Genomic DNA, 115343 nt, shown 5'->3' on the forward strand with positions numbered 1-115343 from the left:
GGGAGCGGCGGCCAGAGAAGGGGCGCGGCGCGGTGGCGGGGGCCGGGGCGGCGAACGAGGCGAACGAGGCGAACGAGGCGGACGAAGCGGACGAAGCGGACGAAGCGGACGAAGCGGACGGGGCCGGACGAGGCGAATGAAGCGAACGAGAGCGAGCGCAAGCGTACGAGAGCGAGCGCAAGCGTACGAAGCGCGCGCAAGCGTACGAAGCGCGCGCCGGCTACCCGATCCCGCCAACCGCCCGCCCCGCCGGTCTCCGCCCGTCGTTCAGCAGGCCACCGCGGCGCGCGGCGGCTCGCCGCGCTCGCGCAGCGCGGCGCGGCCGGCGTCGAGGTCGACGACCGCGAGTCCGCCCGGCTGCTGCTTCGCGCGTCGCTTCGCGAGCGCGGCGACCGACGCGATCTCGTCGCTGCCGTAGCGCATCGCGTCGTTGGCGCCGGCCGGCACGCCGACCGCGCCGATCGCCATCGTCACGAAGCCAAAGAACGCGGCGTTGCCGTGGCGGTCCTCGCCGCGCAGCCCGCCCGCCAGCCGGTCGGCCTGCGTATAGAAGCGCAGCGCGCCTTCGTTGAAGCGCGCGATCGCCTCGGTCGCGCGCGCCTGCCAGTCGTCGCGCTGGAACAGCACCAGGAAATCGTCGCCGCCGACGTGCCCGAGAAAGTCGCGCTGCGGATCGCACACGCCGGCCAGCACCGTCGCGGCGAACTTCAGCACTTCGTCGCCCTGCCAGTAGCCGTACTGGTCGTTGAACGGCTTGAACTGGTTCAGGTCGACGTAGCACGCGTGGAAGCCGGCGTCGCGCGCGAGCAGGCGGTCGATATGCGCGCTGATCGGGATGTTGCCCGGCAGGAACGTCAGCGGATTCGCGTAGCGCGCGGCCTCGATGCGCATCTCGGTCACCGCGCGCACCAGGCTCTCGCCGGTGCCGAGCCCGACGTAGCGGCCGTGTTCGGTGATCACGAAGCCGTCCGCCAGATAGCGCTGGTCGTGGCGCGCGAGCAGCATCGCGAGCTGCTCGACCGTCGTCGCGTTGTCGATCATCAGCGGCGCATCGTTCGCGAACTGCAGACACGGCTTCTTGCCGAACACCTCGCGGTGATACGGCAGCGCGAAGCGGTCGATGAAGCCGTGCCGGTTCACCAGCGCGACCGGCCGGCTGGCTTCGACGAGCGCGACCGCGTGCAGGCCGGGCATCCGGTTGAACAGATCGAGCACGTCGTTGTTGGTCGCGTCGCGCGGCAGCGCCGGCGCGGGCACCAGCATCTTCGCCGCAATCGTCGCGGCTGGACGCACGCTGCGCGTCGCGCCGGGAAACACCGCGATGTGCGGCGTATGAATCGCGTCGCGGGCGGCCGGCGCGAGCAGCGACGACGGGCGCGCGCTCGGCCGGCCGAGCAGGAAGCCCTGCACGCAGCAGATTCCGATGTCGCGCACGACGGTCAGGTCGCTTTCGTTCTCGATCCCTTCCGCGATCAGCTTCGCGCCGCTTGCTTGCGCGAAGTGCTGCATCGCCCGGACCGCCTCGAACTTGAGCGGATCGCGCGCGATGTCGTGAATGAAGAAGCGGTCGATCTTCACGACGTCGGGATGCAGGCGCAGCCACAGGTTCATGCTCGCGTTGGCGGTGCCGTAATCGTCGAGCGCGAACTGGATGCCCGCATCGCGCAGCGTCTCGACCGCCGGCCCGATGCGCGCGATGTCGGGCATCGTCGCCTGCTCGGTGAGCTCGATCACGATGCGCTCGGCGGACACGCCCGCGCGGGCGAGCAGCTGCCGCGCGCGCTCGCGTTCACGCGCGAGCTGCACGATCGTGCGCGCACTGAAGTTGAGGAACAGCTTGCCGTCGCAGCCGAGCGCCGCGAACGCGTCGATGCAGGTGAGCGCGGCCGCCTGTTCGAGCGCGATGGTGGCGCCGTCGCGGGCGGCCTGCGCGAACAGCGCGTTCGGCGCTTCGAGATCGGTGCCGCGCGGGCCGCGGATCAGCCCTTCGTAGCCGACGACGGTGCCCGACGCGAGATCGACGATCGGCTGGAATACGGCGGCGAGCGCGCGCTCCGCGATCAGGCGCGTGGTGACGGCGGCAGCGGAGCCGGAAGAGGGCGGAGGCATGGGCGGGCTGAAGCGAGGGTACGCCAGACTTTAACGGCAACTCGCGCGGACAATTGAGTGAAGATTTCGTGACCTGATGCACGTGGATGGTGCATCGGTGTGCGGCGAGCGGCGAAGAGGGCACGGCGCGCAGGCGAGCAGCCGCAAGCGAGAGCGAGCCGGGACCGCAAAACCCACAACGCCGCAGCCCGCGAACCCCGCCCGCGGCAAGCACCCAGCCAACCGCCTCCTACCGCTACGCCACTGCGCCCGCCCGCGTCAGCGCCTGCCCGCGTTCAGCCCGCGGCCGCCGCGTGCGCTCGCGGCGACCGGTTCCCCATCTTCGCCGCTCGTGTCGCGCGCGCCCCAGCGTTGCGCGAGGGCCGCGCATGTCATCAGCTGGATCTGATGAAACAGCATCAGCGGCAGCACGATCGCGCCGACCGCCTGCGCGGAGAAGATCACCTTCGCCATCGGCACGCCGGCCGCGAGGCTTTTCTTCGATCCGCAGAAGATGATCGTGATCTGGTCGGCGCGGTTGAAGCCGAGCCGCTTGCCGACGAAGGTGGTCAGCAGCAGCGCGATCGCCAGCAGCACGATGTTGACGATCAGCAGGCCGCCCAGCGCGCGCGCCGGAATCTGATGCCACAGCCCCTGGTTCACGGCCTCGCTGAACGCGACGTAGACGACCAGCAGGATCGAGCCCTGATCGACGAAGCGCAGCACGCCGCGATTGCGGTCGATCCAGCGGCCGATCACCGGACGCAGCAGCTGCCCCGCGATGAACGGCACGAGCAGCTGCATCACGATGCTGCCGACCGTGCTCCACGGCGACGCGGCCGCGGCCGACTGCGACGTGATCATCAGCCCGACGAGCGCGGGCGTCACGAAGATCCCGAGCAGGCTCGACGCCGAGGCCGCGCACACGGCGGCCGGCACGTTGCCCTTCGCGATCGACGTGAACGCGATCGACGACTGCACCGTGGACGGCAGCGTGCAGAGGAACAGCACGCCGGCGTAGAGCGTCGGCGTGACGAGCGGCTGCAGCACGGGTTTCAGCGCGAGGCCGAGCAGCGGAAACAGCGCGAAGGTGCTGAGCAGCACGACCGCATGCAGCCGCCAGTGGGTCGCGCCGGCGATGACGGCTTCGCGCGACAGCTTCGCGCCGTGCAGGAAGAACAGCAGGCCGACCGCGACGTTGGTCGCCCAGTTGAACGCATGCGCGGCCGCGCCGTGGCACGGCAGCAGGCTCGCCAGCACGACGGTGCCGACCAGCGCGAGCGTGAAATTGTCGGGAAGAAAGCGTGGACGGGCCATGGTGAAACTCGAGTCGGAAACAACGGCGGGAGGCAGGCGCGCGTGTCGCGCGCGCGAAGCCGCTATTGTCCGGCCAGCGAATTCAATACACAAATTCATTGTGGGAATCGATTGATGATTCCATTGCACGGGAGCCGGTGTCGCGGCGGGTCGAAATCTGCGCCAATCCACCGAAGAATGTTCTGCGACGATCGCGTCAGGAAGTGAAAAAACCTAGCAGTAACATGGTGTTACACCGATGCCGGCGACCTAACACTTTTTGGCTCGACACCGTTTCGGGCCACCCATAAATTACTGCTGAAAGGCTTGCGTCGGCCGGGGAGTGTCCGGCTGCGGGCCGCAACAGGCACTGAGCGATGGCGGAACGGGCGAAACGGAAGATCGGACGATGGGTGGCAGGGGCGCTCTGCGCGCTGCTGGTGCCGCTCGCGCTTGCCCAGCCGCCGCGCGGCGGCGCAGGTTTCGGCGCCCAGGGTTTCGGTCACGGCTTCGGTCATGGCCTCGGCGCCGGCACGCGCGCATACGGCCAACCGGCCGCGGGCGTACCGGTATGGCGTCGCGGTGCGCCGGCCGGCGGCGTGCGCAGCGGCGGCGTGAACGGCTACGGCGCCCGCTGGGGGCTGCGGCCGACGCCGTCGTACGGTCATTACGCCGCGCAGAACCCATACCGGCCGATCAGCGCCGATTCGCGCCAGGTGCCGCATCCGTCCGGCGGCGGCAACGTGCCGCTGCGCGCGGGCTCGATTCGCGCGGACGTCGCGCGCTACAACGAGGAGCGCGGCGGCCGTCCGATGCCGCCGCCGCGTGCGCAGGAAGAATCCGGCCGCTCGCCGTTTTTCTCGCCGTTCTACCGAAACTGAGCGCACCGCGCGCTCGTCCCCCGCGCTGTGATGCGAATTCGCCACAGTCGCCCACACATTTCCGCTGATTTTCCCGACGCATTGCGCTATCTTTCGCGCCCGGCACGCGCGCCGCGCGGCCGGCCGGCCGCGTGTCCGTCCCGCGCCGGGCCGCCGCGATGCGCCGCCGCGCATCTTCGCGCCGAGAAGTTAATGCCGCCGCTATACCCGCAATAAGTGCGCGCAATTTTGGTCGGATAAATCTTCCGTAAAGATGGCTGCGCCCCACACGACGCAAGCACTCGGCCCCAAAAACAACGCTCGCGCCGCTTATCGACTATCGACAAAACCTGGAGATCCCATGAAAGCATTCGCTCGCCGTGCGTCGCGCACGTCCGTCAACCTGATCGCCGCGGCCGCCTGCGTCGCCGCCGCCGCACCCGCCCATGCGCAGTCGAGCGTGTCGCTCTATGGTCAGGTCGACGAGTGGGTGGGCGCGACCAAGTTCCCGGGCAGCGATCGCGCATGGAACGTGTCGGGCGGCGGGATGTCGACGTCGTACTGGGGCCTGCACGGCGCGGAGGATCTCGGCGGCGGCTACAAGGCGATCTTCACGGTGGAGAGCTTCTTCCGGGCGCAGAACGGCCAGTTCGGCCGCTTCCAGGGCGACACGTTCTTCGCCCGCAACGCGTACGTCGGCGTCAGCTCGCCGTACGGCACGGTGACGGCGGGGCGCCTGACGACGCACCTGTTCCTGTCGACGATCCTGTTCAACCCGTTCTACGACTCGTACACGTTCTCGCCGATGGTGTACCACGTGTTCCTCGGCCTCGGCACCTTCCCGACCTATCCGAGCGACCAGGGCGCGGTCGGCGATTCGGGCTGGAACAATGCGCTGTCGTACACGTCGCCGTCGTTCGGCGGCCTGAATTTCGCGGCGATGTATGCGCTCGGCAACACGGCCGGCGACAACCGCTCGAAGAAGTGGAGCGCCCAGTTCAACTACGCGAACGGCCCGTTCGCGGCGACCGCCGTCTACCAGTACGTGAACTTCAACAACGGCCCGCAGGATCTCAGCTCGCTCGTGACCGGCCTGAAGAGCCAGGGCATCGGGCTCGTCGGCGCGACCTACGACCTGAAGTACGTGAAGCTGTTCGGCCAGTACATGTATACGAAGAACGATCAGGCAAGCGGCAGCTGGCACGTGAACACCGCGCAGGGCGGCGTCTCGGTGCCGCTCGGCGTCGGCAACGCGATGGCGTCGTACGCGTACTCGCGCGACGCCGGCGGCCTCGACCAGACGCGCCAGACCTGGGCCGTCGGCTACGATTACCCGCTGTCCAAGCGCACCGACGTCTACGCCGCGTACATGAACGACCACATCAGCGGGCTGTCGAACGGCAACACGTTCGGCGCCGGCATTCGCGCGAAGTTCTGATTCGCGCATTCGCCGCGCGCGCAGACGCTGCGCGCGCGGCCGGCATGTCGGCCTGCCCGCCCACGAACGGCGCCGCTCACCGCGGCGCCGTTTTGCGTTTGTTGACCTTTATGTTTCCTCGCCTTTGTTACCCTATTGCCAAATTGCATGATTACCTAGGAATTGCGGGCTAGTTCGATGGATACCCTCGTCAGCATGAATGTGTTTCGGTACGTCGTCGAAGTAGGCAGCTTCGTGGGCGCGGCCGAGCGCATGCAGATGTCGGCCGCGATGGCGAGCAAGCACGTGATGCATCTCGAGCAGCAGCTCGGCGCGCGGCTGCTGCATCGTACGACACGACGCGTCGCGCCGACCGAGGCGGGACGCGAATACTACGAGCGCCTCGTGCAGGCGCTGTCGGAACTCGACGAGGCAGGGCAGGCGGTGGGCGCCGCGAGCGTCGTGCCGCAGGGGCGGTTGCGCGTGACGTCGCTGTCGGCGTTCGGCTTGCGGCACGTGATGCAGGCCGTCACCGACTATGCGGGACGGTTCCCGGACGTGACCGTCGACATGACGCTGTCCGACCGTGTCGTCGATCTGATCGAGGAAGGCTATGACGTCGCGGTGCGCGCGGCGCCGAACGGATTGAAGTCATCGTCGCTGGTCGCGCGGCAGATCGCGACCGCGCACATTCTGCTGGTCGCGTCGCCCGATTATCTGGAGCGGCGCGGCACCCCGCAGACGATCGCCGATCTCGCGTACCACAACTATCTGCGGCGCGAGTCGAGCGCCTCGGCGCTCGATGCGCTGGTGATCGACGCGGCCGCCGCGTCGCGCGTGAACCTGAACGGCAACCTGATCGTGAACCATCTCGAAGGGCTGCGCGCGGCCGTGCTCGCGGGCGCGGGCATCGCGCTGCTGGGCACCGAGGTGGTCGGCGACGACATCGAATCCGGCCGGCTCGTGCCGCTGCTGCTCGACGCGGTGCCGCCGCACGAGGCGCCGATCTATGCGGTGTACGCGAGCCGCCGTCACGTATCGGCGAAGGTGCGCTCGTTCGTCGATTTCCTCGCCGCGCGCTTCGAAGGGCAGTCGCTGTGCCCGTCGATCGAGGCGCGGCTGCGCGTGCTGCCGATCACGCGAATCAAGCGAGCTTGACTGGGTTTGCACGCGAGCGTGCGTCGATGAAGAAAGCGCGAACCGTAACTGGGTTCGCGCTTTTTTTATTGCGGCGCGGTTGACGCCAGTGACACGACGCGCTCGCGGTGCGTGCGACTTGCAGTGGTCCGCGTGATGGCGCATGCGTGACGTGCGCGCGACCTCCGCGCGCCGCACACGCGGCGCCCGCGCCGCGCGTATCCGTCAGCGTGCGATGCCGAGCCGCGCCTTCGCGTCGTCGTACTCGCGTTTCAGCCGCTCGACGAGCTCGCCGACGCTCGGCAGGTCGTCCATCAGGCCGACGCCCTGGCCGGCGCCCCAGATATCCTTCCACGCCTTGGCCTTGTCGTTGCCGAAATTCATCTTCGACTTGTCCGATTCCGGCAGCGCGTCCGGATCGAGGCCGGCTCGCTCGATGCTCTCGCGGATGTAGTTGCCGTGCACGCCGGTGAACAGGTTCGTATAGACGATGTCCGACGATTTCGCGTTGAGGATCGCGTGCTTGTACGCCTCGACCGCGTGCGCTTCCTGCGTCGCGATGAAGCGCGTGCCCATGTACGCGAGATCCGCGCCCATCGCCTGCGCGGCGAGGATCGAGCCGCCGTTCGCGATCGCACCCGACAGCACGATCGGCCCGTCGAACATCCTGCGCACTTCGCCGACGAGCGCGAACGGCGACGTCGTGCCCGCATGGCCGCCGGCGCCGGCCGCGACCAGAATCAGCCCGTCGACGCCTGCTTCCAGCGCCTTCTGCGCGTGGCGCAGGTTGATCACGTCGTGCAGCACGATGCCGCCGTAGCTGTGTACCGCGTCGACGATCTCGCGCGCCGGCGCGCGCAGGCTCGTGATGAAGATCGGCACCTTGTGTTCGACGCACACGCGCACGTCGTGCTCGAGCCGTTCGTTGGACTGGTGGACGATCTGGTTCACCGCGATCGGGCCGATCACCGCATCCGGGTGCTGCGCCTTGTGGTCGGCCAGCGCCGACTGGATCTGCGTGAGCCACTCGTCGAGCAGTTCCGCCGGGCGCGCATTGAGCGCGGGGAACGATCCGACGATCCCCGCCTTGCATTGCGCGAGCACGAGTTCGGGATAGCTGACGATGAACATCGGCGACGCGATGACGGGCAGCGTCAGATTCTGCAGGACAGCGGGCAATGCCATGTGATTGTCTCCAGTCTCGAGGGCGGCCGGGTCGTGTGCGTGCCGACGCCGGCATCGGTGCTTGCAGTCGAACGAAAGTTCGAGTGTAGCTGCGCAGCGGCGCGTCCGTATTAATACGAACGATCGTGCGATTCTACGCGAGCTTAGCAAAGCGCACGGCGTGCCGACAATCGAGGGAGTGTTCTGTCTCTACGCATTCGGCTGTTGATTGCGCGCAGCGATGTGCCAAGCCTCCTACAATACCGGCCAATAACAAACCGACGAGAAACAAACCATGTCGTTCGACGCGTTCGCACCGTTTCGCGTGACGGTGCAGGACACCGACATCTTCGGTGTCAAAGGAGGCGCGGGGCCGCCGCTTCTGCTGCTGCACGGTCACCCGCAAACCCACATGATCTGGCATCGCGTCGCCGCGACGCTCGCTCGTCATTTCACGGTGATCGCCACCGACCTGCGCGGCTACGGCGCGTCGGGCAAGCCGCCGAGCGATGCGCAGCATGCGCCGTATTCGAAGCGCGCGATGGCCGCCGATCAGCTCGCAGTGATGCGTCATTTCGGCTTCACGCAATTTCACGTGTGCGCACACGATCGCGGCGCGCGCGTCGCGCATCGGCTCGCGCTCGATCATCCGGCGGCCGTCGAGCGGATGATGCTGCTCGACATCGCGCCGACGCTCGCGATGTACGAGCAGACCGACCGCGCGTTCGCGACCGCGTATTTCCACTGGTTCTTCCTGATCCAGCCGGAGCCGCTGCCCGAAACGCTGATCGAAGGCCGCACCGACGCGTACATCGAGCGCGTGATGGGCAATCGCTCGGCCGGACTCGCGCCGTTTGCGCCGCAGGCGCTCGACGCCTATCGCGCGGCGCTCGCGCAGCCGGGCGCCGTGCATGCGATGTGCGAGGACTACCGCGCCTCGGCGACGATCGATCTCGAACACGATCGTGCGGACCTCGAGCGCGGCAACAAGGTCGCGTGCCCGCTGCGCGTGCTGTGGGGCGCGAACGGGACCGTCGCACGGTGCTTCGATCCGCTGGAAGAATGGCGGCGCGTCGCGCGCGACGTCAGCGGCCGCGCGCTCGACTGCGGCCACTACATTCCGGAAGAAGCGCCCACGGCGCTGATCGACGAACTGCTGGCGTTCTTCGACGCGCGCGACGCGGCTGCTTGAGCGGCAGTACAAGCGGCAGTATGCGCGCCCGGCGCGCTCGCATTGGTCACGCGCGCTGGCGCTGAGTGGTACGTAGTCGCTTTCAGTGCCCGTCAGCGTCGCCCCGCGTCGTCGTCGACGAGCGGCGGCAGGCGGCGCGGCACGGGCGTCGATTTGACGATCGCCGTGCTCGTTTCGGCGCGCTCCGTCACTTTCGACAGGATGTCGTCGAGGTGCTCGATCGTGCGCAGGTACAGCCGGCAGATGAAGCAGTCCTCGCCGGTGACCTTGTCGCATTCGACGAATTCAGGAATGCGCCGCAGCACGTCTTCGACGAGATGCAGTTGTCCCGGCAACGGCTTCACGCGCACGATCGCCTGCAGCGTGTAGCCGAGCGCGCGCGGATCGAGTTCGACCGTGAAGCCGGCGATCACGCCCTGCGCTTCGAGCCGCCGCACGCGATCGGCGGTCGCGGGCGCCGACAGCCCGATCTGCCGCGCCAGTTCGCTGGTCGCGATGCGCGCATCGTCGGCGAGCGCGGCGACGATCGCGCGGTCGGTCGCGTCCAGCGATACCGCGGCCGGCGGTGAAAGGCGTTTCGACATGATCGCTTTGGTTTCGAAGGTGAATCGGCGGTTTCGCTTCAGTCTAGCCGTGGATGCACGGAAAGCAAGCTCCTAGAATCGAAGTCATCTTCCCTCGCCACCGGAGCCCACGATGGCCTCGAACGAAATCCGCCGCGGCGCCGCCGAGATGCTGGTCGCGATGCTGATGTCCGGCACGATCGGCTGGCTCGTGATGTCGTCGCAGCAGCCGCTGTCCAACGTCGTGTTCTTTCGCTGCGTGTTCGGCGCGGCGACGCTCGCGATCGTCTGCGCGGCGCTCGGGATGCTGCGCCGCGCGCTGTTCTCGCCGCGCATGCTCACGCTCGCGGCGTTCGGCAGCCTCGCGATCGTCGCGAACTGGCTGCTGCTGTTCGCCGCGTATTCGCGCGCGTCGATCTCGATGGCGACCGCCGTCTACAACACGCAGCCGTTCATGCTCGTCGCGCTCGGCGCAATCGTGTTCCGCGAGCGGATCGGCGCGTCGACGCTCGCGTGGCTCGCGGTCGCGTTCATCGGCCTCGTCTGCGTGGTGCGCGTCGAGCCGGCGGTGCTCGCGGTGCCCGGCGAATATCTCGAAGGCGTGGCGCTGTCGCTCGGTGCGGCGTTCCTGTACGCGCTGTCGTCGATCGTCACGAAGCATCTGAAGGGCACGCCGCCGCATCTGCTCGCGCTGCTGCAGGTCGGCCTCGGCGTCGTGCTGCTCGCGCCGTTCGCGCAGTTCGGCACGTTGCCGGCGACGGCCGCGCAGTGGCTCGACCTCGTCGTGCTCGGCGTGATCAACACGGGTGTGATGTATGTGCTGTTGTACGGCGCGATCCAGAAGCTGCCGGTCGCGATGACGGGCGCGCTGTCGTTCGTCTATCCGGTCGTCGCGATCGTCGTCGATCGCATCGCGTACGGGCAGACGCTCGCGTGGACGCAGGTGCTCGGCGCGCTGCTGATCCTCGTCGCGGCGGCCGGCGTGAACCTCGGCTGGCGCATCGTGCCGGCGCGCCGCGCGGCGCCCGGCAACTGAGACGCGCGCTCCGGCTTGCCGTCAGGGCTCGCGGCCGGGATTTGCTGCAATGGCTTGCCGGCGACGGCAGATGCCCGATGCCCGCCGTTCGACACCCCAAGCCCGATCCGCGCCCCCCGCTCACTCCCCCACGCCACTGTAAGAAGTTGTAGGGAAACACCCGATGCGATGCAGCACGGTCGCTCGTATGATGCGGGCTGTGACGTTGATCACGTTCACAGGATTCCGATCTCATGCCGTTCGCCACGCAGGCCGAACGGCATTTTTTTATGCGCCGCTGCGTGCGATCAGCCGTCGGCGCGCATCGAGGCGCGCGAGCAGCGCGCGTCGCGCGTCGTCGTCCGACGCGCGCCATCCCTTGATTTCGTCGCGGGTGCGCAGGCAGCCCGCGCACCAGTCGGTGCGCGGATCGATCCTGCAGACGTCGGTGCACGGCGAGGTCACCGTGCCGACCGGTACCGGCGTGTCGCTCATGCGTCGTTGCGCAGCGCGACGTCGGCGACCGGCGCGCCCGTCAGCGCGACGAGCTCCTGCGGCGACAGGTTGAACACCGCGTGCGGATGGCCGGCGGCCGCCCACAGGCTGTCGAGCGCGAGGAGATCCGCATCGATCAGCGTGACCGGTTCGACGAGATGGCCGATCGGACAGACGCCGCCGATCGCATAGCCGGTGTTGTCGCGCACGAACTTCGCGTCCGCGCGACCGACCGCGCCGACCTGCGCCGCGACCTTCTTTTCGTCGACGCGGTTCGCGCCGCTCGCGACGACCAGCACCGGCAGCCCGTCCGACTCGCGGCGAAACAGGATCGACTTCGCGATCTGCGCGACCGCGCAGCCGAGCCCGGCCGCGGCTTCGGCGGAGGTCTTGCCGGTTTCGGCGAGCATCACGATGTCTTTCGCATGCCCGCGTTCGCGCAGCAGCAGCGCGACGCGGCGCGCGGAATCGGGGAGGGTGTCGAACGGAGTGGGTGTCGTCATGGGTGAGTCCGGAAGTGTGAGGCTCAGGTGCAGCTCGGCGCGTCGGCGGCGCTCTGCGCGCGGGCGAGCAGTGCGCGACCGGCGCGCGATGCGTTCGCGCGGCCGATCGCAGTGGAGATGAAGTCGCCGGCGGCGACCACCTGCGCGAGGTCGATGCCGGTGTCGATGCCGAGGCCCTGCATCAGGTACAGCACGTCTTCGGTCGCGACGTTGCCGGTCGCGCCCTTCGCGTACGGGCAGCCGCCGAGGCCGGCCACCGACGCGTGGAAGATCTCGATGCCTTCGAACAGCGCCGCATAGATGTTCGCGAGCGCCTGGCCGTAGGTGTCGTGGAAGTGGCCCGACAGCCGCTCGCGCGGGAACACGCGCGTGACGGCCGCGAGCACCTCGCGCGTGCGCTTCGGCGTGCCGACGCCGATCGTGTCGGCGATGTCGATCTCGTCGCAGCCGAGCGCGGCGAAGCGCTCCACCACGTCGACCACCGACGCGACCGGCACGTCGCCCTGGTACGGGCAGCCGAGCGCGCAGGACACGCTGCCGCGCAGCCGCAGGCCGGCGTCCTTCGCCGCCTGCGCGACCGGCTCGAAGCGCGCGATGCTTTCCGCGATGCTGCAGTTGATATTGCGCTGCGAGAACGCCTCGCTCGCCGCGCCGAAGATCACCACTTCGTCGGCGCGCGCGGCGAGCGCGTTCTCGAAGCCCTTCAGGTTCGGCGTGAGCACGGAATACACGGTGCCCGCGCGACGCTCGATACCGGCCATCACGTCGGCGCCGTCGGCCATCTGCGGCACCCACTTCGGCGACACGAACGATGCGGACTCGACGTTGCGGAAGCCGGCGCGCGACAGCCGGTCGACGAGCGCGATCTTCACGTCGGTCGGCACGAAGGCCTTCTCGTTCTGCAGCCCGTCGCGCGGGCCGACTTCGACGATCTTGACGGCGGTGGGGAACGTCATGGTTGTCTCCAGTGTCATGTTGTGCGAATTCAGTAGCCGCGCGCGCGGTCGACGATGCCGCCGATCGGCTCGCCGCGCTCGAGCGCGCGGATCTTGCCCGCGATCTGCTCGACGGCTTCGTCGCGCAGCGTCAGCGCGGCGCTGTGCGGCGTGATCGTGATGCGCGGCGCCTGCCAGAACGGATGGTCGGCGGGCAGCGGCTCGTGCTCGAACACGTCGAGCGTCGCGGCCGCGATGCGGCCGCTCGCGAGCGCGTCGAGCAGGTCGGCTTCGACCAGATGCGCGCCGCGCGCGACGTTCACCAGGTACGCGCCCGGCGCGAGCCGCGCGAAGGTGCGCGCGGACAGGATCGCGTCGGTGTCGGGCGTGCTCGGCAGCAGGTTGACGAGCACCTTCGCGTCGTCGATGCACGCGTCGAAGGCATGCTCTCCGGCGAAGGTCGCGATGCCGTCGAGCTGCCTCGGGCTGCGGCTGTAGCCGCGCACCGGCAGGCCGAGCGCGGCGAGCGCCTGCGCGACCTGCGCGCCGAGCACGCCGAGGCCCAGCACCGCGACCGTGAAGCGCCCGCGCGGATGCGGCTCGAGCACCTCCCAGCGCCGCTCGCGCTGCAGCGCGTCGTATTCGTCGAAGCGACGCAGGTAGCGCAGCACCGCGTGCGTCACGTATTCGATCATCTGCTGCGCCATGCCGGAATCTTCGAGCCGCACGAGCGGTACGTCGGGCGGCAGCGTGCCGGGATGCGCGCGCTCGAGCGCGAGCAGCGCATCGACGCCGGCGCCGAGATTGAAGATCGCGCGCAGCCGCTCGCGCGGCGCGAACAGCGCGCGCGGCGCGCGCCACACGAGCGCGTAGTCGGCCGCGGCCGTGTCGCCCGGCTGCCACTCGCGCAGCTCGGCGTCGGGCAGCGCGTGCGCGAGCGCGTCGCGCCATGCGCCGGCTTCCTGGTGCGGCGTATAGAACAGGAGCTTCATCCGCTTACTTCGCGAACAGCTGGCCGATGTCGGCGAATGCCTTGAACTCGAGCGCGTTGCCGCACGGATCGAGGAAGAACATTGTCGCCTGCTCGCCGACCTCGCCCTTGAAGCGGATGTGCGGCTCGATCACGAAACGCGTGTGCGCGGCGCGGAGTGTATCGGCGAGCGCATGCCATTCGTCCATCGACAGCACGACGCCGAAATGGCGCACCGGCACGTCGTCGCCGTCGACCGGATTCACCGCGCTCCTGCCGGTCTCGTCAGGGGCGAGATGCGCGACGAGCTGGTGACCGAAGAAGTCGAAGTCGACCCAGTGTTCCGAGCTGCGGCCTTCGGCGCAGCCGAGCAGGCCGCCGTAGAACGCGCGCGCGGCGGCGAGGCTCGTCACGGGGAAGGCGAGATGGAACGGGCGCAGCGCGCCGGCGGGCGAAGCGGACATCGGGCATCTCCTGTCGACCGGAACGGCGCGGCGGCGCGCGGCTCCGATCCGGTGCATGGCAAGCGGGAAGCCCACATTCTACGGTCTCGCGGCGCGTTGCGCCGTCGCCGGGCTGCCGGCGACGCCGAGCGGCCGCGGCGCGTGCAGCCCGCGCACAAGCAAAGCACAAAAAATTGGTTCGGCCGCGATGCGCGGCGCGCGAGAATCGACGCTCGTCTTCAAGCAACGCAAGCGAGGGCAATCATGCGCGCATGCAGCAAATCGGCGTGGCCGCCGCGGCTCGTGACCGTTCCGGGCCTGCACGGCAGCGAAGGCGCCCACTGGCAGAGCTGGCTCGAACGGCAGTTCGCGCGTTCGTTGCGCGTCGAGCAGGCCGACTGGGATGCGCCAGACCTCGTGCGCTGGGCGCAGTCGGTGCGCGCGCTGCTCGAGCGCGAGCGCGGCCCGTTCGTGCTGGCCGCGCACAGCTTCGGCTGCCTCGCCGCCGCGCATGCGCTCGCGCAATGGCCGCAGGCCGCCGACGTCGCGGGCGTGCTGCTCGTCGCGCCGGCCAGTCCGAAGAAGTTCACGTTCGCCGGGCCGTTCGACGCGCGCCGGCTCGCGGTGCCGTCGATCGTGATCGGCAGCGAGACCGATCCGTGGATGCCGCTCGCCGACGCGCGCACGCTCGCGCGGCAGCTCGGCAGCGCGTTCGTGAACCTCGGCGACGCGGGGCACGTCAACACCGCGGCGGGCTTCGGGCCGTGGCCGCGCGCGAAGTATTTCATCGACACGCTCGTGCATTGCGCGGCGCCGCTGCGCTTTCGCGACGCGGCCGACGGCTTCGACCGCGCGCTCGTCGAGCGCGCGCTCGCGCATGCGGTGTGACGCGCGCGGCGCGCGCCCGCGTCACACCCCGCGTCACCCCGCTTACGACACCGTGACGGGCTTCACCGCCGCCGGGTCCGAATAGCTCGGCCGGCCGTTCTCGACGTGGCCCGCGAAGCGCCGCGAGAACGTGGGGTTCGCGCCGTCGCTCACCGTCACGTCATACCAATGATGGCTCGCCGCGAGCGCCCATTGCTCGACGCGCTCGTCGCCGCCGTGCAGCGTGACCTGTCGCGACGGCGCGCCGTACGCGTTGTCGGTCAGCGTCAACGTCACGTGGCCGCTGCCGTGATTGCGCAGCTTCAGATACAGATTGCCGTTCGCGACGTCGTAGCCGGCCTTCACCTCGGGCTGCGCATGGTTGCGGCGGCGCGCCGTCGCGGCCGACACGTCGCCCGCGAAGACCCGCACGAACCCGTTCGGGCCGTACACCGAGAACGCATACGCGCCGTTCGTCTCGGTCAGATCGAAGTCCGCGTGCAGCACGCGGCGCGCGCCGACCGTGTAGCGCCACGGGCCGTCGGTGCGGTTCGTCGCGTACACGTGGAAGTGCGCGCCCTGGTTGCCGCGGTTCGCGAACTCGATGCGCAGCGTGTTGCCGCCGTAAATGCTCGCGTTCACGTGCAGCTCGTACGGCAGCGCGCGCGCCGGCCGCACGCCCGGCTCCTGCGGATCGATCGGCGACGGCGTCGCGGGCACCGTGGGCGCGGGCTGCGACGTGCATTGCTGATCGGCGATCGAGCGGTACTGGCTCGTGTCGGGCAGCGCCGGGAAGGTCGCGTCCGACGAGCGGAAGTCGAACGCGGCGGTGAGGTCGCCGCACACGGTGCGGCGCCACGGCGTGATGTTCGGCTCGTCGACGCCGAAGCGTTCGCCGATGAAGCGGATCACCGACGTGTGGTCGAACACCTGCGAGCACACGAAGCCGCCCTTCGACCACGGCGACACGACCGTCATCGGCACGCGCGGCCCGAGGCCGTACGGCAGCCCGTCGGCCGTATAGCTGCCGCCGCGGCCGGGGTTCACGACCGTGTGCAGCTCGCCGTCGGTGGTCACCGTCGAGGCGCCCTGCGCGGCCGAGGTCGGCGGCTGCGGCGGCACGACGTGATCGAAGAAGCCGTCGTTCTCGTCGTACATGATGAACAGCACCGTCTTCGCCCACACGTCGGGGTTCGACGTCAGCGCGTCGAGGATCTGCGACGTGTAGTTCGCGCCGTACGCGGGCGTGTATTTCGGATGCTCGGAGAACGCGGCCGGCGGCAGCAGCCACGACACCTGCGGCAGCCGGTCGTTGATCACGTCGTCCTTCAGGTTGTCGAGCGTGCGCACCGTCTGCGCGCGCTGATACAGCGACGAGCCCGGCTTCGCGTCGATGAAGTTCGCGAAGTTCTGCAGGATGTTGGTGCCGTAGTTGCCGTTGTACGGATCGGCCCACGTGAGCCCCTGCTGGTAGATCTGCCACGACACGCCGCGCGCCTCGAGCCGTTCCGGGAAGGTCGTCCACGACAGCAGCTGGTAGGCGGGCGGCAGGTCGCCGTCGACGTAGTCGGCGTTGTCGAGCAGCGGGCCGCCGAACTTGCCGGTCGGGTCGATCGTGCCGGTCATCAGATACGAGCGGTTCGGGTGCGTCGGCCCCGGCAGCGAGCAGAAATAGTTGTCGCAGACGGTGAACGCATCGGCGAGCGCGTAGTGGAACGGGATGTCGTCGCGGACGTGATAGCCCATCGTCATGTCGGTCTTGTTCGCGGGCCACTGGTCGTAGCGGCCGCCGTCGATCGCCGCGTGCGTCTTCGCCCACGAGTGGTCGAGCGCGCCGAGACATTGCGCGCTGGTCGTCTTCGTGTCGAGCCGGAACGGCAGCACGGGCTTGCCCGGATCCTCCTTCGACGGCTGGTACCACACCGGCTTGCCGTTCGGCAGCGGGATCGGGAAGCGGTCGTTGTAGCCGCGCACGCCGCGCAGGTGTCCGAAGTAATGGTCGAACGAGCGGTTCTCCTGCATGAACACGACGATGTGCTGGACATCGCGGATCGTGCCGGTGCCGCGCGCGGCGGGAATCGCGAGCGCGCGGCGGATCGATTCGGGGAAGGCGTTGAGCGCGACGGCGGCGCCCGCCGATTGCGCGACGGTATGCAGGAAACGGCGGCGGCTGGATGACGTCATGTCGTTTTACCTCGGTTCTGCGAACGGGACGGGAGCGGGGACGGCGCGATCAATGCGGCGACGAGGCAGCGGCGGCCGGTGCCGCGGCGGCCGACGCATCGGCAGCCGGTTTTGCATCGTCGTCGTCGTCGGGCGGGAAGTGGACGACGGGCGGCGCGAGCGGCGCGGCATCCGCCGCGGCAGCGTGCGCGCCGGCATCGCTGTTGAACGCGCTCGCGGTGCCCGACGACGCGCCGGCCTGCTGCGACGCGTCGGCCGCTTGCTCGTCGTGCGGCGCGTCGTCGCTGCAGGCGGCGACGAGCGCGGTGGCACACAGAACGGCGGCAACGACGACACGACGCATCACTTCTCTCCTGGCAGGCTGATCGGCAAACGTTTTCCAGTATGCCGGCGCGATGCGACGTTTCGGTGAATGGTTTGCGACCGGAACATGATCGCGAAACGCTTTCGCGAAGCTGTCCCGTGGCTTTCGGCGAAGGCTGCATGAGGCAGACGTGCATGGCGGAATTTGCCAGCGGGACGCGCACGACGTGCCGCATTTACATGCGTGTGCAACGCGAAGGCGCGAACCGTGCCGCGCGCGATGCGCGCGCAGTGCGCGGCGGCCAGCGCGCGAGCGGCGGTCGATATGTCGCCTCCGATGCCGCGAGCCGGTATTTGTTGCCGCTTCGTCGGCGCGTTGCCAGCAGCGCGTCAGCGTGCCGCCATCCAGCGCTCGGATACGGCCGCGCATCGCGATCCCGGCCGAGTGCTCGGCGCACGCACGCCGGCATCGCTGCTGCGCGGCACCGGAATTGCTCCGAGGGCCGCTGCGCGCGCGCTCGCGCACGACCGGTCCGGCACGGGCCGCCTATCCGCGTCCATCCCTCATCGAGCGAGCAGAACTCATGTCCACCGATCGATCCGATTCCTCATCTGCCGAACCCGGGCGCGCCGCGTCGCGCGCGCCGCTCGGCGAAGGCCGGCCGGCGCCGTCGCAGCCGGCCGATACGCCGTCGAGCGCGGCGCGTCGCCGCTTCCTGCAATCGGCGGCGGCCGCCGCGACGGTCGGCGCCGCGCCGCACGTGCATGCGCAGGGCGAGGCCGCCGCAGCGCCGCCTGCGCACCGCGACGCGGTGCCCGCGCGGCCGGTGCATCTCGACATCAACGGACGCGCGTACACGCTGCAACTCGAGCCGCGCGTCACGCTGCTCGACGCGCTGCGCGAGTACGCGGGGCTCACCGGCACGAAGAAGGGATGCGACCGCGGGCAGTGCGGCGCCTGCACGGTGCTCGTCGACGGGCGGCGCATCAATGCGTGTCTGACGCTCGCGGTGATGCACGAAGGCCAGCGCATCACGACGGTCGAAGGGCTCGCGCGCGACGGCGTGCCGAGCGCGGTGCAGCGCGCGTTCGTCGCACACGATGCGTTCCAGTGCGGTTACTGCACGCCCGGCCAGGTGTGCGCCGCGACCGCGCTGCTCGACGAGTTCGCGGCCGGCGCGGCGAGCGCGGTCACCGCCGACGTGCGGCATCGCCCGGTGCAGCTGACGGACGCCGAGATCCGCGAACGCATGAGCGGCAACCTGTGCCGCTGCGGCGCGTATTCCAACATCGTCGCCGCCGTGCGCGCCGCGCACGCGGCGAGCGCATAGCCGGCGGAGGGCATCGCAATGGAAGCGATCACCTACGAACGTGCGGCCGACGTCGCCGGCGCGGTGCGCGCGGCGCAGCGTCCGGGCGCGGCGTTCATCGGCGGCGGCACGAACCTGCTCGATCTGATGAAGGGCGGCGTGGCGCGACCGGTCGCGCTCATCGACATCACGCGCATCGCGGGCCTCGATACGGTCGACGCGCTGCCCGACGGCGGGCTGCGGATCGGTGCGCTCGTGCGCAACAGCGATGCGGCCGATCATGCGCGCATCCGCGCGGACTATCCGCTGCTGTCGCAGGCGCTGCTCGCGGGCGCGTCGGCGCAGCTGCGCAACATGGCGACCATCGGCGGCAACCTGATGCAGCGCACGCGCTGTCCGTACTTCTACGACACGGCCTTCGCGCAATGCAACAAGCGCGAGCCGGGCAGCGGCTGCGCGGCCATCGGCGGCCACAACCGGATGCACGCGATTCTCGGCGCGAGCCCGCAGTGCGTGGCGGTGAACCCGTCGGACATGAGCGTTGCGCTCGCCGCGCTGGACGCCGTCGTGCAGGTGAGCGGCCCGCGCGGCGCGCGGCAGATTCCGTTCGAGTCGTTTCACCGCCTGCCCGGCGACCGGCCCGATCTCGACACGACGCTCGCGCCCGGCGAGCTGATCACCGCGGTGGACCTGCCGCCGCCGCGCTTCGCCGGCCATGCGCATTACCTGAAGGTGCGCGATCGCACGAGCTACGCGTTTGCGCTCGTGTCGGTGGCGGCCGCGTTGCGGATGGACGGCGCGCGCATCGAGGAGGCGCGCATCGCGCTCGGCGGTGTGGCGCACAAGCCGCTGCGCGCGACGCTCGCCGAGCAGCATCTCGCGGGACGCGCGCCGACCGATGCGTTGCTGCACGACGCCGCCGCGCTCGCGCTGCGCGATGCGCGGCCGCTCGACGGCAATGCGTTCAAGGTCGCGCTCGCGCAGCGCGCGATCGTGCGCGCGGTGAAACGCGCCGCAGCCAATGGAGGTGCAGCATGAACACGCTGACCGGACAGCCGCTCGATCGCGTCGACGGCATGCTGAAGGTGACGGGCGGCGCGCATTACGCGGCGGAATTCGCCGATCCGCGGCTCGCGCACGCGGTGCTCGTGACGAGCACGATCGCGGCCGGGCGGATCGAATCGATCGACACGGCGCGTGCGCGGGCGATGCCCGGCGTGCTGCTCGTGATCACGCACGAGAACGCGATGCGGCTGCCCAACGGCGGCCGGCCGCCGCTGTCGCCGCCCGCGGGCCGGCACCTCACGCTGCTGCAGGACGACACGGTGCGCTACAGCAACGAGCCCGTCGCGGTCGTCGTCGCGCAGACGCTCGAGCAGGCGAGCGCCGCCGCCGATGCGGTGCGCGTGCGCTATCGCCCGGGCGCCGCCGCGCTCGATTTCGCGCGCGAGAAGGCGGCCGCGCGCGTGCCGCCGAAGCAGCAGGGGCGGCCGATGGACACGCAGCGCGGCGACGTCGACGCGGGGCTGCGCGAAGGCGCGGTGCGCATCGACGCGACCTACACGACGCCGATGCAGCATCACAACCCGATCGAGCCGCATGCGACGATGGCCCGCTGGGACGGCCCGACGCTCACGCTGCACGACGCGACGCAGGGCGTGTCGGGCGCGAGCACCGCGGTGGCCGCGGTGTTCGGCATCGCGCCGGAGCAGGTGCGCGTGCTGTCGCCGTTCCTCGGCGGCGGCTTCGGCTGCAAGGGTTCGTCGTGGTCGCACGTGTCGCTATGCGCGATGGCCGCGAAGCAGGCCGGTCGCCCGGTGCGGCTCGTGCTGACGCGGCCGCAGATGTTCGGCCCGGTCGGCTCGCGGCCGTACACCGAGCAGCGCGTCGTGCTGGCCGCACGCGCCGACGGCACGCTGACCGCGATGCGCCACGATTCGGTCGTGACCACCTCGACGTTCGAGGACTGGACCGAGATGTGCGGGATGCCGTCGCGGATCATGTACGCGGTGCCGAACCAGGCGACGACGCACCGGATCGTGTCGCTGAACGTCGGCACGCCGACCTTCATGCGCGCGCCGGGCGAGGCGTCGGGGTCGTTCGCGCTCGAGTCGGCGATGGACGAGCTCGCGTGGCAGCTGCGGATGGACCCGGTCGAATTGCGGCTCGCGAACTACGCGCAGGTCGATCCGCAGGACGGCAAGCCGTGGTCGAGCAACGAACTGCGCGCGTGCTACCGGCTCGGCGCGCAGCGCTTCGGCTGGTCGCGCCGCACCGGCGCGCCGCGCACGATGCGCGACGGCGACACGCTGATCGGCCTCGGGATGGCGGCCGCCACGTACCCGGCGAACCGCAGCGAGGCGTCGGCGCGCGCGCGCATTCTGCCGGACGGCACGGCCGAAGTGGCATCGGGCACGCAGGACATCGGCACGGGCACCTACACGGTGATGACGCAGGTGGCCGCCGACGCGCTCGGCTTCGCGGTGCGCGACGTGCGTTTCGTGCTGGGCGACTCCGGGCTGCCGCGCGCGCCGGTGTCGGGCGGCTCGCAGACGGCGGCGAGCGTCGCGCCTGCCGTGCGCGAGGCCGCGCTGCAGGCGCGCGCGCAGCTGATCGCGCTGGCCGTGGGCGCACCCGGTTCGCCGCTGCACGGCGTCGCGGCCGACGACGTGACGGTCGACGACGGCTGGGTCGTGCATCGCCGCGATCCGTCGCGGCGCGATCCCGCCGCGGCGGTGATCGCGCGCGCGGGCGGCCGGCCGATCGACGTGCAGGCGACGACGAAGCCGGGCGACGAGAAGTCGCGCTATGCGTCGCATTCGTTCGGGGCGGTGTTCGCGGAGGTGCACGTCGACGCCGAGCTGGGCACGATCCGCGTGCCGCGCATCGTCGGCGCATACAGCGTCGGCAGCGTGCTGAACGCGAAGACGGCGCGCAGCCAGCTGATCGGCGGCATGGTGTGGGGGCTCGGCACCGCGCTCGAGGAGGGGTCGTATCTCGACGTGCGGCACGGCCGCTTCACGAACGCGAACCTCGCCGAATATCACGTGCCGGTGAACGCGGACATCGGCGAACTCGACGTGATCTTCGTCGACGAGCGCGACACGCATTTCAATCCGCTCGGCATCCGCGGGATCGGCGAGATCGGCATCACCGGCGTGCCGGCCGCGATCGCCAATGCCGTCTATCACGCGACCGGCGTGCGCGTGCGCGATCTGCCGATCACGCTCGACAAGGTGGTGACGTCGGCGATGGGCTGAGCGTCAGCGGCGCGGGGTTCTGCGCCGCAAGTTGCTGTGCATCGGGCGTTGTCGCGCGCGGTGCGGTCGCGTGCGGCTGCGGCTGCATGTGCCGCGTGTATCACGTGGCGTGTGCCGCGCGCCGACTCGCCCGCGCGTGAGTCGGCGGGTGGCTTGGTCCGTCGATTAGCTCGTGAGTTAGCGCGCGAACAGCGGATAGGTCGCCCCAGCGATCAACGCGGTCGCGAGCCATACGACGCTCCACGAACTGACGGCGAGCAGCGGCGGGATCGCGAGCGGCGTGGCGAACAGGCCGAGATAGACGACCGTGTTCGCCATCCCGAGCGCGGTGCCCGCGTGGTTCGCGCCGGCGAGCGTCGCCAGTTCGGTGTACGCGACGCCGTGCCACGCGGACACGCAGATGCCGGCGAACACGAGAATCGCGACGATCGCGCCGAGCGGAACGTAGGGGCTGGCGGCCGTCGCTGCGGCGAGCAGCGAGAACGCGCCGGCCGCGACGCAGACCGACCCGCGCAGGTACGCACGCCGGTTGCCGTGCCGGTCGGTATGGCGGCCGCTCCACACGCGCATCACCATGGCGCCGGCCTGCAGCGCGACCATCGCCGTGCTGATGCCGGCGAGCCCGAGCCGGCCGAAATCGTGCAGGAACACGGTCGCGAACGTGAGCACCGCGAACTGCGGCGCGCACAACGCGCCGATGCCGAGCACGATGCGCCACACGCGGGCGCTCGCCAGCGGGCCGCGCGCGGGAGCGGCGGACGCTTGCTGTGCGGCGGGCGGCGTGGTCGAGGTGCTCGAGGTGGCCGGCGCGACGGATGCGACCGATGAGTCGGATGTGCGGGATGTTGCCGATGGGACCGATGCGGCGGATGCGACCGATGAGTCCGATGCGCCGGATGTAGCCGTCGCGACCGATGCGACCGATGCGGCGGAAGTGGCGGAAGTGGCGGAAGTGGCGGAAGTGGCGGAAGTGGCGGACGGCGCGAACGCAACCACCCCACCCGGCGGCTCGTGCAACCAGCGCCACGTGAGCGCCGCCGATCCCGCGCACAGCAGCATCAACGCGCCGTACACCGCGGCGAAGCCCGCATGCGACGCGAGCGCCGGCAGCAGCGCCGCGCCGACGCCGCCGCCGAGCGGCACGGCCGTCTGCCGGATGCTCATCGCGAGCCCGCGTTCGCGTTCGCCGAACCAGCGCATCACCGCGCGTCCGCTCGAACCGTTCACGCTGCCGCCGAGCAGGCCGACGCAGCACATCGCCGCCACGACGCGCAGCAGCGGCGGCACGGCATGCGCGCTCGGCACGATCGCGGCGACCATCACCGCGAGCATCGCGGCGGTCGCGACGAGGCCGGTGAGCAGCACGCGCCGATCGCCGAAGCGATCGGCCGCGATGCCCCACGGCAACTCCGACAGCGCGACGCCGAAGCCCAGCGCGCCGAGCACGAGGCCGAGCGCGGCGTTGTCGAGGTGATAGGCCGAGCGCATCCACACGGCGGTGGTCGGAATGCCGGCCGCGGCGGCCGAAAAGCTCATGTTCGCCGCGACGCCGGCAGCGAGCACGCGCCAGCGATGCGCCGGGCCGCGCGCAGCGCCGGCGCGCGCGGACGGGGAAGCGAGGCAGGAGGTATCCATGACGACGGGTCCGTGTGCAAATTGACATCGTCAGTGTGGCGACCTACATTCATCCTGAAAATTGGAAAGTTTTTGATGAATCGTTCGACAAAACGGGATGATCGAGATGCCGATGCGAGACCCTAGCGACGCCGCGCTTGCGCGTCCCAATTTCGATGTCGCGGCGCTGCGCAGCCTGGTGGCGGGCGTCGACCTCGGCAGCTTCACGAAGGCGGCCGATCGCGTCGCGCGCTCGTCGTCGGCGGTGAGCGCGCAGATCCGCAAGCTCGAGGAGCAGGCCGGCACGCCGCTGTTCGTGAAGGCCGGGCGCGGGCTGGCGCTGACCGACGCGGGCGACGCGATGCTGCGCTACGCGCGCCGCATGATCGAACTGAACGACGAAGCGGCCGCGGCCGTGCGCGGCGTGAATCTCGACGGCTGGGTGCGGGTCGGGCTGCAGGAGGATTTCGGCGAAGCGATCCTGCCCGACGTGCTCGGGCGTTTTGCGCGCGCGCATCCGAAGGTGCGGATCGAGGCGCGCGTCGCGCGCAATGCCGAGCTGCTCGAGCGGCTCGACGCGAACCAGCTCGATCTCGCGCTCGTGTGGGGCGATCCGGCATCGGCGAGCCTGATGTCGCGCGCGGGCATCGACAGCGATGCGATCGCCCAGGTGCCGATGCAGTGGATCGCGGCGGTGGGCGCGGGCGACGTCGGCGTGGCCGACGCCGGCGCAATGCCGGATGCCGCACGCGACGGCGCTGCGAGCGCCGCCGCGGAGCGCACGCCGGGTGCGCCGGCAGAGCAGGCAGAGCAGGCAGAGCAGGCAGAGCAGGCAGAGCGTGGAGAGCCGCTGCCGCTCGTCGTGTTCGACCGGCCGTGCCGCTTCTTCGCCGCGGCGACCGACGCGCTCGACCGCGCGGGCTTGCCGTGGCGCGTCGCGTTCACCACGCCGAGCCTGGCCGGACTATGGGCGGCCGCGGCGGCCGGGCTGGGCGTCACGGTGCGCTCGCATTACGGGTTGCCCGCGTCGGTGCGCGCACTCGACACGGCCGCGTGCGGCCTGCCCGCGCTGCCGAGCCTGCCGCTGCTGTTGCTGCGCCGCACGTCGTCGGCGACGCCGACCGTGGAACGGCTCGCACAGATCGTGACGCAGGCCGTGCGCGACGCGACCCGGCGCGACGCGGTGGCGCTGGCGGCCTGAGGTTCGTCGGGGCGGTGTCGGGCGAGGCGGCGCGTGCAGTTTGAGAGTGGGCGGGCGCGCTCGCCGCTGGCGCTCAGGCTTCGATGGGCGGCGTGAGCGTCCGGCACGCCGCCGCATCGACGGTAGCCCGTTCGATCGTCCGCCGCGTTCGCCCGCTCGCCTGCGCGCCCGCTCGCCCGCTCGCCTGCGCGCTCGCCCGCTCGCTCGTTCGCTCGCCCGCTCGCCCGCTCGCCCGCTCGCCCGCTCGCCCGCTCACTCGCTCACTCGCTCACTCGCTCACTCGCTCACTCGCTCACTCGCTCACTCGCCCGCGCGCCGACGGCCGTGTCGCGCAGCGGCGCCGTCCGGTCGGCGAAACGCACCGCTTGCGGTTCACCCGGCGCCCCGGCACACCGACCGCCTCGCCGTACTCCGACCCCCACCCCAGCCGGCCCCACGCGCCCATACCCCTCGTCCTACACCGCCGCAACCGCCGGCGCGTGCGCCTGCAGCGCCGCCCACAGCTCGCCGAGCCTGTCGCGCAACGCGGCGCTCGCGGGCACGAACGGCAACCGCAGCCCGTCTTCGCACCATCCTTGCGCGGCCAGCAGCGCCTTCACCGGCGCGGGATTCGGCTCGGCGAACAGCGCCGCGACGAGCGGTTGCAACGCGACCGCCAGCCGTCGCGCGTCGGCGAGGCGGCCGTCGCGCAGCAGCGCGTGGATGCGCACGTGCCATTCGGGCAGCACGTGCGCGCTGCTCGCGATCGCGCCGTGCGCGCCTGCACAGAGCGCCGCGAAGTTCTGGTTGTCGTCGCCGGACAGGATCGCGAGCGGCGTGTCGTGCACGAGCCGGCTCAGCCGGTCGAGCGTGCCGCCGCACTCCTTGACGCCGGCCACGCGCGCATCGCGCGCGAGCGCCTGCAAGGTCTCCAGTTCGACGTTCACGCCGGTGCGGTACGGGATGTTGTAGACGAGCACCGGCACATCGGCCGCGGCGACGATCGCCTCGACGTGACGGCGGATGCCGTCCTGCGTCGGCCTCACGTAGACGGGCGGCGTGACGAGCAGCCCGTCGGGCCGCAGCGCGGCGAGCTCGCGTGCGCGGGCGGCCGCGAAGCGGGTCGCGCTCGCGGTGAGCCCGACGACGATCGGCATGCCGGGCGCCGCGTCGCGCAGCGTCGCGAACACCGCATCCTGTTCGCGCGCGTCGAGCAGCACGCCCTCGCCGGTCGTCGCGCCCGCGACGAAGCCGGTGATGCCGGCCGCCGCGTAATGGCGCGCGAGCCGCGCGAGCGCGCCGTGGTCGACCTCGCCGTCGTGGAGCGGCGTGATGATCGGCAGCCAGATACCTTCGAAACGTGTGTGCATGCAAAGCCTCATGGTGAGAACGGAGTGGAGAGGAACCGTTCCGCCGGCGGGCGCCGGAGCGAGGCATGCGGGCAAGGAGAAAGCAACGACCCGCGGGCATCCCGTCCGGCATTCGCCTGACGGGACGCGACGTCCCCGTCAGTCGAGGAGTCGTTTTTTCAGTTTCAGCCCGGCCGCGCGCACACCTGCCGCGGTGGCGGCGAGGATCGACAGCGAGCGCGGAGCAGCGGACATGGATGGACCGGAAAAGGGCTGAGCGGCGATCTTAACACCGCGGCCGGCGCGCGCGCGAGCCGGCGTGCCGCGTTAGCAGAATTCCAGATTTGCTTTCCACGACAGATTGGAAGGCGCGCGGCGCCCGGCCGCTAGAATGCCCGCTTACGTTTCGATGACGGTGCGCACGCGCGCCGTCACGCACATTCACCACCACTGGAAACGGGGTATATCGCGATGGCAGGCATCAAGGTGATCGGCCGCTGGCTGCACGCCGGCACGGCGGCGGCGCTGGTCGTGGCGGCAACGGCCGCGCACGCGGACACGTCGATCCTCAACGTGTCGTACGACGTGACGCGCGAGCTGTACAAGGACATCAACGCGAGCTTCGCCGCGGCGTACAAGCAGCAGACCGGCGAAACGGTGACGATCAAGCAGTCGCACGGCGCGTCGAGCGCGCAGGCGCTGTCGGTGCTGCAAGGGCTGCAGGCCGACGTCGTGACGATGAACCAGCCGAACGACATCGACCTGCTCGCCGAGCGCGGCCAGCTGCTGTCGAAGGACTGGCGCGCGCGCTTTCCCGACAACAGCTCGCCGTACTCGACGACGATGGTGTTCCTCGTGCGCAAGGGCAACCCGAAGGCCATCAAGGACTGGAGCGATCTCGCGAAGCCGGGCGTGCAGGTGGTCATCGCGAATCCGAAGACGTCGGGCAACGGCCGCTACGCGTATCTTGCCGCGTGGGGCTATCAGAAGCAGAAGGGCGCGACCGACCAGCAGGCGCTCGATTTCGAGAAGGCGATCTTCCGCAACGTGCCGGTGCTCGATTCGGGCGGCCGCGGCGCGACGACGACCTTCACGCAGCGCGGCATCGGCGACGTGCTCGTCACGTTCGAGAACGAGGTCGCGCTGATGGACACCGGCGCATCGGGCGCGCAATTCGACGCGGTGTATCCGTCGGCGAGCATTCTCGCGGAGCCGCCCGTCGCCGTGGTCGACAAGGTCGTCGACAAAAAGGGCACGCGCAAGGTCGCGCAGGCCTATCTCGCTTATCTGTACACGCCGCAGGCGCAGGAGATCGTCGCGCAGCACCATCTGCGCCCGCGCGATCCGAACGTGCTGAAAAAGCACGCGGCCGAGTTCAAGCCGCTGAAGACGTTCAGCGTCGAGCAGGTTTTCGGCAGCTGGGCGAACGCGCAGAAGACGCACTTCGCCGACGGCGGCACGTTCGATCGCGTGATCGTCGACCGGAAGTAAGGGCGGCGCGCGCGGAGGGCGCGATCTTTCGCGCGCCGCGCGTCCGTCGGCGCAGCGCCGATCTCGCGCGCACCGCGGCCTCGGTGCAGCGCGTGAGCGCTGCACGAAACCCCTCCCCGCGCGACCTCCGCACCGTACGCGCGCCCCGCGCCCGCGCATGCTACGCTCATCGCCTTCCTGTCCCAGGCGTCGCGCGATGAACGTCGATCCGTCTTCCCCTTTCTCCCGCGGCCGGGGCCGCCGGATCTGGTCCGGCACCCGCCCGGTGATCGCGTACGGCATGCCGCCGCTCGGCTGGCGCGACCTGTATCACCGCGCGCTGACGGTCACCTGGCCCGTGTTCTTCCTGTCGCTCGCGGTGCTGTTCCTGCTGATCAACGGCGGCTTCGCGCTGCTCTACCTGCTCGGCCACGAGCCGATCGCGAACCAGTCGCCGGCCGGCTTCACCGGCGCGTTCTTCTTCAGCGTCGAGACGCTCGCGACGGTCGGCTACGGCGACATGCATCCGCAGACCGTCTACGCGCACGTCGTCGCCACGTTCGAGATCTTCATCGGGATGTCGGGCATCGCATTGGCCACCGGCCTCGTGTTCGCGCGCTTTTCGCGACCGCAGGCGAAGATCCTGTTCGCGCGCTACGCGATCGTGCGGCCGCTGGACGGGCGGATGACGCTGATGGTCCGCGCCGCCAACGCGCGTCAGAACGTGATCGCCGAAGCGCAGGCGAAACTGCGGCTGATGCGGGTCGAAGGCGCGCACGAAGGCTATACGCTGCGCAAGATCCACGATCTGCCGCTCGTGCGCAACGAGCATCCGATCTTCCTGCTCGGCTGGAACCTGATGCACGTGATCGACGAAACCAGCCCGCTGTTCGGCGAAACGGCCGAATCGCTCGCCGCGCGCGACGCGTCGCTGCTGATCACGATCGAGGGCTCCGACGAGACGACGTCGCAGGTCATGCAGGCGCGCCACACGTGGACCCACGCCGAGATCCGCTGGCGTCACCGCTATGTCGACCTGATGCGCGACGAGGGCGGCATCACGCACATCGACTACACGCATTTTCACGAGGTCGTGCCGGTCGACGCAGACAGCGACGCAGGCGGTCTGCCGGGCGAGGTGGTCGATGCGGGCGGGTCGGCGCGCGCGCCCGGGCCGGCCGCATGAGCGGCGCGCCGCACCCAGCGTGATGCGCCGCGCGCCGGATCGAACCCACGGAGAAGGCACCGCATGGCCCACGACGACCGCACGACGATCATTTCCCGGCGCACGCCCGAATCGGCGGCGATGCGCGCCGAGCTCGCGCGCGCGATGGCGATCACCGCGCGGCTCAACCGGCTGACGTTCGCCGATGCGGACGAAGTCCGCAGCCTGTTCGGCGAACTGACGGGCAAGCCGATCGACGACGGCTTCCTGCTGATTCCGCCGTTCTACGCAACCGGCGGCGCAGCCACGCGGATCGGCCGGAACGTGTTCGTCAACCAGAACTGCACGTTCTACGACCTCGGCGGCCTCGACATCGGCGACGACGTGATGATCGGGCCGAACGTGAGCCTCATCACGTCCGGCCATCCGCTCGAGCCGTCGCGCCGACGCGACGCGGTCGTGGCCCGGCCGATCTCGATCGGCAACAACGTGTGGATCGGCGCGGGCGCGACGATCCTCGGCGGCGTGACGGTCGGCGAGAACGCGGTGGTCGGCGCCGGCTCGGTCGTGACGCGCGACGTCCCGCCGGATACGCTGGTCGCCGGCAACCCGGCGCGGATCGTCCGTTCGATTGCGGAGTGACGGCGTGGGGCGGCGGCGACGCCACTGCGCGGCGGATGTGGACAACCGGCATTTCGCTCAATCGAAATGCTGTGCAAGCGACCGGTGAGCATGCGGCGCAAGCCTGAAGCGGCGCGGCTTTGCGGCGGTTGGCGCGGGCGCGCCGGCGTGTGCATTAGCCGACGTTGCGCATGCGCGGGCGGCCAACGTCCGCGCGATGTCGGTTGTGGATATCTCGCTTCGCACGCAGTCGCAATGCTGTGCATTTGGTCGGTGAGCATGCGCCCGTGGGCAAGAATGCCTGCCGCAGCATGTGGACAACCTGGCGCGCAACGACGAAAAACGCTGTGCTCGCTGACGGTGAGCGCCGGCGTCCGCTCGCGTGTGACGCTTGCGCCGCGCGGGCTTCCGCGCGCTGCCCGACATTCGGCGCGTTGCGCGTTCAGGCGCGCCGCTCGCTTCGACGATCGATCGCGCGAGCGTTTCGCGTTGTGGATATCTTGCCGCCGAACGCAGTCGCAGCGCTGTGTATTCCGATGGTGAGCGTCGCGGCCCGGTCGCGCCCGAGGTCTGCCTGCGTGGCCTAGCGCGTTCCCGTGGACGGCTTCGGCGGTCGCGCATTCTAACCGCACTCGCGATCGCGCGTTTCATTCGACTGCTTGCCGCGATGTGGATATGCGCTCGCCCGAACCAGTCGATGTGCTGTGTATCCCGACGGTGAGCGCCGATGCGCGCGGCGCGGCCGCGTGCGCGCGAGCCCCGGCGCGCGGGGCTGAGCGGCATCTCGCGCGTCGGTTCGCGCCCGAATCGGCGGTCGTCATGCGATACCGCGCCGACGCTCACCGTTCGATTTCACAGTGTTGCGAGTGGTTGCGTGGGTGAGTTGTCCACATCGATCTCCCGATCGCCGCTCACCCTTGAAATGCACGGCGTTTCGAGTGATCGCGGAAAGGGCCGTTCATTCCCGAATCGGCGCGGCCGTTCGATCGATTTGCCGTCGCTCACCGTCGGAATGCACAGCGTTTCGAGTTGTGATGGGTGGGTTCTGTCCACAGCCAAATCGGCCTCCTCATCCGCTTGCGTGCCGCTGCTCACCATCGAAGCTCACAGGGTTTTTAGTATGTGGCTGCGCCCGAGGTGCCCCGAACCCACACGCTTCCGCGGCGAGCCGCACACCGCTGCGGACAATCGCCCCCGCTCAATCGACTCGCAATCCTGTGCATTCGACCGGTGAGCGTCGCCGCCGCATCGGCGGGAAGCGGGCAGGCGGGTGTGGATATCCGGCCTCCGCATCGACTCGCAGCCCTGTGGATTTGAATGGTGAGCGCCTCGATCCGCTGGATGGGCGGGCCGATTGCGTTGTGGATAATCCACCCCCCGACGACACTCGAAACGCTGTGCAATCGACCGGTGAGCGTCCGCCTGCAGCCGGGCGTTGTGGATATCCGGCGCCCGCGACCAATGCGAACGCTGTGCATTTCATGGGTGAGGATGCTCGCGATCGCCGCGAAACCGTTGCCGCGCGGCCTTGCGCGCACGTGCCGCTGCTCCCGCGGCCGCCGCCTCGCCGCGTGAGCGCTGCAGCGCGCCCGCCCGTCTCGGCGTGCGCCGCGAGCCGCCCACCAGCCTGCGGCAGAACTCTCTCAATTCCGCAGCAAAACCTGTGCAGTCTTTCTCGCTTCGACGCCGTGTCAGCAAGATGAGAAAAAACTTTCTCGCCTTCCCGCGAAAAAATAGAGCCATCCCGCTGCTCGCGGCCGGCGTCGTCCGACGCCGCGGCGCGCGGCCCGGCACAGCACAAAGCACAATCAGGAGACATCCCCCATGACCGCCCGCCTGCCCGTCGACGGCACGCCCGCTCTATCCGACTACCGGCTGACCGACAACCTGACCGCCACGCGCGGCCGCATCTTCCTGACCGGCACGCAGGCGCTGGTCCGCCTGCTGCTGATGCAGCGCGCAGCCGACACCGCGCAGGGCCTGAACACGGCCGGCTTCGTCAGCGGCTACCGCGGCTCGCCGCTCGGGATGGTCGACCAGCAGCTGTGGAAGGCGAAGAAGCTGCTCGCCGCCGGCGGCGTGCGCTTCCTGCCCGCGATCAACGAGGAGCTCGGCGGCACCGCGGTGCTCGGCACCCAGCGCGTCGAGGCCGACCCGGAGCGCACCGTCGACGGCGTGTATGCGATGTGGTACGGCAAGGGCCCGGGCGTCGACCGCGCCGGCGACGCGCTGAAGCACGGCAACGCGTACGGCTCGTCGCCGCACGGCGGCGTGCTGGTGGTGGCGGGCGACGACCACGGCTGCGTGTCGTCGTCGATGCCGCATCAGAGCGACTTCGCGATGATGGCGTGGCACATGCCGATCGTGAACCCGTCGAACATCGCCGACATGCTCGAATTCGGCCTGTACGGCTGGGCGCTGTCGCGTTACTCGGGCGCATGGGTCGGCTTCAAGGCGATCTCGGAGACGGTGGAGTCGGGCTCGACCGTCGATCTCGACGCGCTGCAGACGCAGTGGCCGGCGCCGGCCGGCTTCGCGCCGCCGGCCGGCGGCCTGCACAACCGCTGGCCCGACCTGCCGAGCCTGACGATCGAAGCGCGCCTCGCCGCCAAGCTCGACGCGGTGCGCCATTTCGCGCGCGCCAACAGCATCGACAAGTGGATCGCGCCGGGCGCGCACGCGAACGTCGGCATCGTCACGTGCGGCAAGGCGCATCTGGACCTGATGGAAGCGCTGCGCCGCCTCGACCTGACGGTCGGCGATCTCGACGCGGCCGGCGTGCGGATCTACAAGGTCGGCCTGTCGTATCCGCTCGAAATGACGCGCATCGACACCTTCGTCGACGGGCTCGCCGAGGTGCTGGTCATCGAGGAGAAGGGCCCCGTCATCGAGCAGCAGATCAAGGACTACCTGTACAACCGCGCGGAAGGCGCGCGCCCGCGCGTGCTCGGCAAGCACGACGCGGCCGGCGCGTGCCTGCTGTCGGAACTCGGCGAGCTGCGTCCGTCGCGCATCCTGCCGGTGTTCGCCGACTGGCTCGCGCGCCACAAGCCGGCGCTCGATCGCCGCGAACGCGTGGTCGATCTCGTCGCCCCGCAGATCCTGTCGAACGAAGCCGATGCGGTGAAGCGCACGCCGTATTTCTGCTCGGGCTGCCCGCACAACACGTCGACCAAGGTGCCCGAAGGCTCGATCGCGCAGGCCGGCATCGGCTGTCACTTCATGGCGTCGTGGATGGAGCGCGACACGACCGGCCTGATCCAGATGGGCGGCGAAGGCGTCGACTGGGCCGCGCACGCGATGTTCACCAACACGAAGCACGTGTTCCAGAACCTCGGCGACGGCACCTACTTCCATTCGGGGATCCTCGCGATCCGTCAGGCGGTCGCCGCGAAAGCGAACATCACGTACAAGATCCTCTACAACGACGCGGTGGCGATGACGGGCGGCCAGCCGGTCGACGGCAGCATCTCGGTGCCGCAGATCGCGCGGCAGGTCGAAGCCGAAGGCGTGTCGCGCTTCGTCGTGGTGTCGGACGAGCCGCAGAAGTACGACGGCCATCACGGGCAGTTCCCGGCCGGCACGACGTTCCACCACCGCAGCGAGCTCGATGCGGTGCAGCGCGAGCTGCGCGAGACGCCGGGCGTCACCGTGCTGATCTACGACCAGACCTGCGCGGCGGAGAAGCGCCGCCGCCGCAAGAAGGGCGAGTTCCCCGATCCCGATAAGCGGCTGTTCATCAACGACGCGGTGTGCGAAGGCTGCGGCGACTGCGGCGTGCAGTCGAACTGCCTGTCGGTCGAGCCGCTCGAGACGCCGCTCGGCCGCAAGCGCCGCATCGACCAGTCGTCGTGCAACAAGGACTACTCGTGCGTGAACGGCTTCTGCCCGAGCTTCGTGACGGTCGAAGGCGCGGCGCTGAAGAAGGCGGCCGGCGCGGCGTTCGACGAGGCCGCGCTCGCCGCGCGCGTCGACGCGCTGCCGGTGCCCGCGACGCATCTCGACGCGGCGCCGTACGACATGCTGGTGACCGGGGTCGGCGGCACGGGCGTCGTGACGGTCGGCGCGCTGATCAGCATGGCCGCGCACCTCGAGGGCAAGAGCGCGTCGGTGCTCGACTTCATGGGCTTCGCGCAGAAGGGCGGCTCGGTGCTGTCGTTCGTGCGGATCGCGTCGAGCGACCGCTGGCTGAACCAGGTGCGCATCGACACGCAGCAGGCCGACGTGCTGCTCGCATGCGACATGGTGGTCGGCGCGAGCGCCGAGGCGCTGCAGACGGTGCGCCACGAGCGCACGCGCATCGTCGTCAACACGCACCGGATTCCGAACGCGTCGTTCGTGCAGAACCCGGACGCGAACCTGCACGCCGACGCGCTGCTCGAGAAAATGCGTCACGCGGCCGGCGCCGGCCATCTGTCGAGCTGCGACGCGCAGGCGCTCGCCGCGAAATTCCTCGGCGACTCGATCGGCGCGAACATCCTGATGCTCGGCTACGCGTGGCAGCTCGGTCTCGTGCCGGTGTCGCTCGCCGCGATGATGCGCGCGATCGAGCTGAACAACGTCGCGGTGCCGATGAACAAGCTCGCGTTCTCGATCGGCCGGATGGCGGCCGGCGACGCCACGGGGCTCGACGCGTTGTGGCGGGCGCGCCATGCGGGGCTCGCGCCGATGGTTTCCACAGCCGCCGCCTCCGACACGCTGGACACGCCTGCTCCGCTCGACGCGTTGATCGCCGATCGCGAGACGCGCCTGTCGGCATACGGCGGCGCACGTTACGTCGAGCGCTACCGCGCGCTGGTGAACGCGGCGCGCGCGAAGGGCGACGAGGCGCTGACGCGCGCGGTCGCGACGACCTTCTACCGCCTGCTCGCGGTGAAGGACGAATACGAGGTCGCACGGCTCTATGCGGACGGCGCGTTCCGCGCGGCGCTCGAAGCGCAGTTCGAAGGCGTGCCGGGGCAGGACTATCGCGTGAAGTTCAATCTCGCGCCGCCGGCGCTCGCGAAGGCCGGCCGCGACGGCAGCGCGCCGAACAAGCGCGTGTTCGGCCAGTGGCTGTGGCCGGTGCTCGGCGTGCTCGCGCGCGTGCGCAGCCTGCGCGGCACGCCGCTCGATCCGTTCGGCCGCACGGCCGAGCGCCGGATGGAGCGCGCGCTCGCCGACGACTACGAGACGACGCTCACGCGCGCGCTCGCCGCGATGACGGCCGCCAACGCGGCGCAGGTCGCGCAACTGGCCGAACTGCATGCGCGCGTGCGCGGCTTCGGCCACGTGAAGGTGCGCAACCTCGCGGGTGTGAAGCGGGCGGAGCGCGAGCTCGCGCTGCAGCTCGGCATCGACGCGGCGACGAGCGCGGCCGTGCAGCATGCGCTCGACGAGATGAAGGGCGCCGGCATGCTGAAGGGGATTCCGGTCGTCGTCGCGAAGTAAGGCAACCGCCCGCCCGATGCGAAAACGGCGACGCGCGAGCGTCGCCGTTTCTTCATGCGGTGGCCGTGCGCGGCGGCGTGCATCGACGCATCAGACGAGGCCCTTCTTGCGCGTCGACAGCGCCGTCTCCGACAGATCGATCTCGCGGATCAGCTTCGTCAGCGTTTCGTCCGAGATGCGGCTTTCGCTGCGCAGCCGATACAGCACCGTGCGCTCCGCGCGCACCGCGGCGATCCGCATCTGCAGCTCCATCGTTTCGCTCTGATGCGCCTGCGCGCGCGGCGTCGGGCCGTCGTCGGCGAGCGAGGCGAGGCGGCGGCGGTACAGGTCCATCACGCGCGCCGAGATGTCCGCGCAGCGCGCGGCGCCCGATTCGTCGAGCGCGGCCGCGATCGCGTCGTGCGACGCGTCGATCGCGCGGATCGCGGCCTGCGCGGCGGCCGCGCGCGCGGCGCGCTCCTCGGCGGCGAGCGGGTTGCGCGCCGCGCGCATGCCGCGCAGCAGCAGCGGCAAGCCGATCATCGCGACGATCAGCGAGCCGAGGATCACCGCCGACGCGATGAAGATCGCGGCGTCGCGCCCCGGCAGCGGCGCGCCGTTCGACAGCGCGACCGGAATCGACAGCACGCCGGCGAGCGTGACCGCGCCGCGCACGCCGCCGACCGTCATCACCGCGATCGTGCGCACGCCGGCCATCGTGCCGGGCAGCCCCTGACGCGCGGCGCGGCGGCTCGCGATCCAGCGCAGCAGCCACACCCACAGGAAGCGGATCGCATACAGCGCGACCATCATCGCGCAGACGTTGAAGATCATCCGGCCGACGAGCGCATCGCTCGTGTGGTGCGCGTCGACCAGTGCGCTGCCGATGATGTGCGGCAGCTGCAGCCCGAGCATGATGAACACCATGCCGTTGAACACGAACTCGATCATCGCCCACGTGCTCTCCGCGCGCACGCGCGACGCGACGGTGCTTTTGCGCGAGAAGCTCGTGTAATTCATCATCATCCCGGCCGACACCGCCGCGAGCACGCCCGACAGCTCGAGATGCTCGGCGAACAGGTAGGCGGCGAACGGCACCAGCAGCGTCATCACGATGCCGGGGGCCGGATCGCCTTCCTGCTCGGCGTTGAGAAAGCGCGTCGACAGCGCGCTGAACAGCCACGCGACGCCCGCGCCCGTGGCGAGCCCGCCGGCCGCGACGATCACGAACGTGATCGACGCGTCGCGCAGCGAGAACATGCCGGTGAGCGCGGCGGCGATCGCGAACTTCAGCGCGACGAGGCCCGACGCGTCGTTCATCAGCGCCTCGCCTTCGAGGATGTGCATCAGCTGCGGCGGGATGCGGCCCTTGCCGGCGATGCCGGACAGCGCCACCGCATCGGTCGGCGACAGCACGGCCGCGAGCGCGAACGCGATCGGCAGCGGCAACTCGGGTATCAGCCAGTGCGCGAAATACCCGACGGCGAGTACCGTCATGAACACGAGCCCGAACGCGAGCATCAGGATCGCGCGGCGCTGCATGTACAGCTCGCGCTTCGGGATCCGCCAGCCGTCGGCGAACAGCAGCGGCGGAATGAACAGCAGCATGAAGATCTCGGGATCGAACGTGACGTGCAGGTTCAGCCTGGGCCACGCGAGCATCGCGCCGAACGCGATCTGCATCAGCGGCAGCGGCAGCCGCAACGGCAGCACACGCGTGAGCGCGCCCGACAGCGCGACCGTGAGCAGCAGAATGAGGACGGTGAAGACGATTTCCATCGATACGGCACGAGGAGAATGGAACGACCGTACGCAGTGTAGCGTGACGACGTGCGCGCTGCGCTCGAGTGCGCCGGTGCGCGCGCACGCAAACGGTGCAGCACGGCTGCGCCAGGCTGGTGCGGCGGGCGCGCAGGCGCGTGCGGCATATGTGTTCAGCGCTTGCACGGAGCTTGCTTGATGCTTGCGTACCGTCCGGCAACGACCGGAGCACCGAGGAATTCACCATGACATTGCGCGCGCCGCCCCGTTCACCCGCCACGTTCGGCCGCATCGGCAGGAGGCAGCCATGACCATCGTGCAGCAGGAGCGTCCGGCTGCCGCGTCGCCGTATCGTTTCGAGCGGGAGATGAGCTCCGGCTTCGAACGGCTGGCGACCCAGCACCACGAGCTGACGCTCACGACCGTGTTTCAGCCGATCTTCAGCCTGTCGCACCAGCGCGCGGTGGGCTACGAGGCGCTGCTGCGCGCGCACGATCCGCTCGACCGTGCGGTGTCGCCGCTCGACGTGTTCGGCCAGGCCGCGCGCCAGGGCGAGCTGCTGCAGCTCGACCGGCTCGCGCAGGCGCTGCATCTCGAGAATTTCGCGCTGCTCGGCGCGGAGCGCGAATGGCTGTTTCTCAACGTGCATCCGGGCGTGCTGACCGACCCGTTCCAGGCCGCCGCGCTGCTCGCCAACCTGAAGCGGCTCGGCATGCCGCCGCGCCGCGTCGTGCTCGAAGTGCTCGAACAGCGCGCGGAAGACGTCGAGCGGCTCGCCGACGCCGTGCGTGAGTTTCGCGCGCACGGTTTCCTGATCGCGCTCGACGATTTCGGCGCCGGCCACTCGAACATCGAGCGGATCTGGCAACTGAACCCGGACATCGTGAAGCTCGACCGCATCATGCTGTCGCACGCCGCGCATCGCACGGGGCTCACCGCGATCCTGCACGGGCTCGTCACGCTGTTGCACGAGGCCGGCAAGCTGGTGCTCGTCGAGGGGATCGAGACCGAGCACGACGCGCAGATCGCGCTGTCGTGCGAGGCCGATTTCGTGCAGGGCTATTACTTCGGCCGCCCGGCGCCCGGCTTGCCCGACAGCGCGGCGGCGACCGGCTGCATCGGCGAGCTGACCGAGCGCTTCCGGCAGCAATCCGAAGCGCGCGAGCGGCGCGATGCGCAGCGGCTCGCGCCGTACCTGCGCGCGTTCGAACGCGCGGCCGAGCGGCTCGCGGCCGGCGAAGCGCTCGACGAGGTGTGCTGGAACTTTCTCGCGCTCGACGACGCCGCGCGCTGCTTCCTGCTCGACGCGCGCGGCCGTCAGTCCGGCCGCAACGTCGTGCTGCGCGCGGACCGCGCGCTCGCCGAGGCGCGGTTCTCGCCGCTGGCCGATGCGCAGGGCGCGAACTGGCTGCGCCGGCCGTATTTCCGCACCGCGATCGCCGAGCCGGGGCGCGTGCAGCTGACGCGCCCGTATCTGTCGATCAGCGAGGCGCAGCCGTGCGTGACCTTGTCGGTGGCCGTGCGCATCGGCGATGCGCTGCACGTGCTGTGCGGCGATATCGACTGGCGCGACGACACGGCCGACGGCGCGTAGGGCCGGCCCCGCGAACGAGTCTTTCCAAACAGGGGAGCAAGCCCGTTTTTCGCATGAACGGGCCGTAGCGCACCGACGGGCGGCGCGCGCCGGATGCTGGCGCGCGTCGCGCCGCTCGGCTAGGATGCGCGAATTGTCCAGACGATTCGCGAGCCTGCCGATGAACCGAACTGCCGCTTCCTCCGTCCTTCTCGAAGTCATCGCGACGACCGTCGGCGACGCGCGGGCGCCGACCGCCTCGAGCTCGTGACCGCGATCAGCGAAGGCGGGCTCACGCCGAGCGTCGGCCTGATCGAGGCCGTCGTCGCCGCGGTGCCGATTCCGGTCAACGTGATCGTGCGCCCGCACAGCCGCTCGTTCGTCTACGACGCCGACGACCTGCGCGTGATCGAGCGCGACGTGCGCGCGGCCGTCGCGGCCGGCGCGCACGGCGTCGTGTTCGGCGCGCTCGATGCGCACGGCGACGTCGATGTCGACGCGCTCGCGCGGATCGCGGCCGCCGCCGACGGGCGCGCGCTCACGTTCCACCGCGCCTTCGACGTCGCCCGCGATCTGAACGCCGCGTTCGACGCGCTGCTGCGCGTGCCGGCCGTCACGTCGGTGCTGACCTCGGGCGGCCATCCGTCGGTGCTCGACGCGGTCGCGACGATCACGCGGCTGGTGCGGCAGGCGGCCGGCACGACGTGCACGGTGCTGGCCGGCTCGGGGCTGACGGTCGATGCGGTCGGCGATTTCGTGCGCGCCACCGGCGTGCGGGCGGTGCATTTCGGCTCGGGCGTGCGGCCCCGAGGCGAAGTGCTCGCGCCCGTCGACGCGGAGCAGGTCGCGCGCGTGCGCGCCGCGCTCGACGGCGCGGCGGCGCACGTGTGAGGCGGTCGCCGGCGTTGCGCGCCGGCGTTGCGGAGAGAAAAAGCCGGCGGATGTCCCGGCTCGGAACGCTGACGAACCCCATGTTTTTCGGAGCATGGGGTTTTGTCGTTTACGCGGCAGCGTCGTTTGCGCGCTTCGTTCAGGCAAGCCCGCGAGATCGCCGAACAGCCGCTGCCCCGGGCGCCCGAGAGCGCCGGAAGCCGCGCAGATCCGCCCGCCGCTTCGTGCGCGGCGGGCGAGCGCGCTGACGCTTACGCGTCGGCGGACATCGCGTCCGCGTCGCTCGCGCGCATGCCGAGCCGCTCGAACAGCGCGCGATCCTTCTGCGATTGCGGGTTGCTCGTCGTCAGCAGCTGGTCGCCGTAGAACATCGAGTTCGCGCCCGCGAGGAAGCACAGTGCCTGCAGCCCGTCGTCGAGCTGCTCGCGGCCGGCCGACAGGCGCACGACGGCCTTCGGCATCGTGATGCGCGCGACCGCGATCGTGCGCACGAACTCGAACGGATCGAGCGGCGCGGTGCCTTCGAGCGGCGTGCCTTCGATCGCGACGAGGTTGTTGATCGGCACCGAATCCGGATACGGATTCAGGTTCGCGAGCTGCGAAATCAGCCCCGCGCGCTCGCGGCGCGACTCGCCCATCCCGATGATGCCGCCGCAGCACACGTTGATGCCCGCGTCGCGCACGCGGTCGAGCGTGTCGAGACGGTCCTGGTACGTGCGCGTCGAGATCACCTGGCCGTAGAACTCCGGCGACGTGTCGAGGTTGTGGTTGTAGTAGTCGAGGCCCGCGTGCGCGAGCTGCTGCGCCTGCTCGTCCTCGAGCATGCCGAGCGTCATGCAGGTTTCGAGGCCGAGCTCCTTCACGCCGCGCACCATCTCGGTCAGCGCCGGCATGTGGCGTTCTTTCGGATTGCGCCATGCGGCGCCCATGCAGAAGCGGCTCGCGCCGCTCGCCTTCGCCGCGCGCGCGGCCTCGAGCACCGCATCGACGTCCATCAGCTTCTCGGCCTTCAGCCCCGTGTCGTGGTGCGACGACTGCGAGCAATAGCCGCAATCCTCCTCGCAGCCGCCCGTCTTGATCGACAGCAGCGTCGACAGCTGCACCGCGTTCGCATCGAAATACTCGCGATGCACCTGCTGCGCGCGGAACATCAGGTCGTTGAACGGCAGCTCGAACAGCGCGACGACGTCGGCGACGCGCCAGCGCTGCGGCGTCGGTGCCGCGACGGGGATCGCGTCGGGTTGCACGGCGGCGGTCTGGGCTTGGGTCATGGTGGTTTTCCTGTGCTGGATGCGGGAACGTGGGGATGGGGGCGTCAATGCTGCGCGCGGCGCAGCGTGTCGACGAGCGCGGCGATGTCGAGCATCGCCGCGGCGGATTCGGGGGCGGCGGGCCGTAGGTGCGCCACGCGGCCGAGCAGCGGCGCGCGATGCTCGCGCGCGAGCCAGTCGCGAATCGTCGCGACGTTTTCGTCGGCGTACGACATCGCCGGATCGACGTGGTTCGCGACCCAGCCGGCGAGCGTGAGGCCGCGCTGGCGGATCGCGTCGGCCGTCAGCAGCGCATGGCTGATGCAGCCGAGCCGGATGCCGACGACGAGCACGACCGGCAAGCCGAGCGCGACCGCGAGATCGGCCGTGTCCTGCGTGTCGTTGAGCGGCACGCGAAAGCCGCCGACGCCTTCGACGACGACGACGTTCGCGCGCGTCAGCGCTTCGCGATGGCTCGCGACGATCGTGTCGATGTCGAGCGTCACGCCTTCGTGCGCGGCGACGATGTGCGGCGCGGCCGGCGCCTTCAGCAGGAACGGCGTGCGCAGCTCGGGCGGCAGCGCGACGTTCGCGGCGGCGTCGAGCTGGTCGGCGTCCTCATTGCGCCAGATGCCGTCGCGCTCGTACGCGCCGGCCGCGACCGGCTTCAGCGCGGCCGCGCGCAGCCCGTGCCGCGCGAAGCCGTGCAGCATCGCGGCCGATACGAAGGTCTTGCCGATCTCGGTGTCGGTGCCGGTGACGAAAACGGACAGTGCGGTGCTCATGCGCTCGCCTCGCTGGCTGCGATCAGCGCGGCTTCGAGCCGCGCGAGATCGTCGAACGAATGGGCGGCCGACAGCGAGATGCGCAGCCGCGACGTGCCGGCCGGCACCGTCGGCGGGCGGATCGCCGGCACCCACAGCCCGCGGGCGTCGAGCGCGCGCATCGCCGCGAGCGTCGCGTCGTTGCTGCCGATCACGAGCGGCTGCACGGCCGTGTGCGAATCGACCGGCTGCCAGCGCGTCGCGCGCAGCAGCGCGCGCGTGCGTTCGATCAGCGCGGCGAGATGCGCGCGGCGCGCGTCGCCTTCGTCGCCGCCGATCACCTTCAGGCTCGCCGACACCGCGTGCGCGACCGCCGGCGGCGCGGCCGTCGTGAAGATGTAGCTGCGCGCGCGCTGGATCATCCATTCGATCGCGGTCTCGTGCGCGACGACGAACGCGCCGGCGACGCCGGCGGCCTTGCCGAGCGTGCCGACGTAGACGAGGTTCGGCGAGCGCAGCGCGGCGGCCGCGAGCGCGCCGCGGCCTTGCGGGCCGAGCACGCCGAAGCCGTGCGCGTCGTCGACGACGAGCCATGCGCCGTGGCGTTCGGCCAGCGCGACGAGTTCGGCGAGCGGCGCGAGGTCGCCGTCCATGCTGAACACGGTGTCGCTGACGATCAGCTTCGTCGGCGCATCGGACGCATCGAGCAGCGCGCCGAGCGCGTGCATGTCGGCGTGCGGATAGATCTGCACGTTCGCGCGCGACAGCCGGATGCCGTCGATCAGCGACGCGTGGTTCAGCGCGTCGGAGAAGATCGTCGCCTGCTTGCCGGTGAGCGCGGTCATCGCGGCGAGGTTGGCCATGTAGCCGGTGCTGAAGTACAGCGCGCGCGGCGCGTCGGAGAAGCCGCCCGCGAAGCCGGCGAGTTCGTCCTCGAGGCGCGCGTGCGCGCGCGAATGGCCGCCGAGCAGATGCGAGCCGCCGCTGCCCGACCCGTAACGCTGCGCGCCTTCGGCGAACGCGGCGACGAGCGCCGGATGGGCGGCGAGGCCGAGGTAATCGTTGCTCGCGAAGCCGACGATGTCGCGGCCGTCGACGCGCATGTGCGCGTCGCAGGCGGTGTCGGCGGTGCGGCGCACGCGGCGCAGGCCCTGTGCGTCGAGCTCGGCGAGGCCGCGCTGCAGCGTGTCGAGCAGCGGCGTGGCGATGGGTGGCGCGCCCGGCTTCATCGTGCGGCCTCCGCGAGCGTGGCGTCGAGCGTGTCGCGCGTGCGTTGCGCGAGCCACGCGATGTCGTCGTCGGTCATCACGTACGGCGGCATCAGGTACACGGTCGTGCCGATCGGGCGCAGCAGCAGTTCGCGCTCGAGCGCGCGCTCGAAGAAGCGGCGCGAGAAGCCGCGCGCCGCGTCGCCGTCGAGCGCGACGTCGAACGCGAACAGCGTGCCACGCTCGCGCAGGTGGCGCACCTGCGGATGCGCGTCGAGCGGCGCGAGCGCGGCGCGCAGCGCGGCCGACTTGCGCGCGTTGGCGGCGAGCACGTCGTCGCGCGCGAACAGCTCGAGCGTGGCGACCGCCGCGCGGCACGCGAGCGGGTTGCCGGTGTACGAATGCGAATGCAGGAAGCCGCGCGTCGTGTCGTCGTCGTAGAACGCCGCGTACACGTCGTCGCGCGTGAGCACCAGCGACAACGGCAGATAGCCGCCGCTGATCCCTTTCGACAGGCACAGGAAATCGGGCCATACGCCGGCCTGCTCGCACGCGAAGAAGGTGCCGGTGCGGCCGCAGCCGACCGCGATCTCGTCGGCGATCAGATGCACGCCGAACTCGTCGCACAGCGCGCGCAGCCCGCGCACGTACGACGGATCGTGCATCGCCATGCCGGCCGCGCACTGCACGAGCGGCTCGACGAGCAGCGCGGCGATCTGCCCGGCGCGTTCGGCGAACAGGCGGCGTACGTCGCCGAGCGCGCGCTGCGCGACGTCGGCGGCCGTCTCGCCCGGCTGCGCGCCGCGCGCATCGGGCGAGGCGACCACGTGCGCGTTGCGGATCAGCGGGTCGTACGCATCCTTGAACAGCGCGACGTCGGTCACGCCGAGCGCGCCGATCGTCTCGCCGTGATAGCTGTTGGCGACGCACACGAATTCGCGCTTGTCCCCCTGGCCGCGATTGCGCCACGCGTGGAAGCTCATCTTCAGCGCGATCTCGACGGCCGATGCGCCGTCCGACGCGAAGAACGCGTGGCCGAGCGTGCGCGCGGTGAGCGCATGCAGCCGCTCGGCGAGTTCGATCGCCGGCTCGTGCGTGCAGCCGGCGAGCATCGCGTGCTCGAGCGTGTCGAGCTGGTCCTTCAGCGCGGCGTTGATGTGCGGATTCGCATGGCCGAACAGGTTCACCCACCACGAGCTGATCGCGTCGAAGTAGCGGCGGCCGTCGCGGTCGTACAGCCATACGCCGGCGCCGCGCGCGACGGGGACGAGCGGCAGGCGCTCGTGGTGTTTCATCTGGGTGCAGGGGTGCCAGACCGCGCGCAGGCTGCGCGCGACCCAGTCGTCGGTGGCTGGCGTACTCAAGGCAACTCCGGGAGACAAACGGCGGCGGGCATCGAACCGGATGCCGCGCGGCGACTGACGGAAAACGCGCTGAGATTAGCGTGTTCCGCGGCCCGTTGCACTACCGGTTACAAACGCCGCAAAGCCTTATGGGACGGGAGTTCGGCGCAGATCGGGGGCGCTCGGAACGGTACGCGCCAGATGCTCCGAAATGACCGCAGATGACGACGTTCGAGTGAGCCCACCCAACAGAAAAAATCGTGGGAAAGCGGCGCGAGCGAGCCGGAAGAATCGGGGTTGGAAGGAGAAACGGGCGTGGTGTGGCGCCGCGCGGCTGAGCGGCAGCTGCTCGACAGAGCGGGCGGGGAAGCGGGGCAGGAAAGCCAGGCGGCGAAGCGAGGCGGGAAAGGATGCGGGACGGGCGCGCGCCGCGGCGTCGCGCCCGGGAGCGTCAGCGCGAAGCCAGTGCGCGCGTGTCGGTGGTGGTTTCAGCGTCGCCGCTATCGGCGGTTTGCGTCGTGTTGCCGTTCCACACGACGCGATCGTTCACCGCGTACAGGCGGCATGCGCCGGCGCTTTGCTTCGAGCAGTTGTCGAGCGCGAGCGCCATCGGATCGTCGCCGCCTTCGGCCCACGACCACGCGCCTTCCGACGACACCGCGAACGCGCGGCTCGGATGCTGGTTCAGGAAGTGCCGATAGCCTTCGCGGCCCGCTTCGTCGAGGAACGGCACCGCATCGACCGAATCGATCGACGCGTAGCCGGTCGCCTTCGGCTCGTGCGGGTTCGCGACCGCGTAGCGCACCGAGGTCGGCAGGTTCAGCTCCGCGAGGAACGCATGCACGGCCGGCCACCACACGGGCACGCCGTCGCGATCGACGATCAGCCGGTGGGCATCGTCCTTGTAGCGGCCGTAATCGACGAATTGCGCCTGCGTGCCGTGCGACACGTACGCGTCGTGCATCTGCGCGACGAGCCCGGGCGTCCACACGGAGTCGTTGTCGCCGTACAGCCACAGCGAGCGCACGCTCGTATGCGCGCCGTACTGGCCGAACGCGTCGACGAGGTTGCGCTGCCAGCCGTCGCAGAGATCCTGGCGCAGCCCGCCGGAGAAATTGATGATGCCGCGCACGCCCGGCGCCGCTTCGGTGCCGTACGCGACCGACACGAGCCCGCCGTGCGACGTGCCCGCGACGACGATGCGCGACGCATCGACGTACGGCTGATGCGACATGTAGCGCACGGTGGCGTCGACGTCGGCCGCTTGCGCGAGGCCGTTCTTGCCGACGTTGCAGCCTTCCTGCCGGTAGGTGCCGCCCGAACCGGCGAAGCCCTGGCGGTTCGGTGCGATCACCGCATAGCCGCGGCGCACGAATTCACGGGCGAACGCGAGCGGCCGGCTGCGCGGCTGCTGATGCAGATCGCCGGTGTTCTTGCCGTGATTGAAGACGACGAGCGGGAACGGGCCGGGGCCGTTCGGCTTGAACAGCGTGGCTTCGAGCATCACCGAGCCCGACGCATCGGCCGGAATGCTGATGATCTGTTCGTTGAGGTTGGCGGCGACCTGCGGGAGACCCGACGTGCCGTAATCGAAGCGCTCGGCGCGTGCGAGCGAGCCGCCGGTCGCACCGGCGTTCGTACCGACGTTGACGGTCGACAGCGTACCGGCCTGAGCGGCCGACAGCACGCTGGCCGCCATCCATCCCACCAATGCTTTGCTGAACGCCATTCGTAAGCCCTGCCATGCAACATGACCGATCTGACAGCCATCCTAGCCCGACAAATTCGGGTTGTGCAATGCGGGAATTACCCGGCGTCTGACACAGCAACTATTTGTCAGCGTTCGCTTACTTCGCCGTCGACATAGCGCCAGAAACCGCGCTCGTCGCGCTCGAACCGGCTGGTTTCGTGCAGCCGGTACGCACGGCCGCCGACCTTGTAGCGCGCGACGAACTCGACCTGCGCGTGGCTCGCGTCGACGGGCGTGTGGCGTTTGATCGCAAGGCCGAGCCAGCGCGGCGCGTCGGGCGCGGCCGGATCGGCGTCGAGATCGGCCGGGCAGGTGCGCGCGTCCCAGGTCGCGCGCAGGTAGTCGGTCGCGCCGAGCACATAGGCGCTATAGCGCGAGCGCATCAACTCCAGCGCGCTCGGCGCGGCTTCGCCGCCGTCGATGAAGCGGCCGCAGCATGCCGCATAGCGCGGCGCCGCGGTTTTGCCGGCCGGGGCCGGCGATGCGCCGCCGCACGGGCACGCATCGGGTCGGTTCGAAATCATGAGAATCGTGAATTGACGACGTCGGGTTGCGACCTCGGCTTACCAGCTGAGCTCGACGCCGTCGTACTGGAGGAAACGGCCGTTGGCGCGCGATACGTCCGCGCCGGCCTCGGCGATCACGCGGCGCATGCCGGTCACGCTCGTTTCCGGATCGATCGCGGCTTCTGCGCCGCCCATGTCGGTGCGCACCCAGCCGGGATGCAGCGAGATACACGCAGCGTGGCGCGTCTGCAGCGACGCGATGCGCAGCACGTCGTTCAGCGCCGCCTTGCTCGCGCGGTACAGCCAGCCGGTCGTGCCGGTCGCATCGGCGATGCTCCCCATCCGGCTCGACACCACGGCCAGCACGCCGCGCGCGTCCTCGACGAGCGGCAGCACGATCGGCAGCAGCTGCATCGGCCCGCGCACGTTGGTGTGCATCACCGCGTCGAAGTCCTCGTTGCCGATCGTCTCGACGCCTTCGGTGCGCGGCCCGTAGACGCCCGACACCAGAACGGCCGCGTCGAGCCGCTCGCCGTCGAGCTTCCAGCCGAGCGCCGCGATCTGCTCGGGCTGCGCGATGTCGAGCGCATGCGCGTGGGCGCCTGCGGCCCGCAGCGCCGCGAGCGACGCGTCGTCGCGCGCGGTCGCGATCACGTTCCAGCCGTCGCGCCGGTATTGCCGGACGAATTCGCGCCCGAGGCCGCGCGATGCGCCGACGATCAGTACGGTTTTCATGTTCGCCGCTCCTTTGGTTTGCGCCGCCGTCGTGGCAGCGCCGTGTGTCGGGTCGATGCGGTGTTCGCCGCGCCCGTTACTGCGCGTCGTCGCACGGCTTGAGCGTGTCGGCGACCGCCTGCGCGACGTGTTCGAGATGCGCGGCGTCCGCGGCGACCATGTCGTTGTCCGGCGCATGCTGGCCGCGGGCGGTGAGCGCCGCGACGCAGCGCCGGTAGGTCGCCTCGAGCGCGTCGAACCGCGATACGGACATCCCGAGGTTGCGCATCCGGCCGTCGTGCACGCCGTACACGAGCGCGTGCACGGTGAGCGACTGGCCGCGCGCCCACGCGTCGTTGACGATCGTCGCGCGGCACACGTTGACGACCTGCTCGATCGCGTTCAGCTCGATCAGCCGGCGATAGCGCGCTTCGCCCACCGGCCATTCGTCGAGCAGCGCCGCGTGGCGCTCGCGCACGTCCTGCACGTGATGCAGCCAGTTGTCGGCGAGGCCGACGCGGCGGTTGTGCAGCGCGGCGTTCACGCCGGAGCAGCCGTAATGGCCGACCACCATGATGTGCTTCACGCGCAGGATGTCGACCGCGAACTGGATCACCGACAGGCAGTTCAGGTCGCTGTGTACGACGACGTTCGCGATGTTCCGATGCACGAACACTTCGCCGGGCGGCAGGCCGATGATCTGGTTGGCCGGCACGCGCGAATCCGAGCAGCCGATCCACAGATATTCGGGCGCCTGCTGGTCGGCCAGCCGCGTGAAGAATTCGGGATCCTCGGCGAGCTGGCGCTTGACCCACGCGTCGTTGTTGGCGAAGAGATGCGAAAGCGGATTGTCCTGGGTGTTCATCGATGTGGATTCCGTTGGCGGAAGTCGGGGCGACGGCGCGCGCGGGCGAGCTGCGTCGCCCGTGCGTCAGGCGGCGCGCTGCGCGGCGCCGGCGCCGTCGTCATGGTCCGGCGTCGCGTCGAAGCGGGCGGCATAGCGCACGCAAAAGCGCAGCGACGTGTCGTACGGGTAAAAATCGGGCAATTCGCCCTGCAACAGCTTGTCCTTGCTCGCTTGCCACAGCGCCGGGTCGAAAAAGTCCGCGTGGTGCTTCATGAACACCGTGCGCACGCGCGGGTCGCCGAGCAGGAACGGACCGTAGGTTTCCGGAAAGATGTCGTGCGGGCCGACGGTATACCACGGTTCGCCCGACAGTTCGTCTTCCTCGTTGCGCGGCGGCGGCACGCGCCGCACGTTGCAGTCGGTCAGGTATTCGATCTCGTCGTAGTCGTAGAACACCACGCGGCCGTGGCGCGTGACGCCGAAGTTCTTGTACAGCATGTCGCCGGGGAAGATGTTGGCCTTCATCAGCTCCTTCACCGCGTTGCCGTACTCCTTCACGCCGTGCTCGATGTCCGCGTCGCTGCCGTTCTGCAGGTACAGGTTCAGCGGCGTCATCCGGCGCTCGATGTACAGATGCTCGATCACGAGGTTGTCGTCCTCGTATTCGAGCAGCGACGGCACTTCCTTCTCGAGCTCGCGCACGAGCGCATGGTCGAGCCGCGACAGCGGCAGCGCGACGCTCGAATATTCGAGCGTGTCGGCCATCCGGCCGAGCCGGTCGTGGCGCTTCACGAGCTGGTACTTCTCCATGATCTGCGCGCGCGTGGTTTCCTTCGGCGGCGGGAAGTGATCCTTGATGATCTTGAACACGTACGGGAACGACGGCAGCGTGAACACCAGCATCACGAGGCCCTTGATGCCGGGCGCGATGATGAAGCGGTCGCTCGAATGCGACAGATGGTGCAGCAGATCGCGGTAGAACAGGTTCTTGCCCTGCTTCTGCAGGCCCACCGACGTGTAGATCTCGGCCTTCGGCTTGCCGGGCATGATGGTGCAGAGGAAATCCACGTACGCGGACGGCACGCCCATGTCGACCAGGAAGTACGAGTGCGAGAAGCTGAAGATCACCTGCAGCAGCTCGCGGCGCAGCAGCACCGTATCGACCGCGAGCACGCCGGCGCGCACGTGGCGGATCGGCATCGCGAACGGCAGCACGCGATCGGCGTTGATGATGCGGCCGATGATGTACGCGCTCTTGTTGCGGAAGAACAGCGACGACAGCACGTGAATCTGGAAATTGGGCGCCGCATCGAACTGGCCGAACTCGTCGTCGATCGCCTGCATCACGCAGCCGATGTCGCGCGTGAGGTCCTCGAACGGCGGCTCGAGCTGGAAGTTCGTGACGATGCGCGCGAGCGTGGCCGCGAGCCCGTCGGTGCCCGGATAGTACGCGCGATAGGTCGGCTTCGCGGCCGGCTCGTCGTTCTCCAGGTATTCGGTCGAGATCGCCGGCCGCACGAAGATGAAGTCGTTGTTGAAATACGAACGGTGCAGGATCTTGCAGCAGACCGAATTGAAGAAGGTTTCCGCGCACTCGGGCTGGCGATGCGACGTGAGCAGCCCGATGTAGTGCAGCTTGATCTGCTGCCACACTTCGTCGTCGATGTTCTCGGCGTCGTATTCGTCCTCGAGCAGCTCGACGCATTCCTTCACGCGCTCGTCGTACGACGTGATCCGCTCGCGTGCGAGGCGCTGTAGCCCGTGCCAGTCGCCGCGCTCGTACAGCGTCTTCGCTTCGACGGCGGCTTCCCGAAAGATCCGGTAGTGGCGGTCGAAGTATTCGAGCATCGTCTGCGCGATGTCGAAACCGATCTGCGACGACAGCAGTTTGGGGAAGTGATTCATGCGTGCAGGCTCGTTCGAGAGGGACCGTAGAGGGACCGTAAGCACTCGCCATTCTAGCGCCCAAGTCGGCGTTTCAATGATTTCCGCGACGCCGCGCCGACGGCCGTCACAACGCGCGTTGTGCGCCGTTGCCGGCGGTTCGGTGCATCTTCGCGCAAAGATGCGGGTACGGAACCGATTCTGGCACGAACTTTTTTCGCGCGGCGAACGCACGCCGCACGGCCCGCATCGTGCGGCGGCGCTAGAATCGACGCGATACGCGCAGCGGCGCGCGCGCCGTCCGCAGGGTGCGGGCTCGGGCCGCCCGCGCCCGGATCGCCGCGCATTGGCACGCCATTGCCCACCATTACACGCCTTTCGCACCGCAGGTGCGCCGCGTGTGTACCGATAACGACGAGACACCCCACCGATGAACGCACTGGAACACCAACTCGACTATCCGTTCGCCGACACGCTGCCCGCCGCGGGCGACACGTTCGAGGTCGCGCCGGGCGTGCGCTGGCTGCGCATGCCGCTGCCGTTTTCGCTCGACCACATCAACCTGTGGCTGCTGCGCGACGAGATCGACGGGCAGGCCGGCTGGACGATCGTCGACTGCGGGATCGCGTCGGACGCGATCCGCACGCACTGGGAACACATCTTCGACACGCAGCTCGACGGGCTGCCGGTGCTGCGCGTGCTGGTCACGCATTGCCACCCCGATCACTTCGGTCTCGCCAACTGGCTCTGCGAAGGCGGCGAGCGCGGCCGCTGGAACGTGCGGCTGTGGATGACGCTCGGCGAATACATGTTCGGCTGCCTGATGGCGGCCGGCAACGGCTCGAACGCGGGCGGCGCGGCGGCGGCCGAGCATTTCGCGCGTCATGGCCTCACCGATCCGGTCGCGCTCGACAAGCTGCGCAGCCGCCGCAGCTACTACTCGGACCTCGTGCCGGCCGTGCCGCCGCGCTACCGCCGCCTGCGCGACGGCGACGCGGTGACGATCGGCGCGCGCACCTGGCGCGTCGTCACCGGCTACGGGCATTCGCCTGAACATTGCGCGCTCCACAGCGAAGCGGACGGCGTGCTGATTTCCGGCGACATGGTGCTGCCGCGCATCTCGACCAACGTGTCGGTGTTCGATCTCGAGCCGGAAGCGAACCCGCTTGCGCTGTATCTGGAATCGCTCGGCCGCTACGAGACGATGGCGCCCGACACGCTCGTGCTGCCGTCGCACGGCAAGCCGTTCCGCGGCGTGCGCACGCGCATCGCGCAACTGCGCGCGCACCACGACGCGCGTCTCGACGAAGTGCGTGCCGAGTGCGCCGAACGCCCGGCGAGCGCGGCCGACATCGTGCCGATCATGTTCCGCCGCCGCGAGCTCGACATCCATCAGATGACGTTCGCGCTCGGCGAGGCGCTCGCGCACCTGAACCTGCTGTGGCTTGCCGGCGAGCTCGTGCGCGAGCAGGGCGACGACGGCATGCTGCGGTTCCGCGGCGTGCGCTGAGGGCGTGGTGGCGTCGTTACGCGGCGGCGCGGCGCGGCGCAGGCCGGCGCGCTGTCGTTGCGTGGTGTGGTTGGGGCGGGCGAGACGGCGAACGCACGCGTCGTGCGTCGCGGCCTCGATTGGGTCGGGAATGCCGGCCAGCGCGGCTTCGATCGCGCGCGCCGATTCGAGATCGAGGCGTGTGGTCAGCTTGTCGAGCAGCAGCAACTAACTGCGCGTGCGTGCGGTGCCGCAACGCGCATCCGACTCTTGGCGGCCAGCGGCGGGTGCCGCTGGCGGTGAGATGAGACGCGCCGTGCATGCGAGGCATGCACGTGCGCCGCACACGCCTACTGCACGGACACCGTCGTGAAGTTCTGACGGCCGAACGGGCTCACGCGATAGCCGCTCACGTTCGCGCGCGTGAGCGCGGCCGCAGTCGGGTAGCCGAGCGGAATCCACAGCGCCTGGTCGTGGATGATCTTCTGCGCCGCTTCGTACAGCTTCGCGCGCTTGGCCTGATCGGCGGTCGCCTTGCCGTCGGCGATCAGCTTGTCGAGCTGCGCGTCGCAGAAACGCGCGAAGTTGATGCCCGACTTCACCGCGTTGCAGCTGAACAGCGGCGTCAGGTAATTGTCCGGATCGCCGTTGTCGCCGGCCCAGCCCATGAACAGCATGTCGTGCTGGCCGAGCTTCGCCTGCTTGATCAGCTCGCCCCATTCGATCACCTTCACGTCGGCCTTCACGCCGATCTTCGCGAGGTCGGCCTGCAGCAGCTCGGCGCCGGCCTTCGGGTTCGGGTTCAGCACGCTGCCGGTCGGGCGCGTCCAGATCGTCGTCGTGAAGCCGTTCGGGAAGCCGGCCTGCGCGAGCAGTTGCTTCGCCTTCGCCGGATCGTACGGATACGGCGCGAGGTCCTTCGCGTAGCTCCACGTGTTCGGCGGATACGGGTTGTTCGCGGCCGTCGCCGTGTTGTCGAACACGACCTTCAGATAGGTCGCGCGATCGAAGGCGAGGTTCAGCGCCTCGCGCACCTTGTCGTTGTCGAGCGGCCTTTTCTGCGTGTTCAGCGCGACGAACGCGGTCATGAACGCGGGCGTCTGCACGACCTTCAGCGCGCTTTCGCCCTTCGCGGCGAGCACGTCCTGCGGCTTCGGCGACAGCGCGATCTGGCATTCGCCGGCCTTCACCTTCTGCATGCGCACCGACGCGTCGGGCGTGATCGCGTAGATCAGCCGGTCGACCTTCGGCTTCGCGCCCCAGTAGCTCGGGTTCACGTCGTAGCGGATCAGCGCGTCCTTCGTATAGCTCTTCAGCACGAACGGGCCGGTGCCGATCGGCTTCGCGTTCAGGTCGGCCTGCTTGCCGGCCTTCAGCAGCTGGTCCGCGTATTCGGCCGAGTAGATCGACGCGAAGCCCATCGTCAGGATCGGCACGAACGTCGCGTTCGGCTCGTTCAGCACGAACTTCACGGTGCTGTCGTCGACTTTCGAGACCGACTTCACGAGCTTCGCGAGGCCCATCGACTGCGCGTGCGGGAAGCCGCTCGCGCCGGCCACCTTGTGCCACGGGTTCGAATCGTCGAGCATCCGCGCGAACGTGAAGACGACGTCGTCGGCGTTCAGCGGGCGGCCAGGCTTGAAGTAGTCCGTGGTCTGGAACGCGACGTTCGGGCGCAGATGGAACGTGTAGGTGAGGCCGTCGGCGCTCGCTTCCCATTTGTCGGCGAGCGCGGGGACGACCTTTTTGGTCGCTTCGTCGTACGACACGAGCGTATTGAAGATCACGTCGGCCGACGCGTTGGTGGTGACGAGCGAGTTGTACTGCACGACGTCGAAGCCGTCGGGGCTCGACTCGGTGCAAACGGTGAGCGGCTTGGCGGCGGCGACGCCCGGAGCGGCGACGGCGGCGGCCAGTGCCGCCGCGGCGAACAGCTTGACGTGCATAGGTTCTCCCACGTGACTTGTGATTTTTGCGCGGTGTCGGAATGCGGCGCGGCCCGGCGAGGCCGGGCCGGCGCGGCTGGCGAATAGGATACCGTCAAAGCGCGCGCGGCGTGGGTAAAGGCGCCGGAACGCGGCGAATTGCGCGACAAACGGGTGCGTTCGCGACGGAATGCGTGCTGGGGCGGCGGCGCGGTGGGGTGTGCGGTGGCGCGGGGAGGGAAGTGGCGGAAGCAACGAGAAGCCCGGCGCGGCTGGCTGGCGGCAGCGATGCTTCGTGCGTGTGTTTGGCGCACGGCGCGGCGCGGGGTGCGCGATGCGTGAAGCGTGGAATGTGGCGCGTGAAGCGTGAAGCGTGAAGCGTGGAATGTGGCGCGTGAAGCGTGAAGCGTGAAGCGTGGAGTGTGGCGCGTGAAGCGTGAAGCGTGAAGCGTGAAGCGTGGAGTGTGGAGTGCAGCGCAGTGCGCAGTGCGAAGGGCGAAGGTAGAGCGTAGAGCGAGATGCGAGATGCGAGATGCGAGATGCGCGATGCGCGGCGCCGGAGGTATCCGGCCCGAACCAACGGCGCGCCCGCCGCGCCGACGCAGAATCGTCCCGCGGCGCTCCGCGAGCGCCGCGTCAGTGCGCGCCGGCCTTCGGCTTGCGCGGCGCCTTCTCGAACAGACGGTCGTAGAGCCAGCGCGGCAGCACGTGCAGCACCTTCGCGACGACGCCCATCTGCCACGGGATCACGCGGAACGCGTGTTGCCGCGCGATCGCGCGGGCCGCACGGGCCGCGAAGCGGTCGGCGTCCATCAGGAACGGCATCCGGTACGGGTTGTGCGCCGTCATCGGCGTGCGGATATAGCCGGGCGCGATCGTCACGACGCCGACGCCGGCCGGCCGCAGTTCGACGCGCAGCGCCTCGAGGTACTTGATCGCCGCCGACTTCGACGCGCTGTAGGCGCCCGAACCCGGCAGCCCGCGCACGCCGGCGACGCTCGCAACGCCGACCAGCGTGCCGTGGCGCGCGGCCGTCATCGGGCCGACGAACGGCTCGAAGGTCGCGACCATCCCGTAATAGTTGATGTCCATCACGTCGCGGAACGCGGCGAGATCGCCCTGGCCCGTGACGGCGCCCTGGCTGATGCCAGCGTTCGCGATCACGACGTCCGGGCAGCCGTGCGCGGCGATGAACGATGCGGCGGCCGTGGCCAGCGCGTCGGCATCGCGCACGTCGGCGCGATACACCGACACGGACAGCTTCGGAAAGCGCCGCGCGAATGCGTCGAGCGCTTCGGTGCGGCGCGCGACGAGCGCGAGCGTCGCGCCCTGGCGTGCATATTCGTCGGCCAACGCGAGGCCGAGGCCGCTCGACGCGCCGGTGATGAAAACCTTCAGCGGAGTAGTCATGCCGGCGCGCGCTCGCGGATCAGAGCTTCTTGTCCTGCACCTGCTTCACGAGGTAGTCGAGCACCTGCGCGGTACCCGGAATGCTGTTCGTGTAAGCCGGACCAGTCTTGTACTTGCCCTGAACGACGACGGTCGGCACGCCGTCGATCGCGTAGTTCTTCATCAGCTCGGCCGACTGCTTGACTTGGCCTTGCACGCTGAACGAGTTGTACGCGTCCATGAACTGCTTCTTGTCGACGCCTTGCGTCGCCAGGAAGTCGGCCTGCGCCTGCGGCGTCAGCAGGTAATTCTTCTGCTTGTGGATCGCGTTGAAGATCGCCGGCGTGACCTTCTCCGAGATGCCCAGCGCGGACACCGCGTAGTACAGCTTCGAATGCGGGACGAAGTCGTCGCGGAACGCGACCGGCACGCGCTTGAAGTCGATGTTGGCGCCTTGCTTCTTCACCCACGCCTCGAGCGTCGGCTCGAATTCGTAGCAGTGCGGGCAGCCGTACCAGAAGAATTCGATGACCTCGACCTTGCCGGCCGGCGCCGACACCGGCTGCGGCGACTTCATCACTTCGAAGTCCTTGCCCGACACCGGTGCGGCGGGCGTTGCGTGCGCGAAGCCGGCGACCAGGCCCACGGAGAGGAGAAGCGTGCTAAGCAGTTTTTTCATGTTGGGAACGTCGTCAGTTGCTCGGGTTACGGAACGTAACGGAATCTGCGTGGGCGCGGCCGGCGCTCACTGCTTCGTGAAGCGGATCACCGCCGTGTCGACACCTGCATCGGACAGGCGCTGACGGGCCGAGTTCATATCCTCGAACTTCGAGAACGGGCCGACCCGCACGCGGAAGTAGGTCACGCCGCTGACGTCGCGCTTCGATACCTTCGACTCGAAGCCCTGGAAGCCGAGCCGTGCGCGCTGCTGCTCGGCGTCGCTTTCCGTCTTGTACGCGCCGACCTGCAGGAAGTAGCCGGTGTTCGCGTCGCTGGCGCTCGGCGCTTTGGCCGCTGCGGACGACGTCGCGGACGGCGCCGGCTTCGCGGCGTTCGCGGCGGCTTGCTGTTGCTGCTGCTTTTGCGCGGCAGCCTGCTGCGCCTGCTTCTGCGCGGCGAAACGCGCGAGGTCGTCCTCGCCGGACTGCTGCTGTTGTTGCGCCTGTTGCGTCTTCTTCGGCGGCGGGTTGTCGGCCGGCTTCGGCGCGACGGCGACGCCGTTGCCCGACGCTGCGTTGTTCGAGGCGTTGTTCGACGCGGTGCCGTTGTTCGCGCTGCCGGAGCCGTTCGCGCCGTTCGCGTTGCCCGACGACGGCACCTCGACGATCTGCGGTTCGGGCAGCAGGCCGCCCTGGGTCTGGTTCGCGGCCTGGCCGGGCGCGGTATTGGGCGGCGCGGACTGCGCGGCCTGCGGCACCGGCTGGCCGGGCGTCTTGCCCTGCAGCGCGCGGTTCGGATCGAACTGCTGCGGCTGGCTCGCGCCGTTGTCGACGGGCGGCGCCACCTTCGACACGAACGGCGACGGCGAACGCGTGATGTAGAGCGCCACCACCACCGCAATCGCGAGGCCGACGATCAGGCCCAGCACGATTCCAAGAAATGTTCCTCCGGCTTGTTTCGATTGCTTCGAAGTACGGCGTGGTTGTGCCATTGCTTGAGTCACCTGCAAAAAGAATCGTGAAAAGGCTGCGGCAGGCGGGATCCTGCGGGCGGGCGCCGCCGCGGCCATTCGCTGCCCAGTTCGGGCCGCTTACATCTTGGCGGGCGCGGATACCCCGAGCATCGCCAGGCCGTTCTCCAGCACCTGCCGGGTCGCGGCGAGCAGCGCGGCGCGTGCGTTGCGCGGCGCTTCGTCGTCGACCAGCACGCGCTCCGCATTGTAGAACGAGTGGAATTCACCAGCGAGATCGCGCAGATAGAACGCGACCGCGTGCGGCGCCAGCTCGTTCGCGGCGTGCGTGAGGAGATCCGGATACTCGGCGAGCTTCTGCATCAGCGACACGGCCTGCGGGCTCGTGAGCTGCGACAGGTCGGCGCCCGGCAGTTGTGCGACGTCGACGTTGTAGCGCGCCTTCAGTTCGTTGAGCACCGAGCAGATCCGCGCGTGCGCGTACTGGACGTAGTAGACGGGGTTCTCGTCGTTCTGTTTCAGCGCGAGGTCGATGTCGAACACGAACTCGGTGTCGGCCTTGCGCGAGATCAGGAAGAAGCGGACCGCGTCGCGGCCGCGCGTGATGGTCGCTTCGTCGATCATGTCGGGCGCGGCCTCCTGGCCCGGCGCCGCGCCGCCCGACCATTCGATCAGGTCGCGCACCGTCACGTAGCTGCCCGCGCGCTTCGACAGCTTCACTTCCTGGCCGTCGCGCATCACGGTGACCATCTTGTGCAGCACGTAGTCGGGATAGCCCTTCGGGATGCCGATGTGCAGCCCCTGGAGCCCGGCGCGCACGCGCGCGATCGTGCCGTGGTGGTCAGAGCCCTGGATGTTGATCACCTTCGTGAAGCCGCGCTCCCATTTCGTCACGTGGTACGCGACGTCCGGCACGAAGTACGTGTACGTGCCGTCCGACTTGCGCATCACGCGGTCCTTGTCGTCGCCTTCGTCGGTCGTGCGCAGCCACAGCGCGCCGTCCTGCTCGTAGGTCATGCCGGCCTTGACCAGCGCGTCGACTGTCTTCTCGACGCGGCCTTCGCTGTACAGCGACGACTCGAGGTAGTACTGGTCGAATTTCACGCCGAACGCCTGCAGGTCCATGTCCTGTTCGTGGCGCAGGTAGGCGACCGCGAACTTGCGGATCGCGTCGAGATTCTCGATGTCGCGCGCGCCGGTGACCGGCTCGCCGTCCTTCGCCGCGACCGTCGCGCCGTTCAGGTAGTCGCGCGCGATGTCGGCGATGTATTCGCCGTTGTACGCGGCTTCGGGCCAGCCGGCGTCGCCCGGCTTCAGGCCGCGCGCGCGCGCCTGCGTCGAGATCGCGAGGTTGGCGATCTGCACGCCCGCGTCGTTGTAGTAGAACTCGCGGTGCACCGCGTAGCCCTGGCTCGCGATCACGTTCGCGAGCACGTCGCCGAGCGCCGCCTGGCGGCCGTGGCCGACGTGCAGCGGGCCGGTCGGGTTGGCCGAGACGAATTCGACCAGCACCCGCTTGCCTTTTTCACGCTCCGACGTGCCGAACGCGCGGCCCTGCTCGAACACGGCGGCGATCACGGCCTGCTTCGCGGCGGCGCTCACGCGCAGGTTGATGAAGCCCGGGCCGGCGATTTCCGCCGCGTCGACGAGCCCTTGCGCGGCCGGCTGCGCGACCAGCGCCGCGACGATCCGCTCGGCGAGCTGGCGCGGGTTCGTGCCGAGCGGCTTGGCGAGCTGCATCGCGACGTTGCACGCGACGTCGCCGTGCGCGGCGACCTTCGGGCGCTCCAGCGTGATGGCCGGGATGACGAATTCGGCGTCGGCGCCCTTGAGCGCGTGTGCGACCTGCGCGACGCTATCCGCGAGCAGGGCTTCGAGGGTCTGTTTGTGTGCTGGCAGCATGCTGGTAGAAGGCTTCGTTGGTGGCGGCCGGAAGCGCCGGCCCGCCGGCGTGCTTTTTAAGCGCGCGTTTCAGGGATCGCAGAATTTTAACAGGTGCTAATATGCCGCTCAGGCGCCCCGCGTCCGCGAGGCCGGACGCCGCCCTGCCGGCGTCCTCCCCACCGCGCCGTGCGGGCACAACAAGATGAAAAGGGAATTGTCATGATTACGTTCAAGAGCAAGGCGGCACAGGATCTAGACGTGCTGAAGGATTTCGCTGTATACGTGCTGGGCCTCGTCGGCAAGCAACTGGGCGAACGCGGCGTCATTACGCACGACGAATTGGACCACGCGATCGCGAAGCTGGAAGGCGCGGTCGCGCAGGCGAAGCAGGAACGCGCCGAGCACGCCGGCCATTTCCACGAGGACGACGACGATCACGCGCACCACGAAGTGCCGGCGAGCCTCGCGCAGCGCGTCGCACCGTTCCTCGCGATGCTGCGTGAAGCGAAGGCCGCGCAGGCCGACGTGCACTGGGGCTTCTGAACGCCCGTCGCCGGTCGCCACGCGCCACGCGCCGGCCGGCCGACGCAGCCCGGCAGGCCAGAATGCCATGAAAAAAGCCCGCATCGCGCGGGCTTTTTCATTTCGTATGACCAAAGCGGCACGCCGATGCGCGCGCCGCGCCCGGATCACAGCTGCGGCGCGAGCGCGCGGCGCGCGTCGTCGAGCGACAGCGACATGCGCCGCGCATAATCGTCGAGCTGATCCTGCCCGATTTTGCCCACCGAGAAATACCGGCTGTCCGGATGCGCGAGGTAGAAGCCCGACACGCTCGCCGCCGGCAGCATCGCGAGCGAATCGGTCACGCTCATCCCGATCTCGTCCGCGTGCAGCGCCGCGAACATGTCGCGCTTCACGAGGTGGTCGGGGCAGGCCGGATAGCCGGGCGCCGGCCGGATGCCCGCGTACTTTTCGGCGATCAGCGCGTCGTTGTCGAGCGTCTCGTCGCTCGCATAGCCCCACAGCTCGCGGCGCACGCGCGCGTGCATCGCTTCGGCGAACGCTTCCGCGAAGCGGTCGGCGAGCGCCTTCAGCATGATCGCGCTGTAGTCGTCGTGGTCGGCTTCGAACTGCTTTTCCTTCACGTCGACGCCGAGGCCGGCCGTCACCGCGAACATCCCGATGTAGTCGGCGACGCCCGAGTCCTTCGGCGCGATGAAGTCGGCGAGCGAGCGGTTCGGGCGCATCACGCCGTCGACCACCGGCCGCACGCTCTGCTGGCGCAGGTTGCGCCATGTGAGCAGCACTTCCGAGCGCGTGTCGTCGGTGTAGATCTCGATGTCGTCGTCGTTCACCGTGTTGGCCGGCAGCAGCGAGATCACGCCGTTCGCGGTCAGCCAGCGGCCCTGGATCAGGCGCGCGAGCATCGATTTCGCGTCGGAGAACACGCGGCGCGCGGATTCGCCGACGATCTCGTCGTTCAGGATCGCCGGGTACGGGCCCGCGAGGTCCCAGGTCTGGAAGAACGGGCCCCAGTCGATGTAGTTCGCGAGCTCGTTCAGGTCGTAGTTCTTGAACACGCGCCGGCCGATGAACTTCGGCTTCACCGGGCGGTAGCTCGACCAGTCGATCCTGGTCTTGTTCGCGCGCGCTTCGGCGAGCGTGACCATCGGCTGCGCCTTGCGGTTCGCGTGCTGATCGCGGATGCGCTCGTAGTCGGCCTTCAGGTCGTCGAGGTACTTGGCCGCGCCTTCGTCGGACAGCAGGTTCGACGCGACCGACACCGAGCGCGACGCGTCCGGCACGTAGACCACCGGCCCTTCGTAATGCGGCGCGATCTTCACGGCCGTGTGCACGCGCGACGTGGTCGCGCCGCCGATCAGCAGCGGGATCTTCTTCACGCGGAAGTAGTCGTCGCGCTGCATTTCCGACGCGACGTAGGCCATTTCCTCGAGGCTCGGCGTGATGAGCCCCGACAGCCCGATGATGTCCGCGCCCTCGACCTTCGCCTTCGCGAGGATCTCGTTGCACGGGACCATCACGCCCATGTTGACCACTTCGAAGTTGTTGCACTGGAGCACGACCGACACGATGTTCTTGCCGATGTCGTGCACGTCGCCCTTCACGGTCGCGATGACGATCTTGCCCTTCGCGCGCACGTCGCCGCCCGCTTCCGCGAGCAGGCGCTTCTCTTCCTCGATGAACGGGATCAGGTGCGCGACGGCCTGCTTCATCACGCGCGCCGACTTCACGACCTGCGGCAGGAACATCTTGCCCTGGCCGAACAGGTCGCCGACGATGTTCATCCCGTCCATCAGCGGGCCTTCGATCACGTTGATCGGGCGCCCGCCCGCCGCGGCGATCGCCGCGCGCGCTTCCTCGGTGTCTTCGACGATGAAGTTCGTGATGCCGTGCACGAGCGCATGCGCGAGACGCTTCTCGACCGGCTGGTTGCGCCACTCGAGGTTCTCTTCCTTCTTCGCCGCGCCGGTCTTGAACTTGTCGGCGATCTCGAGCAGCCGGTCGGTGGAATCGGCGCGGCGGTTCAGGATCACGTCCTCCACGCGCTCGCGCAGCTCCGGATCGAGGTCGGCGTACACGCCGAGCTGGCCGGCGTTCACGATGCCCATGTCCATTCCGGCCTGGATCGCGTGGTACAGGAACACGGTGTGGATCGCCTCGCGCACCGGGTCGTTGCCGCGGAACGAGAACGACACGTTCGACACGCCGCCGCTCACCTTCGCATACGGCAGGTTCTGCTTGATCCAGCGCGTCGCCTCGATGAAGTCGACCGCGTAGTTGTTGTGCTCCTCGATGCCGGTCGCGACCGCGAAGATGTTCGGGTCGAAGATGATGTCTTCCGGCGGGAAGCCGACTTCGTTCACGAGGAAGTCGTACGAGCGCTTGCAGATCTCGGTCTTGCGCTGGTAGGTGTCGGCCTGGCCGGTTTCGTCGAACGCCATCACGACCGCGGCCGCGCCGTAGCGGCGGATCAGCTTCGCGTGGTGGCGGAACGCGTCCTCACCTTCCTTCAGCGAGATCGAGTTCACGATCGCCTTGCCCTGCACGCATTTGAGGCCGGCCTCGATCACGTCCCACTTCGACGAGTCGATCATGATCGGCACGCGCGCGATGTCCGGCTCGGACGCGATCAGGTTCAGGAAGCGCACCATCGCCGCCTTCGAATCGAGCATCGCCTCGTCCATGTTGACGTCGATCACCTGCGCGCCGTTCTCGACCTGCTGGCGCGCGACCGCGAGCGCCTCGTCGAACTGGCCGTTGAGGATCATCCGCGCGAACGCCTTCGAGCCGGTGACGTTGGTGCGTTCGCCGACGTTGATGAAGAGCGTCCCGGACGTGACGTTGAACGGCTCGAGGCCGGCAAGGCGCATCATGTGATCGGTCATGGCGGTGCGAATTCTGGTGAGGTAGGGCGGGCGTTGATGCGGGTGGTCAGGCGGCTTCGCTGTACTGGCTCGGCCAGCGGCGCGGCTTCACGTCGGCGAGCGCCTTGGCGATCTCGGCGATGTGCTCGGGCGTGGTGCCGCAGCAGCCGCCCGCGAGGTTCACGAGCCCGGCCTGCGCGAACTCCTTCAGCAGGCCCGACGTGACGTCCGGCGTCTCGTCGAAGCCGGTGTCGCTCATCGGGTTCGGCAGGCCCGCGTTCGGGTAGCAGGACACGTAGGTGTCGCACAGCTTCGCGAGCTCGGCGATGTACGGGCGCATCAGCGCCGCGCCCAGCGCGCAGTTCAGGCCGAACGTGAGCGGCTTCGCGTGGCGCAGCGAATTCCAGAACGCCTCGACCGTCTGGCCCGACAGGATGCGGCCCGACGCGTCGGTGACGGTGCCCGAGACCATGATCGGCAGGCGCTCGCCGGTGTCCTCGAACAGTTCGTCGAGCGCGAACAGCGCGGCCTTCGCGTTCAGCGTGTCGAAGATCGTCTCGACGAGGAACAGGTCGACGCCGCCGTCGAGCAGCGCCTTCGCCTGCTGGTAGTACGCGGCGTGCAGCTCGTCGAACGTGATGTTGCGCGCGCCCGGATCGTTGACGTCGGGCGAGATGCTGGCCGTCTTCGGCGTCGGCCCGATCGCGCCCGCGACGAAGCGCGGCTTGCCGGGCGTCGCATGGCGGGCGGCCGATTCGCGCGCGAGGCGCGCCGATTCGACGTTCATCTCGACGACGAGGTCTTCCATCCCGTAGTCGGCCTGCGCGACGGTCGTCGCGCCGAACGTGTTGGTCTCGACGATGTCGGCGCCGGCCGCGAAGTACTGGTCGTGGATCTCGCTGATGATCTGCGGCTGCGTGAGCGACAGCAGCTCGTTGTTGCCCTTCACGTCGCGCGGGAAATCCTTGAAGCGCTCGCCGCGATACGCGGCCTCGTCGAGCTTGTAGCGCTGGATCATCGTGCCCATCGCGCCGTCGAGGATCAGGATGCGCGATTTCAGCAGCGCGGGCAGTTCGGCGCCGCGCGTGTAGCGCGCGTCGGGCGGGGCGGAAGCGGCGAGAGGGGACGCAGACATGGCGGCAGAGCGGCGAAGACGGGAAAACCGCCATTGTAGCCGCTGCGCCGGCGCGTCGCCCGCGCTCGCGCTGGGCGGCGGCCGTGATGCGCGCCACCGAGCGGGCCGGCGGCCGCCTCAAACGAAAACCCCCGCCCGGCGAACCGGACGGGGGCTTGGATCGGAGTGCTCGCGGGGCCGCGCAAGCGCGGCAAACGGCCCGGCGTGGCGCCGGGCCGCGCGTCGTCAATGCAGGACGACGGGCATCATCATCAGGCTGTCGAACTGGCCGAGGAATTCGTCCACTTCGTCGAGCGACGGCTCATCCTCGATCAACTGCTTCACGTGGGCGCGGAATCGCTCCGCGAGTTCGCCGTCGATGAAGATCTCGCGCTGCGCGTTCTTGTCGACGATTTCGTATCCGCCGGCATTCATCAGATGGTGGCCGGCCTGCGGCGCAAATTCGACGACGCAGTAATTGGGGCTGTTGTAGATCATTTGCATGGCGGCACTCCTCTTCGCAGTGGCATCTGGCCTTGTTGTCCCGTAGGTGGGGTAGCCTTTGCCGGTTTCAAGGGGCTTGCGCTGCACACCCCGTTCTCCCGTTCGCGTGGGGTGTATCGGGTTAGAAGCCGATGTCTCTAAAACGTTTCCTATTGTGATCCGGTGCACTGAAATAGTTGTTAAAGAGTGTCATCGGCCATTTTTTCAATACCTTTAATCGGTCGAAATTGCCGATCGATGCCGCCTCATTGTGCGGGCGGCGCGGAGGCAGGCGTCGCGTCCGTCGGCGCGGGCATCGGCGGCTGCGCCGACGGCTGCTCGGACGGCTGTTGCGTAGGGCCAGCCGGCTCGCTCGCCGGCGCGGCAGATGCCGATGCCGGGGCAGGCGCGTTCGTTGCGTCCGGCGCCGAGCGGTCAGCCGGTGCAGCCGGGACGGTCGATGCAGCCGGTGCAGCCGGCGGCGCGAGCGGGCCGTGCCACACGAGCTCGATCTGCGCGCCGTTCGGTTCGGTCTGCATCAGCCGCGCGGGCAGCCAGCCGAGCGACGGCGCGAGCCACATGTCGATGCGGCGCGTGTCGCCCGCGCGGCGCGGCAGCCGCATGAAGTGGCGGGCGCGCACGATGCCGGCCTGCGTGTGCACGTCCTCGTCGCCGATCACCATGATCGGCCAGGTCTCGCCGTTGTTGTTGTCGATCACGAAGAACTGCTGCGTGACGCCCGGCCGGTACGCCGACGGATTGCCGCGCACGAGGCCCGACAGTTGCATCAGCATGCTGAAGCGATCCTGCACGCCGTCGGGCAGCGGCGCGTTGTTCGGCGTGCGCGTGAACACGACCTGGTGAATCTCGCGGTTGAAGATCGCGATGTCCTCGGGGCGCTTGCCGCGCTGTTCCACATATCGGTCGGGCGCGACGCCGAAGGCGTCGATGCGGCCTTCGCTGCGGTACGTGAACGGGCCGATGAACGGCACCGGCATCGACACCGACAGATCGTACGTGCGTCCGTCGTTGCGCCAGTGGATCGTGCCGATCATGTTCTGCATTCCGTTGTAGAACGTGTCGTATTGCAGGTCGCCGGACGGCGGCGCGTCGAATTTCACGCCGCTCGTCGCGGGGCCTGGCGTCGCGGCGCTCGCGGCCGATGCTGCTTGCGCGCCGGACGCGCCCGCCGTGCCGCTCGCTGCCGATGCGGCCGATGCTCCCGATGCCGCAGCAGGCGGCGGCTCGCCGTGCTCGGCGGTCTGCGTCGACGTGAGCACGCGCGGCTGTGCCGGCGCCGGCTTGCGCGCCGCGCGGGCCGGCTTCGCGGGTGCGGCGGCGGCCGCGGCCGGAGCGTCGACCGGTTTCGACGCGGGCCGCCGCTCGATCGGTTGCGGCTTCAACAGTTCGATCTGCACCGGAATCTCGGCGGGCGCGGGCGGCGTGAACGCGTCGCGATTGCGCGCGAGCCACCACGCGGCGAGCGCATGCAGCACCAGCACGACCACGAGCGCGACGCCCACGCGCAGCCAGCGGCGGGGCAGGACGTGACGAGGACGGGGGGCGGCAGGCGGCATCGGCGAAATGGAGCGGAAGGAGGGCCATGGCGCAGCGGACGTGCCGCGCGTCACAGCTCGGACCGCCGCGCGCGCCGCGCGTTCGCGTGCATCGCGGGCAGGGGCGCGCGCCGCCCGTCAGGCGTCGCGCGCGTCCGGACTATAGCCGAGTTCGTACGACAGTTTTTGCGCGCAAGCACGCAGCGCGGTGTCGATCTCGCCGCCCCAGGCGATGTCGAAGCTGCCTTCCTGGCCGAGCGCGACGATCGCGAGCGCGAGTTCGCCGACCGCATCGAACACCGGCATGCAGAACGCGTGGATCGTCGGCAGCAGCATCCCTTCGACGCGCGCGGCCCGATGCGCGCGCACGTCGGCGAGTACGGCGTCGACTTCGGCGAGCGTGCGCGGGCCGCCGTGATGCGGTGAGCGCCGCGTATCGGCGAGCTCGCGTTCGATCATCGCGGCCGTCTTGCTGCGCGGCAGGTACGCCGCGAACAGCAGGCCCGTCGCGGAACCGAGCAGCGGCATCACGTCGCCGAGCTTCAGCGACGCCTTCGCCGGATGGCTCGATTCCATCCAGTGCACGATGGTCGGGCCCTGGTTGCCCCAGACTGCGATGCCGACCGTCTGGTCGACGCGGTCGCGCAACTCGGTGAGCGCGATGCGCGCGAGCTTCACGCCGTCGACGCGCGCGAGCCGCGCGAGCCCCATCTGCAGCGCGAAGCCGCCGAGTTCGTAGCGGCCCGACACCGGATCCTGCGACACGACGCCGAGCCGCGAGAAGCTGACCAGATAGCGGTGCGCCTTCGCGGGGCTCATGCCCGCGCGCTGCGCGAGGTCGCGCAGCATCATCGCGCGCGGCTCGCGCGTCAGCACGTCGAGCAGGCGGAAGCCGACCTCGATCGACTGGATGCCGGAGCGCAGCTTCTCGCCGCCTTCGCCGTGCTCGCCGGAGCCGGCGTCGTCGGTGTCGGAATCGGAATCGGCGAGATCGTCGTCGGGAAGCGGGCTGGCGGGCATGGGCAACGGCGCGCGGTAAGGCGGCAAGGATGGAGCGAAAACGGCGCGCATGCGAGCGTGCGCGCCGCACGGATTCACCATCGTAAAATAGATTCCCTCCATCGTCACTACAACGGCAGACCCCCATGAAACTTGCATCGCTGAAGGACGGCACGCGCGACGGCCAGCTGATCGTCGTGTCGCGCGACCTGCACACCGCGGCGATCGCCGACGCGATCGCCCCGACGCTGCAGCGCGTCCTCGACGACTGGGCGTTCTACGCGCCGCAACTGCGCGAGCTGTACGACGCGCTGAACCACGGCCGCGCGCGTCACACGTTCGCGTTCGACGCGGCGAACTGCATGGCGCCGCTGCCGCGCGCCTTCCAGTGGGCCGACGGCTCCGCCTACGTGAACCACGTCGAGCTGGTGCGGCGCGCGCGCGGCGCCGAGATGCCGCCGGAGTTCTGGACCGATCCGCTGATGTACCAGGGCGGCAGCGACGACTTCCTCGGCGCGCGCGACGACATCGTGTGCGCGTCCGAGGAATGGGGCATCGACTTCGAGGCCGAGGTCGCGGTGATCACCGGCGACGTGCCGATGGGCGTGTCGCCGGACGACGCGCTGAAGGGCGTGCGGCTCGTCACGCTGGTGAACGACGTGTCGCTGCGCAACCTGATTCCGGCCGAGCTCGCGAAGGGCTTCGGCTTCTTCCAGAGCAAGCCGGCCACCGCGTTCGCGCCGGTCGCGGTGACGCTCGACGAGCTCGGCGACGAATGGCGCGACGGCCGCGTGCACCGGCCGATGATCGTCCACTGGAACAACCGCAAGGTCGGCCAGCCGGACGCGGGCGCCGACATGGTGTTCCATTTCGGCCAACTGATCGCGCACGCGGCGAAGACGCGCAACCTGCGCGCCGGCTCGATCGTCGGCTCGGGCACCGTGTCGAACAAGGACGCGAAGCGCGGCTACTGCTGCATCGCCGAGAAGCGCTGCCTCGAGACGATCGAGCACGGCGCGCCGCAGACCGACTTCATGCGCTACGGCGACACCGTGCGCATCGAGATGTTCGATGCGGCCGGCAAGTCGATTTTCGGCGCGATCGAGCAGGCCGTCGCGCCGCCCGACGGCGCGGCCTGACGTACGGCGCTGACGCGCGGTCTGACGCGCGCGCCGCGGCCGGCCCGCGCGCCGGGTTTCGCCCGATGTTTGCCCGCGCGGGCTTGGCTACACTCGATTCAGGCGTTTCAACCGACCCACGAACCCGGGAGCTGGGCATGGCCGATCTTGCCGCCTATGGCGGTTACGAAGCATTGAAGGTGACGCGTCGCGCGCATGGCGTGCTCGACATCGTGATGAGCGGCGAGGGCGCGAACCGCAGCGGCCTCGCCACCGCGAACGCGCGGATGCATCGCGAGCTGGCCGACATCTGGCGCGACGTCGATCGCGATCCCGACACGCGGGTCGCGGTGATCCGCGGCGAGGGCAAGGGCTTTTCGGCGGGCGGCGATCTCGCGCTCGTCGAGGCGATGGCCGACGACTTCGACGTGCGTGCGCGCGTGTGGCGCGAGGCGCGCGACCTCGTCTACAACGTGATCAACTGCAGCAAGCCGATCGTGTCGGCGATGCACGGGCCGGCGGTGGGCGCGGGGCTCGTCGCGGGCCTGCTCGCCGACATCTCGATCGCCGCGAACGACGCGCGCATCATCGACGGCCATACGCGGCTCGGCGTCGCGGCCGGCGATCATGCGGCGATCGTCTGGCCGCTGCTGTGCGGGATGGCGAAGGCGAAGTACTACCTGCTCCTGTGCGAGCCGGTGAGCGGCGCCGAGGCCGAGCGGATCGGCCTCGTGTCGCTCGCGGTCGAGCCGGACGCGCTGCTGCCGAAGGCGTACGAAGTGGCCGAGCGGCTCGCGCACGGCTCGCAGTCGGCGATCCGCTGGACCAAGTACGCGCTGAACAACTGGCTGCGCAGCGCCGGGCCGACCTTCGATTCGTCGCTCGCGCTCGAATTCATGGGTTTTTCCGGGCCGGACGTGCAGGAAGGCATCCGTTCGCTGCGCGAGCGGCGCGCACCCGATTTCTCCCCGGACGCGCCGTTCTGACGCGCGCTATGATCGAATCACACGCGGCGCGGCCCGTGCCGGCCGCTTCGCTCACCCAGTCAACCAGGATGCCCGTATGACGACCGATGCCCCCGGCTCCAATCCTTTCGCCGGCTTCGCCGGCTTCAAGCCCGCCGACATGCTCGACCGGATGTGGGACATGATGCGGATGTCGCCGTTCGGCGGGATGGCGTCGTTTCCCGGCGCCGCGTCGGGGCTGCCGCCGTCGCTGTCGAGCATGTCCGACATGATGACGCCGCTCACGAGCGTCGAGGAGCTCGACAAGCGGATCACCGATCTGCGCGCGGTCGAGCAGTGGCTCAAGCTCAATCTCGGCATGCTGCAATCGGCGATCCAGGCGCTCGAGGTGCAACGCGCGACGCTCGCGACGCTGCGCGCGTTCGGCGCGTTCGCGCAAAGCTCGATGTCGGCCGCCGAGGAAGCCGCGGTCGCGGCGGCGCAGGCCGCGTCCGCGCCGCGCGCCGAGGCGAGCCAGCCGGCGCCGGACGCCGACGCGCCCGCGGCCGGCGACGCCGCGCAGCAGCCGTTCGATCCGGCCGGCTGGTGGAACCTGCTGCAGACGCAGTTCAACCAGCTCGCGAGTCTCGCGATGGCGCAGCCGGGCGCGCAGCCCGGGGCGCCGGCCGACGCGGCGCCCGAGCCGGCCGCGGGTGCGCCGGCACCGGCGGCGGCTGCGGCACCGGCTGGGTCGGCGGGCGCGGGCGCAGCCGCGCCACGCAAGCCGGCCGCGAAGCGGGCGAAGCCGGCCGGCTCGGCGGCCGCGCGCGCGGCCGCGGCGTCGTCGCCGGAAACGCGTCCGCCGAAGCGCTCGACGTGACGCTTCGCACCTAGCCTGCAGGCCGACCATGCGACTCGCGCTCGTGCTGATGGGCGGCGGCGCACGCGCCGCGTATCAGGTCGGCGTGCTCAAGGCGCTGGCCGAGATCGCGCGCGAGGCCGATCCGCTCCGGCATACGACGCCGTTCGCGGTGGTCTGCGGGTCGTCGGCCGGCGCGATCAATGCGACGTCGATCGCGAGCCACGCCGACGATTTCTCGCACGGCGTGCGGCGCCTGCTCGAGTTCTGGGAGCCGCTGCGCGCCGACTACGTGTATCGCACCGACTGGCTCGGCATCGCGGCGGCGGGCGCGCGCTGGCTCGCGACGATGACGTTCGGCTGGGCGGCGCGCCGCTCGCCGCGCGGGCTGCTCGACAACGCGCCGCTCGCGCACCTGCTGCAGCGCGAGCTGAGCTTCCACCGGATCGAGCAGATGCTCGAGAGCCGGCTGCTGCATGCGCTGTCGATCACCGCGCTGAGCTACTCGAGCGGCCGCCATCTGACCTTCTACCAGGCCGCCGAGCCGATCCAGGCATGGCGGCGCGCGCAGCGCACCGCGCGACTCGTCGATCTGTCGGCGTCGCACCTGCTCGCGTCGTCGGCGATTCCGTTCGTGTTCCCCGCGGTGCCGCTCGTGCTCGACGGCCAGATCGAATACTTCGGCGACGGTTCGATCCGGCAGGTCGCGCCGCTGTCGCCGGCGATCCACTTCGGCGCGGACCGGATCGTCGTGATCGGCGCGGCGGATCCGCGGCCGGAAATCCCGGCGCCGAACGGCTCGGGGCTGGTGCGCGGCTATCCGACGCTCGCGCAGATCGGCCAGCAGGTGCTCGCCAGCGTGTTTCTCGACTCGATCGGCTCGGACATCGAACGCATCGAGCACATCAACCGGATGATCGAGCACCTGCCGCACCAGGTCGAACTGGACAGCGGCTGGCGGCACGTCGACGTGCTCGCGATCGCGCCGTCCGAGCGCATCGAGCTGATCGCCGCGAAGCACCTGAAGCAGATGCCGGTGACGATGCGCGGGCTGCTCGGCGCGGTCGGCGGCAGCCAGCCGGCCGGCGCGTCGTTCGCGAGCTATCTGCTGTTCGAGGAGGCGTTCACGCGCGAACTGATCGAACTCGGCTACCGCGACGGCCGCGCGCAGCGCGACACGCTGGCCGCATGGATCGCGGGCGCCGACGGCGGCAGCGCGGCGGTGCCCGGCGCCCGGTCCGAAGACGGTCGGCCGGCTGGTGAAATGCGGGTCTGATGCGATGCCGCGCGGCTCGACGCGGCGCGACCGCGCGAGGCCGGTGACGTCGAGCACAGTCGCCCCACCGTTTTCCAGCTGCGCGGCGACTGCGAGCAGTGCGCCGGCGCAGGCGCCCGTTGTGTTTCGCGACGCGCGCCCCGCGACCGTTCGTCGCACCGCCATTGGCGGCGCGCGACCGGGCGGGCGTCTCGGAACCGTCATGCCCGCGTGCTATCATGGCCGCCGCCGTATACACCATATCGAGCAGTCTGCTTGCCGGCCGCTGTGCGCGATTCCGCCTGGAGCCGCGTCGCGCCGGGCAGGTTCGCCAACGGGCCGGCTTGCGCCGGCCACCACATCGGGCACGCGCAGCCGGTTCCGTTCGAACGGAGCGGGGCCGCGGCGTGCTTCAGGGCGGCAGCGCGGCCGCCCGGCTGCCGGACGTGGAATCTGCGTCCGGGGGCCGGTTTCCCGCGTAAAATTAGAGTCTTGGCTGCAAAAAGCGCGTTCGCGCGCCGCTGCGGCAACAGTCACGTTTAGAGAAGTCGCATTGCGCAGAACAGGGGTGGGACCATCATGAACACCATGCTTTATCCGGAACTTTACAGGTCGCTCGAGGCAGTCCGCTGGGACATGGAGAAGGACATTCCGTGGGACAAGTTCGACGCATCGCTGCTCACCGACGAGCAGGCGAAGACGATCAAGATGAACGCGATCACCGAATGGTCGGCGCTGCCCGCGACCGAAATGTTCCTGCGCGACAACCAGCACGACAGCGATTTTTCCGCATTCATGAGCGTGTGGTTCTTCGAAGAGCAGAAGCATTCGCTGGTGCTGATGGAATACCTGCGCCGCTTCCGGCCGGAAATGGTGCCGACCGAAGAGGAACTGCACGCGGTGCGCTTCGAGTTCGATCCGGCGCCGCCGCTCGAAACATTGATGCTGCACTTCTGCGGCGAGATCCGCCTGAATCACTGGTATCGCTGCGCGGCCGACTGGCACACCGAGCCGGTGATCAAGCACATCTACGAAACGATCTCGCGCGATGAAGCGCGCCACGGCGGCGCGTATCTGCGCTACATGAAGAAGGCGCTGAACAACTGCGGCGACGTCGCGCGCGCGGCGTTCGCGAAGATCGGCGTGCTGATGGCGTCGGCGCGCCGCACCGAGAAGCCGCTGCACCCGACCAACCTGCACGTGAACCAGGCGCTGTTCCCGCGCGACACCGTGCAGTCGCGCCTGCCCGATCCGGAATGGCTCGAGCGCTGGCTCGACGAGCAGATCCGCTTCGACGGCGAGTGGGAAAAGAAGGTCGTCGACCGCATCCTGCACAACCTGTCGATCCTGTTCGAGCGCACCTTCGCGACCGCGCAGGAGCTGAACCGCTATCGCAAGGAAGTCACGAACCGCCTGCAAGCCGAAAGCGGCCCGTCGTCGGCCGCGCAGCCGGCCTGAGGCCGCGCGGCGTCGCAGCCGGCGTGATGCTGCGCCGGCCGCGTTCGCCGTCGTTCGACGCATGAAGCCCGCCCGGTGGTCCGGCGGGCTTTTTATCTGGCGCCGCCGCGTTGTGTCGCGACGCGCAGCGTGTGCCGCCCACGCCATCCGACCTTCATCATGCCCGCTACTTTCGAACGCAAGCTGATCACCCGCGACGCGCTGGTCGCCCTGCGCGCCTCGCTGCCTTCGCCCGTCGTCTTCACCAACGGTGTGTTCGACATCCTGCATCGCGGCCACGTCACGTATCTCGCCGATGCGAAGGCGCTCGGCGCCTGCCTGATCGTCGGCGTGAACAGCGATGCGTCGGTGCGCATGCTCGGCAAGGGCGACGATCGCCCGATCAATCGCGACGACGACCGGATGGCGCTGCTCGCGGCGCTGGAGAGCGTCGACTGGGTCGTGAAGTTCGAGGAGAAGACGCCGGTGTCGCTGATCGAGGCCGTCCGTCCGGACATCCTCGTGAAGGGCGGCGACTACGACATGGATGCGCTGCCGGAGTCGGCGCTCGTGCGCGGTTGGGGCGGGCGCGCGCTCGCGATTCCGTTCGAGCACGATCGGTCGACCACGGCGTTGCTGAAGAAGGTGCGCGCGCAGCAGCCTTGAGCCGCCGCGCACCGCACCGTCACGGCGCCGAGGCCGGCAACGGCTCCGCAGTGACGGCCGGCGCGGCGATCGGCGCGCCGATCACCGGCTGATCGGTCGCCTGCGCGAGCGGCGTTGCCCGTAACACCTCCGGATGCACCTGCCGCTCCAGCACGCCCGGTTCGCGCGGGCCGGCCGCCGGCAGCGGCCCGAACACGCCGCGCACCGCGACGAACGCGAGCATGTTGGCGAGAAAGAGAACAGCGATCAGCCAGCGCAGCATCGTCGACACTCCTCTTCATGGTTCAGTCGTTCCGCCGTCCGGCGCAATGCCGTCCGGGGTGCGTCAGTCCCGCGCCGCGCCCTCCGCGGCAATCAGCGCGAGCCCGGACAGAATCAGCCCGTCGTGCCGCGTATGCGGCAGCGTCAGCGCGCGCGCGACGTCGTCCGCCGCGCCGCCCGCCAGCACGAGCCGCACCGGCGCCTGCCACGCGGCGGCGAGATCGCGGCACGCGCGTTCGATCAAACCCGCCTGCGCGTACAGGCAGCCGGCCGACAGCGAGCGCGGCGTGTCGATCTGAAACGGTTCGGCGCGCGCGTCGGCGAGCAGTCCGCTCGCGATGTCGGTGCTCAGCGTCGGCAACTGTGCGGTGTGCGTGCCGAGCGCACGCATCATCAGCGCCCAACCGGGCGCGATCAGCCCGCCGGTGAAGCGGCCGTCCGCGCGCAACGCTTCGAGCGTCGTCGCGGTGCCGAACGTCGCGATCAGCAGGTGCTCGTCCGGGAACGCCGCATGGGCGCCGATCAGGCCGGCCCAGCGATCGCTGCCGAGCTGCTCGGGCGACGTATAGCCGTTCGTCACGCCGCACTGCGCGGCGCGCGCGCGGATCGTCGTGCGCGGCAGCGCCGGCCACTGCGCGTCGAGCAACGCGTCGAGGCGGGCGGCCACGTCGGCGCCCGCGACGTTCGAGATCCACGCGCCTTGCGGATGCGGCAGCGCCGACCAGTCGGGATCGGCGCCGCCGTCGCGCGTATGGCCGAACGCGCCGCTCGCGACGAGCGCGCGCTGCGCGTCGGCGAGCGCCCATTTGATCCGGCTGTTGCCGGCGTCGATCAGCAGATGCGGTGCGCTCATTGCGCTTCGCGCAGCGACACGTCGCCGGCGGCGATCGCCTGCACGCCGTCCGGCGTGTCGAGCAGCAGGCGGCCGGTCGCGTCGATGCCCGTCGCGATGCCGCGCGCGCGCTCGACGCCCTGTTCGAGCAGCACGACCTCGCGTCCCGCATAGGCGTGCAGCGCGTGCCAGCGCGGCACGAATGGCGCCAGCCCGTCGCTCGCGAACTGGGCGAGCGCCGGCGTGAGCGCGTTCAGCGCCGCAGCGAGCGTGTCGGTGAGATTCGCCGATGCGCAAGCCGCGGACAGCGCGGCCGGCGGCAACCCGCTCGCGAGCGCCGCGTCGCGCGCGCGCAGCGCATCGACCTGCGCGGCGACCGCTTGCGCGCCGCGCACGTTGATGCCGAAGCCGATCACGACCGCGGTGGCGTCGTCGGTGTTCCACACCGTCTCGATCAGGATGCCGGCGAGCTTGCCGGCGATGCGCGTGGTGTCGCCTTCGGTGCTGGTCAGCAGCAGGTCGTTCGGCCATTTGAGCGCGACGCGCGTGCCGCCGTCGAGCGGCAGCGTCGCGAGCCCTTCCGCGAGCGCGACGCCGATCGCGATGCTCAGGCCGCTGAGCGCGTCGACGGGGCGCGGCACGATGCAGCCGACCGAGCACAGCAGCGCGTTGCCGGGCTGCGCGAACCACGGACGGCCTTGCCGGCCGCGGCCGGCCGTCTGCTCGAACGCGACGCGCACGAGCGGCGCGGGCAGCGCGTTCGCGGTGCGCGGCAGCGCCTTCAGGCGGTTTGCCAGGTCGGCGTTGGTCGAGCCGGTGGCGGCGACGATGTCGAGCGGCCACGCGCGCGGCGCGGCGTCCAGATGGGCGTCGAGCCGGTTGCGCGCGATGTGCGCGTCGCCGGCTTCGGGCTTGTCGGAGGAGGTCGGGGCGTTCATGGCGCCTATTGTAGCGACAGGGCGCGGCCGCGCGTGCCGGGCGGCGCGTCGGGCGGGTGCCTGCGATTGGCGGTTGCACGCACCCGCCCCGCCATCACGGCGCGATCACCGGATGTTTCAATGCATGCGCTGTTTCGATCCACTGCGCGTGGAACTCGGTCGCGTCGGGCCGCAGCCCCAGCTCGCCGTTGCGATACGCCATCGCGAGCGTCTGCACGGCTTCCGGCAGCTCATGCTCCGCCGCGCGGCGATACAGCGCGAGCGCGCGCGCTTCGTCGCGCGGCACGCCGCTGCCGTCGCGGTACGCGTTCGCGAGCATGAAGTCCGCGGCCGGGATGTCGGCGCGCGCGGCGCGCTCGAACCACTGCGCGGCCCGCGCGGGATCGGCCGCGGTGCCGTAGCCGCTGCGGTAGATCAGCCCGAGGTAGTACGCGGCCGCCGCTTCGCCGTGGCCGGCCGCTTCGCCGAGCAGCGCGCGTGCGCGCGCGTAGTCCTTCGGCAGGTCGCCGCTGCCGAGCAGCAGTGCCTTGCCGAGCGCGAGCTGCGCCCGTCGTGCGGCCGGTGCGTCGGCTTGCCCGTCGGCCCGTGCCGCGGTTTCGAGCCAGTTGCGCCCCTCGTCGCGCAGCCCCGCCTCGCGCGCGTCGACTAGCGCGATGCCGAGCGCAGCCTGCGCGTCGGCCGAGCCGCGGCGCGCGAGCGTGCGCAATTGCGCGAGCGCGTGCGGTTCGACGGCCTGCGCGACCATCGCCTGCCACTCGTCGATCTGCGCGGCGCTCGGCGCCGGGCCGGCCGCGCGCCAGCCGGTCGCCGCGACCACCGCCGCGACGGTCACGGCCGCCGCCGCCAGCAACGCGGCCGGCGGCAGCTTCGCGCGCACGAGACGCCGCACGGCGGCGGGGAAACCGGCCTCGGCCGGTCGCATGGTGCGGATCGGTTGCATCGTGGCTCGCGTCGTCATTGCGTGAGGTCGATCTCGTAGATGGCGAGGTTCTTGCCCGAGCCGTCGTCGGCGGTGACCTGCGTGAGGCCGGTCAGGCCGGCGGCCGTCGCGTCGGCGAGCCGGTTCGGCGCCGACGTGAACCGCACGTGCGCGAGCGAGCTGGCGAGCTTCGTGAAGCGCCAGCTGCGCTGCGCGCCGTCCGCCGCGCGCGTGATCGTGCCGCGCTTCTTGATGAACGCGATCAGCACGTCGCGGTTCGCGTCGGGCGACGCGAAGATCGTCTTGCTGCCGTCGAGGCCCGGGAAGTTGCCGCCGCCGCTCGCGCGGTAGTTGTTGGTCGCGACGATGAACTGCGCGTTCGGGTCGAGCGGCGCGCCCTTGTACGTCAGGTTTCGAATGCGGCTGCCGACCGGCTGCGTGACGTCGATCTCGTAGGCGAGGTCGGCCGACGTGAACATGTCGAAGTTGTAGCCGGGGAAGCTGCTGACGAGCGGCTGCACGGTCGCCTTGGTCGGGTCGATCGTGTTGAAGCGCTTGGCGGCCGTCTCGAGCCAGTTCTTCACGTCGGCGCCGCTCACCTTCACCGCGTACACGGTGTTCGGATACAGATACAGGTCGGCCGCGTTGTTGATCGCGAGCGCGCCCGGCGCGACGTCGGTGTAGTCGCTGCCGCCGCCGAAGCCGCTCTTGAACGGCGCGCTCACCGACAGCACCGGCAGCGACGCGTACTGCGGCAGGTTCGCCTGCACGTAGGTCTTCACGTAGTCGGCCTGCGCCTCGTTGACGATCTGGATCGCGCCCGGATCGCCGACGTCCGCGAAGTACGAGTTCATCCGGTAGTCGGTCGAGCCGATCGGCGTCTTCACGTAGTCGATGGTCGCCTGGTGCTCGGCCGCGATCGCCGCGGACACCGACGGATCGGCCGCGACGTAGCTCTTGTCGGCGTTCTGGATCGGCCGCGCCTCGACGGTGGTCTGCGACTTGTCGACGCTCCAGGTCTTGCCGTCGAACTTCAGCCCGAGCTTGATCACGCCCAGATGCTTGCCCCAGTAGTTCGCCATCACGGTCGGCACGCCGTTGACGGTGCCCTTCACCTTGTCGACGCCCGGCAGGTTGAATTGTGCGACCGTGCTGTTCGCGTCGGGGAACACCTGGTGCGAATGGCCGATCAGCATCGCGTCGATGCCCGGCACGGTCGACAGCCACCAGCTGCCGTTTTCCATCGTCGGCGAATACGCCGTGTTATCGAGCCCGCCGTGCGAGATCGCCACGACCAGATCGGCGCCCTTCGCGCGCATCTCGGGGATGTACTTTTCCGCCGCTTCCTTCAGGCCGGTCGTATAGACCTTGCCGTCGAGCCAGCGCTTGTCCCAGCTCATGATCGCGGGCGGCGTGAAGCCGATGATGCCGACCTTCACCGGCGCGCTGACCGTCTTGCCGTCGGGCGTGACGGCCGTGACCGTGCGCGTGAGGATCGTGTACGGCGTGAACAGCGGCGCGTTGGTCTTCGCGCTGATCACGTTGGCGAGCACCTGCGGGAAGTTCGGCCCCGCGCACTTCTTCTGCTGCGCGGGGGCCGGCAGCCCGTCGACGTCGAACGTGTTGCCGGTGACCTGCGACAGGTACGGCAGCCCGTAGTTGAATTCGTGGTTGCCGATCCCGCCGCCGTCGAATCTGGCGGCGTTCATCACCTTGTAGATCGCGAGCGTCTGGTCGCAGCCGAGCGGCTTCACGAGCGCCTGGTAGTCGGCCAGCGCGGTGCCCTGGATCGTGTCGCCGTTGTCGAGCAGCAGCGAGTTCGGATACTGCGCGCGCGCCTGCGCGATCAGCGTCGACACGCGCTCGAAGCCGAGCGAGTTGTCGGCGGCGAGCTTGAAATAGTCGTACGACAGCACGTTGGTGTGCAGGTCGGTCGTTTCGAGCAGCGCGAGCGTCGCCGTCGTGCCGGCGGGCGCCTGGGCCTGCGTTTGCGGCGCCGAAGCGGTGACGTCGTCGCCGCCGCAACCGGCGAGCGCGAACGCGAGGGAGGCGAGCGCGGCGGCGGTGCGCACGCGGCGGCGGGAAAGCGGGGGGAGACGCATCGATTGTCCTGTTCGGGTTCTGTTCTATGGGTCACGCGGTGCGCGGCGCGATGGCGGCGCGGGTGCCGACGGCCTGATGTGCGGCGCGTGAGAGTATCGAAAGGAAACATGACGGAAGAATGAAAGGTGGTGCGCCGCAGGCAGCGCTCGCCGCGCTGCCGCCGCGGCAATGCGCCGCCGCACGGGCGTGGGATGGGCATCGTCACGTCGCGGCGCCGGGCGGTTCGATACAATGGGCGCTGACATTTTTTTGCAAACAACCCGCCCTTGGACATCGACACTCCTCCCGGGCTGTCCGTCGACGCCGGCGAACAGGGCCAGACGGTGCGCCTGTACGGCCAGTGGACCGCGCTCGCGCTCGCCCGCAATCGCGGCGCCATCACGCGCCGCGTCGCGGGCCTCGCGTCCGCGCGCCCGCGCGAATGGGATCTGTCGGGCATCGAGCGGCTCGACCACGTCGGCGGCCAGGCGCTGTGGCGCGTATGGGGCCGCAAGCTGCCGGCCGGCGTCGAGCTGAGCGACACGCAGCGCACCATCTTCGAGCGCATCGAGCGTCTCGACAGCCAGCGCGAGGCGCCCGAGCGCGTCGTGCGCTTCGATCCGGTCACGCGCCTCGGGCTGGCGATCTTCACGTTCGGCGAGCATCTGCAGGGCGGCATCGCGATGTTCGGCCGCGTGATCCTCGACGCGCTGTCGGTGCTGCGCCGGCCGCAGACGATGCCGTGGAAGGAAACCTCGGCGAACATCTACAGCGCCGGCGCGCAGGCGCTGCCGATCACCGCGCTGGTCGCGTTCCTGATCGGCATCGTGCTCAGCTATCTGTCCGCGCAGCAACTGCAGATGTTCGGCGCGAACCGCTACATCGTGAACATCCTCGGGCTGTCGGTGATCCGCGAGCTCGGCCCCGTGTTGTCGGCGATCCTGGTCGCGGGCCGCTCGGGCTCGGCGATCACCGCGCGGATCGGCGTGATGCGCGTGACCGAGGAGCTCGACGCGATGCGCGTGATGGGCATCCCGCACGGGCTGCGGCTGGTGCTGCCGCGCGTGCTGGCGCTTGGCGTCGCGATGCCGCTGCTGGTGATGTGGACCAACATCATCGCGCTGACCGGCGGCGCGCTCGCCGCGAAGTTCGTGCTCGCGATCGACTTCAACTATTTCGTGCGTTCGCTGCCGGGCGTCGTGCCGATCGCGAACCTGTACATCGGCGTCGGCAAGGGCGTCGTGTTCGGGATGCTGATCGCGCTGGTCGCCTGTCATTTCGGCTTCCGGATCAAGGCGAACTCGCAGAGCCTCGGCGAAGGCACGACGACGTCGGTCGTCACGTCGATCACGGTCGTGATCCTCGCCGACGCGGTGTTCGCGATCCTGTTTCAGAACGTGGGGCTCGGATGAGCACGTCTGACCATCCCGCCGCGCAGCCCGCGGCAGCCGGCGCGGGCGCGGCCGGCGCACCCGGCGGCGAGCTCGTGATCGAGGTGCGCAACCTCACCAAGCGCTACGGGCGCAACATCGTCCACCAGAAGCTCGACTTCGACGTACGGCGCGGCGAGATCGTCGCGATCGTCGGCGGCTCCGGCTCGGGCAAGACGACGCTGGTGCGGCAGATCCTCGGCCTCGAGCGGCCGACGTCGGGCACGATCAAGGTGTTCGGCGAGGATACGTCGACGATCGACGAAGCGAGCGCGCGGCTGATGCGCACGCGCTCGGGGATGCTGTTCCAGCAAGGCGCGCTGTTCTCGTCGATGACGGTGTTCGACAACATCGCGCAGCCGCTGCGCGAGCTCGGCCGCGTGCCGGCCGACCTGCTGCACGACATCGTGATGCTCAAGCTCGAGATGGTCGGGCTGCCGGGCAAGCATGCGTCGAAGATGCCGGCCGCGCTGTCGGGCGGGATGGTCAAGCGCGTCGGCATCGCGCGCGCGATCGCGCTCGAGCCCGAGCTGCTGTTCCTCGACGAGCCGACGGCCGGCCTCGACCCGCAGGCCTCCGACGAATTCGTCGAGCTGATCGGGACGCTGCACCGCACGCTCGGGCTGACCGTCGTGATGGTTACGCACGACCTCGACACGATGGTCGCGCTGTCGACGCGCGTCGCGGTGCTGGCCGATCGCAAGGTGCTGGTCGCGGCGCCGGTCGAGGAGGCCGCGGGCGTCGATCATCCGTTCATCCACGAATATTTCCTGGGGCTGCGCGGGCGCCGCGCATTGCAGGCGCTGCCGCCCGAGCGGCGCGCGAAGCTGCCGAAGGCGGCCCTCGAACCGGCGCTGTCGAGCGTCGAGCTGTAGACGAACGCATCAAGCAAGGAACCCGCGAATGGAAAACAAATCACACGCGTTCTGGGCCGGCCTGTTCACGATCGCGCTGACGCTGGCGATCGCGGGCACCGTGTTCTGGTTCAACGTCGACCGCACCGTGCGCGTGCCGTACGACCTGCTCGCGCGCACCAACGTGACGGGCCTGTTCCCCGATGCGGCCGTGCGCTTTCGCGGGCTCGACGTCGGCAAGGTGCAGTCGATCGGCTTCGACCGTACGCATCCGGGCCAGATCCGCATCCGGATTCTCGTCGACCACGACGCGCCGATCACGCAGTCCACCTACGGCAGCCTGGGCTTCCAGGGCGTGACGGGCATCGCGTTCGTGCAGCTCGAGGACACCGGCCGCGACCTCGCGCCGCTGCCGTCGTCGTCGAAGTCGATCGCGCAGATTCCGATGCGGCCGAGCCTGTTCGACCAGATCCAGGAGCGCGGCGACGTGCTGCTGCGGCAGCTCGAACAGGCGGCCAAAAGCGCGAACGAGCTGATGTCGCCGGAGATGCGCGCGCAGCTGCTCGCGACGGCCGCGAGCCTGCAGCACGCGGCGGACGGCGCGGCGGCCCTGTCGAAGCAGCTCGAGCCGGCGGTGGCCGCGCTGCCCGACACGATGCATCAGGTCGATCGCGCGATGGCGTCCGCGAACACGCTGCTGCAGCCGAACGGCCCGCTCGTCGCGAACCTGAACAAGGCCGGCTCGGCGGCCGAGCAGGTCGGCGTCGCGCTGAACGACCTGAACGCACGCGTGCAGTACGACACGCTGCCGCGCTTCAACGCGCTGGCGGGCAGCGTCGGCGATGCGTCGCGGCAATTGAAGGACGTCGCGGGTGAACTCGGCCGCAATCCGAGCAGTCTGTTGTTCGGCTCGCCCGGCCCCGCGCCGGGCCCCGGCGAGGCGGGCTTCGTCTGGCCGGGTACGACGGCCGCGAAGTAGCGCGCCGCCATGCGCTGCCGCCCGCTGTAACCCGCCGCCGCGGCCGCCGTCGGTCGGCGGGCCGCGACGCCCGCGCGACGACGTCATCGAAACCGGAAACCTCATGCAGGAACATGCCATGCCACGAATCCTCGAACGCGCGCTGCGCCCGGCCGCGACCGCGCTCGCGCTGCTGACGCTCGCCCTCGCCGCCGGCTGCGCCGGCAACAGTGCGGCGCTGTCGAACGTCCGCTACGACCTCGGGCCGGCCGCGACGGTCGGCTCGACCGGCACGGGCTCGGCGCTGAAGGTGCTCGACATCGCCGCGCCCGACGCGCTCGACTCCGACAAGTTCGTCTACCGCCTCGCGTATGCGGACGCGCAGCGCACGGCCGTCTATCGCGACAGCCGCTGGACCGCGCCGCCCGCGCAACTGCTCACGCAGCGCCTGCGCGCGGCGTTGTCGTCGCGCGGCGCGGTGCTCGAAGGCTCCGACGGCGTGCGCGCGCCGACGCTGAAGGTCGACCTCACCGAGTTCGAGCAGGTGTTCGACGGGCAATCGCAGAGTCACGGCGCCGTCACCGCGCGCGCGACGTTGATGCAGGACGGCAAGGTGCTCGGTCAGCACACGTTCGTCTCGCGCGCGCCGTCGAGCACGCCCGATGCGGCCGGCGGCGCGAGCGCGCTGGCCGCCGCGAGCGATGAGCTGGTCGCGCAGATCGCCGCGTGGGTCGGCGTGCAGGCGTACGCGGGCACGCCGTGACGCGCGCCGCGCCGCCGCGATGAACGCGATACGCATGCCGCGCGCCTCGTCGCTCGCGCTGCAGGCGTTCGCCGCGTACGCGGCGCTCGTCGTCTATGCGTCGCTGTATCCGTTCGAAGGCTGGGTGTCGCTCGGCATCGGGCCGTTCGACTATCTGTTCGCGCCGCTGCAGCGTTACGTGACCGTGTTCGACGTGGCCACCAACGTGCTCGGCTACATGCCGTTCGGCGCGCTCGGCGTGCTCGCGCTGCATCCGCGCTGGCGCGGCGTCGCCGCGACGCTGGTGGTGACGGGGCTCGGCGTGCTGTTGTCGGGGACGATGGAGGCGCTGCAGACCTATCTGCCGACGCGCGTCGCGTCCAATCTCGATCTCGGCGCCAACGCGCTCGGCGCGCTGCTCGGCGCGTCGCTCGCGGCGCCGGCCACCGGCGCGCTGCTCGATCGCGGCGCGTTGCGGCGGCTGCGCTTCGCGTGGTTCGAGGCCGACGGCGCGACGCCGCTGCTGCTCGGCGCGCTGTGGCCGTTCGCGATCCTGTTTCCGTCGCCGTTCCTGTTCGGCATCGGCGACTGGCCGGCCGCGCTGTGGGAGCGCGCGGACCGGTCGATGCAGGACGCGCTGCTCGCCTGGCTGCCGGCCGCATGGCACGTGAGCGAATGGCCCGAGCGCGTGGACGGCTGGCTGTCCGATTCCGGATGGGAAGCCGCGCTCGGCGCGCTGATGCTGTTCGCGGCGCTCGCGATCGCGTCGCTGCCGATGCGCGCGAGCGCGCCGCGCGTGCGGCTGCTGATCGCGTTCGTCGCGGCCACGCTCGCGCTGAAGGCGGCCGCGACCTTCATGCAGTCGAGCACCGGCCTCGTCGTCGTGTGGGCGACGCCCGGCGCGCGGCTCGGCATCGAGCTCGGCTTCGCGGCGGCGCTCGTCGCGCTGCGCGTGCCGCCCGCGTGGCGGGCGCTGCTGGCGGCCGTCGCGCTGCTGGCGGGCGTGGCGCTCGTGAACCTGCTGCCGGTGAACCCGTTCTTCGACTTCACGCTGTCGGGCTGGCGGCAGGGCCGCTACGTGCACTTCAACAGCCTCGCGCGCTGGCTCGCATGGATCTGGCCGTACGCGGCGCTGCTCTGGCTCGGCCAGCGCGTCGAGCATGCGTGGCTGCCGGGGCGGGGGCGGCGCTGACCGGAGCTGACCGGAGCTGATCGGTGCTGACCGGAGCTTGACCGGAGCCGGGTTGGTGCTGCGCCCGGGCGGCGCCGGCTCGCCGCCCGGCGTTCCGGCCGCCGACGCCGCCGCGCGCCGGTCGCTATAATCGAGCGCACCTCCGTTGCAGCTGCGACGGCTCTCGCCCCTCTTTGCGTCCGGCATCGCGCCGGGCCGCTCGTCACCATCATGGATTCCTACTACCAGCACCACGTCTTCTTCTGCCTGAACCAGCGCGAACCGGGCGCCGAGCGTCCGAGCTGCGCGCAATGCGACGCGCAGACCATGCAGGAATACGCGAAAAAGCGCGTGAAGGAACTGGGCCTCGCGGGGCCCGGCAAGGTTCGCATCAACAAGGCCGGCTGCCTCGACCGCTGCGAGGAGGGGCCGGTGATGGTCGTGTATCCGGAAGGCACCTGGTACACGTACGTCGATCAGGCGGACATCGACGAGATCGTCGAATCGCACCTGCGCGACGGCAAGGTCGTCGAGCGCCTGAAGATCTGAGCGGGCGGCCCGGATGAACGTTCATACGCAGAAGTCGCTGATCGCCGGCCCGGTCGGCCAGATCGAAATCGCGGTCGACCTGCCCGACGCCGTGCGCGAGCGCCGCGCCGCGCCGCGCGGCATCGCGCTCGTCGCGCACCCGCATCCGCTGTTCGGCGGCACGATGGACAACAAGGTCGCGCAGACGCTCGCGCGCACGCTGGTCCAGCTGAACTACGTGGTGTACCGGTCGAACTTCCGCGGCGTCGGCGCGACCGAGGGCGTGCACGACAACGGCATCGGCGAGGCCGACGACCTGCTCGCGGTGCTCGCGCACATGCGCGCGCAGCCGGGCCTCGCGGAGCTGCCGCTGGTGCTCGCCGGGTTCTCGTTCGGCACCTTCGTGCTGTCGCATGTCGGCAAGCGGCTGCGCGACGCGGGCGAGGCGATCGAGCGGATGGTGTTCGTCGGCACCGCGGCGAGCCGCTGGCAGGTGGCCGAGGTGCCGGAAAACACGCTCGTGATCCACGGCGAAACCGACGACACCGTGCCGATCGGATCGGTCTACGACTGGGCGCGGCCGCAGGAGCTGCCGGTCGTCGTGATCCCCGGCGCCGAGCATTTCTTCCATCGCAAGCTGCACGTGCTCAAGCGCATCATCGTCGACGCGTGGCGTTGAGCGGTTGAACCGAACCGGCCGCGATGTCTCGCGGCTGGGTTGTCGGGTTCTTGGGTTGCCGTCCGACGGATCGACTGCCCGGTAGTCTTGCGGCTCGACAGAGCGATGGGCAGCCGTACAGTCGTACAGCCGTACAGAGCGAGAGTCCGATAGCTCGATGGCTCGATGGCTCGATGGCTCGATGGCTCGATGGCTCGATGGCTCGATGGCTCGATGGCTCGACGGATCGACGGATCGACGGATCGACGGATCGACGGATCGACAGGGCGACAGCCGGGCAGGGCAATAGAACGACCGCCCGTCTACGAGCCCGCCCCCGCACATCCCCATCCCGCACACCCCCGCCCCGCACCACCCACCCCCGCCGCCACGCTTCGAAATCCGAACGGCCGCGCAACTTGCACGCCGCCTGCACGCGCCTTTCGCGCGGCTTCGACGACGCTTGCCCGCTACGCAGCCGCGCTATCCTGCGCGAGCCGATGTGCGCCGACTTGCCGCCCGACTCGACGCCCGGTTCGCGAAAACGCCGTTCGCGGCCACGTATAATGGCCGCATTTCGCGTCGCCGGCGGCCCGGCTGGCCTATGCGGCGCTCGTTTCTCCGCCGCTGCGCCCGCTCGCGCGCGGCCGCGAACCGAACGCGTCCGCACGAGTCCAACCGCCGCGTTTCGCGCCGTCCGACGCAGTCGGGCGCATGCCCGGAACGCCCGCCGCCTTGCCGTTCAACCGTGCGCATTTCGCGCCGCACTTTCTGCCATCAGCCTGAATCGATCATGCGTCTGTCTTCCCAAGGCCTCAAGTCTCTCGCTTCTTCCATCGCCTTCGGCACCGCCGCGCGCAACGTCGCGCTGGGCGTGATGCTGCCCGTCGCGCTCGCGTCGACGATCGTCGTCGCCGAGGCGAAGCCGGCCGCCAAGGCCCGTGCCGCGCATGCCGCGCCGGCCGCCGCCGAGCAGTCCACCGGCGCGCCCGCGACCTTCATGCCGGGCGCGGTGCCGCCGCCGGGCGTGAACGCGCGCTCGTGGGTGCTCGTCGATGCGACCAGCAACACGGTGCTGGCATCCGGCAACGCCGACGAACGCGTCGAGCCCGCATCGCTCACCAAGCTGATGACGGCCTACCTCGTGTTCGAAGCGCTCGACAAGAAGAAGATCTCGATGGAGCAGATCGTCACGCCGAGCGAGGCGGTGCGCCGCGTCGGCCGCGACGAGTCGCGCATGTTCATCGAGGCGAACAAGCCGGTGTCGGTGCACGACCTCGTCTACGGGATGATCATCCAGTCGGGCAACGACGCGGCGATCGCGCTGGCCGAACTGGTCGGCGGCAGCGAAGGGCAGTTCGTCACGCTGATGAACGACGAGGCGCAGCGCCTCGGCATGAAGGGCACGCACTTCGCCGACGTGAACGGCATGCCCGACCCGAACCACTACACGACGGCCGGCGACCTCGCGAAGCTGTCCGCGCACCTGATCCGCGATTTTCCGCAGTACTACGGGATCTTCTCGGAGAAGGAATTCAAGTACAACAACATCCGCCAGGGCAACCGCAACCGCCTGCTGTGGCTCGATCCGACCGTCGACGGCCTGAAGACCGGCCATACGCAAGCGGCCGGCTACTGCCTGATCGCGTCGGCCAAGCGCGCGATTCCGGGCGTCGACGGCCAGCGCCGCCTCGTGTCGGTGATGATGGGCGAGCCGAAGGAGGGCGACCGCACCGCCGACAGCATGAAGATGCTGAACTACGGCTATAGCGCGTTCGACTCGGTGCGTCTGTTCAAGGGCGGCCAGGCGATGTCGACGCCGCGCATCTACAAGGGCAAGGCCAACACCGTGCAGGTCGGCGTGAAGGGCGACCAGTGGGTGACGGTGCCGCGCGGCTTCGGCGACAAGGTGAAGACGGAAGTCGACGTCAACGCGCCGCTGATCGCGCCGCTCGCCGAAGGCCAGCAGGTCGGCACGGTGAAGATCGTCGCCGACGGCAAGGCGCTGTCGGAATTCCCGGTCGTCGCGCTGCAGGCGGTGCCGGAAGCCGGCATCTTCGGCCGCATCTGGGACTCGATCCTGCTGATGTTCAGCAAGAAGAAGTAAGCGCGACGGGCCTTTGTTTCCACGACTTCATCCCCATCTGATATCGCCATGAGCCAAGCCGAATTCGAACCGATCGTGTACCTCAGCGTGTCGTCGCAGGAGGAGCTGGTGCCGCTGTCGCAAGCGCGCGTGCCGGTGCTCGACCGCGGGTTCATCTTCGGCGACGGCGTGTATGAAGTCGTGCCCGTCTACGCGCACGACGGCGCGCACGTGCCGTTCCGGATCGATCAGCATCTGGAGCGGCTCGCGCGCAGCCTGAAGAAGATCGGCATCGACGATCTGCACGACGCGCCCGGCTGGCGCGCGCTGATCGAGCGCGTGGTCGAGGCGAACGCGCCCGGCCTCGGCGACGGCCATGCGCTCGTCTACCTGCAGGTCACGCGCGGCGTCGCGAAGCGCGGCCATGCGTTCCCGGCGCACGCGGTGCCCACCGTGTTCGCGATGACGAGCCCGCTGCGCCTGCCGTCGGCGGACGAGCGCGCGCGCGGCGTGCGCTGCGTGACGGCCGAGGATCGCCGCTGGCTGCATTGCGACATCAAGTCGATCTCGCTGCTCGGCAACGTGCTGATGGCGCAGCATGCGGCGGAGCGCGACGCGTTCGAGACGATTCAGCTGCGCGACGGCAACGTGACCGAAGGATCGTCGTCGAACGTCTGGATCGTGAAGAACGGCGAGCTGTTCGCGCCGCCGCGCAGCAACAGGATTCTCGAAGGCATCCGCTACGCGCTGCTCGAGCAGCTGGCCGACGAATGCGAGGTGCGGTTCGTCGCGCGCGAGATCAGCGAGGTCGAGCTGCGCGCGGCGGACGAGATCATGCTCACGTCGGCCACGAAGGAAATCCTGCCCGTCACGTCGCTCGACGACCTGCCGGTCCACGGCGGCACGCCGGGGCCCGTATTCGCGGCGTTGTACGATGCGTACCAGCGCGCGAAGGCGCGCGAGTTTGAACAGTTTGACCTAACCCGGAGAAAGTGATGAGCGAACCGACCAAAACCATCGAGGTAACCGGCGCGATCGATGCGCGGAAGGAGTCGCTGCTGGAGTTTCCGTGCGATTTCCCGATCAAGATCATGGGCAAGGCGCACCCGGAGTTCAAGGACACGATCTTCAAGGTCGTGTCCGTGCATGACAACGAGATCGACGTCGAGAAGATCGAGGAGCGCGCATCGAGCGGCGGCAACTACACGGGCCTGACGATCACCGTGCGCGCCACGAGCCAGGCGCAACTCGACGACATCTATCGCGCGCTGACCGGCCATCCGATGGTCAAGGTCGTGCTGTGACGATGCGCGTGCGCGTTCTCGTTCGCGCGCCCTAAGCGCTTCCCGTCCTTTCCTGTGCGCGCGCGGCGGGAAGCGCACTCGCCGCGTGCCGCGCGTCCAGTTCGTCGCAGCGCCGCCGGTATTCGGCGACTTCCTGCAGCAGCCACGCCCTGAACGCCTGCACGCGCGGCGTGGCGATCAGCGGCGGCGGACACACGAAAAAGTAGTGCCACGGGCTCGGCCCGGCGATGTCGAACAGCCGCACCAGCCGCCCGGCGAGCAGATCGTCCACCGCGAGCGAACGGCGCACCAGCGCGATGCCCTGGCCCTCGATCGCGGCCAGCAGCAGGTTCGACGAATCCTGATACAGAATTCCCCGCTTCGGCTCGGTCAGCGTATCGAGCCCGGCCGCGTTGAACCACGGCCGCCACAGCTCGTCGTCCGAGCGCAGCAGCCGGTAGTGCGCGAGATCGGCGGGCGTCTGCGGCAGCTTGCCGCCGTTCAGCGTCGGCGAGCATGCGGGAAAAAACACCTCTTCGAACAGCGGCTCGACATGCAACCCCGGATAGTTGCCGGAGCCGAAGCGGATCGCGAGATCGACGTCGTCGCGCGCGAAATCGGTCAGCGAGTTGGTCGACTGCAGCTCGACGTCGATTTCCGGATGCCGCTCGATGAACGTGCCGATGCGCGGCGTGATGAAGCGCGCGGCGAACGACGACAGCATCGACACCACCAGCCGCCGTCCGCGGTCGCTCGCGCGCACGTCGCGGGTCGCGTCGGCGATCACCATCAGCGCGGCGCGCACCTGCTGCGCATAGCGCATCCCGGCGTCGGTCAGGCACAGCCGCTTGCCGTTGCGCGTGAACAGCTGCACGCCGAGCTCGTCCTCGAGCGCGCGCACCTGGTGGCTGACCGCGCCGTGCGTGACGTACAGCTCGTCGGCGGCGCGGGAGAAATTCTCGTGACGGGCGGCGGCTTCGAACGCGCGGATCGCGTTCAGCGCGGGCAGCTGGCGGAGGTCCATTTGCTAATTTTCCTCACATCGACGTGAAAATTGGTCGTTTGGTCGGGCGCCCCTGGATGACTACGATTGTAGCCATCGAAGCATTTATTGGCGGAGACGATCATGCAAGAAATTTCTTCAAGCATCACGTTCGAAATCCCCGCGGGCGAAACCGTGCCGATGAAGGTGCAACGCAGCACGCGCCTGACGGTGCAGCGCGGGCCGTTGTGGGCGACGCGCAGCAACGACGTCGAAGACTACTTCCTGGTGGACGGCGAGACGCTGCGGCTGCGCCGCGGCGAACGCCTGTGGCTGAGCTCGGAAAGCGCGCAGGGGGCGTACGTCGCGTTCTCGGTGTCGCGCCCGGCGGCCGAGGTCGCGCGCGGTGCGCTCGCGCGGCTGCGCGAGCGCGTGAGCGCGTTGCTCCACGACGGCTGGCGCACCGTCTGACGCGGCTTTCGTCGGACGGATGCGTGCGATCCGTCCCCTTCCGCTGCCGGCGGGACCGGTGGGTTTTCGGTAAACTACCGTCCATGTCCGTCTCGCCGGTTGCCATCGTGTCCACGCCCGTCGCTGTTTCCGCATCGCCCGCCGGCTCGCCGGCTCAGCACGACGCGCCGCTCACCGTGCGCTGGCGCGGCACCGAGGCATACCAGACCAGCTTCGACGCGATGCGCGCGTTCACCGATGCACGCACCGCCGAGACCCCCGACGAGATCTGGATCGTCGAGCATCCGCCCGTCTACACGCTCGGCCAGGCCGGCGACCCGGCCCATCTGCTGGTGGCCGACAGCGGCGTGCCGCTCGTGAAGGTCGACCGCGGCGGGCAAATCACCTATCACGGCCCCGGCCAGATCGTCGCCTACCTGCTGCTCGACTTGCGCCGGCGCAAGCTGATGGTCCGCACGCTGGTGACGCGGATCGAAGAGGCCGTGATCGAAACCCTCGCGGCGTATAATCTCGCTTCGGTCCGCAAGGCGGGCGCGCCCGGCATCTACGTGGCATCCGGCGTGCACGAGGGCGCGAAGATCGCGGCCCTCGGCCTGAAGATCCGCAACGGCTGCAGCTATCACGGGCTGAGCCTGAACGTGAAGATGGATCTGCGCCCGTTTCTCGCGATCAACCCGTGCGGCTATGCCGGACTGGAAACCGTCGACATGGCGAGCCTCGAGGTTGCCGCCGACTGGAACGACGTCGCCCGCACGCTGGTCGGGCGCCTGATCGCCAACCTCGACGGCGCATCCGCGGCCGCCGACAAGCCGCACGCACTGGAACATTCGAATGACTGACGTTACCGCTTCCCCCGCCCCGGCCGATCCGGCCGCGACCCCTGCCTACGATCCCACCGCCAAGCAGAAGGCGCAGGCGAAGACGGCGCGCATCCCGATCAAGGTCATTCCGATCGAGAAGCTGAAGAAGCCCGAGTGGATCCGCGTGAAGGCGGCCACCGGCAGCTCGCGCTTCAACGAGATCAAGACGATCCTGCGCGAGCACAACCTGCATACCGTGTGCGAGGAAGCGAGCTGCCCGAACATCGGCGAATGCTTCGGCAAGGGCACCGCGACGTTCATGATCATGGGCGACAAGTGCACGCGCCGCTGCCCGTTCTGCGACGTCGGCCACGGCCGTCCCGATCCGCTCGACGCGGATGAACCGAAGAACCTCGCCCGCACGATCGCCGCGCTCAAGCTCAAGTACGTGGTGATCACGAGCGTCGACCGCGACGACCTGCGCGACGGCGGCGCCGCCCACTTCGTCGAGTGCATCCGCGAAACGCGTGCGCAGTCGCCGGACACGCGCATCGAGATCCTGACGCCGGACTTCCGCGGCCGTCTCGATCGCGCGATCTCGATCCTGAACGCCGCACCGCCCGACGTGATGAACCACAACCTCGAAACGGTGCCGCGCCTGTACAAGGAAGCGCGCCCGGGTTCGGACTACGCGCATTCGCTGAAGCTGCTGAAGGACTTCAAGGCGCTGCATCCGGACGTCGCGACCAAGTCGGGCCTGATGGTCGGCCTCGGCGAGACCGAAGAGGAAATCCTGCAGGTGATGCGCGACCTGCGCGCGCACGACGTCGACATGCTGACGATCGGCCAGTATCTGCAGCCGTCGGAGCACCATCTGCCGGTGCGTGCATACGTGCATCCGGATACCTTCAAGATGTACGAGGAAGAAGCGTACAAGATGGGCTTCACGCACGCGGCCGTCGGCGCGATGGTGCGCTCGAGCTATCACGCCGATCTGCAGGCGCATGGGGCCGGCGTGGTCTGAGCGTCGCGTCTTCGCATCATGCGGGCGCCGCAGGTGTGCGCCGCCCGTCATGCAGTCAAACCAAGCCCGCAGCGATGCGGGCTTGTTCGTTTTGGGGTGCGTTACAGGCACCGGCTGTCCGCGCACGCCGATCGTCGCCCGTGCGGATGCGCGATCCAATCGAACGTGCAAAGCAAAGCTGAAACGCCGTCGATAGCTTCGCAGGATAAGTTCGCTCCCGCCGCGCGCAAAGCTCGTAAAGTCGGCTCTCCCGCAGCAATGCCCGTATTCGAAGGAGAGCCGCATGTCCCGTTTCAGCTTCATCCGCCGCGCCGTCGTCGCGCTGACCGCCTTTGCCGCGCTCGGCGCGGCGCACGCCGAATCGCGCGAAGTAGTGATCGCGTACCAGGACATGGTCGTGCCGTGGCGCTACGCGCAGGCGAGCGGTGAAGTCGAGAAGGCGACCGGCTACAAGGTCACGTTCCGCAAGCTCGACAGCGGCGCCGACGTGATCCGCGCGCTTGCGTCGGGCTCGGTGCAGCTCGGCGAGGCCGGCTCGAGCCCGATTGCGGCCGGTCTGTCGCAAGGGCTCGACATTTCGTTGTTCTGGGTGCTCGACAACATCAACGACGCCGAGGCGCTGGTCGCGCGCAACGGCTCCGGCGTGACCAGCATCGCCGCGCTGAAGGGCAGGAAGATCGGCGTGCCGTTCGTGTCGACGTCGCACTTTCATACGCTGGTCGCGCTGCAGGCCGCCGGCGTGAACCCGAACGACGTGAAGATCGTCAACCTGCGTCCGCCGGAAGTCGCGGCCGCGTGGGCGCGCGGCGACATCGACGCGACCTACATCTGGGATCCGGTGCTCGCGAAGGTCAAGCAGTCGGGCACCGTGCTGACGACCTCGGGCCAGGTCGCGAAGCAAAGCGGCAAGGCGACCTTCGACGGCTTCGTCGTGAGCCGCAAGTTCGCGCGCGAGAACCCCGAGTTCGTCGCGCGTTTCGTGAAGGTGCTCGCCGCAGCCGATGCCGATTACCGCGCCCATGCGGCCGCGTGGAAGGTCGGCTCGCCGCAGGTCGCGGCGGTCGCGAAGGTGTCCGGCGCGAACGCGCAGGACGTGCCGGCCAGCCTCGCGCTGTACGCGTTCCCGACGCCTGCCGAGCAGGCGTCGCCGACGTGGCTCGGCGGCGGCGCGCAGTCGGGCGCCGCGAAGTCGCTCGCGGCCACCGCCGCATTCCTCAAGACGCAGGGCACGATCCAGACGGTGCTGGCCGATTATTCGGTCGGCGTCGATCCGCAGTTCGTGCAGAAGGCGGCGCGCTGAGCGCCGCCGCGCCGGCGCACCCTCGCGGAGGCTTCGATCATGAGCACGCTGGAAGTTCGGCAACTGTCGGTCGCCTATCCGGGCGAACGCGGTCGGCCGACCACGCACGCGCTTGCGCGCGTCGACCTGCAGATCGACAGCGGTGAATTCGTCGTCGCGCTCGGCGCGTCCGGATGCGGAAAGACGACGCTGCTGAACTGCATGGCCGGTTTCGTCGCGCCGACGACGGGCGAGGTGCGCGTCGACGGCGTGCCGGTCACCGGCCCCGGCGCCGATCGTGGCGTCGTGTTCCAGAAATATGCGCTGCTGCCGTGGCTCGACGTGCTCGGGAACGTCGCGCTCGGGCTGCGCTTCGCGCGCATGCCGAAGGCCGAGCGCGAAGCGCGCTCGCGCGAGATGCTCGCGCTCGTCGGCCTCGAGCGCCATGCGCATGCGCGCGTCTACGAGCTGTCGGGCGGCATGCAGCAGCGCGTCGGCATCGCGCGGGCGCTCGCGAGCGAGCCGCGCGTGCTGCTGATGGACGAGCCGATGGGCGCGCTCGACGCGATGACGCGCGGCACGATGCAGGCGCTCGTGCTCGACGTGTGGGCGCGCACCGGCAAGACGGTGTTCTTCATCACGCACGACGTCGAGGAGGCGCTGTTCCTCGCGACGCGCCTGGTCGTGATGACGCCCGGCCCCGGCCGCATCGCGCAGACCTTCGAGCTGCCGTTCGCGCGGCGCTACGTCGCGTCGCGCGATGCGCGCGCGGTGAAGTCGTCGCAGGAATTCATCGCATGGCGCGAGCGGCTGATCGCCTATCTGCACCGCGACGACGCCGTCGCGCCGGCCGCGTGATGCAGGAGCTCGCGCGGCACGGCGCGTCAGCCGGGCGCGTGCGCATCGCCACTTTGGACAGGCAGGACGACATGAGTACGCAGGATTCGTGGGCGGCCGATCGAGCGGCCGCCGACTTCGAACGGAACCGGCCCGCGCCGCAGCGACGCGGGCGCGCGTCGCATCGCTACCGGCTGCCGGGGCAAGGCAACACGTCGGCGCTGAGCGCGGCCACGCTCGCTGCGCTGGCCGCACTGTGGTGGATCGCGACGCATCGGCAATGGCTGCCGCCGCTGTTCCTGCCGGCGCCGGAAGCGGTGTGGCGTGCGTTCGTCGACGCGGCGCACGGCCGCATCCAGGGCGGGCTGCCGTTGTCCGAGCATCTGATGTGGAGCGCCGCGCGCGTGTTCGGCGCGTTCGCGTTCGCGACGGCGATCGGCGTGCCGGCCGGCATCCTGATGGGCGTGAGCCGGATCGCGCGCGGCGTGTTCGATCCGCTGCTGGAGTTCTACCGGCCGCTGCCGCCGCTGGCTTATCTGCCGCTCGTCGTGATCTGGTTCGGCATCGACGAGACGGCGAAGCTCGTCGTGATCTTCCTCGCCTGCTTCGCGCCGATCGCGATGGCCGCCCGCGCGGGCGTGCGCGCCGCGACGGTCGAGCAGATCAACGCCGCCTATTCGCTCGGCGGCAGCTTCGCGCAGATCGTGCGCCACGTCGTGCTGCCCGCCGCGCTGCCGGAGATCCTCACCGGTCTGCGCATCGCGATCGGCTTCGGCTGGACGACGCTCGTCGCCGCCGAGATGGTCGCCGCGACGGCCGGGCTCGGGCAGATGGTGCTCAACGCGTCGAGCTTTCTGCGCACCGATATCGTCGTGATGGGCATCCTGATCATCGGCGCGATCGCGTGGCTGTTCGATCTCGCGATGCGGTGGGTGGAGCGGCGTGCGGTGCCGTGGAAGGGGCGCGGGTGAGGCGTCGCACGGCCGTGCCGGAGCCGCCTTCGCGAGCATGATGAGCGGGCGGGGCGGGTTGCCTGCCGCCGCCTGCTGTCATACGATGCCGACATGATGAAATCCCTCACGCCAGCCGAACTCGACGAACTCGGCACATTCCTGATCTCCGATGTCGCGTCGGAAGAAACGCTGACGCTCGCCGGGCTCGACGGCTACTTGACCGCGATCGCGGCCGGCCCTGTCACGCTGCTGCCGAGCCAATGGCTGGGCGGCATATGGGGGCCGACGGACGACGACGCACCGAATTTCGAGACGATGGAGCAGGCGCAGCGCGTGCTGGGTCTGCTGATGCGACATTACAACGGCATTATCGGCAGCCTGGAGCGCAATCCCGACGCATTTCGGCCGGTGTTCGACACGGTCGTCTATGCCGACGACGCGCGTGAATATCGCGATGCCGAGGCCTGGGCATTCGGCTTCATGCAGGCGATCGCTCTGTCCCAGGAATACTGGCAGCCGCTCTTCGACGATCCGCAAGGCCAGGCATGGATGCGGCCGCTTCGCCTGCTCGGCGGGGACGAAGCGGCCGCCGACGAAGTTGCGCCCGACGACGCGCAGCTGATGCTCGATCCGTCCGGGCGGGAAACCCTGGCCGACAGGATTCCCGCGGCCGTCGCCGGCATCTATCGTTACTGGTTGCCGTATCGCCGCGCCGTGCAGGAGCGGCGCGTTGCCGCGACAGCGCAGCGTTCGGAACCGAAAATCGGGCGCAACGATCCATGTCCGTGCGGCAGCGGCAAGAAGTTCAAGAAATGCTGCGGCGCGGCCGCCACGCTGCACTGAGGGCGCGTCTTACATCACGCATCCACGCAGCCGACGGCAGGCGCTGACCGGCGTCAGCCGTCATTCCCCCAGCGCGACGCCTTCGCGCCGTGGGTCGGCGCCGCCGAACCACACCGTCTGCCCCTGCACGTTCAGCCGCTGGATGCCCTGCAGCCCCGAGTTCATCTCGACGACGCGCACGTCGTGGCCGCGCCCTTTCAGCCCGTCGACGAGCGCGTCCGACACGCGGCCGCGCTCCAGCTGCGTCGGCCCGTTCATCGACCCGAAGTTCGGCAGCGCGATCGCCTGCTGCATCGTCATTCCCCAGTCCATCACGCCGATCAGCGTCTTCGCGACGTGATTGATGATCGCGGGGCCGCCGGCCGAACCGACGATCATCGTCACCTGCCTGGTCTTCCGGTCGAACACGAGCTCCGGCGACATCGCCGAGCGCGGCCGCTTGCCCGGCTGCACGCGGTTCGCGACCGGGCGCCCGTGCTCGCTCGGCACGAACGAGAAGTCGGTCAGCTGGTTGTTCAGCATGAAGCCGCGCACCATCAGCCGCGAACCGAACGCATCTTCGACGCTGGTCGTCATCGACAGCGCGTGGCCGTAGCGGTCGATGATCGCGATGTCGGACGTGGACGGCAGTTCGGCGCTTCGATCGTCGGCGAGCGCGAGCGTCGCGCCCTGCGGCGTGCCGGGCTGCGCGACGCCCATGCTGGTCTCGCCGACCAGCCGCGCGCGCTGCGCGAGATACGCCTTGTCGGTGAGGCTCGCCCAGCTGCCGCCCGGCAGCGGCGCGAAATCGGGATCGGCGACGTAGCGCGCGCGATCCGCGTACGCGAGGCGCCCGGCTTCGCTGAACAGATGCGCGGCGAACGGCGTCGGCTCGTAGCCGACGTCGTTGCGCACCGGCTTCTGCGCGCCGATCTGCTGCCAGTCGGGCATTGCTTCCAGGATGCCCAGCATCTGCGCGATCGCGAGGCCGCCCGACGACGGTGGCGGCATCCCGCACACCACCGAGCGCCGGTAGTCGGTACACAGCGGCGCACGCACCTTCGCCTTGTAGCGCGCGAGATCCTGCAGCGTCAGCAGGCCGGGGTTGGTCGGATGCCGGCGCACCTTCGCGACGATGTCGCGCGCGATCGGCCCGGTGTAGAACGCGTTCGCGCCGCGCTCGGCGATCTGGCGCAGCACGGCCGCGAGCGCCGGGTTCTTCAGCACGGTGCCGGCCGCCTTCGGCGTGCCGTCCGGGTTGTAGAAGTACGCGCGTGCGACCGGGTCGTTCATCAGGTACTTGTCATTCGCGATCAGCATCGCGAGGCGCGGGCTGATCGTGAAGCCGCGCTCCGCGAGCCGGATCGCGGGCTGGAACAGCCGCCGCCACGGCAGCTTGCCGTGCGCGCGGTGCGCGGCGTCGAGCATCCGCAGCACGCCCGGCGTGCCGACCGAGCGCCCGCCGACGACACCGTCGTAGAAGCTCAGCGGCTGGCCCGTCGGGCCGTAGAACAGCCGCTCGGTCGCGGCGGCCGGCGCGGTCTCGCGGCCGTCGTACGCCTGCGTCGCGTTGCCGTCGAAGTACAGCATGAAGGCGCCGCCGCCGAGCCCGGACGACTGCGGCTCGACGAGCCCGAGCACCATCTGCGTCGCGATCGCCGCGTCGATCGCGGTGCCGCCGGCCTTCAGCATGTCGTAGCCGGCTTGCGCCGCGAGCGGGTTCGCGGCGGCGATCATGAAGTGCTGCGCGGTCCAGCCCGGCTTGTCGGTCCAGCCGGACGACGGCTCGGGTGCCTGGACGCCCGGCAGCGGCACCGCGCCGCCCGACGCCGCGGCGACCGGGACGACCGCGCCCGACGATGCGGACGGCGACGTGCAGCCGGCGCTGAACGCGACCAGCGCGACGAAGGCGAGGCCCGCGAGCGCGGCAACGGGCGTCCGGGGACGCGAAGGCGGACGAATCGGGTCGGACATTGAACCCTCGGCAACGTTGAATTCGAAGGACGTGTGGGTGTGGGGGCATGCACGCGGGGCACGGCGCACGGCGCACGGCACACGGCACACGGCACACGGCACACGGCACACGGCACACGGCACACGACACGCGCGCTGCAATGCGCCGCACGGCGCACACAGCACACACGCGAAACGCATCCAGCATGCCAAGCGCATGCGACATCCGACACGCGCGCGCCCATCCCACACCGAACGGCGCGCTATTTTCGCCGCGCGCCCGGCCGCTTGTCATCAGACAGGAAACCCTGACGAATCGCGCCGGGCCCGCGCCGGCCGGCCTTGCCGGCCTGTTCGAGGATGAACTCTATGAAGGTCGCGGTCGCGCGCGTGTGGTGGCGGTTCGGCATGTACAGCATGTACATGTGCGTGCCGAAGATGCTCAAGCGGTACGCGTCGAGCGACGTGACCACCGCGCCGCGCCGCAGGTCGTCCTGCACCACGTAGTCGGGCACGATGCCGACGCCGATCCCCGCGAGGATCGCCTGGCGCAGGAACAGGAAGTTCTCGGAGATCAGCGTGGGTTCGAGCAGCACCTCGTGGCGCTCGTCGCCGAGATACGCGGCGATCCGCAGTTGCCGCCCGAGCACCGTCGCGGTGACGACCGGCGCGGCGCTCAGCGCGTCGAGGCTCGCCGGCATCCCGTGCGCAGCGGCGAACGCGGGCGATGCGCAGGCGACGTAGCGCACGGCGCCCATGTCGCGCGCGACGAGGTTCTGCGGCGGCTCGGACATCACGCGGATCGCGATGTCGACCTCGTCGCGCATCAGATCCTCGACGCGATTCTCGAACACCACGTCCAGCACGATGCCGGGATGCAGCCGCTTGAACGCGAGCAGCCAGTCGGACATCACCATCTGCCCATAGCCGCTCGGCACCGACAGCCGCACGCGGCCCTGCAGGTCCTGGCCGAGCGTCGTCACCGATTCCTGCGCGGCCAGCAACTCGTTGCGGATGCGCCGGCCGTGCTCGTACAGCTTCAAGCCGATCTCGGTCGGCTCGATGCGGCGCGTCGTGCGGCGCACGAGCTGCTGGCCGATCGAGCGTTCGAGCTGGTTCAGCCGGTAGCTGACGTTCGCGCGGCTCATCTTGAGCCGCTGCGCGGCCTTGCTCAGATTGCCCGCATCGAGGATCTCGACGAGCAGCGTCAGCGCATTCAGGTCCATCCGCGAGGTCTCCCGGTCCGTCCCGTGCGACGGTTCGAACGCATTCAATGTCAAGTCGGACTTGACAGCTTGTAAAGGCATGCGGGAATTGTCAATGAATCTCGATCAATCGAGAATCCAGTGATGCCCGGCCGTCGCAGCGGATCGCTTGCGCTGCGCGGCATGAACGGCATGCACGCGATGCCCGTCGCGCGAACCTGCGCCGCCGTCCGGCCCGGGGAAACGTTCCGGCACACCGCGCGCACCGAACCGGAGACACGATGAATTCAACCGCTTCCCCCGCACCGGCCCGCGCCGGGAGCGTCACGCACGAGCGCCGCGACGCGCTGCTCGTCGTCACGATCGACCATCCGCCCGTCAACGCGCTGTCCGCCGACGTGCGGCGCGGCCTGGCCGATGCGCTCGACGCCGCGCAGGCCGATCACACAGTCCGCGCGGTGCTGATCGTCGGCGCCGGCCGCAACTTCATCGCGGGCGCCGACATCCGCGAATTCGGCAAGCCGCCCGTGCCGCCGTCGCTGCCCGACGTGTGCGAGCGGATCGAGTCGAGCGCGAAGCCGGTGGTGGTCGCGCTGCACGGCGCGACGCTCGGCGGCGGCCTCGAGGTCGCGCTCGCCGCGCATTACCGGCTCGCATTGCCCGGCGCGAAGCTCGGGCTGCCCGAAGTCACGCTCGGCCTGCTGCCCGGCGCGGGCGGCACGCAGCGCACGCCGCGCCTGATCGGCGCGAAGGCCGCGCTCGACCTGATGCTGACCGGGCGCCACGCAAGCGCGGAAGAAGCGCGCGCGCTCGGCCTCGTCGATCGCGTCGCGCGCAGCGACGACACGCTCGCCGAAGGTCTCGCGTATGCGCAGGAGCTCGTGTCGCTCGGCGCGCCGGTACGGCGCACGCGCGATGCGCAGGGCCTCGCCGAGCGCACGGCCGCGCAGGCGGCGCTCGCTGCGGCACGCGCCGAGCTGCCGAAGAAGTCCCGCGGGCTGTTCTCGCCGGCGAAGATCGTCGATGCGGTCGAGGCCGCGCTCACGCTGTCGTTCGACGCGGGGATGAAGCTCGAGCGCAGCCTGTTCCTGCAATGCCTCGACAGCCCGCAGCGCGCGGGCCTCGTGCATGCGTTCTTCGCTGAACGCGAGGCCGCGAAGGCGCCCGAGGCGCGCGGTGCGAGCGCGCGTGCCGTCGAGCGGGTCGGCGTGGTCGGCGGCGGCACGATGGGCGCCGGGATCGCGGTCGCGGCGCTCGACGCGGGCCTGCCGGTGACGATGATCGAACGCGACGACGCGTCGCTCGCACGCGGGCGCGCGCACGTCGAAAAGGTGTACGACGCGCTCGTCGCGAAGGGCCGCATGACGCCGGACGCACGCGCGGCGCGCGTCGCGCGCCTCGACGGCAGCACGCGTTACGACGCGCTCGCGCAGGCCGACGTCGTGATCGAGGCCGTGTTCGAGGACATGGCCGTGAAGCAGGCGGTGTTCGCCGAGCTTGCGCGCGTGTGCAAGCCCGGCGCGGTGCTCGCGACCAACACGTCGTATCTCGACATCGACGCGCTCGCCGCCGGCATCGACCGGCCGGCCGACGTGATCGGCCTGCATTTCTTCTCGCCGGCCAACGTGATGAAGCTGCTCGAGATCGTCGTGCCGAAGCGCGTCAGCGCGGAGGTCGTCGCGACCGCGTTCGCGCTGGCGAAGCAACTGAAGAAGACGCCGGTGCGCGCCGGCGTGTGCGACGGCTTCATCGGCAACCGGATCCTCGCCGTCTACCGCACCGCGGCCGACTACCTGATGGAGGACGGCGCGTCGCCGTACCAGATCGATCGCGCGGTGCGCGATTTCGGCTTCCCGATGGGGCCGTTCCAGGTCGTCGATCTCGCGGGCGGCGACATCGGCTGGGCCACGCGCAAGCGCCGCGCGGCGACGCGCGATCCGCGCGCGCGCTACGTGGAGATCTCCGACCGGCTGTGCGAGCGCGGCTGGTTCGGCCAGAAGAGCGGCCGTGGCTATTACCTGTATCCCGACGGCGCACGCGTCGGCACGCCGGACCCGGAGGTCGACGCGATCGTCGCCGCCGAGCGCGCGAAGAAGGGCATCGTGCCGCGCAGCTTCAGCGACGACGAGATCCTGCGCCGCTACCTCGCCGCGATGATCAACGAAGGCGCGAACGTCGTGCACGAGCGGATCGCGCTGCGCCCGCTCGACGTCGATGCGGTGTTCCTGTACGGCTACGGCTTTCCGCGCCATCGCGGCGGCCCGATGCACTACGCGGACACGGTTGGCCTCGCGAACGTGCTCGCCGACATCCGCGCGTTCGCGAACGAGGATCCGCTGTTCTGGAGGCCGTCGCCGCTGCTCGTCGAGCTGGTCGAGCGCGGCGCGGATTTCGCGAGCCTGAACCGCATCGACTGAACGCCCACCGCATCTGCCACGGACCGAACATGGACCTCAATTTCACGCCCGAAGAGGAAGCCTTCCGCACGGACGTGCAGCGCTTCCTGCAAGCCGAGCTGCCGGCGCGCCTCGCGCGCAAGGTGAAGGGCGGCCTGCACCTGACGCGCGACGACATGCGCGAATGGCACGCGATACTGAACGCACGCGGCTGGCTGGCGAGCCACTGGCCGCGCGAATACGGCGGCCCCGGCTGGAGCGTCGCGCAGAAGTTCCTGTTCGACAACGAATGCGCGCTCGCCGGCGCGCCGCGCATCGTGCCGTTCGGCGTGAACATGCTCGGCCCGGTGCTCATCAAGTACGGCAGCGAGGCGCAGAAGCGCCACTGGCTGCCGCGCATTCTCGACGGCACCGACTGGTGGTGCCAGGGCTATTCGGAGCCGGGCGCCGGATCCGACCTCGCGTCGGTGAAGACGAGCGCGGTGCGCGACGGCGCGCACTACGTCGTGAACGGCCAGAAGACCTGGACCACGCTCGGCCACTACGCGAACATGATCTTCTGCCTGGTGCGCACCGCGACCGACGTGCGCAAGCAGGAAGGCATCAGCTTCCTGCTGATCGACATGAACGCGCCGGGCGTCGACGTGCGTCCGATCATCACGCTCGACGGCGAGCACGAGGTGAACGAGGTGTTCTTCACCGACGTGCGCGTGCCGGTGGAAAACCGCGTCGGTGAGGAGAACCGCGGCTGGACCTACGCGAAATACCTGCTCACCTACGAACGCACCAACATCGCCGGCGTCGGCTTCTCGACGGCCGCGCTCGAGCGGCTGCGCAGCGTCGCCGCGAAGCTGACGAAGAATGGCCGGCCGCTCGCCGACGATCCGCTCTTCGCGGCCCGTATCGCGCGTGTCGAGATCGAGCTCGAGAACATGCGCACGACCAACCTGCGCGTGCTCGCGGCGGTCGCGGGCGGCGGCGTGCCGGGCGCGGAAAGCTCGATGCTGAAGATCCGCGGCACGCAGATCCGCCAGGAGATCACCGCGCTGATGCGCCGCGCGATGGGGCCGTACGCGCAGCCGTTCGTCGAGGAGGCGCTCGACGCCGAGCACGACGGCGCGGCCGTCGGTCCTGACGAAGCGGCGAGCGCCGCGCAGCAGTACTTCAACAATCGCAAGCTGTCGATCTTCGGCGGCTCGAACGAGATCCAGAAGAACATCATCGCGAAGATGATGCTCGGGCTGTAACGAGGAACGCGACGATGGATTTTCAGCACACGGAAGACCGGCGGATGCTGGCGGACACGTTGAACCGCTTCATCGCCGAACAGTATGCGTTCCCGGTGCGCGACCGCATCGCGCAGTCGCCGCAAGGGTGCGATCGCGCGATGTGGCGGCGCTTCGCCGAACTGGGCGCGGTCGGCGCGCTGTTTCCGGAGGCGGACGGCGGCTTCGGCGGCGCGGGCTTCGATATCGCGGTGGTGTTCGAATGCCTCGGCCGCGGGCTCGTCGTCGAGCCGTTTCTCGGCGCGCTGCTCGCGGGCCGCGCGCTGCTGCTGGGCGGCGGTGGCGGCGGCGCGCAGCGCGAACGGCTCGCGCAGTTGATCGACGGCCGCGCGTGCGCCGCGTTCGCGCACGACGAACCGGGCTCGCACTACGAACTGACGACCGTGCGCACGCGCGCCGAGCGCAGCGGCGACGGCTGGGTGCTGACCGGTGCGAAGGGCGTCGTCGAGCAGGCCGCGCAGGCGTCGTTCTTCGTCGTCAGCGCGCGCACGGCCGGCCGCGACGACGACGCGCACGGCATCGGCCTGTTCGTCGTGCCGGCCGATGCGCCGGGCGTGTCGTGGCGCGACTACCGGAAGATCGACGGCGGCCGCGCGGCCGAGGTGCGCTTCGAACGCGTCGCGCTGCCCGGCGAGGCGGCGCTGGTCGACACGGACGACGCGGCCGACGGCGACGACGGGCAGGGCGCCGCGCTGCTCGAACGCGTGCTCGGCTACGGGCTGCTCGCGCTGTCGGCTGAGGCGCTCGGCGCGATGGACGTCGCGAAGGAGGCGACGCTCGACTATCTGCGCACGCGCCGGCAGTTCGGGATGCCGATCGGCAGCTTCCAGGCGCTGCAGCACCGGATGGCCGACCTGCTGCTCGAAGTCGAGCAGGCGCGCTCGGCGGTGATCAACGCGGCCGCGCAGCTCGACGCGCCGCGCACGGTGCGCGAACGCGCGCTCGCGGCGGCCAAGTACAGCATCGGCCGGATCGGCACGCTGGTCGCGGAGGAGAGCATCCAGCTGCACGGCGGGATCGGGATGACGTGGGAGCTGCCGCTGTCGCATTACGCGAAGCGGCTGGTGATGATCGATCACCAGCTCGGCGACGAGGACCATCATCTGGCGCGCTACATCGCGCTGTCGAAACGATGACGGCACGGCGCGTGGATCGAGACGACGGGCAGCCAGGCGAAGCGCGCGCTGCCGCTCGCCGGCCTGAAGGTGCACGATCTTCCGCGCGTGCTCGCGGGCCTCGCCGCCCGGCACTGAATCGTCGGACGAAACCGGAAATCCGTCCGGATCGCCGGACGGATGTTTTCCGGAAATCCGGAATGCCGGATTTCCTCGCCTTCCGAATTATGAGAAATACAATAAAAACAATGGCTTGACGGCTTGCGGAAAGCTGGCATCGACCTTGCAATATGGAATGCACGGCCGTCCACCGGCCCGACTATTACATCAAGGAGACAATCGATGACCACTGCCTTCCACCCCCTTCGGATGTTCTGAGGCATCGCTTGTTGCGGCACGGCAGCCGCGCGGGCGAATGGCCTTATCCCCTGAGACATTCGCCTGCGCGCGTGACGCCGTTTCCACCGGCTCATCTACACCAGCAGGAACCATCGTGAAGAAGAAACCCTTCTACAAAGTGCTTTATGTGCAGGTGATCTTCGCCATCATCGTCGGCGTGATCCTCGGCCACTTCTATCCGGCGCTCGCCACCGACATGAAACCGCTCGGCGACGGCTTCATCAAGCTGATCAAGATGGTGATCGGCCCGATCATCTTCTGTACGGTCGTCACCGGCATCGCCGGCATGGAGGACATGAAGAAGGTGGGCCGCGTCGGCGGCAAGGCGCTGCTGTACTTCGAAATCGTGTCGACCTTCGCGCTGCTGCTGGGCCTCGCGGCCACGCACCTGCTGCGTCCGGGCGTCGGCTTCAACATCGATCCGGCGACGCTCGACGGCAAGGCCGTCGCGTCATACGCGGCGAAGGCGCACGGCCAGTCGACGGTCGACTTCCTGATGCACATCATCCCGAACACGATGGTCGACGCGTTCGCGCAGGGCGAAATCCTGCAGATCCTGCTGATCGCGCTGCTGTTCGGCAGCGTGCTCGCGCACCTCGGCGAGCGCGGCAAGGTCGTCACCGACTTCATCGACGGGCTCACGCGCGTGCTGTTCGGCATCGTGCACATCGTCACGAAGCTGGCGCCGATCGGCGCGTTCGGCGCGATGGCGTTCACGATCGGCAAGTACGGCGTCGGCTCGCTGGTGCCGCTGCTCAAGCTGATCGGCACGTTCTACCTGACGTCGATCGTCTTCGTGCTGGTCGTGCTCGGCACGATCGCGCGCTTCACGGGCTTCTCGATCGTCCGCTTCGTGTCGTACATCAAGGAGGAACTGCTGATCGTGCTCGGCACCAGCTCGTCGGAAGCCGCGCTGCCGCAGCTGATGGAAAAGCTCGAGAAGGCCGGCTGCTCGCGCTCGGTCGTCGGCCTGGTCGTGCCGACCGGCTATTCGTTCAACCTCGACGGCACCAACATCTACATGACGATGGCCGTGCTGTTCATCGCGCAGGCCACCAACATCGAACTCACGTGGATGCAGCAGCTCACGCTGCTGGCGGTCGCGATGCTGACGTCGAAGGGCGCGAGCGGCGTCACCGGCGCGGGCTTCATCACGCTCGCCGCGACGCTCGCCGTCGTGCCGACCATCCCGCTGTCGGGCATGGTGCTGATCCTCGGCATCGACCGCTTCATGAGCGAATGCCGTGCGCTGACCAACATCGTCGGCAACGGTGTCGCGACGGTCGTCGTGTCCGCGTGGGAGAAGGAGCTCGACCGCAACAAGCTGCGCGATGCGCTGAAGGGCAACCGCGACGTCACGCCGACCGAGACGGCCGGCGTCTGACGGCGTGAGCGAGCAGGCGGTGCCGCCCGCGGGCGGCGCGCCGCGCGGCGGTGCGGGCGGCGGGCGGGACGCCTATGACACAATAGGCGATCCGCATCGCCAGGAAGTCTCGTCCGTGAAGCGCCGCCTGTACATCCTCGTCGTGCTCGCCGCCGCACTCGCGGCGGCTTGCGCGCTGACGTGGAGCATCACGTGGCAGCGCGGCGTCGCCGAGCTGCAGCGCAACGCCGCGGTGCGGGTCAACCGCACGACCAGCGCGCTGAAGAGCACGCTCGATCGCTACGAGTCGCTGCCTTATCTGCTCGGCAGCCATCCGTACGTGCAGGACCTGCTGGCCGAGCCGCAGCGCGCCGATCTCGCCGCGCGCGCCAACCGCTATCTCGAAGATCTCAACGAACACGCGCACGCGACCGTCACCTACGTGGTCGGCGCGGACGGCCTGTGCGTCGCAGCCAGCAACTGGCGCGCGCCCGACAGCTTCGTCGGCATCGAATATCGCTTCCGGCCGTATTTCATCGACGCGATGAACGGCCGGGTCGGCCGCTTCTTCGGCATCGGCACGATCTCGCGCGATCCCGGCTACTACATCTCGCAACCGGTGTGGCGCGACGGCAGGATCGCCGGCGTCGTCGTCGTGAAGCTCAACCTCGAATGGTTCCAGGGCGCCGATGCCTCCGAGCCGCTGGTGGTCGCCGACGATCACGGCGTCGTGTTCCTGTCGTCCGTGCCCGCGTGGAAATATCACACGCTGCATCCGTTGACCGAGCCGGTCGCCGCGTCGATCTACGAGACGCGCCAGTACGCGCAGCAGCCCGTCACGCCGCTGCCGCTGCGCGTCGAGCAAGTGCTGGGCGTCGACGCGGAGATCGTTCGCGTGGGCGCCGGCCGGCGCGCGCCGCGCTTTCTCGCGAGCAAGCGCCGGATCGGTGAGCCCGACTGGCTGCTCGTCACGCTCGCGCCGCTCGCCCCCGTCGACGCCGACGCCCGCAATGCAACGATCGTCACCGGCTTCGGCTTCGTGTCGATCGCGCTGCTGGCGTTCTACTGGCGCATGCGTCGCGCCCGTGTGCGCGAGATGATCCGCGGCCGCGCGCTGCTGCAGCAGGCGTATGCGGAGCTGAACCGGCGCGTCGAGGAGCGCACGGCCGATCTGTCGCAGGCCAACGCGCAACTGCAGAAGGAAGTCGGCGACCGGATTCGCGCGGAGCAGGAGTTGCGCGCCGCGCACGACGAGCTGATCCAGGCGAGCAAGCTGGCCGCGCTCGGCCAGATGGCGGCCGGCATCACCCATGAACTGAACCAGCCGCTCGCGGCGCTGCGCAGCTTCTCGGACAACACGCGCGTGCTGCTCGACCGCGGCGAGCAGGGCGCCGCGCGCGAGAACCTCGAGGCGATCGCCGCGCTGACCGAGCGGATGGGCAAGATCACCAACCAGCTGAAGCTGTTCGTCGGCCGCGCGAAGCCGCGCAACGAGCGGGCGCTCGTCGTGCGCGCGCTGCGCAGCGTGCTCGCGCTGCTCGGCGAACGGATGCGCGGCGTCGCGCTCACGCTGACGCTGCGCGATGCGACCGTGGCGCCGGCGCAGGACGCGCCGCTCGATCTCGCGGGCGACTATCCGGAGCTGGTCGCGCGCTGCGAGGATCTGCGCCTCGAACAGGTGCTGATCAATCTGCTCGGCAACGCGCTCGACGCGGTCGGCGGGGCCGCTGCGGCGGCGGTCGTTGCCGCGCCGGCGATCGACGTGACGATCGTCGTGTCGGCCGCGACGCTGTCGATCGAGGTGCGCGACAACGGCCCCGGCATTGCGCCGGACCTGCTGCCGCGCCTGTTCGAACCGTTCTTCACGACCAAGGAGATGGGGCGCGGGCTCGGGCTCGGCCTCGCGATCTCGTCGTCGATCGCGAGCGACGCGGGCGGCGCGCTGACCGCGCGCAACGCGCCGGACGGCGGCGCGCTGTTCGTCTTGACGCTGCGGCGCGCGCGCACGCATCATCCGGACGCGGCGTCCGAGCCGATCGGCTCGCGCTAGGGCCTGTTCAGGCTAATGACGGGCACGTTCCCCTGTTTGGAAAAATTCGTTCGTGGGGCCGGCGCAAGCTGGTTATTGGCGTGAATAGAGCTGGCCGCACCACCGGCATCAACGAGAGCCGCGCACGGGTCGCGCGGCGTGTCAGGAGCGAGTGACCAAGATGGCCAACCGGCTGCAAGTGATCTATATCGAAGACGATGCGCTCGTGCGCCGGGCGAGCGTGCAGAGCCTGCAGCTCGCCGGGTTCGACGTCGCCGGGTTCGAGTCGGCCGAGGCGGCCGACAAGGCGCTCGTCGCGGAGAACGCCGGCGTGATCGTCAGCGATATCCGGCTGCCCGGCGCGAGCGGGCTCGACCTGCTCGCGCAGTGCCGCGAGCGCGTCCCGGACGTGCCGGTGATCCTCGTCACCGGCCACGGCGACATCTCGATGGCCGTGCAGGCGATGCGCGACGGCGCCTACGATTTCATCGAAAAGCCCTTCGCGGCCGAGCGGCTGATCGAGACGGTGCGGCGCGCGCTCGAGCGGCGCGAGCTGGTGCTCGAGAACCATGCGCTGCGGCGCGAGCTGGCCGGCCAGAACATCGTCGCGCCGCGCATCATCGGCCGCAGCCCGGCGATCGAACAGGTGCGCAAGCTGATCGCGAACGTCGCGCCGACCGATGCGTCGGTGCTGATCAACGGCGACACGGGCGCCGGCAAGGAACTGATCGCGCGCAGCCTGCACGAGCTGTCGCCGCGCCGCGACAAGCCGTTCATCGCGGTGAACTGCGGCGCGCTGCCCGAGCCGATGTTCGAGTCGGAGATGTTCGGCTACGAGTCGGGGGCGTTCACCGGCGCCGCGAAGCGCCGCGTCGGCAAGCTCGAATACGCGTCCGGCGGCACGCTGTTTCTCGACGAGATCGAGAGCATGCCGCTCGCGCTGCAGGTGAAGCTGCTGCGCGTGCTGCAGGACGGCGTGCTCGAGCGGCTCGGCTCGAACCAGCCGATCCGCGTGAACTGCCGCGTCGTCGCGGCCGCGAAGGGCGACATGAGCGAACTCGTCGCGGCCGGCACGTTCCGGCGCGACCTGCTGTACCGGCTCAACGTCGTGACGATCGCGCTGCCGCCGCTCGCCGAGCGCCGCGAGGACATCGTGCCGCTGTTCGAGCACTTCATGCTCGACGCGGCCGTGCGCTACGGGCGGCCGGCGCCCGTGCTGACCGACCGCCAGCGCGCGAGCCTGATGCAGCGCGACTGGCCCGGCAACGTGCGCGAGCTGCGCAACGCGGCCGACCGCTTCGTGCTCGGCGTCGCCGACATGCCCGAGCAATCGGGCGCGAGCGACGACGACGCGGAGCACGACCAGACGCTGAAGGAGCGCGTCGAGCAGTTCGAGCGCGCGGTGATCGCGCAGGCGCTGAACCAGACGGGCGGGGCGGTCGCGGCGACGGCCGACCGGCTGCATGTCGGCAAGGCGACGCTGTACGAGAAGATGAAGCGCTACGGGCTGTCGGCGAAGGGCGACACCGACCGCTGAAAATGAAAGCGGACCGCGGAACCGGGCTGGCCGGTCGGGCGGTCCGCTCTGGCGAGCTGCGCGCCGTGGGCGGCGCGGTCGTTTCGTTCGGGTGGGGCGGCGCTCAGGCCGCGTTGCCGTCGAGCGCCTTCTTGAGCAGTGCGTCGAGCTCCGCGAATTGCGGCGCGCCGACGTAGCGCTTCAGGATCTTGCCGTCCTTGTCGACGACGAAGGTCGTCGGCGTCAGCTGCACGTTGCCGAACTGCTTGGCGACGCTGCCGTCGTCCAGCGCGACCTTGAACGGCAGCTGGCGCGTCTGTGCATAGTTCGCGACGTACATCGGCGGGTCGTAGTTCATCGCGACCGCGACGAATTCGAGCCCCTGGCCCTTGAAACGGTTATAGGTATCGACCATCTGCGGCATTTCCTGCATGCAGGTGGCGCAGCTCGTCGCCCAGAAATTGACGAGGTAGACCTTGCCCTTCAGGTCGCCGCCGGTCGACACCTTTTGGCCCGACAGCAGCGTGAAGGTGGCGTCCGGCACGGTGGACTTGCCGTTGAACGCGAAGAAGCCGGCAACGGCAATGGCCGCGACGACGACGGCCGCGGCGATATAGCGGGCGCGGCCGGTGCGGCGTTGGGCGGAAGGCGTGGTGTTCATCTGGGTGCTCTCGGAGTCGGTCGATGATGCGGATCGATGCGAAGGACGGCGAAATTCGGCGATCATTCTAGCGCGAATGCGGCTGGCGCACCGGCCGCCGCTACGCGTGTCGGCCGCCGGCTTCGGCGGATAATACGCGTTTCGCCTGTCCCCATCACTGCCATGCCGAAGCACGCCGCCGATTCGTCGAGCCCCTTTTTTCGCCCGCTGCGACACTTCGCGGCGCTTGCATGCGTGAGCGTCGTGCTGGCCGCGTGCTCGCCGTCGTATGACTGGCGCACGCTGCACAACGACGCGGGCTATACGATCGACCTGCCGGCGAAGCCGACCGTCGAAAACCAGCCGGTGGCGGTGGGCGGCGCGACGATGCCCATGCGGATGCAGGCCGCGCATGTGGCCGGCGCAGTGTTCGCGGTCGGCACACTGACGCTGCCGGACGAGCGTGAAGAGACCCGCCGTGCGGCGCTCGAATTCCTGCGCGCCGGGCTGTCGCGCAACCTCGACGGCACGCCGGCCACGGCCGCCGTGCGCGTGCCGCTCGCGGCGGGCGGCGCGGTGGACGGGCTCGAATTGCGCATCGCCGGCGCGGCGAGCGGCGGCGACCACGCGCGCCGGACGATCGTCGCGCGGCTCGCCGCGCGCGGCCGCCACGCATACCAGGCGGTCGTGATCATGGACGGCCCGCTCGCGCAGGAACAGCTCGATCAATTTTTCGGCTCGTTCAAACTCGACTGAAGCCGACGCGCGGACACCCGCCGCGATTGAAAGTTCGTTCGCAGCTTTCGCCGCTAATCGCCGGATTTTGCGGGGATTTTCCGGCTATCCACAGCGCATGTGGATAACTTTGTTGAAAAGTTGACCGGATTGCCCGCGAAGCCGCACCGGGCGGCCTTCACGCGCATTTGGCCTTCGCCGCGCCGTTTCGTAAAATTCAATGGAAACAAAGAGATAGCGACGAGTGATGACACGGTTGCCGGCGCTGCCCGTGGCCCGGCTGGATTCGCGAAATTGTGCATAAGTCAAGTCTTGACAGCGCAATTTTGTGATCGGGCCGCGCTCACAGCGCGGTGAGCGCGCGCCGGTAGCGGATCGCCTCGGCGATCTGCGCGGCCGTCGGGGACGGATCGCCGGCCAGATCGGCGATCGTGCGGGCGACCTTCAGCACGCGGAAATACGCGCGCGCCGACCAGCCGAAGCGCTCGCCGGCCTCGCGCAGCAGCCGCTCGCCGTCGTTGGTCGGGCGGCACAGGTCGTCGGTCTCGCGGCCGCTCAGCATGTGGTTCGTCTTGCCCTGCCGCGCCAGTTGCACGGCGCGCGCCCGCGCGACGCGCTCGGCGACCACGGCGCTCGGCTCGCCGGGCGCCGACGCGCGCGCCGCGAGTTCGGCCACCGACAGCGCGGGCACGTCGATCTGGATGTCGATGCGATCGAGCAGCGGCCCGGACAGCTTGCGCAGATAGCGCGTCGCGACGTCCGGTGCGCAGCGGCAGCGTCCGGAAGGATCGCCGTGCCAGCCGCACGGGCAGGGGTTCATCGCGGCGATCAGCTGACAGGCGGCGGGAAAATCGGCTTGCTGCGCAGCGCGCGAGATCGTGATGCGGCCGCCTTCGAGCGGCTCGCGCAGCATTTCCAGCACGTGCCGGTCGAATTCGGGCAGCTCGTCGAGAAACAGCACGCCCAGATGGGCCAGCGTGATCTCGCCCGGCTGCGGCGGATTGCGGCCGCCGACCAGCGCGGCGGCGCTCGACGAGTGGTGCGGCGAGCGGAACGGCCGCCGCCGCCAGTGCGCGGGCGAGAAGCCGAGGCGGCTCGCCGACAGCAGCGCGGCGGAGGTCAGCGCCTCGTCGTCGGTCAGTGGGGGCAGCAGGCCGGGCAGCCGCGCTGCCAGCATCGACTTGCCGGCGCCGGGCGGACCGATCATCAGCATGTGGTGGCCGCCCGCGGCGGCCACTTCGAGCGCGCGTCGTGCGCCCCGCTGGCCGACGACGTCGGCGAGATCAGGCGCGGCCGGTGCCGGCAAGCCGTCGACGCACGGCGCCGCGACCGGCACGAGTCGCGCGTCGGGCGCACCGGAGAGGTGCGCGCAGAGCGTGGGCAGGTCGGGGGCGCCGTACACGATGACGCCCGGTACGAGCGCAGCCTCGGCGGCGCTGTCGAACGGTAGGTAGAGCTCCGGCGCTCGCGCGTGGGGTTCGGGTGCGGTATTGGCGGCGGAGTTTGAGTCGGAGCCTGAGCAGGCGCCTGTGCCGAAGCCGGCACCGGAGCCGGAGCCAGAACCGAAACCATCGCGGGTTGCGTCGGCGCGTCCGTCGCGCGCCGTGCCGCAGGCCATCGCGAACGCACCGCGCATCGGCCGCAGCGCGCCCGTCAGCGACAGCTCACCGGCGAATTCGCGGCCAGCCAGCGCGTCGACCGGGATCTGGCCGTTGGCCGCGAGAATGCCGAGCGCGATGGGCAGGTCGAAGCGGCCGGATTCTTTCGGCAGGTCGGCCGGTGCGAGATTGACGGTGATGCGCCTGACCGGGAAGTCGAATCCGCAGTTCTGCAGCGCGGCGCGCACGCGCTCGCGGCTTTCGCGGACTTCGACGTCGGGCAGGCCGACGATCGAGAACGACGGCAACCCGTTGGCAAGATGGACTTCGACGGTGACGTCCGGCGCGCGGCCGGCCGCCGGCGCGCGACTGCGCACCACGGCGAGCGACATGGCGAGGCTCCTGTGTATGAATCGGACGGCTACGGGCGTGCGAGGCCGCCTGCCTTCGGAAATCGGAGAGTCAGGGCGCGCGTGCCGGCGTGGCGCGGAAAAAAACGATGAACTGCGAAGAACGAAGGACGGCGAAGAGCGAGGGACAGCGAAGAGCGAAGGACAGCGAAGAGCGAAGGACAGCGAAGAGCGAAGGACAGCGAAGAGCGAAGGACAGCGAAGAACGACGAACAGCGAAGATCTAAGGCCAGCAGAACCCGACGAACAGCATAGGACAGCGAACAGCAGGCAGTGCAAACCTCCCGGACCGCTCGCCGGTGCTACCGGCGCGGGCGAGCGCCACGCGAAGCGGCCCGCGCCCGGCCGGTCAGCCGGTGCGGCGTGTCAGTCCTGCGACGCCGCGAGCCTCGACTCGAGTTCCGCGACGCGCTTCTCGAGCTCCTCGAGACGCACGCGGGTGCGGGCGAGCACCTGCGCCTGGGTGTCGAATTCCTCGCGCGTGACGAGATCGAGCTTCGAGAAGCCTTGCGTCAGCATCGCCTTCACGTTGCGCTCGACATCCTTGGCCGGCGAGTTTTTCAGCAGGTCGCCGACGCGCGACTGCAGGTCGTTGAAAACATCGCTGGGTTGTTTCATGTGATTCCCCTTCGTTGCACAAAAAGTGTGCATCTTCAGTTGCGTACGTGCCCATGATGCACTCATGACCGGAAATGGTGCGCCGGCGGCGCGAATTCCGGGCATGGCGCCCGCATGGGTGAATGGCCCGGGAAACCGGGACGTGCGTGCACTCTAGCAACGATCCTTTCGGTGCGCCAGCAAACCGCGCCACGTTGGCCATTCGGCCGGGCTCGCGGACCTTTCAACGGCTGGTGCGACCCCGCTCCGGAGCCGTTCGAACCGGCGGTCGCGCAAACATGGCATGCGAGTTGCTGAGGAGAGAACCGTTACAACATTCCAAACCAATTCGACGGGACAACCCAGCGAGAGGACTTTCATGAAACTCATTACCGCAATCATCAAGCCGTTCAAGCTCGATGAGACGCGCGAGGCGCTCTCCGCGCTTGGCGTCTCCGGCATCACGGTGACGGAGGTGAAAGGGTTCGGGCGCCAGAAGGGGCACACCGAGCTGTACCGCGGCGCGGAGTACGTCGTCGATTTCCTGCCGAAGATGAAGATCGAGGCCGCGGTGTCCGACGATCTGGTCGATCAGGCCGTCGAGGCGATCGAGCGGGCCGCACGCACCGGCAAGATCGGCGACGGGAAGATCTTCGTCACGCCGATCGAGCAGGTGATCCGGATCCGGACCGGGGAGACAGGCGCTGACGCGCTGTAACAGACAAAGACAAGCGACAAGAGGAAACCCGAGATGCGCAAACTTCTGATGTCCCTGCTGATGGCAGGCTCGCTGATCGCGGCCGGCGTCGGCCCCGCGCTTGCTGACGATGCGGCCTCCGCCGCCGCTGCGTCCGCGCCTGCCGCCACGGCTTCCGACGCGTCGGCCGCCGCCGCGCCGGCCGCTTCTGCTCCGGCCGCCACGGACGCCTCGGCGCCCGCCGCCGCCACCGCACCCGCTTCGGGCGCTGCCGACGCATCGGCTGCCGCCGCCGCGTCCGCGCCCGCCGCCCCGGCAGCGCCGACCGCACCGTTCTCCGTCGATTCGTCGAAGATCAGCGCCGGCGACACCGCGTGGATGCTCACCTCCTCCGCGCTCGTGCTGTTCATGACGATCCCCGGCCTCGCGCTGTTCTACGCGGGCATGGTCCGCAAGAAGAACGTGCTCGCGACCGTGATGCAGAGCTTCGCGATCACCGCGCTGATCACGGTGCTGTGGACGGTGGTGGGCTACAGCCTCGCGTTCACGCCGGGCAACGGCTTCATCGGCGGCCTGTCGCGCGTGTTCCTGCACGGGATGAACTACATCAAGGGCGACAAGGCGACCACGCTGACCGTCAGCCATCTGGCCACGACGATCCCCGAGTCGGTCTACTTCGTCTATCAGATGACGTTCGCGATCATCACGCCGGCGCTGATCTGCGGCGCGTTCGCCGACCGGATGAAGTTCTCCGCGATGCTGGTGTTCATGGCGCTCTGGTCGCTGATCGTCTATGTGCCGATCGCGCACATGGTGTGGGAGCCGACCGGCTGGCTGTCGGCAGACGGCGTGCTCGACTTCGCGGGCGGCACGGTGGTGCACATCAACGCCGGTATCGCAGGCCTGATCTCGTGCCTGGTGCTCGGCAAGCGCGTCGGCTACGGCCGCGAATCGATGGCGCCGCACAACCTGGTGCTGACGATGATCGGCGGCTCGATGCTGTGGGTCGGCTGGTTCGGTTTCAACGCGGGTTCGGCAGTCGCGGCTGACGGCCGTGCCGGCTTCGCGATGCTGACGACGCAAGTCGCGACGGCATGTGCGGCGCTCGGCTGGATGTTCGCGGAGTGGGTCGCGAAGGGCAAGCCGTCGGTGCTCGGCATCGTGTCGGGCGCGGTCGCGGGTCTGGTGGCGATCACGCCGGCAGCCGGCTTCGTCGGCGTGACGGGCGCACTGGTGATCGGCATCGCGGCCGGCGTCGTGTGCTTCTGGTCGGCCACGTGGCTCAAGTCGAAGCTCGGCTACGACGATTCGCTCGACGCATTCGGCGTACACGGCGTGGGCGGGATCCTCGGCGCACTGCTGACCGGCGTGTTCGCGGTCAAGGACATCGGCGGCGCGGACGGCAGCCTGCTGCTGCAGGCGAAGGGCGTGCTGATCACGCTGGTCTACAGCGGCGTGCTGAGCTTCGTGCTGCTGAAGCTGATCGACATGACGATCGGCCTGCGCGTGACCGAAGAGGAAGAGCGCGAAGGTCTGGACGTGATCCTGCACGGCGAACACGTCGAGTAAGTCGTACGATTCACGGCGGGCCGCCACGCATGCGGCGCCCGCCCCGAATGAGCGCAGCGACTTCAGCCCGCCAACCCGGCGGGCTTTTTTTCTCCTGTCGTGCGCTGCCGTAGCGCATAACCCTGCAGACTATCGGGTCAATAGCCGAAATCTCCCCTCCAAATCCTTGTGAAGCCGGGAACAATCCCCAAATGGGCAAGGCAATTGCTCTACAATCTTCATTCTCCCGCTCGCGAGTGATTCATGGTTCCCCACCTGGTTACTGCGTTGAATGGTCCGCTGCTCGAGCTCGAGCAGAAGATCCTCGACGCGACGCCTGCAATCGAACGCTGGTTCAGGCTCGAATGGCAGGAACACACGCCGCCGTTCTATTGTTCGGTGGACCTGCGCAACGCCGGCTTCAAGCTGGCGCCCGTCGACGCGAACCTGTTCCCCGGCGCATTCAACAACCTGCCGTCCGAAGTGCTGCCGCTCGCCGTCCAGGCCGCGATGGCCGCGATCGAGAAGATCTGCCCGGACGCCAAGAATCTGCTCGTGATCCCCGAGTTGCCGACCCGCAACGCGTTCTACCTCGAGAACGTCGCGCGGCTCGCGACGATCATGCGTCAGGCCGGCCTGAACGTGCGCTTCGGCTCGCTCGATCCGAGCATCACCGACATGACGCCGATCACGCTGGCCGACGGCCAGAAGATCGTGCTCGAGCCGCTCGAGCGCTCGCAGCGCCGCCTCGGCCTGAAGAATTTCGATCCGTGCTCGATCCTGTTGAACAACGACCTGTCGGCGGGGATTCCGTCCGTGCTGGAGAACCTGCACGAGCAGTATCTGCTGCCGCCGCTGCACGCCGGCTGGGCCGTGCGCCGCAAGTCGACGCACTTCTCGTGCTACGACGACGTCGCGAAGAAGTTCGCGAAGATGGTCGGCGTCGATCCGTGGATGGTGAACCCGTACTTCGCGCACGTCGAAGGCGTCGACTGGCAGGCGCATGAAGGCGAGCAGGCGCTCGCCGACGCGATCGACAGCGTGCTGAAGAAGATCGCGCGCAAGTACCGCGAATACGGGATCAGCGAAAAGCCGTACGTCGTCGTGAAGGCCGATGCGGGTACCGCCGGGCGCGGCGTGATGACGGTGCACGACGCGGCCGAGATCGGCCGCATGTCGAAGGCCGAGCGCGCGCAGATGGCCGAGTCGAAGGCCGGCCTCGCGGTGCGCGACGTGATCGTGCAGGAAGGCGTCTATACGTTCGAGCGCGTCGGCGACGAAGTCGCCGAGCCGGTCGTGTACATGATCGACCGCTATGTGGTCGGCGGTTTCTACCGCACCCACGGCGGCCGCGAGCGCGACCAGAACCTGAACGCGCCGGGCATGCACTACGTGCCGCTCGGCTTCGAGCACACCGCGCTGCCGGATGCCGGCGCGAAGCCGGGCGCCGCGCCGCCGAACCGCTTCTACATGTACGGCGTCGTTGCACGGCTGGCGCTGATCGCAGCGTCGATCGAACTCGAAAAGACCGATCCCGAAGCCATCCAGGTGTAACGGCTTCGCTACGTACAGGACCCGCATGGACATTCTCTTTATCGCCGACCCGCTCGATCGCTTCAAGATCTACAAGGACTCGACCTACGCGATGATGGCGGAGGCCGCGCGCCGCGGGCATGCGATCTACACGTGTCAGCCGCACCAGCTCGCGTGGACGGGCTCGGGCGTCGAGGCCGACGTGCAGCGCGTGACGATCGTCGGCGACACGGCCGACCTGCATCGCCATCCGTGGTACGAGGCGGCCGCGCACGAGTCGCGCCAGCTGACGTCGTTCGGCGCGGTGCTGATGCGCAAGGATCCACCGTTCGACATGGAGTACGTGACGGCCACCTGGATGCTCGAGCTCGCCGAACGGGCGGGCGCGCACGTGTTCAACAAGCCGCAGTCGATCCGCGATCATTCGGAGAAGCTCGCGATCGGCGAGTTTCCGCAATTCGTCGCGCCGACCCTCGTCACGCGCGACGCGGCGCGTCTGCGTGCGTTTCATGCCGAACACGGCGACGTGATCGTGAAGCCGCTCGACGGCATGGGCGGAATGGGCGTGTTCCGCGTGAAGGCCGACGGGATGAACCTCGGCGCGATCATCGAGATGCTCGGCCATGACGGCACGCGCTCGCTGATGATTCAGAAGTTCATTCCGGAGATCAAGGCCGGCGACAAGCGCATCCTGTTGATCGCGGGCGAGCCGGTGCCGTATTCGCTCGCGCGGATTCCGCAGGGCAGCGAGGTGCGCGGCAATCTCGCGGCCGGCGGGCTCGGCGTCGCGCAGCCGCTGACGCCGCGCGATCGCGAGATCGCCGAGACGCTCGGCCCGGTGCTCGCCGCGCGCGGGCTGCTGCTGGTCGGGCTCGACGCGATCGGCGACTGGCTGACCGAGGTGAACGTGACGAGCCCGACGTGCTTTCGCGAGATCATGGAGCAGACCGGCTTCGACGTCGCCGCGATGTTCATCGA

Annotated in this window: 95 protein-coding genes and 1 pseudogene (1 of these 96 cut by a window edge); 52 read left to right on the forward strand and 44 right to left on the reverse strand. The window is 69.5% G+C overall.

Annotated elements, in window-relative coordinates; all coding sequences use genetic code 11:
- Positions 1-267: 267 nt before the first annotated feature.
- Both EX20_RS01260 and EX20_RS01265 read right to left on the reverse strand, forming a co-directional pair.
- Positions 268-2109 carry an EAL domain-containing protein gene (locus EX20_RS01260; protein ID WP_034192509.1) on the reverse strand — a complete coding sequence of 614 codons (1842 nt, stop codon included), beginning with the start codon at positions 2107-2109 and terminating at the stop codon, positions 268-270.
- A gap of 258 nt (positions 2110-2367) precedes the next feature.
- A complete protein-coding gene (locus tag EX20_RS01265) occupies positions 2368-3405 on the reverse strand; it encodes a bile acid:sodium symporter family protein (RefSeq protein WP_011886211.1) in 1038 nt (345 codons plus the stop codon).
- Positions 3406-3761: 356 nt separating this feature from the next.
- Between EX20_RS01265 and EX20_RS01270 the strand changes: the two genes are divergently transcribed.
- The 3 genes from EX20_RS01270 to EX20_RS01280 all read left to right on the forward strand — a co-directional run bounded on the left by EX20_RS01270 (position 3762) and on the right by EX20_RS01280 (position 6819).
- A complete protein-coding gene (locus EX20_RS01270) occupies positions 3762-4265 on the forward strand; it encodes a hypothetical protein (protein WP_034192510.1) in 504 nt (167 codons plus the stop codon).
- Positions 4266-4605: 340 nt separating this feature from the next.
- Complete coding sequence (locus EX20_RS01275; RefSeq protein WP_034192511.1) at positions 4606-5682, forward strand: porin; 1077 nt, start codon at positions 4606-4608, stop codon at positions 5680-5682.
- A gap of 177 nt (positions 5683-5859) precedes the next feature.
- The gene (locus EX20_RS01280; protein WP_011886208.1) at positions 5860-6819 is read left to right on the forward strand and encodes a LysR family transcriptional regulator; all 960 of its coding nucleotides are present in this window, start codon (positions 5860-5862) and stop codon (positions 6817-6819) included.
- Positions 6820-7023: 204 nt separating this feature from the next.
- Here EX20_RS01280 and EX20_RS01285 read toward each other — a convergent pair whose 3' ends face one another.
- Entirely contained in the window at positions 7024-7983 is a 960-nt protein-coding gene (locus EX20_RS01285) for an NAD(P)H-dependent flavin oxidoreductase (RefSeq protein WP_014723770.1), read from the reverse strand.
- A 274-nt stretch (positions 7984-8257) separates the two neighbouring features.
- Here EX20_RS01285 and EX20_RS01290 point away from each other — a divergent pair, with 274 nt between their 5' ends.
- Positions 8258-9154, forward strand: coding sequence for an alpha/beta fold hydrolase (locus EX20_RS01290; protein WP_011886206.1), 897 nt, complete (start codon positions 8258-8260; stop codon positions 9152-9154).
- Positions 9155-9246: 92 nt separating this feature from the next.
- On the opposite strand, the gene EX20_RS01295 is transcribed toward EX20_RS01290, so the two are convergent.
- Entirely contained in the window at positions 9247-9738 is a 492-nt protein-coding gene (locus EX20_RS01295) for an Lrp/AsnC family transcriptional regulator (protein WP_014723769.1), read from the reverse strand.
- Between the two features lie 112 nt (positions 9739-9850).
- On the opposite strand from EX20_RS01295, the gene EX20_RS01300 reads away from it, so the two are divergent.
- Positions 9851-10753: a DMT family transporter gene (locus EX20_RS01300; RefSeq protein ID WP_034192512.1), complete on the forward strand. Its 903-nt coding sequence runs from the start codon at positions 9851-9853 to the stop codon at positions 10751-10753.
- Between the two features lie 267 nt (positions 10754-11020).
- Here EX20_RS01300 and EX20_RS01305 read toward each other — a convergent pair whose 3' ends face one another.
- Genes EX20_RS01305 through EX20_RS01325 form a run of 5 tightly spaced genes read right to left on the reverse strand, consistent with a single transcriptional unit; the run spans position 11021 to position 14099 of the window.
- Positions 11021-11227, reverse strand: a complete 207-nt coding sequence (locus EX20_RS01305) for a DUF1289 domain-containing protein (protein ID WP_011886203.1) — start codon at positions 11225-11227, stop codon at positions 11021-11023.
- On the reverse strand, positions 11224-11730 hold the full coding sequence (locus EX20_RS01310; RefSeq protein ID WP_011886202.1) for a YbaK/EbsC family protein: 507 nt from the start codon (positions 11728-11730) through the stop codon (positions 11224-11226). Before EX20_RS01310 ends, EX20_RS01305 begins: the two co-directional genes overlap by 4 nt.
- 23 nt (positions 11731-11753) lie before the next feature.
- Positions 11754-12686 carry a hydroxymethylglutaryl-CoA lyase gene (locus EX20_RS01315; RefSeq protein WP_011886201.1) on the reverse strand — a complete coding sequence of 311 codons (933 nt, stop codon included), beginning with the start codon at positions 12684-12686 and terminating at the stop codon, positions 11754-11756.
- A 29-nt stretch (positions 12687-12715) separates the two neighbouring features.
- On the reverse strand, positions 12716-13657 hold the full coding sequence (locus tag EX20_RS01320) for a 2-hydroxyacid dehydrogenase (protein WP_034192513.1): 942 nt from the start codon (positions 13655-13657) through the stop codon (positions 12716-12718).
- Between the two features lie 4 nt (positions 13658-13661).
- On the reverse strand, positions 13662-14099 hold the full coding sequence (locus EX20_RS01325) for a VOC family protein (protein WP_011886199.1): 438 nt from the start codon (positions 14097-14099) through the stop codon (positions 13662-13664).
- A 243-nt stretch (positions 14100-14342) separates the two neighbouring features.
- On the opposite strand from EX20_RS01325, the gene EX20_RS01330 reads away from it, so the two are divergent.
- A complete protein-coding gene (locus EX20_RS01330; protein WP_011886198.1) occupies positions 14343-14966 on the forward strand; it encodes an RBBP9/YdeN family alpha/beta hydrolase in 624 nt (207 codons plus the stop codon).
- A gap of 42 nt (positions 14967-15008) precedes the next feature.
- Here the strand turns inward: EX20_RS01330 and EX20_RS01335 are convergent, their stop codons facing one another.
- On the reverse strand, positions 15009-17129 hold the full coding sequence (locus tag EX20_RS01335; RefSeq protein WP_011886197.1) for a phosphocholine-specific phospholipase C: 2121 nt from the start codon (positions 17127-17129) through the stop codon (positions 15009-15011).
- Positions 17130-17178: 49 nt separating this feature from the next.
- Positions 17179-17472 (reverse strand): hypothetical protein, encoded by a 294-nt coding sequence (locus EX20_RS01340; RefSeq protein ID WP_011886196.1) that lies wholly within the window; start codon positions 17470-17472, stop codon positions 17179-17181.
- A gap of 544 nt (positions 17473-18016) precedes the next feature.
- On the opposite strand from EX20_RS01340, the gene EX20_RS01345 reads away from it, so the two are divergent.
- Genes EX20_RS01345 through EX20_RS01355 form a run of 3 tightly spaced genes read left to right on the forward strand, consistent with a single transcriptional unit; the run spans position 18017 to position 22002 of the window.
- Positions 18017-18763: a (2Fe-2S)-binding protein gene (locus EX20_RS01345; RefSeq protein ID WP_034192514.1), complete on the forward strand. Its 747-nt coding sequence runs from the start codon at positions 18017-18019 to the stop codon at positions 18761-18763.
- An 18-nt stretch (positions 18764-18781) separates the two neighbouring features.
- Positions 18782-19780, forward strand: a complete 999-nt coding sequence (locus tag EX20_RS01350; RefSeq protein ID WP_011886194.1) for an FAD binding domain-containing protein — start codon at positions 18782-18784, stop codon at positions 19778-19780.
- Entirely contained in the window at positions 19777-22002 is a 2226-nt protein-coding gene (locus EX20_RS01355) for a xanthine dehydrogenase family protein molybdopterin-binding subunit (protein ID WP_034192515.1), read from the forward strand. The genes EX20_RS01350 and EX20_RS01355 overlap by 4 nt, the downstream gene beginning before the upstream one ends.
- Before the next feature lie 177 nt (positions 22003-22179).
- Here the strand turns inward: EX20_RS01355 and EX20_RS01360 are convergent, their stop codons facing one another.
- Positions 22180-23637, reverse strand: a complete 1458-nt coding sequence (locus EX20_RS01360; RefSeq protein ID WP_034192516.1) for an MFS transporter — start codon at positions 23635-23637, stop codon at positions 22180-22182.
- 106 nt (positions 23638-23743) lie between these two features.
- Between EX20_RS01360 and EX20_RS01365 the strand changes: the two genes are divergently transcribed.
- Positions 23744-24817: a LysR substrate-binding domain-containing protein gene (locus EX20_RS01365; protein WP_131929069.1), complete on the forward strand. Its 1074-nt coding sequence runs from the start codon at positions 23744-23746 to the stop codon at positions 24815-24817.
- Positions 24818-25272: 455 nt separating this feature from the next.
- Here EX20_RS01365 and dapA read toward each other — a convergent pair whose 3' ends face one another.
- A complete protein-coding gene (dapA, locus tag EX20_RS01370; protein WP_034192518.1) occupies positions 25273-26166 on the reverse strand; it encodes a 4-hydroxy-tetrahydrodipicolinate synthase in 894 nt (297 codons plus the stop codon).
- Positions 26167-26616: 450 nt separating this feature from the next.
- Between dapA and EX20_RS01375 the strand changes: the two genes are divergently transcribed.
- The 4 genes from EX20_RS01375 to EX20_RS01390 all read left to right on the forward strand — a co-directional run bounded on the left by EX20_RS01375 (position 26617) and on the right by EX20_RS01390 (position 34831).
- Positions 26617-27636: a sulfate ABC transporter substrate-binding protein gene (locus EX20_RS01375; RefSeq protein ID WP_011886189.1), complete on the forward strand. Its 1020-nt coding sequence runs from the start codon at positions 26617-26619 to the stop codon at positions 27634-27636.
- 196 nt (positions 27637-27832) lie between these two features.
- Complete coding sequence (locus EX20_RS01380) at positions 27833-28801, forward strand: ion channel (protein WP_034192519.1); 969 nt, start codon at positions 27833-27835, stop codon at positions 28799-28801.
- A gap of 63 nt (positions 28802-28864) precedes the next feature.
- On the forward strand, positions 28865-29422 hold the full coding sequence (locus EX20_RS01385) for a sugar O-acetyltransferase (protein WP_034192520.1): 558 nt from the start codon (positions 28865-28867) through the stop codon (positions 29420-29422).
- 1803 nt (positions 29423-31225) lie between these two features.
- Positions 31226-34831, forward strand: coding sequence for an indolepyruvate ferredoxin oxidoreductase family protein (locus tag EX20_RS01390; RefSeq protein WP_034192521.1), 3606 nt, complete (start codon positions 31226-31228; stop codon positions 34829-34831).
- Positions 34832-34921: 90 nt separating this feature from the next.
- Here EX20_RS01390 and EX20_RS01395 read toward each other — a convergent pair whose 3' ends face one another.
- Positions 34922-36589, reverse strand: coding sequence for a Na+/H+ antiporter (locus EX20_RS01395; protein ID WP_014723754.1), 1668 nt, complete (start codon positions 36587-36589; stop codon positions 34922-34924).
- Positions 36590-36878: 289 nt separating this feature from the next.
- Between EX20_RS01395 and EX20_RS01400 the strand changes: the two genes are divergently transcribed.
- A complete protein-coding gene (locus EX20_RS01400) occupies positions 36879-38165 on the forward strand; it encodes a sensor domain-containing phosphodiesterase (RefSeq protein ID WP_034192522.1) in 1287 nt (428 codons plus the stop codon).
- Positions 38166-38325: 160 nt separating this feature from the next.
- Positions 38326-39035: pseudogene (locus EX20_RS01405) on the forward strand (copper homeostasis protein CutC).
- Positions 39036-39286: 251 nt separating this feature from the next.
- Here the strand turns inward: EX20_RS01405 and bioB are convergent.
- The 9 genes from bioB to aceK all read right to left on the reverse strand — a co-directional run bounded on the left by bioB (position 39287) and on the right by aceK (position 49322).
- Positions 39287-40306, reverse strand: a complete 1020-nt coding sequence (gene bioB / locus EX20_RS01410) for a biotin synthase BioB (protein ID WP_034192523.1) — start codon at positions 40304-40306, stop codon at positions 39287-39289.
- Between the two features lie 44 nt (positions 40307-40350).
- Positions 40351-41070 carry a dethiobiotin synthase gene (gene bioD, locus EX20_RS01415; RefSeq protein ID WP_011886181.1) on the reverse strand — a complete coding sequence of 240 codons (720 nt, stop codon included), beginning with the start codon at positions 41068-41070 and terminating at the stop codon, positions 40351-40353.
- Positions 41067-42278: an 8-amino-7-oxononanoate synthase gene (bioF, locus tag EX20_RS01420; RefSeq protein ID WP_011886180.1), complete on the reverse strand. Its 1212-nt coding sequence runs from the start codon at positions 42276-42278 to the stop codon at positions 41067-41069. Before bioF ends, bioD begins: the two co-directional genes overlap by 4 nt.
- On the reverse strand, positions 42275-43621 hold the full coding sequence (bioA, locus tag EX20_RS01425) for an adenosylmethionine--8-amino-7-oxononanoate transaminase (protein ID WP_011886179.1): 1347 nt from the start codon (positions 43619-43621) through the stop codon (positions 42275-42277). The genes bioF and bioA overlap by 4 nt, the downstream gene beginning before the upstream one ends.
- Before the next feature lie 430 nt (positions 43622-44051).
- Positions 44052-45329 (reverse strand): dienelactone hydrolase family protein, encoded by a 1278-nt coding sequence (locus EX20_RS01430; protein WP_011886178.1) that lies wholly within the window; start codon positions 45327-45329, stop codon positions 44052-44054.
- A 107-nt stretch (positions 45330-45436) separates the two neighbouring features.
- Positions 45437-45874: a YchJ family protein gene (locus tag EX20_RS01435; RefSeq protein WP_011886177.1), complete on the reverse strand. Its 438-nt coding sequence runs from the start codon at positions 45872-45874 to the stop codon at positions 45437-45439.
- A 39-nt stretch (positions 45875-45913) separates the two neighbouring features.
- A complete protein-coding gene (locus EX20_RS01440) occupies positions 45914-46591 on the reverse strand; it encodes an SDR family oxidoreductase (protein ID WP_011886176.1) in 678 nt (225 codons plus the stop codon).
- 76 nt (positions 46592-46667) lie between these two features.
- Positions 46668-47435, reverse strand: a complete 768-nt coding sequence (gene can / locus EX20_RS01445; RefSeq protein ID WP_011886175.1) for a carbonate dehydratase — start codon at positions 47433-47435, stop codon at positions 46668-46670.
- A 66-nt stretch (positions 47436-47501) separates the two neighbouring features.
- Positions 47502-49322, reverse strand: a complete 1821-nt coding sequence (gene aceK / locus EX20_RS01450) for a bifunctional isocitrate dehydrogenase kinase/phosphatase (protein WP_034192524.1) — start codon at positions 49320-49322, stop codon at positions 47502-47504.
- A gap of 409 nt (positions 49323-49731) precedes the next feature.
- On the opposite strand from aceK, the gene EX20_RS01455 reads away from it, so the two are divergent.
- The gene (locus EX20_RS01455) at positions 49732-50811 is read left to right on the forward strand and encodes an MBL fold metallo-hydrolase (protein WP_014723748.1); all 1080 of its coding nucleotides are present in this window, start codon (positions 49732-49734) and stop codon (positions 50809-50811) included.
- 329 nt (positions 50812-51140) lie between these two features.
- Here the strand turns inward: EX20_RS01455 and EX20_RS01460 are convergent, their stop codons facing one another.
- The 5 genes from EX20_RS01460 to argS form a co-directional block, all read right to left on the reverse strand.
- Entirely contained in the window at positions 51141-52736 is a 1596-nt protein-coding gene (locus EX20_RS01460; protein ID WP_011886171.1) for an ABC transporter substrate-binding protein, read from the reverse strand.
- Positions 52737-53351: 615 nt separating this feature from the next.
- The gene (locus tag EX20_RS01465; protein WP_011886170.1) at positions 53352-54125 is read right to left on the reverse strand and encodes an SDR family oxidoreductase; all 774 of its coding nucleotides are present in this window, start codon (positions 54123-54125) and stop codon (positions 53352-53354) included.
- A gap of 19 nt (positions 54126-54144) precedes the next feature.
- Positions 54145-54783, reverse strand: coding sequence for a thiol:disulfide interchange protein DsbA/DsbL (locus EX20_RS01470; protein ID WP_011886169.1), 639 nt, complete (start codon positions 54781-54783; stop codon positions 54145-54147).
- A 66-nt stretch (positions 54784-54849) separates the two neighbouring features.
- Positions 54850-55755, reverse strand: coding sequence for an SPOR domain-containing protein (locus EX20_RS01475; RefSeq protein ID WP_011886168.1), 906 nt, complete (start codon positions 55753-55755; stop codon positions 54850-54852).
- 99 nt (positions 55756-55854) lie between these two features.
- On the reverse strand, positions 55855-57636 hold the full coding sequence (gene argS / locus EX20_RS01480; protein WP_014723744.1) for an arginine--tRNA ligase: 1782 nt from the start codon (positions 57634-57636) through the stop codon (positions 55855-55857).
- A 201-nt stretch (positions 57637-57837) separates the two neighbouring features.
- Between argS and EX20_RS01485 the strand changes: the two genes are divergently transcribed.
- Positions 57838-58161 carry a DUF1840 domain-containing protein gene (locus EX20_RS01485; protein WP_011886166.1) on the forward strand — a complete coding sequence of 108 codons (324 nt, stop codon included), beginning with the start codon at positions 57838-57840 and terminating at the stop codon, positions 58159-58161.
- Between the two features lie 146 nt (positions 58162-58307).
- On the opposite strand, the gene metH is transcribed toward EX20_RS01485, so the two are convergent.
- From metH to EX20_RS01510, 5 genes are all read right to left on the reverse strand, one after another.
- Positions 58308-61025 (reverse strand): methionine synthase, encoded by a 2718-nt coding sequence (gene metH, locus EX20_RS01490; RefSeq protein ID WP_011886165.1) that lies wholly within the window; start codon positions 61023-61025, stop codon positions 58308-58310.
- Positions 61026-61071: 46 nt separating this feature from the next.
- On the reverse strand, positions 61072-62139 hold the full coding sequence (locus EX20_RS01495; RefSeq protein WP_014723742.1) for a homocysteine S-methyltransferase family protein: 1068 nt from the start codon (positions 62137-62139) through the stop codon (positions 61072-61074).
- 225 nt (positions 62140-62364) lie between these two features.
- Positions 62365-62622 carry a BTH_I0359 family protein gene (locus tag EX20_RS01500; protein WP_006477667.1) on the reverse strand — a complete coding sequence of 86 codons (258 nt, stop codon included), beginning with the start codon at positions 62620-62622 and terminating at the stop codon, positions 62365-62367.
- Positions 62623-62867: 245 nt separating this feature from the next.
- Positions 62868-64178: a DUF3108 domain-containing protein gene (locus EX20_RS01505; RefSeq protein ID WP_034192525.1), complete on the reverse strand. Its 1311-nt coding sequence runs from the start codon at positions 64176-64178 to the stop codon at positions 62868-62870.
- Positions 64179-64295: 117 nt separating this feature from the next.
- A complete protein-coding gene (locus EX20_RS01510) occupies positions 64296-65177 on the reverse strand; it encodes an IclR family transcriptional regulator (protein WP_034192526.1) in 882 nt (293 codons plus the stop codon).
- Positions 65178-65302: 125 nt separating this feature from the next.
- Between EX20_RS01510 and EX20_RS01515 the strand changes: the two genes are divergently transcribed.
- From EX20_RS01515 to rfaE2, 6 genes are all read left to right on the forward strand, one after another.
- The gene (locus EX20_RS01515) at positions 65303-66295 is read left to right on the forward strand and encodes a fumarylacetoacetate hydrolase family protein (RefSeq protein ID WP_014723739.1); all 993 of its coding nucleotides are present in this window, start codon (positions 65303-65305) and stop codon (positions 66293-66295) included.
- A gap of 137 nt (positions 66296-66432) precedes the next feature.
- A complete protein-coding gene (locus EX20_RS01520; RefSeq protein ID WP_034192527.1) occupies positions 66433-67260 on the forward strand; it encodes an enoyl-CoA hydratase/isomerase family protein in 828 nt (275 codons plus the stop codon).
- A 76-nt stretch (positions 67261-67336) separates the two neighbouring features.
- A complete protein-coding gene (locus EX20_RS01525; protein ID WP_011886159.1) occupies positions 67337-68098 on the forward strand; it encodes a PhaM family polyhydroxyalkanoate granule multifunctional regulatory protein in 762 nt (253 codons plus the stop codon).
- A gap of 28 nt (positions 68099-68126) precedes the next feature.
- Positions 68127-69353, forward strand: a complete 1227-nt coding sequence (locus EX20_RS01530) for a patatin-like phospholipase family protein (protein ID WP_011886158.1) — start codon at positions 68127-68129, stop codon at positions 69351-69353.
- 558 nt (positions 69354-69911) lie between these two features.
- Complete coding sequence (locus EX20_RS01535; RefSeq protein WP_011886157.1) at positions 69912-70790, forward strand: ferritin family protein; 879 nt, start codon at positions 69912-69914, stop codon at positions 70788-70790.
- A 159-nt stretch (positions 70791-70949) separates the two neighbouring features.
- Entirely contained in the window at positions 70950-71435 is a 486-nt protein-coding gene (gene rfaE2, locus EX20_RS01540) for a D-glycero-beta-D-manno-heptose 1-phosphate adenylyltransferase (RefSeq protein ID WP_011886156.1), read from the forward strand.
- A gap of 19 nt (positions 71436-71454) precedes the next feature.
- On the opposite strand, the gene EX20_RS01545 is transcribed toward rfaE2, so the two are convergent.
- The 5 genes from EX20_RS01545 to EX20_RS01565 form a co-directional block, all read right to left on the reverse strand.
- A complete protein-coding gene (locus tag EX20_RS01545; RefSeq protein WP_011886155.1) occupies positions 71455-71697 on the reverse strand; it encodes a hypothetical protein in 243 nt (80 codons plus the stop codon).
- A 63-nt stretch (positions 71698-71760) separates the two neighbouring features.
- Positions 71761-72549 carry a type III pantothenate kinase gene (locus tag EX20_RS01550; protein ID WP_014723732.1) on the reverse strand — a complete coding sequence of 263 codons (789 nt, stop codon included), beginning with the start codon at positions 72547-72549 and terminating at the stop codon, positions 71761-71763.
- Positions 72546-73466: a biotin--[acetyl-CoA-carboxylase] ligase gene (locus EX20_RS01555; RefSeq protein ID WP_014723731.1), complete on the reverse strand. Its 921-nt coding sequence runs from the start codon at positions 73464-73466 to the stop codon at positions 72546-72548. The genes EX20_RS01550 and EX20_RS01555 overlap by 4 nt, the downstream gene beginning before the upstream one ends.
- 94 nt (positions 73467-73560) lie before the next feature.
- On the reverse strand, positions 73561-74406 hold the full coding sequence (locus EX20_RS01560; protein WP_034192575.1) for a tetratricopeptide repeat protein: 846 nt from the start codon (positions 74404-74406) through the stop codon (positions 73561-73563).
- Between the two features lie 14 nt (positions 74407-74420).
- Positions 74421-76487, reverse strand: coding sequence for a bifunctional 2',3'-cyclic-nucleotide 2'-phosphodiesterase/3'-nucleotidase (locus EX20_RS01565; protein ID WP_034192528.1), 2067 nt, complete (start codon positions 76485-76487; stop codon positions 74421-74423).
- A 267-nt stretch (positions 76488-76754) separates the two neighbouring features.
- On the opposite strand from EX20_RS01565, the gene EX20_RS01570 reads away from it, so the two are divergent.
- From EX20_RS01570 to EX20_RS01615, 10 genes are all read left to right on the forward strand, one after another.
- Positions 76755-77879, forward strand: coding sequence for an MlaE family lipid ABC transporter permease subunit (locus EX20_RS01570; RefSeq protein ID WP_011886150.1), 1125 nt, complete (start codon positions 76755-76757; stop codon positions 77877-77879).
- The gene (locus EX20_RS01575; RefSeq protein WP_034192529.1) at positions 77876-78772 is read left to right on the forward strand and encodes an ABC transporter ATP-binding protein; all 897 of its coding nucleotides are present in this window, start codon (positions 77876-77878) and stop codon (positions 78770-78772) included. The genes EX20_RS01570 and EX20_RS01575 overlap by 4 nt, the downstream gene beginning before the upstream one ends.
- Before the next feature lie 28 nt (positions 78773-78800).
- On the forward strand, positions 78801-79730 hold the full coding sequence (locus tag EX20_RS01580) for an MlaD family protein (RefSeq protein WP_011886148.1): 930 nt from the start codon (positions 78801-78803) through the stop codon (positions 79728-79730).
- Positions 79731-79848: 118 nt separating this feature from the next.
- Entirely contained in the window at positions 79849-80472 is a 624-nt protein-coding gene (locus EX20_RS01585; protein ID WP_011886147.1) for an ABC-type transport auxiliary lipoprotein family protein, read from the forward strand.
- A 19-nt stretch (positions 80473-80491) separates the two neighbouring features.
- The gene (locus EX20_RS01590; RefSeq protein WP_034192530.1) at positions 80492-81643 is read left to right on the forward strand and encodes a VanZ family protein; all 1152 of its coding nucleotides are present in this window, start codon (positions 80492-80494) and stop codon (positions 81641-81643) included.
- 210 nt (positions 81644-81853) lie between these two features.
- On the forward strand, positions 81854-82171 hold the full coding sequence (locus EX20_RS01595; RefSeq protein ID WP_011886145.1) for a (2Fe-2S) ferredoxin domain-containing protein: 318 nt from the start codon (positions 81854-81856) through the stop codon (positions 82169-82171).
- A 13-nt stretch (positions 82172-82184) separates the two neighbouring features.
- Positions 82185-82829, forward strand: coding sequence for an alpha/beta hydrolase (locus EX20_RS01600; protein WP_014723726.1), 645 nt, complete (start codon positions 82185-82187; stop codon positions 82827-82829).
- A gap of 772 nt (positions 82830-83601) precedes the next feature.
- The gene (locus EX20_RS01605; RefSeq protein WP_011886143.1) at positions 83602-84915 is read left to right on the forward strand and encodes a D-alanyl-D-alanine carboxypeptidase family protein; all 1314 of its coding nucleotides are present in this window, start codon (positions 83602-83604) and stop codon (positions 84913-84915) included.
- Between the two features lie 48 nt (positions 84916-84963).
- Positions 84964-85890: a D-amino acid aminotransferase gene (locus tag EX20_RS01610; RefSeq protein ID WP_034192531.1), complete on the forward strand. Its 927-nt coding sequence runs from the start codon at positions 84964-84966 to the stop codon at positions 85888-85890.
- Positions 85890-86198 carry an HP0495 family protein gene (locus EX20_RS01615; RefSeq protein ID WP_011886141.1) on the forward strand — a complete coding sequence of 103 codons (309 nt, stop codon included), beginning with the start codon at positions 85890-85892 and terminating at the stop codon, positions 86196-86198. Before EX20_RS01610 ends, EX20_RS01615 begins: the two co-directional genes overlap by 1 nt.
- 31 nt (positions 86199-86229) lie before the next feature.
- Here the strand turns inward: EX20_RS01615 and EX20_RS01620 are convergent, their stop codons facing one another.
- A complete protein-coding gene (locus tag EX20_RS01620; RefSeq protein ID WP_011886140.1) occupies positions 86230-87201 on the reverse strand; it encodes a transcriptional regulator GcvA in 972 nt (323 codons plus the stop codon).
- A gap of 102 nt (positions 87202-87303) precedes the next feature.
- Here EX20_RS01620 and EX20_RS01625 point away from each other — a divergent pair, with 102 nt between their 5' ends.
- The 7 genes from EX20_RS01625 to EX20_RS01655 all read left to right on the forward strand — a co-directional run bounded on the left by EX20_RS01625 (position 87304) and on the right by EX20_RS01655 (position 93366).
- Positions 87304-87630, forward strand: coding sequence for a DUF2917 domain-containing protein (locus EX20_RS01625; protein WP_034192576.1), 327 nt, complete (start codon positions 87304-87306; stop codon positions 87628-87630).
- Positions 87631-87713: 83 nt separating this feature from the next.
- Positions 87714-88469 carry a lipoyl(octanoyl) transferase LipB gene (gene lipB, locus EX20_RS01630; RefSeq protein ID WP_034192532.1) on the forward strand — a complete coding sequence of 252 codons (756 nt, stop codon included), beginning with the start codon at positions 87714-87716 and terminating at the stop codon, positions 88467-88469.
- Complete coding sequence (gene lipA / locus EX20_RS01635) at positions 88462-89454, forward strand: lipoyl synthase (RefSeq protein ID WP_011886137.1); 993 nt, start codon at positions 88462-88464, stop codon at positions 89452-89454. Before lipB ends, lipA begins: the two co-directional genes overlap by 8 nt.
- 283 nt (positions 89455-89737) lie before the next feature.
- Entirely contained in the window at positions 89738-90754 is a 1017-nt protein-coding gene (gene tauA / locus EX20_RS01640) for a taurine ABC transporter substrate-binding protein (protein ID WP_011886136.1), read from the forward strand.
- A 39-nt stretch (positions 90755-90793) separates the two neighbouring features.
- Positions 90794-91591, forward strand: coding sequence for a taurine ABC transporter ATP-binding protein (locus tag EX20_RS01645; RefSeq protein ID WP_034192533.1), 798 nt, complete (start codon positions 90794-90796; stop codon positions 91589-91591).
- A complete protein-coding gene (locus EX20_RS01650; RefSeq protein WP_034192534.1) occupies positions 91591-92541 on the forward strand; it encodes an ABC transporter permease subunit in 951 nt (316 codons plus the stop codon). The genes EX20_RS01645 and EX20_RS01650 overlap by 1 nt, the downstream gene beginning before the upstream one ends.
- Before the next feature lie 93 nt (positions 92542-92634).
- The gene (locus EX20_RS01655; RefSeq protein WP_034192535.1) at positions 92635-93366 is read left to right on the forward strand and encodes a UPF0149 family protein; all 732 of its coding nucleotides are present in this window, start codon (positions 92635-92637) and stop codon (positions 93364-93366) included.
- A 60-nt stretch (positions 93367-93426) separates the two neighbouring features.
- On the opposite strand, the gene ggt is transcribed toward EX20_RS01655, so the two are convergent.
- Both ggt and EX20_RS01665 read right to left on the reverse strand, forming a co-directional pair.
- Positions 93427-95319 carry a gamma-glutamyltransferase gene (gene ggt / locus EX20_RS01660; RefSeq protein WP_034192536.1) on the reverse strand — a complete coding sequence of 631 codons (1893 nt, stop codon included), beginning with the start codon at positions 95317-95319 and terminating at the stop codon, positions 93427-93429.
- 242 nt (positions 95320-95561) lie between these two features.
- Positions 95562-96524: a LysR family transcriptional regulator gene (locus tag EX20_RS01665; RefSeq protein ID WP_014723717.1), complete on the reverse strand. Its 963-nt coding sequence runs from the start codon at positions 96522-96524 to the stop codon at positions 95562-95564.
- A 260-nt stretch (positions 96525-96784) separates the two neighbouring features.
- Here EX20_RS01665 and EX20_RS01670 point away from each other — a divergent pair, with 260 nt between their 5' ends.
- The 6 genes from EX20_RS01670 (at position 96785) to EX20_RS01695 (ending at position 106628) form a co-directional block, all read left to right on the forward strand.
- On the forward strand, positions 96785-98920 hold the full coding sequence (locus EX20_RS01670) for a 3-hydroxyacyl-CoA dehydrogenase NAD-binding domain-containing protein (protein WP_034192537.1): 2136 nt from the start codon (positions 96785-96787) through the stop codon (positions 98918-98920).
- Positions 98921-98949: 29 nt separating this feature from the next.
- Complete coding sequence (locus EX20_RS01675) at positions 98950-100146, forward strand: acyl-CoA dehydrogenase family protein (protein WP_034192538.1); 1197 nt, start codon at positions 98950-98952, stop codon at positions 100144-100146.
- Between the two features lie 14 nt (positions 100147-100160).
- The gene (locus EX20_RS01680) at positions 100161-101321 is read left to right on the forward strand and encodes an acyl-CoA dehydrogenase family protein (RefSeq protein WP_034192539.1); all 1161 of its coding nucleotides are present in this window, start codon (positions 100161-100163) and stop codon (positions 101319-101321) included.
- A gap of 472 nt (positions 101322-101793) precedes the next feature.
- The gene (locus EX20_RS01685; RefSeq protein ID WP_034192540.1) at positions 101794-103083 is read left to right on the forward strand and encodes a dicarboxylate/amino acid:cation symporter; all 1290 of its coding nucleotides are present in this window, start codon (positions 101794-101796) and stop codon (positions 103081-103083) included.
- Positions 103084-103087: 4 nt separating this feature from the next.
- Positions 103088-105112 carry a sensor histidine kinase gene (locus EX20_RS01690; protein ID WP_034192541.1) on the forward strand — a complete coding sequence of 675 codons (2025 nt, stop codon included), beginning with the start codon at positions 103088-103090 and terminating at the stop codon, positions 105110-105112.
- Positions 105113-105272: 160 nt separating this feature from the next.
- On the forward strand, positions 105273-106628 hold the full coding sequence (locus EX20_RS01695) for a sigma-54-dependent transcriptional regulator (RefSeq protein ID WP_011886125.1): 1356 nt from the start codon (positions 105273-105275) through the stop codon (positions 106626-106628).
- Positions 106629-106731: 103 nt separating this feature from the next.
- On the opposite strand, the gene EX20_RS01700 is transcribed toward EX20_RS01695, so the two are convergent.
- On the reverse strand, positions 106732-107268 hold the full coding sequence (locus EX20_RS01700) for a peroxiredoxin family protein (RefSeq protein WP_011886124.1): 537 nt from the start codon (positions 107266-107268) through the stop codon (positions 106732-106734).
- Positions 107269-107430: 162 nt separating this feature from the next.
- On the opposite strand from EX20_RS01700, the gene EX20_RS01705 reads away from it, so the two are divergent.
- Positions 107431-108003 (forward strand): hypothetical protein, encoded by a 573-nt coding sequence (locus EX20_RS01705; protein ID WP_011886123.1) that lies wholly within the window; start codon positions 107431-107433, stop codon positions 108001-108003.
- Between the two features lie 322 nt (positions 108004-108325).
- On the opposite strand, the gene EX20_RS01710 is transcribed toward EX20_RS01705, so the two are convergent.
- Together EX20_RS01710 and EX20_RS01715 are read right to left on the reverse strand one after the other, a co-directional pair.
- The gene (locus EX20_RS01710; protein ID WP_034192542.1) at positions 108326-109972 is read right to left on the reverse strand and encodes a YifB family Mg chelatase-like AAA ATPase; all 1647 of its coding nucleotides are present in this window, start codon (positions 109970-109972) and stop codon (positions 108326-108328) included.
- A gap of 384 nt (positions 109973-110356) precedes the next feature.
- Positions 110357-110608, reverse strand: coding sequence for an accessory factor UbiK family protein (locus EX20_RS01715; protein ID WP_011886121.1), 252 nt, complete (start codon positions 110606-110608; stop codon positions 110357-110359).
- Between the two features lie 358 nt (positions 110609-110966).
- Between EX20_RS01715 and EX20_RS01720 the strand changes: the two genes are divergently transcribed.
- The 4 genes from EX20_RS01720 to gshB all read left to right on the forward strand — a co-directional run.
- Entirely contained in the window at positions 110967-111305 is a 339-nt protein-coding gene (locus EX20_RS01720; RefSeq protein WP_006398175.1) for a P-II family nitrogen regulator, read from the forward strand.
- Between the two features lie 33 nt (positions 111306-111338).
- On the forward strand, positions 111339-112853 hold the full coding sequence (locus EX20_RS01725) for an ammonium transporter (RefSeq protein WP_014723706.1): 1515 nt from the start codon (positions 111339-111341) through the stop codon (positions 112851-112853).
- Between the two features lie 243 nt (positions 112854-113096).
- The gene (gene gshA, locus EX20_RS01730) at positions 113097-114386 is read left to right on the forward strand and encodes a glutamate--cysteine ligase (RefSeq protein WP_014723704.1); all 1290 of its coding nucleotides are present in this window, start codon (positions 113097-113099) and stop codon (positions 114384-114386) included.
- 25 nt (positions 114387-114411) lie between these two features.
- Positions 114412-115343, forward strand: the 5' portion of a protein-coding gene (gene gshB / locus EX20_RS01735; protein ID WP_011886118.1) for a glutathione synthase. Its footprint extends 25 nt past the window's final position; the window shows 932 of its 957 coding nt (coding positions 1-932); the start codon lies at positions 114412-114414; its stop codon lies beyond the right edge, outside the window.

Source organism: Burkholderia sp. WP42, from assembly GCF_000745665.1.
GTDB classification, from domain to species: Bacteria; Pseudomonadota; Gammaproteobacteria; order Burkholderiales; family Burkholderiaceae; genus Burkholderia; species Burkholderia vietnamiensis.

Excerpts from the sequence above, each read along its gene's own strand:
- EX20_RS01260 (WP_034192509.1), bottom strand. The coding sequence starts at position 2,109 with ATGCCTCCGCCCTCTTCCGGCTCCGCTGCCGCCGTCACCACGCGCCTG.
- EX20_RS01265 (WP_011886211.1), bottom strand. The coding sequence starts at position 3,405 with ATGGCCCGTCCACGCTTTCTTCCCGACAATTTCACGCTCGCGCTGGTC.
- EX20_RS01270 (WP_034192510.1), top strand. The coding sequence starts at position 3,762 with ATGGCGGAACGGGCGAAACGGAAGATCGGACGATGGGTGGCAGGGGCG.
- EX20_RS01275 (WP_034192511.1), top strand. The coding sequence starts at position 4,606 with ATGAAAGCATTCGCTCGCCGTGCGTCGCGCACGTCCGTCAACCTGATC.
- EX20_RS01280 (WP_011886208.1), top strand. The coding sequence starts at position 5,860 with ATGGATACCCTCGTCAGCATGAATGTGTTTCGGTACGTCGTCGAAGTA.
- EX20_RS01285 (WP_014723770.1), bottom strand. The coding sequence starts at position 7,983 with ATGGCATTGCCCGCTGTCCTGCAGAATCTGACGCTGCCCGTCATCGCG.
- EX20_RS01290 (WP_011886206.1), top strand. The coding sequence starts at position 8,258 with ATGTCGTTCGACGCGTTCGCACCGTTTCGCGTGACGGTGCAGGACACC.
- EX20_RS01295 (WP_014723769.1), bottom strand. The coding sequence starts at position 9,738 with ATGTCGAAACGCCTTTCACCGCCGGCCGCGGTATCGCTGGACGCGACC.
- EX20_RS01300 (WP_034192512.1), top strand. The coding sequence starts at position 9,851 with ATGGCCTCGAACGAAATCCGCCGCGGCGCCGCCGAGATGCTGGTCGCG.
- EX20_RS01305 (WP_011886203.1), bottom strand. The coding sequence starts at position 11,227 with ATGAGCGACACGCCGGTACCGGTCGGCACGGTGACCTCGCCGTGCACC.
- EX20_RS01310 (WP_011886202.1), bottom strand. The coding sequence starts at position 11,730 with ATGACGACACCCACTCCGTTCGACACCCTCCCCGATTCCGCGCGCCGC.
- EX20_RS01315 (WP_011886201.1), bottom strand. The coding sequence starts at position 12,686 with ATGACGTTCCCCACCGCCGTCAAGATCGTCGAAGTCGGCCCGCGCGAC.
- EX20_RS01320 (WP_034192513.1), bottom strand. The coding sequence starts at position 13,657 with ATGAAGCTCCTGTTCTATACGCCGCACCAGGAAGCCGGCGCATGGCGC.
- EX20_RS01325 (WP_011886199.1), bottom strand. The coding sequence starts at position 14,099 with ATGTCCGCTTCGCCCGCCGGCGCGCTGCGCCCGTTCCATCTCGCCTTC.
- EX20_RS01330 (WP_011886198.1), top strand. The coding sequence starts at position 14,343 with ATGCGCGCATGCAGCAAATCGGCGTGGCCGCCGCGGCTCGTGACCGTT.
- EX20_RS01335 (WP_011886197.1), bottom strand. The coding sequence starts at position 17,129 with ATGACGTCATCCAGCCGCCGCCGTTTCCTGCATACCGTCGCGCAATCG.
- EX20_RS01340 (WP_011886196.1), bottom strand. The coding sequence starts at position 17,472 with ATGCGTCGTGTCGTCGTTGCCGCCGTTCTGTGTGCCACCGCGCTCGTC.
- EX20_RS01345 (WP_034192514.1), top strand. The coding sequence starts at position 18,017 with ATGTCCACCGATCGATCCGATTCCTCATCTGCCGAACCCGGGCGCGCC.
- EX20_RS01350 (WP_011886194.1), top strand. The coding sequence starts at position 18,782 with ATGGAAGCGATCACCTACGAACGTGCGGCCGACGTCGCCGGCGCGGTG.
- EX20_RS01355 (WP_034192515.1), top strand. The coding sequence starts at position 19,777 with ATGAACACGCTGACCGGACAGCCGCTCGATCGCGTCGACGGCATGCTG.
- EX20_RS01360 (WP_034192516.1), bottom strand. The coding sequence starts at position 23,637 with ATGGATACCTCCTGCCTCGCTTCCCCGTCCGCGCGCGCCGGCGCTGCG.
- EX20_RS01365 (WP_131929069.1), top strand. The coding sequence starts at position 23,744 with ATGCCGATGCGAGACCCTAGCGACGCCGCGCTTGCGCGTCCCAATTTC.
- dapA (WP_034192518.1), bottom strand. The coding sequence starts at position 26,166 with ATGCACACACGTTTCGAAGGTATCTGGCTGCCGATCATCACGCCGCTC.
- EX20_RS01375 (WP_011886189.1), top strand. The coding sequence starts at position 26,617 with ATGGCAGGCATCAAGGTGATCGGCCGCTGGCTGCACGCCGGCACGGCG.
- EX20_RS01380 (WP_034192519.1), top strand. The coding sequence starts at position 27,833 with ATGAACGTCGATCCGTCTTCCCCTTTCTCCCGCGGCCGGGGCCGCCGG.
- EX20_RS01385 (WP_034192520.1), top strand. The coding sequence starts at position 28,865 with ATGGCCCACGACGACCGCACGACGATCATTTCCCGGCGCACGCCCGAA.
- EX20_RS01390 (WP_034192521.1), top strand. The coding sequence starts at position 31,226 with ATGACCGCCCGCCTGCCCGTCGACGGCACGCCCGCTCTATCCGACTAC.
- EX20_RS01395 (WP_014723754.1), bottom strand. The coding sequence starts at position 36,589 with ATGGAAATCGTCTTCACCGTCCTCATTCTGCTGCTCACGGTCGCGCTG.
- EX20_RS01400 (WP_034192522.1), top strand. The coding sequence starts at position 36,879 with ATGACCATCGTGCAGCAGGAGCGTCCGGCTGCCGCGTCGCCGTATCGT.
- bioB (WP_034192523.1), bottom strand. The coding sequence starts at position 40,306 with ATGACCCAAGCCCAGACCGCCGCCGTGCAACCCGACGCGATCCCCGTC.
- bioD (WP_011886181.1), bottom strand. The coding sequence starts at position 41,070 with ATGAGCACCGCACTGTCCGTTTTCGTCACCGGCACCGACACCGAGATC.
- bioF (WP_011886180.1), bottom strand. The coding sequence starts at position 42,278 with ATGAAGCCGGGCGCGCCACCCATCGCCACGCCGCTGCTCGACACGCTG.
- EX20_RS01430 (WP_011886178.1), bottom strand. The coding sequence starts at position 45,329 with ATGGCGTTCAGCAAAGCATTGGTGGGATGGATGGCGGCCAGCGTGCTG.
- EX20_RS01435 (WP_011886177.1), bottom strand. The coding sequence starts at position 45,874 with ATGATTTCGAACCGACCCGATGCGTGCCCGTGCGGCGGCGCATCGCCG.
- EX20_RS01440 (WP_011886176.1), bottom strand. The coding sequence starts at position 46,591 with ATGAAAACCGTACTGATCGTCGGCGCATCGCGCGGCCTCGGGCGCGAA.
- can (WP_011886175.1), bottom strand. The coding sequence starts at position 47,435 with ATGAACACCCAGGACAATCCGCTTTCGCATCTCTTCGCCAACAACGAC.
- aceK (WP_034192524.1), bottom strand. The coding sequence starts at position 49,322 with ATGAATCACTTCCCCAAACTGCTGTCGTCGCAGATCGGTTTCGACATC.
- EX20_RS01455 (WP_014723748.1), top strand. The coding sequence starts at position 49,732 with ATGAACGCACTGGAACACCAACTCGACTATCCGTTCGCCGACACGCTG.
- EX20_RS01460 (WP_011886171.1), bottom strand. The coding sequence starts at position 52,736 with ATGCACGTCAAGCTGTTCGCCGCGGCGGCACTGGCCGCCGCCGTCGCC.
- EX20_RS01465 (WP_011886170.1), bottom strand. The coding sequence starts at position 54,125 with ATGACTACTCCGCTGAAGGTTTTCATCACCGGCGCGTCGAGCGGCCTC.
- EX20_RS01470 (WP_011886169.1), bottom strand. The coding sequence starts at position 54,783 with ATGAAAAAACTGCTTAGCACGCTTCTCCTCTCCGTGGGCCTGGTCGCC.
- EX20_RS01475 (WP_011886168.1), bottom strand. The coding sequence starts at position 55,755 with ATGGCACAACCACGCCGTACTTCGAAGCAATCGAAACAAGCCGGAGGA.
- argS (WP_014723744.1), bottom strand. The coding sequence starts at position 57,636 with ATGCTGCCAGCACACAAACAGACCCTCGAAGCCCTGCTCGCGGATAGC.
- EX20_RS01485 (WP_011886166.1), top strand. The coding sequence starts at position 57,838 with ATGATTACGTTCAAGAGCAAGGCGGCACAGGATCTAGACGTGCTGAAG.
- metH (WP_011886165.1), bottom strand. The coding sequence starts at position 61,025 with ATGACCGATCACATGATGCGCCTTGCCGGCCTCGAGCCGTTCAACGTC.
- EX20_RS01495 (WP_014723742.1), bottom strand. The coding sequence starts at position 62,139 with ATGTCTGCGTCCCCTCTCGCCGCTTCCGCCCCGCCCGACGCGCGCTAC.
- EX20_RS01500 (WP_006477667.1), bottom strand. The coding sequence starts at position 62,622 with ATGCAAATGATCTACAACAGCCCCAATTACTGCGTCGTCGAATTTGCG.
- EX20_RS01505 (WP_034192525.1), bottom strand. The coding sequence starts at position 64,178 with ATGCCGCCTGCCGCCCCCCGTCCTCGTCACGTCCTGCCCCGCCGCTGG.
- EX20_RS01510 (WP_034192526.1), bottom strand. The coding sequence starts at position 65,177 with ATGCCCGCCAGCCCGCTTCCCGACGACGATCTCGCCGATTCCGATTCC.
- EX20_RS01515 (WP_014723739.1), top strand. The coding sequence starts at position 65,303 with ATGAAACTTGCATCGCTGAAGGACGGCACGCGCGACGGCCAGCTGATC.
- EX20_RS01520 (WP_034192527.1), top strand. The coding sequence starts at position 66,433 with ATGGCCGATCTTGCCGCCTATGGCGGTTACGAAGCATTGAAGGTGACG.
- EX20_RS01525 (WP_011886159.1), top strand. The coding sequence starts at position 67,337 with ATGACGACCGATGCCCCCGGCTCCAATCCTTTCGCCGGCTTCGCCGGC.
- EX20_RS01530 (WP_011886158.1), top strand. The coding sequence starts at position 68,127 with ATGCGACTCGCGCTCGTGCTGATGGGCGGCGGCGCACGCGCCGCGTAT.
- EX20_RS01535 (WP_011886157.1), top strand. The coding sequence starts at position 69,912 with ATGAACACCATGCTTTATCCGGAACTTTACAGGTCGCTCGAGGCAGTC.
- rfaE2 (WP_011886156.1), top strand. The coding sequence starts at position 70,950 with ATGCCCGCTACTTTCGAACGCAAGCTGATCACCCGCGACGCGCTGGTC.
- EX20_RS01545 (WP_011886155.1), bottom strand. The coding sequence starts at position 71,697 with ATGCTGCGCTGGCTGATCGCTGTTCTCTTTCTCGCCAACATGCTCGCG.
- EX20_RS01550 (WP_014723732.1), bottom strand. The coding sequence starts at position 72,549 with ATGAGCGCACCGCATCTGCTGATCGACGCCGGCAACAGCCGGATCAAA.
- EX20_RS01555 (WP_014723731.1), bottom strand. The coding sequence starts at position 73,466 with ATGAACGCCCCGACCTCCTCCGACAAGCCCGAAGCCGGCGACGCGCAC.
- EX20_RS01560 (WP_034192575.1), bottom strand. The coding sequence starts at position 74,406 with ATGCAACCGATCCGCACCATGCGACCGGCCGAGGCCGGTTTCCCCGCC.
- EX20_RS01565 (WP_034192528.1), bottom strand. The coding sequence starts at position 76,487 with ATGCGTCTCCCCCCGCTTTCCCGCCGCCGCGTGCGCACCGCCGCCGCG.
- EX20_RS01575 (WP_034192529.1), top strand. The coding sequence starts at position 77,876 with ATGAGCACGTCTGACCATCCCGCCGCGCAGCCCGCGGCAGCCGGCGCG.
- EX20_RS01580 (WP_011886148.1), top strand. The coding sequence starts at position 78,801 with ATGGAAAACAAATCACACGCGTTCTGGGCCGGCCTGTTCACGATCGCG.
- EX20_RS01585 (WP_011886147.1), top strand. The coding sequence starts at position 79,849 with ATGCCACGAATCCTCGAACGCGCGCTGCGCCCGGCCGCGACCGCGCTC.
- EX20_RS01590 (WP_034192530.1), top strand. The coding sequence starts at position 80,492 with ATGAACGCGATACGCATGCCGCGCGCCTCGTCGCTCGCGCTGCAGGCG.
- EX20_RS01595 (WP_011886145.1), top strand. The coding sequence starts at position 81,854 with ATGGATTCCTACTACCAGCACCACGTCTTCTTCTGCCTGAACCAGCGC.
- EX20_RS01600 (WP_014723726.1), top strand. The coding sequence starts at position 82,185 with ATGAACGTTCATACGCAGAAGTCGCTGATCGCCGGCCCGGTCGGCCAG.
- EX20_RS01605 (WP_011886143.1), top strand. The coding sequence starts at position 83,602 with ATGCGTCTGTCTTCCCAAGGCCTCAAGTCTCTCGCTTCTTCCATCGCC.
- EX20_RS01610 (WP_034192531.1), top strand. The coding sequence starts at position 84,964 with ATGAGCCAAGCCGAATTCGAACCGATCGTGTACCTCAGCGTGTCGTCG.
- EX20_RS01615 (WP_011886141.1), top strand. The coding sequence starts at position 85,890 with ATGAGCGAACCGACCAAAACCATCGAGGTAACCGGCGCGATCGATGCG.
- EX20_RS01620 (WP_011886140.1), bottom strand. The coding sequence starts at position 87,201 with ATGGACCTCCGCCAGCTGCCCGCGCTGAACGCGATCCGCGCGTTCGAA.
- EX20_RS01625 (WP_034192576.1), top strand. The coding sequence starts at position 87,304 with ATGCAAGAAATTTCTTCAAGCATCACGTTCGAAATCCCCGCGGGCGAA.
- lipB (WP_034192532.1), top strand. The coding sequence starts at position 87,714 with ATGTCCGTCTCGCCGGTTGCCATCGTGTCCACGCCCGTCGCTGTTTCC.
- lipA (WP_011886137.1), top strand. The coding sequence starts at position 88,462 with ATGACTGACGTTACCGCTTCCCCCGCCCCGGCCGATCCGGCCGCGACC.
- tauA (WP_011886136.1), top strand. The coding sequence starts at position 89,738 with ATGTCCCGTTTCAGCTTCATCCGCCGCGCCGTCGTCGCGCTGACCGCC.
- EX20_RS01645 (WP_034192533.1), top strand. The coding sequence starts at position 90,794 with ATGAGCACGCTGGAAGTTCGGCAACTGTCGGTCGCCTATCCGGGCGAA.
- EX20_RS01650 (WP_034192534.1), top strand. The coding sequence starts at position 91,591 with ATGCAGGAGCTCGCGCGGCACGGCGCGTCAGCCGGGCGCGTGCGCATC.
- EX20_RS01655 (WP_034192535.1), top strand. The coding sequence starts at position 92,635 with ATGATGAAATCCCTCACGCCAGCCGAACTCGACGAACTCGGCACATTC.
- ggt (WP_034192536.1), bottom strand. The coding sequence starts at position 95,319 with ATGTCCGACCCGATTCGTCCGCCTTCGCGTCCCCGGACGCCCGTTGCC.
- EX20_RS01665 (WP_014723717.1), bottom strand. The coding sequence starts at position 96,524 with ATGGACCTGAATGCGCTGACGCTGCTCGTCGAGATCCTCGATGCGGGC.
- EX20_RS01670 (WP_034192537.1), top strand. The coding sequence starts at position 96,785 with ATGAATTCAACCGCTTCCCCCGCACCGGCCCGCGCCGGGAGCGTCACG.
- EX20_RS01675 (WP_034192538.1), top strand. The coding sequence starts at position 98,950 with ATGGACCTCAATTTCACGCCCGAAGAGGAAGCCTTCCGCACGGACGTG.
- EX20_RS01680 (WP_034192539.1), top strand. The coding sequence starts at position 100,161 with ATGGATTTTCAGCACACGGAAGACCGGCGGATGCTGGCGGACACGTTG.
- EX20_RS01695 (WP_011886125.1), top strand. The coding sequence starts at position 105,273 with ATGGCCAACCGGCTGCAAGTGATCTATATCGAAGACGATGCGCTCGTG.
- EX20_RS01700 (WP_011886124.1), bottom strand. The coding sequence starts at position 107,268 with ATGAACACCACGCCTTCCGCCCAACGCCGCACCGGCCGCGCCCGCTAT.
- EX20_RS01705 (WP_011886123.1), top strand. The coding sequence starts at position 107,431 with ATGCCGAAGCACGCCGCCGATTCGTCGAGCCCCTTTTTTCGCCCGCTG.
- EX20_RS01710 (WP_034192542.1), bottom strand. The coding sequence starts at position 109,972 with ATGTCGCTCGCCGTGGTGCGCAGTCGCGCGCCGGCGGCCGGCCGCGCG.
- EX20_RS01715 (WP_011886121.1), bottom strand. The coding sequence starts at position 110,608 with ATGAAACAACCCAGCGATGTTTTCAACGACCTGCAGTCGCGCGTCGGC.
- EX20_RS01720 (WP_006398175.1), top strand. The coding sequence starts at position 110,967 with ATGAAACTCATTACCGCAATCATCAAGCCGTTCAAGCTCGATGAGACG.
- EX20_RS01725 (WP_014723706.1), top strand. The coding sequence starts at position 111,339 with ATGCGCAAACTTCTGATGTCCCTGCTGATGGCAGGCTCGCTGATCGCG.
- gshA (WP_014723704.1), top strand. The coding sequence starts at position 113,097 with ATGGTTCCCCACCTGGTTACTGCGTTGAATGGTCCGCTGCTCGAGCTC.